Annotated in this window: 91 protein-coding genes (1 of these 91 running past the window's edge); 50 read left to right on the top strand and 41 right to left on the bottom strand. The window is 70.4% G+C overall.

Going from position 1 to position 115,343, the window contains the following annotated elements:
- Both TX83_RS03650 and TX83_RS03645 read right to left on the bottom strand, forming a co-directional pair.
- Window positions 1-1,674, bottom strand: the 5' portion of a protein-coding gene (locus TX83_RS03650; protein WP_064746579.1) for a S9 family peptidase. The gene continues 543 nt to the left of window position 1, outside the view; only the first 1,674 of its 2,217 coding nucleotides appear in the window; it begins with the start codon at window positions 1,672-1,674; its stop codon lies off the left edge, out of view.
- A 79-nt stretch (window positions 1,675-1,753) separates the two neighbouring features.
- On the bottom strand, window positions 1,754-2,464 hold the full coding sequence (locus tag TX83_RS03645; protein ID WP_064746569.1) for a glutathione binding-like protein: 711 nt from the start codon (window positions 2,462-2,464) through the stop codon (window positions 1,754-1,756).
- A 174-nt stretch (window positions 2,465-2,638) separates the two neighbouring features.
- On the opposite strand from TX83_RS03645, the gene TX83_RS03640 reads away from it, so the two are divergent.
- On the top strand, window positions 2,639-3,283 hold the full coding sequence (locus TX83_RS03640) for a TIGR00645 family protein (protein WP_064746568.1): 645 nt from the start codon (window positions 2,639-2,641) through the stop codon (window positions 3,281-3,283).
- Window positions 3,284-3,323: 40 nt separating this feature from the next.
- On the opposite strand, the gene TX83_RS03635 is transcribed toward TX83_RS03640, so the two are convergent.
- Window positions 3,324-4,298 (bottom strand): hypothetical protein, encoded by a 975-nt coding sequence (locus TX83_RS03635; RefSeq protein WP_141233342.1) that lies wholly within the window; start codon window positions 4,296-4,298, stop codon window positions 3,324-3,326.
- Between the two features lie 63 nt (window positions 4,299-4,361).
- Here TX83_RS03635 and uvrD point away from each other — a divergent pair, with 63 nt between their 5' ends.
- Together uvrD and TX83_RS03625 are read left to right on the top strand one after the other, a co-directional pair.
- Window positions 4,362-6,539 (top strand): DNA helicase II, encoded by a 2,178-nt coding sequence (gene uvrD / locus TX83_RS03630; RefSeq protein ID WP_064746566.1) that lies wholly within the window; start codon window positions 4,362-4,364, stop codon window positions 6,537-6,539.
- A gap of 145 nt (window positions 6,540-6,684) precedes the next feature.
- Complete coding sequence (locus TX83_RS03625) at window positions 6,685-7,206, top strand: hypothetical protein (RefSeq protein ID WP_064746565.1); 522 nt, start codon at window positions 6,685-6,687, stop codon at window positions 7,204-7,206.
- Window positions 7,207-7,218: 12 nt separating this feature from the next.
- On the opposite strand, the gene TX83_RS03620 is transcribed toward TX83_RS03625, so the two are convergent.
- From TX83_RS03620 to TX83_RS03610, 3 genes are all read right to left on the bottom strand, one after another.
- On the bottom strand, window positions 7,219-7,803 hold the full coding sequence (locus TX83_RS03620) for a hypothetical protein (RefSeq protein ID WP_141233341.1): 585 nt from the start codon (window positions 7,801-7,803) through the stop codon (window positions 7,219-7,221).
- 116 nt (window positions 7,804-7,919) lie between these two features.
- The gene (locus TX83_RS03615; protein WP_064746563.1) at window positions 7,920-8,345 is read right to left on the bottom strand and encodes a GNAT family N-acetyltransferase; all 426 of its coding nucleotides are present in this window, start codon (window positions 8,343-8,345) and stop codon (window positions 7,920-7,922) included.
- A gap of 132 nt (window positions 8,346-8,477) precedes the next feature.
- Complete coding sequence (locus TX83_RS03610) at window positions 8,478-8,822, bottom strand: DUF2782 domain-containing protein (protein ID WP_064746562.1); 345 nt, start codon at window positions 8,820-8,822, stop codon at window positions 8,478-8,480.
- A gap of 121 nt (window positions 8,823-8,943) precedes the next feature.
- Here TX83_RS03610 and polA point away from each other — a divergent pair, with 121 nt between their 5' ends.
- Window positions 8,944-11,715: a DNA polymerase I gene (gene polA, locus TX83_RS03605; protein ID WP_064746561.1), complete on the top strand. Its 2,772-nt coding sequence runs from the start codon at window positions 8,944-8,946 to the stop codon at window positions 11,713-11,715.
- Window positions 11,716-12,171: 456 nt separating this feature from the next.
- Here the strand turns inward: polA and TX83_RS03600 are convergent, their stop codons facing one another.
- Window positions 12,172-14,163: a TonB-dependent receptor domain-containing protein gene (locus TX83_RS03600; protein ID WP_064746560.1), complete on the bottom strand. Its 1,992-nt coding sequence runs from the start codon at window positions 14,161-14,163 to the stop codon at window positions 12,172-12,174.
- Between the two features lie 310 nt (window positions 14,164-14,473).
- On the opposite strand from TX83_RS03600, the gene TX83_RS03595 reads away from it, so the two are divergent.
- Entirely contained in the window at window positions 14,474-14,956 is a 483-nt protein-coding gene (locus TX83_RS03595; protein WP_064746559.1) for a DUF421 domain-containing protein, read from the top strand.
- Between the two features lie 82 nt (window positions 14,957-15,038).
- On the opposite strand, the gene hemF is transcribed toward TX83_RS03595, so the two are convergent.
- Together hemF and TX83_RS03585 are read right to left on the bottom strand one after the other, a co-directional pair.
- Window positions 15,039-15,938, bottom strand: coding sequence for an oxygen-dependent coproporphyrinogen oxidase (gene hemF, locus TX83_RS03590; RefSeq protein ID WP_064746558.1), 900 nt, complete (start codon window positions 15,936-15,938; stop codon window positions 15,039-15,041).
- Window positions 15,939-16,117: 179 nt separating this feature from the next.
- Complete coding sequence (locus TX83_RS03585) at window positions 16,118-18,487, bottom strand: S9 family peptidase (protein WP_064746557.1); 2,370 nt, start codon at window positions 18,485-18,487, stop codon at window positions 16,118-16,120.
- 486 nt (window positions 18,488-18,973) lie between these two features.
- Between TX83_RS03585 and TX83_RS03580 the strand changes: the two genes are divergently transcribed.
- The 4 genes from TX83_RS03580 to TX83_RS03565 all read left to right on the top strand — a co-directional run bounded on the left by TX83_RS03580 (window position 18,974) and on the right by TX83_RS03565 (window position 25,347).
- Window positions 18,974-20,377 (top strand): cytochrome ubiquinol oxidase subunit I, encoded by a 1,404-nt coding sequence (locus tag TX83_RS03580; RefSeq protein ID WP_064746556.1) that lies wholly within the window; start codon window positions 18,974-18,976, stop codon window positions 20,375-20,377.
- 31 nt (window positions 20,378-20,408) lie between these two features.
- Window positions 20,409-21,413 carry a cytochrome d ubiquinol oxidase subunit II gene (gene cydB / locus TX83_RS03575; protein WP_064746555.1) on the top strand — a complete coding sequence of 335 codons (1,005 nt, stop codon included), beginning with the start codon at window positions 20,409-20,411 and terminating at the stop codon, window positions 21,411-21,413.
- 333 nt (window positions 21,414-21,746) lie between these two features.
- Entirely contained in the window at window positions 21,747-22,004 is a 258-nt protein-coding gene (locus TX83_RS03570; RefSeq protein ID WP_064746554.1) for a YcgL domain-containing protein, read from the top strand.
- Entirely contained in the window at window positions 21,997-25,347 is a 3,351-nt protein-coding gene (locus TX83_RS03565; RefSeq protein WP_064746553.1) for an ankyrin repeat domain-containing protein, read from the top strand. Before TX83_RS03570 ends, TX83_RS03565 begins: the two co-directional genes overlap by 8 nt.
- Window positions 25,348-25,566: 219 nt before the next feature.
- Here the strand turns inward: TX83_RS03565 and TX83_RS03560 are convergent, their stop codons facing one another.
- Window positions 25,567-27,417, bottom strand: coding sequence for a monovalent cation:proton antiporter-2 (CPA2) family protein (locus tag TX83_RS03560; protein WP_064746552.1), 1,851 nt, complete (start codon window positions 27,415-27,417; stop codon window positions 25,567-25,569).
- A gap of 357 nt (window positions 27,418-27,774) precedes the next feature.
- Between TX83_RS03560 and TX83_RS03555 the strand changes: the two genes are divergently transcribed.
- Together TX83_RS03555 and TX83_RS03550 are read left to right on the top strand one after the other, a co-directional pair.
- Entirely contained in the window at window positions 27,775-27,960 is a 186-nt protein-coding gene (locus TX83_RS03555) for a hypothetical protein (RefSeq protein ID WP_141233340.1), read from the top strand.
- A 273-nt stretch (window positions 27,961-28,233) separates the two neighbouring features.
- Window positions 28,234-30,036: an XVIPCD domain-containing protein gene (locus TX83_RS03550; RefSeq protein ID WP_064746550.1), complete on the top strand. Its 1,803-nt coding sequence runs from the start codon at window positions 28,234-28,236 to the stop codon at window positions 30,034-30,036.
- A 202-nt stretch (window positions 30,037-30,238) separates the two neighbouring features.
- On the opposite strand, the gene rho is transcribed toward TX83_RS03550, so the two are convergent.
- Together rho and trxA are read right to left on the bottom strand one after the other, a co-directional pair.
- Window positions 30,239-31,957, bottom strand: coding sequence for a transcription termination factor Rho (rho, locus tag TX83_RS03545; RefSeq protein ID WP_064746549.1), 1,719 nt, complete (start codon window positions 31,955-31,957; stop codon window positions 30,239-30,241).
- A gap of 246 nt (window positions 31,958-32,203) precedes the next feature.
- Entirely contained in the window at window positions 32,204-32,530 is a 327-nt protein-coding gene (gene trxA / locus TX83_RS03540) for a thioredoxin TrxA (RefSeq protein WP_064746548.1), read from the bottom strand.
- 254 nt (window positions 32,531-32,784) lie between these two features.
- Here trxA and rhlB point away from each other — a divergent pair, with 254 nt between their 5' ends.
- On the top strand, window positions 32,785-34,536 hold the full coding sequence (gene rhlB / locus TX83_RS03535) for an ATP-dependent RNA helicase RhlB (RefSeq protein WP_064746547.1): 1,752 nt from the start codon (window positions 32,785-32,787) through the stop codon (window positions 34,534-34,536).
- A gap of 174 nt (window positions 34,537-34,710) precedes the next feature.
- Here rhlB and TX83_RS03530 read toward each other — a convergent pair whose 3' ends face one another.
- Window positions 34,711-35,148 (bottom strand): hypothetical protein, encoded by a 438-nt coding sequence (locus tag TX83_RS03530; protein WP_064746546.1) that lies wholly within the window; start codon window positions 35,146-35,148, stop codon window positions 34,711-34,713.
- A gap of 300 nt (window positions 35,149-35,448) precedes the next feature.
- On the opposite strand from TX83_RS03530, the gene ftsE reads away from it, so the two are divergent.
- From ftsE to ung, 4 genes are all read left to right on the top strand, one after another.
- A complete protein-coding gene (gene ftsE / locus TX83_RS03525) occupies window positions 35,449-36,135 on the top strand; it encodes a cell division ATP-binding protein FtsE (protein WP_064746545.1) in 687 nt (228 codons plus the stop codon).
- Window positions 36,132-37,121, top strand: coding sequence for a permease-like cell division protein FtsX (gene ftsX, locus TX83_RS03520; protein WP_079248022.1), 990 nt, complete (start codon window positions 36,132-36,134; stop codon window positions 37,119-37,121). Before ftsE ends, ftsX begins: the two co-directional genes overlap by 4 nt.
- A 172-nt stretch (window positions 37,122-37,293) precedes the next feature.
- A complete protein-coding gene (locus TX83_RS03515) occupies window positions 37,294-38,154 on the top strand; it encodes a response regulator (protein ID WP_064746544.1) in 861 nt (286 codons plus the stop codon).
- On the top strand, window positions 38,151-38,855 hold the full coding sequence (gene ung / locus TX83_RS03510; protein ID WP_064746543.1) for a uracil-DNA glycosylase: 705 nt from the start codon (window positions 38,151-38,153) through the stop codon (window positions 38,853-38,855). The genes TX83_RS03515 and ung overlap by 4 nt, the downstream gene beginning before the upstream one ends.
- A 174-nt stretch (window positions 38,856-39,029) precedes the next feature.
- Here ung and TX83_RS03505 read toward each other — a convergent pair whose 3' ends face one another.
- Window positions 39,030-39,890, bottom strand: a complete 861-nt coding sequence (locus TX83_RS03505) for a LysR family transcriptional regulator (protein ID WP_064746542.1) — start codon at window positions 39,888-39,890, stop codon at window positions 39,030-39,032.
- 145 nt (window positions 39,891-40,035) lie between these two features.
- On the opposite strand from TX83_RS03505, the gene TX83_RS03500 reads away from it, so the two are divergent.
- Window positions 40,036-40,446, top strand: coding sequence for a tautomerase family protein (locus TX83_RS03500; RefSeq protein WP_064746541.1), 411 nt, complete (start codon window positions 40,036-40,038; stop codon window positions 40,444-40,446).
- A gap of 5 nt (window positions 40,447-40,451) precedes the next feature.
- On the opposite strand, the gene gcvA is transcribed toward TX83_RS03500, so the two are convergent.
- Window positions 40,452-41,345: a transcriptional regulator GcvA gene (gene gcvA / locus TX83_RS03495; RefSeq protein ID WP_064746540.1), complete on the bottom strand. Its 894-nt coding sequence runs from the start codon at window positions 41,343-41,345 to the stop codon at window positions 40,452-40,454.
- A gap of 140 nt (window positions 41,346-41,485) precedes the next feature.
- Between gcvA and TX83_RS03490 the strand changes: the two genes are divergently transcribed.
- From TX83_RS03490 to TX83_RS03475, 4 genes are all read left to right on the top strand, one after another.
- Window positions 41,486-42,178 (top strand): FMN-dependent NADH-azoreductase, encoded by a 693-nt coding sequence (locus TX83_RS03490; RefSeq protein ID WP_064746539.1) that lies wholly within the window; start codon window positions 41,486-41,488, stop codon window positions 42,176-42,178.
- Window positions 42,179-42,302: 124 nt separating this feature from the next.
- On the top strand, window positions 42,303-43,082 hold the full coding sequence (locus tag TX83_RS03485) for a HipA family kinase (RefSeq protein WP_064746538.1): 780 nt from the start codon (window positions 42,303-42,305) through the stop codon (window positions 43,080-43,082).
- Window positions 43,060-43,458 carry a DUF3037 domain-containing protein gene (locus TX83_RS03480; RefSeq protein WP_064746537.1) on the top strand — a complete coding sequence of 133 codons (399 nt, stop codon included), beginning with the start codon at window positions 43,060-43,062 and terminating at the stop codon, window positions 43,456-43,458. The genes TX83_RS03485 and TX83_RS03480 overlap by 23 nt, the downstream gene beginning before the upstream one ends.
- A gap of 92 nt (window positions 43,459-43,550) precedes the next feature.
- Window positions 43,551-44,453, top strand: a complete 903-nt coding sequence (locus TX83_RS03475) for an EcsC family protein (protein WP_075574973.1) — start codon at window positions 43,551-43,553, stop codon at window positions 44,451-44,453.
- A 200-nt stretch (window positions 44,454-44,653) separates the two neighbouring features.
- On the opposite strand, the gene TX83_RS03470 is transcribed toward TX83_RS03475, so the two are convergent.
- Both TX83_RS03470 and TX83_RS03465 read right to left on the bottom strand, forming a co-directional pair.
- Window positions 44,654-45,940, bottom strand: a complete 1,287-nt coding sequence (locus TX83_RS03470; RefSeq protein ID WP_064746536.1) for a sensor histidine kinase — start codon at window positions 45,938-45,940, stop codon at window positions 44,654-44,656.
- Entirely contained in the window at window positions 45,933-46,637 is a 705-nt protein-coding gene (locus TX83_RS03465; protein ID WP_064746535.1) for a response regulator transcription factor, read from the bottom strand. The genes TX83_RS03470 and TX83_RS03465 overlap by 8 nt, the downstream gene beginning before the upstream one ends.
- A 312-nt stretch (window positions 46,638-46,949) precedes the next feature.
- On the opposite strand from TX83_RS03465, the gene TX83_RS03460 reads away from it, so the two are divergent.
- Window positions 46,950-47,732: a phosphatase PAP2 family protein gene (locus TX83_RS03460; protein WP_064746577.1), complete on the top strand. Its 783-nt coding sequence runs from the start codon at window positions 46,950-46,952 to the stop codon at window positions 47,730-47,732.
- Window positions 47,729-49,387: a phosphoethanolamine transferase gene (locus TX83_RS03455; protein WP_064746534.1), complete on the top strand. Its 1,659-nt coding sequence runs from the start codon at window positions 47,729-47,731 to the stop codon at window positions 49,385-49,387. The genes TX83_RS03460 and TX83_RS03455 overlap by 4 nt, the downstream gene beginning before the upstream one ends.
- Before the next feature lie 7 nt (window positions 49,388-49,394).
- Here the strand turns inward: TX83_RS03455 and TX83_RS03450 are convergent, their stop codons facing one another.
- The 3 genes from TX83_RS03450 to TX83_RS23180 all read right to left on the bottom strand — a co-directional run bounded on the left by TX83_RS03450 (window position 49,395) and on the right by TX83_RS23180 (window position 55,632).
- Complete coding sequence (locus TX83_RS03450; protein ID WP_064746533.1) at window positions 49,395-50,660, bottom strand: patatin-like phospholipase family protein; 1,266 nt, start codon at window positions 50,658-50,660, stop codon at window positions 49,395-49,397.
- A gap of 350 nt (window positions 50,661-51,010) precedes the next feature.
- The gene (locus TX83_RS03445) at window positions 51,011-55,012 is read right to left on the bottom strand and encodes a non-ribosomal peptide synthetase (RefSeq protein WP_064746532.1); all 4,002 of its coding nucleotides are present in this window, start codon (window positions 55,010-55,012) and stop codon (window positions 51,011-51,013) included.
- Between the two features lie 362 nt (window positions 55,013-55,374).
- Window positions 55,375-55,632 (bottom strand): hypothetical protein, encoded by a 258-nt coding sequence (locus TX83_RS23180; protein ID WP_186442507.1) that lies wholly within the window; start codon window positions 55,630-55,632, stop codon window positions 55,375-55,377.
- Window positions 55,633-55,772: 140 nt separating this feature from the next.
- Between TX83_RS23180 and TX83_RS23175 the strand changes: the two genes are divergently transcribed.
- Window positions 55,773-56,369, top strand: coding sequence for a TetR/AcrR family transcriptional regulator (locus TX83_RS23175; protein WP_064746531.1), 597 nt, complete (start codon window positions 55,773-55,775; stop codon window positions 56,367-56,369).
- A 4-nt stretch (window positions 56,370-56,373) separates the two neighbouring features.
- On the opposite strand, the gene TX83_RS03435 is transcribed toward TX83_RS23175, so the two are convergent.
- From TX83_RS03435 to TX83_RS03425, 3 genes are all read right to left on the bottom strand, one after another.
- Window positions 56,374-56,883 carry a hypothetical protein gene (locus TX83_RS03435; RefSeq protein ID WP_141233339.1) on the bottom strand — a complete coding sequence of 170 codons (510 nt, stop codon included), beginning with the start codon at window positions 56,881-56,883 and terminating at the stop codon, window positions 56,374-56,376.
- A gap of 80 nt (window positions 56,884-56,963) precedes the next feature.
- Window positions 56,964-58,331 (bottom strand): ATP-binding protein, encoded by a 1,368-nt coding sequence (locus tag TX83_RS03430; RefSeq protein ID WP_064746529.1) that lies wholly within the window; start codon window positions 58,329-58,331, stop codon window positions 56,964-56,966.
- Window positions 58,332-59,036 carry a response regulator gene (locus tag TX83_RS03425; RefSeq protein WP_064746528.1) on the bottom strand — a complete coding sequence of 235 codons (705 nt, stop codon included), beginning with the start codon at window positions 59,034-59,036 and terminating at the stop codon, window positions 58,332-58,334.
- A gap of 167 nt (window positions 59,037-59,203) precedes the next feature.
- Between TX83_RS03425 and TX83_RS03420 the strand changes: the two genes are divergently transcribed.
- On the top strand, window positions 59,204-59,692 hold the full coding sequence (locus tag TX83_RS03420) for a hypothetical protein (protein WP_141233338.1): 489 nt from the start codon (window positions 59,204-59,206) through the stop codon (window positions 59,690-59,692).
- A gap of 49 nt (window positions 59,693-59,741) precedes the next feature.
- Here TX83_RS03420 and TX83_RS03415 read toward each other — a convergent pair whose 3' ends face one another.
- The gene (locus TX83_RS03415) at window positions 59,742-60,728 is read right to left on the bottom strand and encodes an alpha/beta fold hydrolase (RefSeq protein WP_064746526.1); all 987 of its coding nucleotides are present in this window, start codon (window positions 60,726-60,728) and stop codon (window positions 59,742-59,744) included.
- Between the two features lie 144 nt (window positions 60,729-60,872).
- On the opposite strand from TX83_RS03415, the gene TX83_RS03410 reads away from it, so the two are divergent.
- On the top strand, window positions 60,873-61,730 hold the full coding sequence (locus TX83_RS03410) for a helix-turn-helix domain-containing protein (protein ID WP_079248027.1): 858 nt from the start codon (window positions 60,873-60,875) through the stop codon (window positions 61,728-61,730).
- A 21-nt stretch (window positions 61,731-61,751) separates the two neighbouring features.
- Here TX83_RS03410 and TX83_RS03405 read toward each other — a convergent pair whose 3' ends face one another.
- Together TX83_RS03405 and TX83_RS03400 are read right to left on the bottom strand one after the other, a co-directional pair.
- Window positions 61,752-62,225 carry a cupin domain-containing protein gene (locus tag TX83_RS03405; RefSeq protein ID WP_064746525.1) on the bottom strand — a complete coding sequence of 158 codons (474 nt, stop codon included), beginning with the start codon at window positions 62,223-62,225 and terminating at the stop codon, window positions 61,752-61,754.
- Between the two features lie 18 nt (window positions 62,226-62,243).
- Window positions 62,244-62,942, bottom strand: coding sequence for a glutathione binding-like protein (locus TX83_RS03400; protein WP_064746575.1), 699 nt, complete (start codon window positions 62,940-62,942; stop codon window positions 62,244-62,246).
- Window positions 62,943-63,029: 87 nt separating this feature from the next.
- On the opposite strand from TX83_RS03400, the gene TX83_RS03395 reads away from it, so the two are divergent.
- Window positions 63,030-64,481: a PLP-dependent aminotransferase family protein gene (locus tag TX83_RS03395; protein ID WP_064746524.1), complete on the top strand. Its 1,452-nt coding sequence runs from the start codon at window positions 63,030-63,032 to the stop codon at window positions 64,479-64,481.
- Between the two features lie 4 nt (window positions 64,482-64,485).
- Here the strand turns inward: TX83_RS03395 and TX83_RS03390 are convergent, their stop codons facing one another.
- From TX83_RS03390 to TX83_RS03360, 7 genes are read right to left on the bottom strand one after another with little or no spacing between them, the layout of a single operon-like run.
- Window positions 64,486-65,829, bottom strand: a complete 1,344-nt coding sequence (locus TX83_RS03390) for an FAD-dependent oxidoreductase (RefSeq protein WP_064746574.1) — start codon at window positions 65,827-65,829, stop codon at window positions 64,486-64,488.
- Window positions 65,830-65,854: 25 nt separating this feature from the next.
- Window positions 65,855-66,643 (bottom strand): DUF6875 domain-containing protein, encoded by a 789-nt coding sequence (locus TX83_RS03385; protein ID WP_141233337.1) that lies wholly within the window; start codon window positions 66,641-66,643, stop codon window positions 65,855-65,857.
- A gap of 34 nt (window positions 66,644-66,677) precedes the next feature.
- Window positions 66,678-66,881 (bottom strand): MbtH family protein, encoded by a 204-nt coding sequence (locus TX83_RS03380; RefSeq protein WP_064746522.1) that lies wholly within the window; start codon window positions 66,879-66,881, stop codon window positions 66,678-66,680.
- A gap of 51 nt (window positions 66,882-66,932) precedes the next feature.
- Window positions 66,933-68,276 (bottom strand): MFS transporter, encoded by a 1,344-nt coding sequence (locus TX83_RS03375; protein WP_064746521.1) that lies wholly within the window; start codon window positions 68,274-68,276, stop codon window positions 66,933-66,935.
- On the bottom strand, window positions 68,273-72,778 hold the full coding sequence (locus tag TX83_RS03370; protein WP_064746520.1) for a non-ribosomal peptide synthetase: 4,506 nt from the start codon (window positions 72,776-72,778) through the stop codon (window positions 68,273-68,275). The genes TX83_RS03375 and TX83_RS03370 overlap by 4 nt, the downstream gene beginning before the upstream one ends.
- Before the next feature lie 28 nt (window positions 72,779-72,806).
- Window positions 72,807-76,142: a non-ribosomal peptide synthetase gene (locus TX83_RS03365; protein ID WP_064746519.1), complete on the bottom strand. Its 3,336-nt coding sequence runs from the start codon at window positions 76,140-76,142 to the stop codon at window positions 72,807-72,809.
- Window positions 76,139-79,477: a non-ribosomal peptide synthetase gene (locus TX83_RS03360; protein ID WP_064746518.1), complete on the bottom strand. Its 3,339-nt coding sequence runs from the start codon at window positions 79,475-79,477 to the stop codon at window positions 76,139-76,141. Before TX83_RS03360 ends, TX83_RS03365 begins: the two co-directional genes overlap by 4 nt.
- A 254-nt stretch (window positions 79,478-79,731) precedes the next feature.
- On the opposite strand from TX83_RS03360, the gene TX83_RS03355 reads away from it, so the two are divergent.
- From TX83_RS03355 to TX83_RS03295, 13 genes are all read left to right on the top strand, one after another.
- Window positions 79,732-80,922, top strand: a complete 1,191-nt coding sequence (locus TX83_RS03355; protein ID WP_222423710.1) for a class II aldolase/adducin family protein — start codon at window positions 79,732-79,734, stop codon at window positions 80,920-80,922.
- 38 nt (window positions 80,923-80,960) lie between these two features.
- A complete protein-coding gene (locus tag TX83_RS03350; protein ID WP_064746516.1) occupies window positions 80,961-82,619 on the top strand; it encodes an NTP transferase domain-containing protein in 1,659 nt (552 codons plus the stop codon).
- On the top strand, window positions 82,616-83,800 hold the full coding sequence (locus TX83_RS03345; protein ID WP_186442506.1) for a glycosyltransferase: 1,185 nt from the start codon (window positions 82,616-82,618) through the stop codon (window positions 83,798-83,800). The genes TX83_RS03350 and TX83_RS03345 overlap by 4 nt, the downstream gene beginning before the upstream one ends.
- 23 nt (window positions 83,801-83,823) lie before the next feature.
- Window positions 83,824-84,630: a class I SAM-dependent methyltransferase gene (locus tag TX83_RS03340; protein ID WP_064746515.1), complete on the top strand. Its 807-nt coding sequence runs from the start codon at window positions 83,824-83,826 to the stop codon at window positions 84,628-84,630.
- The gene (locus TX83_RS03335; RefSeq protein ID WP_064746514.1) at window positions 84,627-85,214 is read left to right on the top strand and encodes a phosphatidylinositol-specific phospholipase C/glycerophosphodiester phosphodiesterase family protein; all 588 of its coding nucleotides are present in this window, start codon (window positions 84,627-84,629) and stop codon (window positions 85,212-85,214) included. The genes TX83_RS03340 and TX83_RS03335 overlap by 4 nt, the downstream gene beginning before the upstream one ends.
- Window positions 85,211-87,289 carry a hypothetical protein gene (locus TX83_RS03330; RefSeq protein ID WP_064746513.1) on the top strand — a complete coding sequence of 693 codons (2,079 nt, stop codon included), beginning with the start codon at window positions 85,211-85,213 and terminating at the stop codon, window positions 87,287-87,289. Before TX83_RS03335 ends, TX83_RS03330 begins: the two co-directional genes overlap by 4 nt.
- Window positions 87,286-88,044 carry an HAD family hydrolase gene (locus tag TX83_RS03325; RefSeq protein ID WP_064746512.1) on the top strand — a complete coding sequence of 253 codons (759 nt, stop codon included), beginning with the start codon at window positions 87,286-87,288 and terminating at the stop codon, window positions 88,042-88,044. The genes TX83_RS03330 and TX83_RS03325 overlap by 4 nt, the downstream gene beginning before the upstream one ends.
- A 97-nt stretch (window positions 88,045-88,141) precedes the next feature.
- Entirely contained in the window at window positions 88,142-89,725 is a 1,584-nt protein-coding gene (locus tag TX83_RS03320; protein ID WP_064746511.1) for a glycosyltransferase family 87 protein, read from the top strand.
- Window positions 89,725-91,947 carry a carbohydrate binding family 9 domain-containing protein gene (locus tag TX83_RS03315; protein WP_141233336.1) on the top strand — a complete coding sequence of 741 codons (2,223 nt, stop codon included), beginning with the start codon at window positions 89,725-89,727 and terminating at the stop codon, window positions 91,945-91,947. Before TX83_RS03320 ends, TX83_RS03315 begins: the two co-directional genes overlap by 1 nt.
- 375 nt (window positions 91,948-92,322) lie before the next feature.
- Window positions 92,323-93,201, top strand: coding sequence for an RNA polymerase sigma factor RpoH (rpoH, locus tag TX83_RS03310; RefSeq protein ID WP_087960663.1), 879 nt, complete (start codon window positions 92,323-92,325; stop codon window positions 93,199-93,201).
- 159 nt (window positions 93,202-93,360) lie between these two features.
- Complete coding sequence (locus TX83_RS03305) at window positions 93,361-93,828, top strand: DUF1203 domain-containing protein (protein ID WP_075574972.1); 468 nt, start codon at window positions 93,361-93,363, stop codon at window positions 93,826-93,828.
- 209 nt (window positions 93,829-94,037) lie between these two features.
- The gene (locus tag TX83_RS03300) at window positions 94,038-94,463 is read left to right on the top strand and encodes a hypothetical protein (RefSeq protein WP_141233335.1); all 426 of its coding nucleotides are present in this window, start codon (window positions 94,038-94,040) and stop codon (window positions 94,461-94,463) included.
- Window positions 94,464-94,570: 107 nt separating this feature from the next.
- A complete protein-coding gene (locus TX83_RS03295) occupies window positions 94,571-95,002 on the top strand; it encodes a hypothetical protein (protein ID WP_064746507.1) in 432 nt (143 codons plus the stop codon).
- An 82-nt stretch (window positions 95,003-95,084) separates the two neighbouring features.
- Here the strand turns inward: TX83_RS03295 and TX83_RS03290 are convergent, their stop codons facing one another.
- Both TX83_RS03290 and tal read right to left on the bottom strand, forming a co-directional pair.
- On the bottom strand, window positions 95,085-96,347 hold the full coding sequence (locus TX83_RS03290) for an NAD(P)/FAD-dependent oxidoreductase (RefSeq protein WP_064746506.1): 1,263 nt from the start codon (window positions 96,345-96,347) through the stop codon (window positions 95,085-95,087).
- A 16-nt stretch (window positions 96,348-96,363) separates the two neighbouring features.
- On the bottom strand, window positions 96,364-97,314 hold the full coding sequence (gene tal, locus TX83_RS03285; RefSeq protein ID WP_064746505.1) for a transaldolase: 951 nt from the start codon (window positions 97,312-97,314) through the stop codon (window positions 96,364-96,366).
- 172 nt (window positions 97,315-97,486) lie between these two features.
- On the opposite strand from tal, the gene TX83_RS03280 reads away from it, so the two are divergent.
- Window positions 97,487-98,290 carry an NYN domain-containing protein gene (locus TX83_RS03280; protein ID WP_064746504.1) on the top strand — a complete coding sequence of 268 codons (804 nt, stop codon included), beginning with the start codon at window positions 97,487-97,489 and terminating at the stop codon, window positions 98,288-98,290.
- 62 nt (window positions 98,291-98,352) lie between these two features.
- On the top strand, window positions 98,353-100,059 hold the full coding sequence (locus tag TX83_RS03275; RefSeq protein ID WP_064746503.1) for a VanW family protein: 1,707 nt from the start codon (window positions 98,353-98,355) through the stop codon (window positions 100,057-100,059).
- A 69-nt stretch (window positions 100,060-100,128) separates the two neighbouring features.
- Here TX83_RS03275 and TX83_RS03270 read toward each other — a convergent pair whose 3' ends face one another.
- Window positions 100,129-102,378 (bottom strand): primosomal protein N', encoded by a 2,250-nt coding sequence (locus tag TX83_RS03270; RefSeq protein WP_064746502.1) that lies wholly within the window; start codon window positions 102,376-102,378, stop codon window positions 100,129-100,131.
- A gap of 554 nt (window positions 102,379-102,932) precedes the next feature.
- Here TX83_RS03270 and TX83_RS03265 point away from each other — a divergent pair.
- From TX83_RS03265 to TX83_RS03255, 3 genes are all read left to right on the top strand, one after another.
- On the top strand, window positions 102,933-103,838 hold the full coding sequence (locus TX83_RS03265; RefSeq protein WP_141233334.1) for a hypothetical protein: 906 nt from the start codon (window positions 102,933-102,935) through the stop codon (window positions 103,836-103,838).
- On the top strand, window positions 103,828-104,490 hold the full coding sequence (locus TX83_RS03260; protein ID WP_261370001.1) for a DUF3106 domain-containing protein: 663 nt from the start codon (window positions 103,828-103,830) through the stop codon (window positions 104,488-104,490). Before TX83_RS03265 ends, TX83_RS03260 begins: the two co-directional genes overlap by 11 nt.
- Before the next feature lie 95 nt (window positions 104,491-104,585).
- Window positions 104,586-104,900: an antibiotic biosynthesis monooxygenase family protein gene (locus tag TX83_RS03255; protein ID WP_064746499.1), complete on the top strand. Its 315-nt coding sequence runs from the start codon at window positions 104,586-104,588 to the stop codon at window positions 104,898-104,900.
- Window positions 104,901-104,910: 10 nt separating this feature from the next.
- Here the strand turns inward: TX83_RS03255 and TX83_RS23170 are convergent, their stop codons facing one another.
- Entirely contained in the window at window positions 104,911-105,270 is a 360-nt protein-coding gene (locus tag TX83_RS23170; RefSeq protein ID WP_064746498.1) for a DUF4286 family protein, read from the bottom strand.
- The gene (locus TX83_RS03245) at window positions 105,270-106,745 is read right to left on the bottom strand and encodes a DUF3667 domain-containing protein (protein ID WP_079248019.1); all 1,476 of its coding nucleotides are present in this window, start codon (window positions 106,743-106,745) and stop codon (window positions 105,270-105,272) included. Before TX83_RS03245 ends, TX83_RS23170 begins: the two co-directional genes overlap by 1 nt.
- Before the next feature lie 120 nt (window positions 106,746-106,865).
- Here TX83_RS03245 and TX83_RS03240 point away from each other — a divergent pair, with 120 nt between their 5' ends.
- A complete protein-coding gene (locus TX83_RS03240; RefSeq protein WP_064746496.1) occupies window positions 106,866-108,287 on the top strand; it encodes an MATE family efflux transporter in 1,422 nt (473 codons plus the stop codon).
- 204 nt (window positions 108,288-108,491) lie between these two features.
- The gene (gene sppA, locus TX83_RS03235; protein WP_064746495.1) at window positions 108,492-110,378 is read left to right on the top strand and encodes a signal peptide peptidase SppA; all 1,887 of its coding nucleotides are present in this window, start codon (window positions 108,492-108,494) and stop codon (window positions 110,376-110,378) included.
- A gap of 97 nt (window positions 110,379-110,475) precedes the next feature.
- Here the strand turns inward: sppA and TX83_RS03230 are convergent, their stop codons facing one another.
- On the bottom strand, window positions 110,476-110,676 hold the full coding sequence (locus TX83_RS03230; protein ID WP_261370000.1) for a hypothetical protein: 201 nt from the start codon (window positions 110,674-110,676) through the stop codon (window positions 110,476-110,478).
- Window positions 110,677-110,789: 113 nt separating this feature from the next.
- On the opposite strand from TX83_RS03230, the gene TX83_RS03225 reads away from it, so the two are divergent.
- The 3 genes from TX83_RS03225 (at window position 110,790) to TX83_RS03215 (ending at window position 112,930) form a co-directional block, all read left to right on the top strand.
- The gene (locus tag TX83_RS03225) at window positions 110,790-111,566 is read left to right on the top strand and encodes an SDR family oxidoreductase (protein ID WP_064746493.1); all 777 of its coding nucleotides are present in this window, start codon (window positions 110,790-110,792) and stop codon (window positions 111,564-111,566) included.
- Between the two features lie 27 nt (window positions 111,567-111,593).
- Window positions 111,594-112,508: a hypothetical protein gene (locus TX83_RS03220; RefSeq protein ID WP_141233333.1), complete on the top strand. Its 915-nt coding sequence runs from the start codon at window positions 111,594-111,596 to the stop codon at window positions 112,506-112,508.
- A gap of 89 nt (window positions 112,509-112,597) precedes the next feature.
- Window positions 112,598-112,930, top strand: coding sequence for a YbaY family lipoprotein (locus TX83_RS03215; RefSeq protein WP_095179423.1), 333 nt, complete (start codon window positions 112,598-112,600; stop codon window positions 112,928-112,930).
- Here TX83_RS03215 and TX83_RS03210 read toward each other — a convergent pair.
- The gene (locus TX83_RS03210) at window positions 112,914-113,885 is read right to left on the bottom strand and encodes an ATP-grasp domain-containing protein (RefSeq protein ID WP_064746490.1); all 972 of its coding nucleotides are present in this window, start codon (window positions 113,883-113,885) and stop codon (window positions 112,914-112,916) included. The genes TX83_RS03215 and TX83_RS03210 overlap by 17 nt on opposite strands.
- A 21-nt stretch (window positions 113,886-113,906) precedes the next feature.
- Window positions 113,907-115,265, bottom strand: a complete 1,359-nt coding sequence (gene legP / locus TX83_RS23635; protein WP_079248023.1) for a Dot/Icm T4SS effector Zinc-dependent metalloprotease LegP — start codon at window positions 115,263-115,265, stop codon at window positions 113,907-113,909.
- Between the last annotated feature and the right edge of the window lie 78 nt (window positions 115,266-115,343).

Genomic DNA, 115,343 nt, shown 5'->3' with positions numbered 1-115,343 from the left:
GCGGTTGTCGATCGAGAACACCACATAACCCTGCTGGGCCAGGTACTGGTTGAAGTCCGGCGTCCAGGTGCGCTTGACCGTCTGCGTGGCCGGGCCGCCGTAGACGTACACCACCACCGGATAGCGACGGGCCGGGTCGAAGCCGGTCGGCTTGATCAGGCTGTAATGCAGTGCGGTCCGGCCGTCGGCGGCCGGGATCGTGCCGAACTCGGTCGGCCGCTGCGCCGCGCGATAGGGCGCGAACGGATGCTCGGGGTCGGCGAGATCGTTGTCGATCAGCGCCGCGATGCGGCTGCCGTCGTTGCGGTAGAGCTCCAACTGCGGCGGCGTGGTCGGGTTCGACCAGGCGTCGACATAGACGCTGGCGTTGTCGGCGAAGCTCGGCGAGTGATAGCCCTCGGCCTGGGACACGCGCTCGATCGCGCCGCCGGCCAGCGGAACGCGGTAGATCTGACTGTCCAACGGCGAGTCCTTGCCGGCGGCGAAGTACACCTGGCCGGCGGCCTGGTCGACCGCCAGCAGGCTGTCCACCGGCCATTCGCCCGAGGTCAGCGCGGTGGCCTCGCGGCCGTCCTCGGACAGCAGGTACAGGTGCTCGTAGCCGCTGCGCTCGCTGTTCCACAGGATCCGGCCGTCCTTGAGGAAGCGCAGGTCGTTGTGCAGCGGCACCCAGGTCTTGCTGGTCTCGGTGACCAGCACGCGCTGCTTGCCGCTGCTCAGCTCGGTTTCGATCAGCTCCAGGGTGTGCTGGTCGCGCGACTGGCGCTGGAAGGTCAGGCGCTGCGGATCGCGCCAGTCGACCCGGGCCAGGTAGATGTCCGGGTTCTTGCCCAGGTCGACTTCGCGCGGCGCGCCGCCGCGGCGGCCGATCGGGGCGACGCGCAACGACACGCGCACGTTGGGGTCGCCGGCGGCCGGGTAGCGCTGTTCGATCACGTCGGTGCGGTCGGGGTAGACCTCGTAGCGTTTCTGGATCGGCACCGGGGATTCGTCGATGCGCGCATAGGCGATCGCCGAATCGTCGGGCGCCCACCAGTAGCCGGTATGGCGGTCCATTTCCTCGTCGGCGACGAACTCGGCCACGCCGTTGCCGATGGTGTCGCTGCCGTCGGAGGTGAGCCGGGTCGCCTTGCCGTCGGCGAGGTCGATCACCCACAGGTCGCGGTCGCGCACGAAGCTGACGTAGCCGCCCTTGGGCGAGAGCTTGGGATCGGTGGCGAAGCCCTCGCCGTGGGTCAGCTTGCGCACCGCGGCCTTGCCGCTCTTGCTCAGATCGTACAGGTACAGCTCGCCGCCGAGCGGAAACAGCAGACGCTTGCCGTCCGGCGACCATTGGTAGTCGACGATGCCCGACAGCGCGGCGATGCGCTGGCGTTCGCGGCGCGCTTTCTCGGCGTCGCTGAGCACTTCCTCGCCCGGCAGCACGTCGTCGGAATCGACCAGCAACCGGGTCTTGCCGCTGGCGATGTCGTAGGCCCACAGGTCGAGCCGGTTCTTGTCGCGCTGCTTGCCGCGTAGGAAACCGACCCGGCTGCCGTCCGGCGCGATCTTCGGCTTGACCAGGCTCGGCCCCGACAGCGGCGCGTCGCCGGTCAGCGCTTCCAGGGTCAGGCGGCCATCGCCGGCGGCCGGGGCGGCGGGAGCGGCGAGCACGGGGTTGGCGGTCAGCGACATGGCGAGCAGGCAGAAGGCGAGGCGGGACAGGCGCGGTTTCATGCGGGCGAAAGTTCCGGTGCGGGCGTAGAGCGCGCCGTCAGGGCGTCGGCGCGGGCGTGCCGAACAGATGCTTGCGCATCTCGTCGGTCATGGTCTTGTCGGCGCGGTACGCCTTGCCGATCTCGTAAGCGCGCGCGAAGGCCGGCCGCGCGGCCAGCGTTTCGTACCAACGCCGGACGTTCGGGTAGCGGGCCAGGTCGACGTGATGCCATTCGTGTTCGCGGGTCCAGGGGTGGCAGGCGAAATCGGCGATGCTGAGTGTATCGGCGGCGACGAACTCGCGCCCGGCCAGGCGCCGGTCCAGCACTCCGTACAGGCGCTCGGTCTCGCGTTGGTAACGGTCGATGGCGTACGGAACCTTTTCCGGGGCGTAGCGGTTGAAGTGATGGTTCTGGCCCAGCATCGGGCCGTAGCCGCCGACCTGCCAGAACAGCCACTCGGCGATCTCGACCCGGTCGCGCGCGGTTTCGCCGGCGTAGCGGCCGGTCTTTTCCGCCAGATACTGCAAGATCGCCCCGGATTCGAACACGCTCAGCGGCGCGCCGCCGCCGGCCGCGGCGTGGTCGACGATCGCCGGCATGCGGTTGTTGGGCGAAATGCGCAGGAAATCGGGCTTGAACTGGTCGCCGGCACCGATGTCGACCGGCTTGATCGAGTACGCCAGGCCGGCGCCGTCGGCGTTGGCTTCTTCCAGCAACAGGGTGATTTTGTGGCCGTTGGGGGTCGGCCAGTAGTGCAGGTCGATCATGGGGGATGACTCCGCTGGCAAAGGCCGCAGTGTAAGTGCGGTCCGGCGCGCGGGGCCGGCTTGCCGATGGAATTGCGTGTGCCGCCGGCCGCCCCCGGGGCGCCCCGACATGACGGCGGGCCTCGTCGCGGGCTACTCTTGGGCGCTGTATCTGTCTGATTTCACGAGTAACCCATGTCCGATCCCAAGATCAACCGACTCAATCCCCTGCCGGCCCTGATCTTCAGCTCGCGCTGGCTGCAGTTGCCGCTGTACCTGGGCCTGATCGTCGCCCAGGGCGTGTACGTATTCCAGTTCGTGCGCGAACTGATCCATCTGGTGCACGACGCCGCCACGCTGACCGAGCAGTCGATCATGCTGATCGTGCTCGGCCTGATCGACGTGGTGATGATCTCCAACCTGCTGGTGATGGTGATCGTCGGCGGCTACGAGACCTTCGTCTCGCGCCTGCGCCTGGAGGGCCACCCGGACCAGCCGGAATGGCTGAGCCACGTCAACGCCAGCGTGCTCAAGGTCAAGCTGGCGATGGCGATCATCGGCATCTCCTCGATCCACCTGCTCAAGACCTTCATCGGCGCCGGCGACCTGGGTTTGCCGCTGTGCGGCACGCCGCAGGCTTTCGCGGCCGCCCAGGCCGCGGCCGCGGCGACCGCCAACGGCGTGGCCAACGCCACCGCCAACTGCAGCAAGCTGACCGAGCAGGGCGTGATGTGGCAGGCGCTGATCCACTTCCTGTTCATCATTTCGGCGATCGGCATCGCCTGGACCGACAAGCTCATGAGCAGCGCCGCGCACAGCAAGCCGGCCAAGGCGCACTGAGTCTCGCCGGCGGCGCGCCGCGACCGGCGCGCCGCACCATTCAAGGCGCTGCCGCCGGCGCGCGCATGATCGCCGCGCGCAGGCGCGCCGCGTCGGCGCGCGGCGACAGCCGCAGGCGACCGTCTTCGACCTCCAGGCCGAGCGCCCGATAGCTCTCCGCCTGCGAAGGAAACTCGCGCAGCGCGGCGTGGCGCCGATACAGGCGCGCGAACACGCCGTCGCCGCCGGCGCGGTCCAGCGCGGCGACGAACTGCTGCGCGCTCAGTTCGGCTTGGCCGTCGAGGCAGCAGCGCGCATAGCGCGCCAGCACCCGGTCCAGGCTGCTGCCGTGGTCGCGGCGCAGGATCACGTCGGCATCCAGCCAGTAGGCGGCGCCGGCCCAGTACACGCGCATGGTGCTGCCGCGGTCGCGACCGATCGCGTCCATGCGCGCGCCGGGGCCGACCCGGCGTCCGCGCGCGAAACCGGCTTCGAGCCGGCGCCAGGCCTCGTCGGCGCCGAGCAGGCCGGCGCGGGCGCGCAGCACGTTCTGGTAGTAGCTGGCCAGGCCCTCGGCCAGCCAGCGGCCGTCGTCGCCGAGGAAGGGGTGGAACAGATGGGAGAGTTCGTGCACCGCGGTCCAGTCCGCGCGCAGCTCGTCCAGCCCGGCATCGGCGCGCACGAACAGCAGCACCGCGACCTCGTCGCCGTCGCGCCGGGTCTGGCCCCAGGGCACCGGGCTGCGGTCGCGGCCCGGCGGCACCTCGCGGATGCGCACTTGCGCGCGCTCCAGCGGCAAGTGCCCGAATGCGGTCAGCGCGGCGCGCACGCATTCCTCCAGCCAGGTCTGCAGCAGCGCGGCGCGGACCGGGTCGGCGGCGTTCTCGACCGTGATCCGCAGGCGGCGCGCGCCGTCGCCAAACTCGCGTATGTCCTCGCGCACGTCTCCGTCCGCTGCCGCGGCTTGTGCGCACAGCGTCGCCGCGGCGAGCGCGACGGCCGCGAGACGGCGCAACCAGGGGGAACGGGACCGCATGACCGGCTTGGATCTCCGTGGCGCCGGGAAGGTTCCCGCGGGCATCGCCGTTACAATAGCGGGATGGACGTATCGCATCTGCTCGACGCACTCAATCCGGCCCAGCGCGAAGCCGTTTCGGCGCCGCCCGGCCATTATCTGGTCCTGGCCGGCGCCGGCAGCGGCAAGACCCGGGTGCTGACCCATCGCATCGCCTGGCTCAACGAAGTTTTCGGCGTACCGACCCACGGCATCCTCGCGGTGACCTTCACCAACAAGGCCGCCGGCGAAATGCGCCAGCGCGTCGATGCGCAGTTGCAGCGCGGCGCGCGCGGCATGTGGATCGGCACCTTCCACGGCCTGGCCCATCGCCTGCTGCGCCTGCACTGGCAGGAGGCCAAACTGCCGGAAGGCTTCCAGGTGCTCGACAGCGACGACCAACTGCGCCTGGTCAAGCGCGTGGTGCAGGCGCTGGAATTGGACGAGACCCGGTTCCCGCCGCGCCAGATCGCCTGGTGGATCAACGCCCAGAAGGACGAGGGCCGGCGCCCGCGCAACATCCAGCCCGCCGGCGACGATTGGTCGGACGTGATGCTGCGCTGTTACGAGGCCTACCAAGAGCGCTGCGAGCGCGCCGGCCTGGTCGACTTCGCCGAGCTGCTGCTGCGCGCGCACGAGTTGCTGCGCGACAACCCGGCCCTGCTGAGCCACTACCGCACCCGGTTCCGCGAGATCCTGGTCGACGAGTTCCAGGACACCAACGCGATCCAGTACGCCTTCGTGCGCGTGCTGGCCGGCGAGACCGGCCATGTGTTCGTGGTCGGCGACGACGACCAGGCCATCTACGGCTGGCGCGGCGCCAAGGTCGAGAACGTGCAGCGGTTCCTGCGCGACTTCCCCGGCGCGCAGACCATCCGCCTGGAGCAGAACTACCGCTCCAGCGCCAACATCCTCGACGCCGCCAATGCGGTCATCGCCCACAACCCGGACCGGCTCGGCAAGAAGCTGTGGACCGACACCGGCCACGGCGAGCCGATCGACCTGTACGCGGCCTACAACGAGATGGACGAGGCGCGCTTCGTGGTCGAGCGCCTGCGCCAGTGGGTGCGCGATGGCGGCAGCTACGGCGACGTCGCCGTGCTCTATCGCAGCAATGCGCAGTCGCGCGCCTACGAAGAAGCCTTGCTGTCGGAACAGGTCCCGTACCGGGTCTACGGCGGACAGCGCTTCTTCGAGCGCGCCGAAATCAAGGACACCCTGGCCTATCTGCGCCTGATCGCCAACCGCGACGACGACGCCGCGTTCGAACGCGCGGTCAACACGCCGACCCGCGGCATCGGCGAGCGCACCCTGGACGAGGTGCGCAAGCGCGCCCGCGCCGACGCGGTGTCGCTGTGGGAGGCCGCGCGTCGCGTGTCCGGCGAAAGCGTGCTGGCGGCGCGCGCGCGCAACGCCCTGGCCGGCTTCGCGGCGCTGATCGACGCCTTGCAGGCCGACGTGGCCGAGATCCCGCTGCAGGAGAAGATCGACCACGTGTTGCAGCGTTCGGGCCTGCGCGACCACTACGCCAACGAATCGCGCGGGCAGCTCGATTCGCGCACCGACAACCTCGACGAACTGGTTTCGGTGGCCTCGCGCTTCACCCGCAGCGACGAGGACGACGCGGCGGCGATGCCGGAGCTGATCGCGTTCCTCAGCTACGCCGCACTGGAAGCCGGCGAGGGCCAGGCCCAGGCCGGCGAAGACGGGGTCCAGCTGATGACCCTGCACAGCGCCAAGGGCCTGGAGTTCCCGCTGGTGTTCCTCGGCGGGCTGGAAGAAGGGCTGTTCCCCAGCGGGCGTTCGACCGAGGAGTCCGGACGCCTGGAAGAGGAGCGCCGCCTGGCCTACGTCGGCATCACCCGCGCGCGCGAGAAGCTGGTGCTGAGCTACGCCGAGACCCGGCGCATCCACGGCATGGACATGTTCGGCGTGCCTTCGCGTTTCCTGCGCGAGATTCCCACCGCGCTGCTCAACGAAGTGCGGCCCAAGGTGCAGGTGTCGCGGCCGATGTACAACGCCGCGCCGCGCCGCGACCCGGGCCATGCCGCGATCGAGGCGCCGCCGGTGCGGTTGGGCGCGCAGGTGCGTCATCCCAGCTTCGGCACCGGCACGGTCACCGATTACGAGGGCAGCGGCGCGCATGCGCGGGTGCAGGTCAATTTCGACGACGCCGGCAGCAAGTGGCTGGTGTTGGCGTACGCGAACCTGCAGCCGGCCTGAGCGGGCCGGCCGCAGCGGCTCGATCGGGTAGCATCGAGCGCGCCGAATCGATAGCAACGCCGGCCCGGCCGCGAGCGGCCGCCGGCGCAAGGACGAACCACCCCGCCGCCGCATCCGGCGACGGCGCAGCCAAGGAAAGCGACTCATGGATGCAAGCCAAGCTTCGGACCGGCCTGCTTCGAACCGGCCTGCTTCGGATCGGGGTGTTTCGGATCGGCGTGCTTCGGATCGGCACTGGAACCTGGCGCTGTTCGGCTACGGCCTGATCGGCCTGTCCGCGGTCGTGGCGGCGCACCCGCAAGCCTATCTGTTCGGCAAGATCATGAGCGTGCCGGGCTGGGCCCCGGACTTGCCGTTCGGCATGGGCTTTCACGAACTGGTCGGCTTCGCCTTCCTCGCCCCGATCGCCTGGCTCAGCCGCGGCACCGCGGCGGCGTTGCGCGGGCTGCTGTTCTGTCTGCTGCTGACCCCGTTGCCGGCGTTGCTGCGCTTCGCCGCCGACCCGGGCCAGTGGCACAGCGGGCTGCCGATCAACCTCGCGTTCAATTACTTGTGGATCCAGTTGTCTTGCGTCGCGCCGGCGCTGGCGGTGCTGGTGCCGCGGCTGGCGCTGGCGTTGGGGCGACGGCTGCGTCGCGGCCGGACAGGCGCGAACGGCGAGGGCTGAGCGTCCTCCGCGTTAAGGCGCTTCCGGCAGCTCGAACGAGCGCAGCAGCAGATCGAAGCCGGGCTGGGTCTTGGCGAGGTCCTGTTCGGCGCCCTGGGTGATCAGGAAGGCGCTGCGGCGCGCGCCGGTGACCTTGCGGTACTCGCGCCGGTGCGGCACGTCGATGCCGCCCAGGCGCAGGCTGTAGCGCTCGCGGATCGCGCCCTCGGCGAAGCCGCTGCGCTCGAAGCGGTGGCCGGGCGCTTGCGCGGCCGGCAACTGCCGGTCGGCCTCGGCCGAGAAGCCGCGCGCGAACGTGTCCAGCTCCTGGCCGCGGCCGCTGCCGACGATGGCGACGAACAGCGCCGAGCCCGGGCTCTCCACGGTCAGGTAATGGATCTGGCCGATGCGCCGGTCTTCGCCGACCCGCCAGTTGCCGGGGATCTGCAGGCGCAGGCCGGGCGCGTGGTAGGCCTGCGGATGGTCCAGATCGGCGGCGCGCTCGCCGCAGCCGGCGAGCAGCCAGGCCAACGACAGCGTCAGCCATAGCCACGACCAACGGCCGGTGCGGTCGGCCGCTATCCGCCTGCGCGATTGCCGTCGGAACCCGAGCGCCATCGACGTCGTCCCTGTCGCCACCCCCCGTGGCCCGGCCACCCTAGCAGGCTGCGCGGACGATCTCGCGTGCCGGTCGGGCCGGCGCGGCGGTGCGGTTCAGCGCCGCGGTCCGGCGTTCAGTCCAGGGCGACGCCGAAGTGGAAGGCTTCGATGCGCAGGCGTTCGCGCAGATAGAACGCGTGCGCGTCCTGGCGCTGGGTGCCCGAGTCCAGTTGCAGGCGCGCGCAACCCAGGCGCTTGGCCTCGGCCTTGAGCCAGTCGAGCAGGGCCTTGCCGTAGCCGCGGCTGCGCACGGTCTGGTCGACGATCAGATCGTCGACATAGACGTGCAGGCCGACCGCGAGCATTTCCATCACCCGCCAACAGGCGAACCCGCGCGGCACGCCCTGCTCGTCGTAGACCACGGTGGCGCGGCAGCCTTCGGCGATCTGCCGGTGCATCTGGGCGACGAAGCGCTGCTCGTCGAATTCCGGGCGCAGTTGCGAGACCAGCGGCCAGACCTGGCGCAAGGCGGCGTCGCCGACGATGGTGCGGATATCCATGAGGCGCAGGAACGGTCGGTTAGGAGTCGGGAGACGGCGAACGCAGGGACTTCGACGGGCCGGGCGAGCGGAAGCCGGGGCGGCGCACCAGGCCCGCCGTCGCCGGACCAGGGCTCGCCGACCCGTGCTGCGTCACCAACTGAAAAGCTTGAAATACACCGGCGACACCGTGCCCTCGCCCTTGCTGCTGTCGAGGCGGCCGTCGCCGTTCTCGTCGACCAGGTAATAGACCGGGCCGCGCGCCGGGGTGACCTTGACCGCGCGCAGCTGGCCGGCGACGCGGTATTCCTCCAGCACGTCGCCGTTTTCGACCGTGCGAGTGCGGATTTCGGCGTTGCTGAGGCCGGCGGTGGGGTCGTCCGCGGCGGCGCCGGTGCTGGCGCAGCCGCTCAGGGCCAGGGCGAGCAGGGCGATGGCGGCGAACCGGGGCGGGGCAGGAGCGAACGTTGCGGCCGGCGTCGCGTGGGGGGCGCGCATGGCGGTTCTCCATTCTTGGGCGGTCTTTGCAGGCCGACAGGATACGCCGGATGGGGTGAAGCGCACGCATGACGCGGTGCCGGTTTCGGGCTGCGAGACCGGCAAGCGTAGAATCGAGGGCATGAAACGACTCGTCCTCATCGATGGTTCCAGCTACCTCTACCGCGCCTTCCATGCGTTGCCGCCGCTGAGCAACGACGCGGGCGAGCCCACCGGCGCCCTGTTCGGCGTGGTCAACATGCTGCGCTCGACCTTGAACGAACGGCCCGACTTCGTCGCCTTCGTGGTCGACGCGCCCGGCAAGACCTTCCGCGACGACCTCGACCCGCAGTACAAGGCCAACCGTCCGCCGATGCCGGACGACCTGCGCGCGCAGGTGCTGCCGATGTGCGAGATCGTCGAGGCGCTGGGCATCCCGATCTTGCGCATCGACGGGGTCGAGGCCGACGACGTGATCGGCACCCTGGCCCTGCGCGCCGCCGCCGAAGGCATCGACGTCACCATCTCCACCAGCGACAAGGACTTCGCTCAGTTGGTGCGGCCCGGCGTGGTCCTGGTCAACACCATGAGCGGCAGCCGCATGGATTCGGACGAGGCGGTGTTCGCCAAGTTCGGCGTCCATGCCAATCAGGTCATCGATCTGCTGTCGCTGATGGGCGACAGCGTCGACAACATCCCCGGCGTGGAGAAGTGCGGGCCCAAGACCGCGGCCAAGTGGCTGGGCGAGTACGGCACCCTGGACGGGGTGATCGAGCACGCCGCGCAGATCAAGGGCAAGATCGGCGACAACCTGCGCGCGGCGCTGCCGCGGCTGCCGTTGAACCGGCAGCTGGCGACGATCAAGACCGACGTCGAGCTCGAGCGCGGCCCGCAGGAGCTGGCCCTGCGCGAGCGCCACAACGAATCGCTGCGCACGCTGTATGCGCGCTACGGCTTCAAGCAGGCGCTGCGCGAACTCGAAGGCGGCGCCGCGGCGGCCGCCGACGACCTCGCCGCCGACCGCGCCGGCTTGCGCGCCACGGCCGCCGGCCATGCCCGTTCGAGTGCCGCCGCCGAAGCCCCGGACGCGGCCCTGGCCGCGCCGGGCGAGTACCAGGCGGTGACGAGCCCGGCCCAGCTCGACGCCCTGGTCGCCGAATTGCAGGCGTCCGACGAGTTCGCCTTCGACACCGAAACCGATTCGCTCGACGCGATGCAGGCCAATCTGGTCGGGCTGAGTTTCGCCACCCGCAGCGGCCGGGCGGTGTATGTGCCGGTCGGCCACGATTATCCCGGCGCGCCGGCGCAACTCGATCGCGAGCAGGTGCTGGCGGCGCTGCGGCCGGTGTTCGCCGACCCGAGCAGGCGCAAGCTCGGCCAGCACGGCAAGTACGACCTGCACGTGCTGCGCCGGCACGGCGTCGAGGTCGCCGGCTACGCCGACGACACCATGCTCGAAAGCTTCGTCTACAACGCCACCGCCAGCCGTCACGACATGGACTCGCTGGCCAAGCGCTACCTGGGCTACGACACGATCAAGTACAGCGATGTCGCCGGCAAAGGCGCCAAGCAGATTCCGTTCTCCCAGGTCGCCATCGACGATGCGACCCGGTACGCCGCCGAAGACGCCGACGTGACCCTGCGCCTGCATCGGGTGCTGGGCCCGCGCCTGGCCGCCGAGCCGGCGCTGGAGCGGGTCTACCGCGAGATCGAAATGCCGCTGGTGCCGGTGTTGGCGCGGGTCGAAGCCAACGGCGTGATGATCGACGGCGACGAACTGCGCCGGCAGTCGGCCGACCTGTCGCGGCGCATGCTCGCCGCGCAGCAGAAGGCGACCGAGTTGGCCGGGCGCGCGTTCAACCTGGATTCGCCCAAGCAGCTCGGCGCCCTGCTGTTCGACGAGCTCAAGCTGCCGGCGCTGATCAAGACCCCGTCCGGCGCGCCCTCGACCAACGAAGAGGCGTTGGAAGCCATCGCCGACCAGCACGAACTGCCGCGGGTGATCCTGGAGTACCGCGGCCTGGCCAAGCTGCGCAGCACCTACACCGACAAGCTGTCGGAGATGGTCAATCCGCACACCGGCCGCGTGCACACCAGCTACCACCAGGCCGGCGCCGCCACCGGCCGGCTCGCCTCCAGCGATCCGAACTTGCAGAACATCCCGATCCGCACCGACGACGGCCGCCGCATCCGCCGCGCCTTCGTCGCTCCGGAAGGCCGCCGCCTGGTCGCCTGCGACTATTCGCAGATCGAATTGCGGATCATGGCCCATCTGTCGGAGGACACCGGCCTGGTGCGCGCGTTCGAATCCGGCGCCGACGTGCACCGCGCCACCGCCGCGGAAGTGTTCGGCAAGGCCTCGCTCGAGGAGGTCAGCGGCAACGAGCGCCGCGCCGCCAAGGCGATCAACTTCGGCCTGATGTACGGCATGAGCGCGTTCGGACTGGCGCGCCAGCTCGGCATCGGCCGCGGCGAGGCGCAGGACTACATCGCCCTGTACTTCAGCCGCTATCCGGGGGTGCGCGATTTCATGGAGCGCACCCGCCAGGACGCGCGCGACAAGGGCTATGTCGAAACCGTGTTCGGCCGCCGCCTGTACCTGGACAACATCAAGGCCTCCAACCAGGGCCTGCGCGCCGGCGCCGAGCGCGCCGCGATCAATGCGCCGATGCAGGGCACCGCGGCCGACATCATCAAGCGCGCGATGATCGACATCGACGGCTGGCTAGCCGGACAGGGCGAGCGGGCGAAGATGATCCTGCAGGTCCACGACGAACTGGTGTTCGAAGTCGAGGCCGGCTTCGTCGACACCCTGGTCGCCGAGGCGTCGCGCCGGATGGCGGCCGCGGCCAGTCTGCGGGTACCGCTCGTCGTCGACAGTGGGGTGGGTATTAACTGGGACGAAGCGCATTGATTATCTGGAAGCTATTGATTTTGCTGGAGTGGGCTTAATGAATCACTCCTGAATCCAACAAATTATTAACTCCGATCTTCACGAACTATCCATGTGGGAGATGGTCATATAGGCCGCGACAGATGCAACGTCTGTCGCTGATCTCTCCCTCCCCTGGAGTGATCCCCCGGAGCGTACGACCCCTCCCCAGGTCCCGCTCCACCAGCCCCGCCGGCCCCCCCTGCCCGCGGGGCTTTTTATTTGTGCCATGGAAAGTGCCGCGGGCCGATTTCATTCAGCGAGTTAATGTGCGGCGGTGCCGACATTAATCCAGTCACAGTTAACTATATAAATGTGCCAACTTCGTGGCGAGTCTTTGCTCGAACGCGCCGGCATGCCCGTATCGCCCCCACCGATGCCCCCAGCGCACGGGCCGGCCGGGTCCCCGGCCGGCCCGTGCGCGCGACGGCGCCGACCTCAGAACCGGTAGGTCAGCGACAACGACAGCTCGCGGCCCGGCGAGGGGAAGCCGATGTAGCTCTTGGTCCCGGCCTGATAGCCATAAGTGCCGTGGTCGTAATAGAAGCGGTCGAACAGGTTGTTGACCGCCGCGCCGAGCTTGAGCCGGTCGTCGCCGAGCAGGTTCCAGTTCGCCATCACGTCGACTACCGCATAGCCGGGCTTGTCCGGCGCACCGGCGGCGATGGAGTTGCGCTCGTCCTCGACCAGGCGCGCACGGATCGCGTAGTCGGCCCGGGCCGAGGCCGGCTGCCAGTCGAAGCGCGCGGTCCAGGTGCGGCCGATGCGGGTGCCCAGGCCGAGGTCGGCGTCGTTGAGCGGGCGGCCGTCGAGCTTGTTGTCCGAGTTCCACACGCCCAGGCGCCAGCCCATGCGCTCCCAGCGTTGGCCGATCTCGGCCTCGTAGCCGTCGACCTCGGCCTGGCCGACGTTCTCCCAGTAGCCCCAGGCGCTGGCGCCGTCGTAGACCGCACTGATGTAGTCGTCGATGTGCTGGCGGAAGGCGGTGGCGCGGGCGAAGAAACCGTCGCGCTCCCAGGCGATGCCGATCTCCAGGTTGTCGGCGCGTTCGCCGTCGAGGTCGCCGCGATGGGTGTAGAGCGAGCTGAAGAAGGCCTCGCGGATGGTCACGCCGCGGAAGGCTTCCGAATAGGCCGCGCGCAGGCTCAGCGATTCGACCGGGGTCCAGGTCAGCGACAGGTTGGGGCTGAGCCTGGCCTGATCGTTGCGCGCGCCGGCGCTGATGCCGGATTCGCCCTTGTGCCGGTAGTCGTCCCAGCGCAGGCCGGCCGACAGCTTCCACTGCGGCGACGCCTGCCAATCGCCTTGAGCGTAAGCGCCGAACACCGTGGCGGTCTGCTCGGTGCGGCCCCAGAACGGGCGCGGCGTAGCCTGCTGCAGCGCGTGCAGACGGTCGCTGCGGTAGTCCACGCCGTAGGTCAGCGACAGCGCGTCCCGGGCCGAGGTGTTGCGCAGGTCGAAGCCGGTGCTGGTCTGCTCGCCCCAGCCGTACAGCAGGCCGGTGGTGTTGCGCCGGTTCTGGTAGTCGCTGCGGGTGCGGTAGGCGTTGAAGCGCAGGTTGAGCGCGTCGCCGTCGGGATCGAAGCGGTGCTCGTAAGCGTAGGTGGTGCGGCGCATGCGGTGGTCGGACAGCACGTAGCGGCCGGTGAAGTTGGTCATGTGCGGGCGTTCGTAGTACGTGCCGGTGTCTTCCAACTGCTCGGCCGAGACATCGAACTGGTGCGCGTCGAACAGGCCGCTGAGCTTGGCCTGGGCGCGTTCGTGGCGGTAGGCGGTCGGCTTGACCCGGTCGCCGTGGCCGTCGTCGTAGTCGCCGCCGTCCTGGTAGACGTAGGTGGCGAGCAGGCCGAGCCGGTCGGACAGGCGGCCGTAGCCGGCCAGCACGCCCTTGGCGCTGTTCTCGCCGTTGATTCCGGCCTGGGCTTTGATCAGGACGCCGGCGTCCTGGCCGGGGCGCAGCAGGTCGAAGGCGTCGCGGGTGCGCACCCGCATCGCGCCGGTCAGCGCGCCGGCGCCGGCGGTGGCTGCGCCCGCGCCGGCGTCGAGTTCGATCGACTTGATGAACTCCGGTTCGATCTGCACCCGGGTCTGGTGGTGATAGAGCTCGGCCGGTTCCTGCGCGCCGTCGATGGTGACGTTGAGCAGGGTGTCTTCGAAGCCGCGCACATAGACCTTCTGCGCCACCGGCGAGCCGCCGCCGACCGCCACGCCGGATTCGTTCGACAGCAGGTCGCCGAGATCGGAAGCCTGGGTCAGTTCGATCTCGCCGCGATCGAGGTCGAAATTGCCGGGCTCGCGCTCGGCGACCACAGTGATCGCGTCCAGGGTGCGGGCGCTGTCGCCGCTGTCGGCGGCGTCGGCCGCATGCGCCAGCGGCGCGCAGGCGAGCAGGGCCAGGCCGGACAGCAGGCGGGAGGAAGAGGCGGACATCGGGCGGCGTTCCTTCGGCAGGGGCGCGAACGCGCGCCGCCGGACGGTCGCCGGGCGCCGGTTCTGCGCGGATGTGGGAGAGGCTCCGCGCTGGCTGAAATCACGGGCGGGCGAAGCGTGCGCATTCTGCGATGGCGGCGCAGAAGATGCAAATGCGAATCAAACTCAACAGGTGACGCGGCGCACATTGCGCGACACGGCCGCATGCCGGCGGCTGCACGCGCGCTGCACGCGATCGCGGTCCAGAATCGACGCGTCCTGCCGTCGCGGTGCGGCCGCGGCGGCGTCCAATCGATGCGGAGCCGTGCCGATGTCCGAAGCCTTCGATCTGTCTATGCCCTGGTGGCACTACCCGCTGCGGGCCTGCGTGGTCTATTTCGTGCTGCTGGCGCTGATCCGGCTGTCGGGCAAGCGCACCATGGGCCAGTTCACCTCGTTCGACATGCTGCTGATCGTGCTGCTCGGCAACGCGGTGCAGAACGCCCTGCTCGGCAGCGACACCTCGGTCGGCGGCGGCCTGCTGCTGGCGGCGACGCTGATGGCGCTGAACTGGGCGGTCGGCTACGTCGCCGCGCGCAGCGAGCGCGCCGAGCGCCTGCTGGAAGGCGAGCCGGTGGTGCTGGCGCGCCACGGCCGAGTGCTGCGTCAGGTACTGCGGCGCGAGCTGGTCAGCCGCGCCGACTTCGAAAAAGCGATGCGCGAGAACGACTGCGACGAAGTCGATCAGATCGAGGTGGCGATGCTGGAGACCAACGGGCGCATCACGATCTTGAAGCGGGGAGTCGGCGAGTAGGAGACGACGGGCGACGCGCGGGGCGAGCGCGTTCGCGCGGTGCCTGCGGTCTCAGGCTTTCCATCCGGTGATCTGCGTTCCTTCAGATCCAGTCCCGCGGCACCAGATACTCCGCCAGCCGCGCCTCGTCGCTGCCGGCTTCGGGTTGGAAGCCGTATTCCCAGCGCACCAGCGGCGGCAGGCTCATCAGGATCGATTCGGTGCGGCCGCCGGACTGCAGACCGAACAGGGTGCCGCGGTCGAAGACCAGATTGAATTCGACGTAGCGGCCGCGGCGGTACAACTGGAACTGGCGTTCGCGTTCGCCGTAGGGCGTGTCGCGGCGACGTTCGATCAGCGGCAGGTAGGCGTCGAGGAACCCGTCGCCGACCGCACGCTGGTAGGCGAAGTCGCGTTCGAAGTCCTCGTGCAGATCGTCGAAGAACAGACCGCCGACGCCGCGGGTTTCGTTGCGGTGCTTGAGGAAGAAGTACTCGTCGCACCAGCGTTTGTGCGCCCGGTAGCGCTCGTCGCCGCCGAACGGCTCGCACAGCGCGCGCGCAGTGCGGTGCCAATGGCGCACGTCTTCGTCGAAGGGATAGAACGGGGTCAGGTCGAAACCGCCGCCGAACCACCAGGCCACGGTTTCGCCGTCGCGCATGGCGCGGAAGTGGCGCACGTTGGCGTGGGTGGTCGGCAGGTAGGGGTTGTGCGGATGGAACACCAGCGACACCCCGACCGCGCGCCAGGAGGCGCCGGCCAGTTCCGGCCGCGCCGCGCTGGCCGAGGGCGGCAGCTTGCTGCCTGACACGTCGGAGAAGCCGATCCCGGCTTGCTCGAACACCTTGCCGCCGCGCAGCACGCGGGTGCGCCCGCCGCCGCCTTCGGCGCGCTGCCACGGGTCTTCGACGAAGCGGGCGCCGCCGTCGGCCTGTTCGATGGCGGCGCAGATGCGGTCCTGCAGGCCGGTGAGGTAGTCGCGTACGCGGTCGAAATCGTTCATCCGCGCATTCTAGCGGCGTCGGCCGGCACGGATTTGATTTGGGTCAGACCGCCGCCTGCGGCGGCCTGTCGCAGCGGCGGCCGCGGAGGAGACCGGGACGACGGATAAGCAACCCGCGCCGGGGGGAGCGCCCGGCTCCCCCTCGTTGCTCGCTCCTCCGTCCTGCTGACCGGCTTCGCTTACTTCAGCGTGCGGTTGAACAGCTCATGGATGCGCCGGTACTCGTCGTACCAGGCGTCCGGATGGACGAAGCCGTGGCGCTCCAGCGGATACGGCGCGATCTCCCACTTGTCCTTGCGCAGTTCGATCAGCTTCTGGGTCATCATCACCGAGTCCTTGAAGAACACGTTGTCGTCGATCATGCCGTGGGCGATCAGCAGGTTGTCCTTGAGCCCGGCGGCGTACTCGATCGGCGAGGACTTCTTGTACGCCTCCGGATCGAGCTCGGGGGTGTTGAGGATGTTCGAGGTGTACTCGTGGTTGTACTGCGACCAGTCGGCGACCGGGCGCAGCGCGGCGCCGGCCTTGAACGTGCCGGGACTGCGGAACAGCGCCATGAAGGTCATGAAGCCGCCGTAGGAGCCGCCGTAGATGCCGGCGCGGTCGCGGTCGCCCTGTTTGTGGGCGACCAGCCAGTCCAGGCCGTCCAGGTAGTCCTCCAGTTCCGGATGGCCCATCTGGCGGTAGATCGCGGTGCGCCAGTCGCGGCCGTAGCCTTCCGAGGCGCGGTAGTCCAAGTCGAGCACGATGTAGCCTTCCTGCACCAGCAGGTTGTGGAACATCTGCTCGCGGAAGTAGTTCGGGTAGCGCGCGCTGACGTTCTGCAGGTAGCCGGCGCCGTGCACGAACATCACCACCGGGTACTTCTTGCCCGGTTCGACGGTCTTGGGCCCGTAGTACTTGCCCCAGACCGTGCCGGCGCCGTGCTTGGACGGGATCTGCACGTACTCCGGACGGATCCAGTCGCGCGCCTTGAACGCGTCCTTGCGGGTGTCGGTGAGCTTGGTCAGGCCTTCGCCGTCGCTGCCGACCACCGCCAGCTGCGGCGGCAGATAGCTGTCGGAATAGCGCACCAGCAGCTTGCGGCCGTCCGGCGACAGGGCGAAGTTCTCCACGCCGTCGAGTGCGGTGACCTCGCGCACGGCGCCGCCGTTGCGATCGACCGCGCAGACTTCGTAGTCGCCCGGCCACTTGCGGTTGCACAGGAAGTAGAAGCTCTTGCCGTCGGCGGACAGGCGCGGCTCGGAGACCTCCCACTGGCCCGAGGTCAGCGCGCGCGGCGCGCCGCCGTCGCTGAGGTAGAGGTGCGAATAGCCGCTCTGTTCCGACAGCAGCCACAGCGCGCCGTCCGGGGTCCAGCCGAAATCGTTGAAGTTCCAGCCGATCCAGGCCGGATCGGTGAGCCGGTGGCGGGTCTGCAGCTTGGCCTGGGCCAGGTCGACCGAGGCCAGCCAGCGGTCCTTGTTGTCGATCGCGCGGATCAGCACCGCGGCCTGGCGGCCGTCGTCGCTCCAGCGGATCGACACGCCGCTGCCGTCGCCATCGGTTTCCACCCGCACCGGGCGGTCGCCCTTGAGCGGCTCCTGCTTGGCCGCCTTGCGCAGCGCCGCCAGCGGGTCGACGGCGATGCCCGGCAGCGCGTCGAACTTGAGTTCGCTGGCCTTGGCGTTGGCGACATCGATCAGCCACAGCTTCTGCGCCAGGGGGGCGTTGCGGCCGACGCGGGTGCGGACTTCCTCGAATTCCTCGTAGCCCGATTCGGTCACGTACTTGGGCATCTTGCCGCCCTGGCCGGCGTCGCCTTTCTTGGCCTGGGTCACCACCAGCAGGTAGCGCGCGTCCGGCGACAGCGCGCTGTCGGCGATCTCGACCTCGTCGCCGAGGTAGACCGGCCTGGGCGCGCGGCTGGGGTCGGCGCGGCGCCAGGCCTCGTCCTGCTCGCGCGCGGCCTCGCGCTGGGCGCGGTCGTTGCGCAAGGTGTCGATGGTCGCCAGTTGGAAATCGCGCAGCGCGTCGGCCTTGGGCGCCTTGGCCGGGTCGTTCTCGGCGCGCACCTGCGCGGCCTGGCTCACGCCCTGGCCGGCGCGCCACTGGTACCACTGGTTGTCGACCCGGAACACCAGGTTGCCGTCGCGGCCGAACTGCGGACGCGCCTCGGTGTCGTTGCTGCGGGTGACCTGGGTCAGCGCGCCGCTGCGCAGATCGCGCACGAACACGTCGCCATTGCGGACGAAGGCCATGCGCGTGCGCTGGGCGTCGTAGACCGGCGCCGCGGCGTCGAGTTCGGCGCGCGCCGCGCCGTCGACGCGTTGCGGCGCGCCGCCGGCGACGCCGGCCTGCCAGGTGTCGCGGATGATCGAATCGTCGCGCTTGAGCTGGTACTGCACGCGCTGGCCGTCCCAGGCCCACCAAGCGGCCTCGACCGGTGCGCCGATCCAGTCCGGGTTGGCCATGGTGTCGGCCAGGGTCAGCGGCGCGCTTTGGGCGAACGCGGCGGTGGCGAGCAGGGCGCAGGGCAGCGCGGCGAGCGTGGCGAAGGAGATGCGCATGGAGCGGGCTCTGGGGCGTGGGACAAAAGTGTGCGCAGGGTAGCAGCCGGGTGGGGGCGGGCGGGTCGGCCGTTGGTCACGGGGGAGCGGGGATTCGGGATTGGAGGGCGGGAATCGGGAGAGGGGAATCGGTAGGGGCGAAAGCCGGGGCGACGGGGTTTGCGGAATCGGGGATGGGGGCGGTGAGAGGGTTTGCGCAAAACTCGGGTGAGGGGCGGGCAACGGGGCGGAATCGGCTTGCGCGGGCGTGCTGCGGTTTGTCGCAGGGGCGCCGGCGTTCGGCGCTGCGGCGGTGCGGCCGGTGGCGGCGGTACGGGCCTTGCGGCGACGGTGTTTGCGTTCGTGCGCGGGCTTCGGGCAAGCCGCCACCACGCTGCGCTCACCGGCTTTGCGGTTTATGTGGTTCCGGCAAGCCGTCGTCGCGGTCGCGTGCTGCGACGCAATATGACCCGGCCGGCGCACGCATCGCGCCGTGGAGGCAATCGCGTGGACGCCCTGTTGCTGTCGCGGATCCAGTTCGGCTTCGTGGTTTCGTTCCATATCCTGTTCCCGGCCTTCACCATCGGCCTGGCGAGCTGGCTGGCGTTCGTGGAATGGCGCTGGCTGCGCACCCGCGACACCGGCTGGCGCGATCTGTATTTCTTCTGGACCAAGATCTTCGCCGTGTCGTTCGGCATGGGCGTGGTGTCCGGCATCGTCATGAGTTTCCAGTTCGGCACCAACTGGGCGGTGCTCAGCGAACAGGCCGGCAACATCCTCGGCCCGCTGCTGTCCTATGAGGTGCTGACCGCGTTCTTCCTGGAAGCGACCTTCCTCGGCGTGATGCTGTTCGGCTGGAACCGGGTCGACGAGAAGATGCATTTCCTCGCCACCTGCATGGTCGCGCTGGGCACGCTGATTTCGGCGTTCTGGATCTTGTCGGCGAACAGTTGGATGCAGACTCCCGCCGGCTACAAGATCGTCGACGGCGTGTTCGAACCCGCCGACTGGTGGGCGATCGTGTTCAACCCCTCGTTCCCGTACCGCCTCACGCACATGGTGCTGGCGGCGTTCATCACCACCTGCTTCGTGGTCGGCGGCGTGGCCGCGTCCTATCTGCTGCGCGGCGCGCACGTGGACGCGGCCAAGCGCATGCTCAAGGCGGCCACGGTATTCGCCGCGATCACCGTGCCGGCGCAGGTGCTGGTCGGCGATCTGCACGGGCTGAAGACCCGCGAGTACCAACCGATCAAGGTCGCGGCGATGGAGGCGCACTGGGAATCCAGGCCGGCCGGCGAGGGCGTGCCGCTGATCCTGTTCGCGGTGCCGAACGAAACCGCCGAGCGCAACGATTACGAAATCGCCGTGCCCAAGCTGGGCAGCCTGATCCTGACCCACACCCTGGACGGCGACATCCAGCCGCTGAAGTCGGTGCCGGCCAGCGAGCGGCCGCCGGTGAAGCCGGTGTTCTATGCGTTCCGGGTCATGGTCGGGCTGGGCGTGGCGATGCTGCTGGTGGCGCTGTTCTCGGCCTGGCAGTTGTGGCGCGGCCGACTGTACGGCTCGCGCCTGGCCCTGCACGGCTGGCGCTGGCTGAGCCTGAGCGGCTTCGTCGCCTTGTTGGCCGGCTGGTACGTGGTCGAGATCGGCCGCCAGCCTTACGTGATCTACGGCCTGCTGCGCACCGCCGACGCGGTCAGCCCGACGGTGGAGGCGGCGAGCGTGATGAGCTCGCTGCTCGTGTTCGCGGTGGTCTATCTGGTCGTGTTCGGCGCCGGCATCCGCTACCTGTTCCGCCTGGTGGCCAAGGGGCCGCACCCGCACGAGCCGCCGCCGCGCACCGTGCAGGGCGAGCGCACCGCGGCGCGGCCGCTGTCGGTGCCGGACGAATCCAGCGAGGCCGGCGCCTGAGCGCCGCCGCATAGCGAGACGGAGTGCAACGATGGACTACTGGCTGCCGGTGATCTGGTTCGGCGTGATCGGCTTCGGCGTGTTGATGTACGTGCTGCTGGACGGCTTCGTGCTCGGCCTGGGCATCCTGGCGCCGTTCGCCGAGGACGAGGGCCAGCTCGACCATATGATGAACACCGCCGCGCCGATCTGGGACGGCAACGAGACCTGGCTGGTGCTCGGCGGCGCCGGGCTGCTGGCGGCGTTTCCCAAGGCCTACGCGCTGGTGCTGTCGGCGCTGTACCTGCCGGTGCTGTTGATGCTGATCGCCTTGGTGTTCCGCGGCGTCGCGTTCGAATTCCGGTTCAAGGCGCGCCGCGCCAAGCCGGCCTGGGGCGCGGCGTTCGCGTTGGGTTCGCTGTTCTGCGCTTTCGCCCAGGGCGTGATCCTCGGCGCCCTGGTCGAGGGCATGCCGATGCAGGAAGGCAAGTACGTCGGCGGCGTGTTCGACTGGTTCAGCCCGTTCTCGATGTTGACCGGCGCGGCGGTGGTGTTCGGCTACGCCCTGCTCGGCTCGACCTGGCTGATCCTCAAGACCGAGGGCCGCATGCAGCAGGTCGCGCGCACCCTGGCGCGCCCGCTGGTGCTGGTGGTGGCGGTGTTCATCGGTCTGGTCAGCGCCTGGCTGCCGTTCTTGGACTCGCGGATCATGGCGCGCTGGTTCGAGGGCGGGAATTTCCTCTGGCTGTTCCCCGTGCCCTTGCTGGTGATCGCCAACGCCTGGGCGCTGTGGCGCTCGGTGATGCGCGAGGGCCGCGACGGCCATCCGTTCCTGCACGCGCTGGCGTTCTTCGTGCTCGGCTTCCTCGGCCTGATCCTGGGCCTGTGGCCGGACATCGTGCCCGGCCTGTCGCTGTGGGACGCGGCCTCGCCGCCGTCGTCGCAGGGTTTCGTGCTGGCCGGCCTGGTGGTGCTGCTGCCGGCGATCCTGGGCTACACGTATTGGTCGTACCGGGTGTTCCGCGGCAAGATCGCGGCGGACGCGGGGTATCACTGAGGGGGGGGCGGTTTCGGCGACGGCGGAACGGTTTCGACGCTTGCCTTTCGGCTCGCCTCCGCGGCGGCGGTCCGGAGACCTCGGTGCCATGCCTGGACGAAGTCCACGGCGGCCTGCTCCGGCGACGGGCCGCAGAGCGACTCGGGACGATTCGCGGGGCGACTCACCGAGCGCAGGACGCCGGTCCGCCGTCACCCCGCCGCCGGCTGGCCTACCATCCCGGTCTGCGCCCCGCGCTGAACGCGGAAGTTCGCGCGACACGGACGGGCGGGTATGCTGTATGTCATATCTGCGGCGCAGAAACACCCGTCCCCCGGCCGTACCGCCCGCCCCATGCAAGCCTACGTTTACAAAAGTCTCCGCAAGGCAGACACCTACGTGTTCCTGAGCGCGCGCGACGACTTCGCACGCCTGCCCGATCCGGTGCGCGAGCAACTGGGGTCGCTGCAGTTCGTGCTCGAAGTCGAGCTGAGCGAGCAGCGCAAGCTGGCCCGCGTCGATGCGACGACCGTGCGCGAACACCTGCAGTCGCGCGGTTTCCATATCCAGTTTCCGCCGACCCTGGCCAGCGCGGTCGCGCCCGATGCCTGACGCCCGAACCGCGCATACCGCCTCCCGCGACCTCGGCATCGCTGCCGGCGCCGGCCTGGTGCTGGCCCTGGCCACCGGCTTGGGCGGAACCCTCGGCGGCGCGCTGATCGCCCTGCTCGGCGGCGCGCTGGCCCAGCCGGCATTCGCGATCGCCGCGCGACTGTGGCGCCGGCGCGATGCCGCGCCGCGCTGGAAGCCGGAGCTGCTGGCGCTGTCGGCGCTGTGGGGCGGGGCGACCGTCGCCTCCGCGGCGCTGGTGGCCTGGCCGTTGAGCGCTTTGCTGCAGACCGGTTCGCTGCTCGCCGTGCTCGGCCTGAGCGCGGTCGCCGGGCTGATCTTGCTCGGCCTGTGGCGGCTGTGGCCGCTGTACCAGGAGGTCGAACGCGACGGCGCGCCGCTGGCGCCGACCTGGGCGCGGTTGGCCGATCTCGATCTGGGCGCCTGGCGCGGCCTGGGCGCGGCGGCGATCGTCGCCGGTCTGGTCGGGCTGGTGCTGGTGCTGGCCTGGCCGGGGCTGATCGTCTCCGGTGGCCTGCGCTGGGGCCTGGCCGTCGCGCTCGCGGTGCTGTCGCCGGCGCTGCATTTGTGGCTGCAGCGCATTCCCGCGGCCGAGGCGCTGCCGGGCATCGAATTCGCGCCCGAACTGGACCCCCCCGTCGCCGCCGACGATGCCTTGGCCGACGAGGATCTGGAGCCGGCGCTGTACGCCGCCGCGCGCGGCGGCAAGGTCGAACGCGCGCTGGAACTGATCGAACTCGGCGCCGACGTGCGCGCGCTGCCGGCTGCCGACGACCGCGATCGCCGCAGCCTGCCGGTGCTGGCCGCGGTACTGCCCGACCTGCGCCTGCTGCGCGCACTGATCGCCAAGGGCGTCGACCTCAACGCCGCCATCGCCGGGACTACGCCGCTGTTGGCGGCGACCCGCGACAGCTGGCACGGCCGTCCCGACGCGGTCATGACCCTGCTCGCCAACGGCGCCGACCCGCGCCTGGCCGATCACGAAGGCAACACCCCGCTGCACCACGCCGCACGCAGCTCCGACCCGGGCGTGGCCGCGCTGCTGTTCGACGCCCAGGCCGAACTGGACCCGCTCAACGAGGACGGCCTGACCCCGCTCGGCGTAGCCTGCGCCAGCGGCAACTGGCGCCTGGGCAAGTTCCTGCTCGAACGCGGCGCCAAGACCGAACACCCCGGCGGCACCCCGGCCCTGCTCGCCGCGGCCGGCGCCGACGAGGACGATCCGGCCGGCGTGCAGCTGTTGCTCAAGCACAAGGCGCGCATCGATGCGCGCGATGCGCAGCGCCGCAGCGCGCTGCACGTGGCCGCGTTCGCCGGCCACCTCGATATCGTCACCGCCCTGCTCGCCGCCGGCGCAGACGCCAAGGCGATCGATCTGCAACAGCGCACGCCGTTGCTGGAAGCCGCGCGCGGCGGCCGCCCGGCGGTGCTGGAGCGCCTGCTCGAACACCTGCCGCAGGGCGGCGTGGCCGAAGCCGCGGCGGTCGACGCCGACGGCGCCAGCGCGCTGATCCTGGCCTGCCAGGCCGAGACCGCCTCGGCGCCGCTGGTGGTGCGCCTGCTCGATCTCGGCCTGGACCCGGAACTGCGCGACCGCCAGGGCAAGCGCGCGGTCGACCGCGCGGCCGAGGCCGGTCGCTGGTCGCTGGTCGCGGCGTTGGACCGCGCCTATCCGCTGCCGGCCGCGGTCAGCGGCGAGGGCGACGCGGACGCCGGCGAGGGCGAACGGGTGATCGTCGACCGCATGCCGGCGGCGTTGCTGCGCGACGGCCTGCGCGAGGGCCACGAGGCCGACCTGACCGGTCTGGCCAAGCTGTTGAGCCCGGTCGAGCTGGGCGCGCAATTGTTCGAAGACGAAGGCGCGGTGCCCACCGCGCAGCGGATCGAGTGGCTGCTGGCGCAGGGCGCCGACCCGGCGGTGCGCGACGAGCGCGGCGATACCGTGCTGTTCGCTTTGCTCAGCCGCGGCACCGAGGCCTTGCCGGCGTTGCAGGCGCTGCTGCGCCACGGCGTCTCGCCGGCCGGCCGCGGCGGCCTGGGCCGCTTCCTCGCCACCTGCTCGGCGGGCGAACAGGCCACGCGCGGGTTGGAGCAGTTCGCCCTCGACCTGCTCGAGCGCGGCGCCGACGCGTTTGCGCCGACGCCGGCCGGGGACCCGCCGCTGGCGATCGCGGTGCGGCTGGGCTGGAACCGCCTGCTCGAACGCCTGCTCGCCGCCGGCGTCGACCTCAACACCCGCGACAGCCACGGCATGAGCGCGCTGCACCTGGCGGCGGCGCTCGGCCGCGAGGCCATGCTCAAGCGCCTGGTGGCGCAGGGCGCGGCCCCCGACCTGCTTGCCGCCGACGGCCAGACCCCGCTCGGGGTGGCCCTGGCCTCGGGCCGACGCGACCTGGCCGACTGGCTGGACTGGCGCGGCTGGCCGCTGCCGCGGCGTGCGCTGCACGAGGCCGACGTACCGGCCGCGGCGATCGTCGGCGACGCCGACGCGGTGCGCCGTCTGCTCGATCTCGGCCTGCCGGTGGACGCGCCCGACAGCCAGGGCTGCACCGCCCTGCTGCGCGCCGCCGGCGGCGGCCACCGAGCAGTGGTCGACCTGCTGCTGGCGCGCGGCGCCGATCCACAGCGCGCCGCCCATTCCGGCGCGACCCCGCTGTCGGCGGCGGTCAGCATGCGCCACGGCGAGATCGTCGACCGCCTGGTCGCGGCCGGCGCCTCGCTGGAGCAGCGCCTGCCGGGCGACCTGACCGTGCTGATGGTGGCCTGCGCCCTGGGCCTGACCGATCTGGCCGCGCGTCTGCTCGCCGCCGGCGCCGACGTGCATGCGCGCGACGCCCAGGGCCGCATGGCCCTGCATTGCGCGGCGATGTACGGCTTCACCGCGCGCGAGCGCAGCCGCCTGGTGGCCTTGTTCGACACCTTGCTGTTGGCCGGCGTCGACGCCGACCAGTCCGCGGCCGGCGCCACGCCGCTGCTGTTGCTGCTCGGCGCGCGCGCCGAGCCGGGCACCGCCGCCGACGAGGACGTGCTGATCGCCGGTCTGGAATTGCTGCTGGATCACGACGCTTCGCTCGACGTGCAGGACCCGCGCGGTTTCGGCCCGCTGCACCTGGCGGCGCTGCACGGTCTGTTGCGCGTAGTGCAGCGCCTGCTGCGCCACGGCGCCAACCCGGACCTGCGCGACGCGCTCAACCGCACGCCGCGCGAGATCGCGGTGATGCGCGGCTTCGTCGACATCGCCGCCGAGTTCGCCCCGCCCGCGCCGAGCAACGGCAGTAGCCGCGACATGTCGATGGCCCGGTTCCTGCGCGGCCCGGGGCACTAACTGCAGCCCCGTAAAGCGGCGTGAGCTCTTGTGTAGGAGCGGCGTAAGCCGCGACAGCCGAAGCGGTGGAATACCACGTATTCAGCCGAGGTCGCGAGCCTGCATGAAAAGCAAAAGCGCCGTCTTACCGGGCTTCGGCTACGGCGCTTGCGTGCACCGCTGCGGTTGGTCGCGGCTCACGCCGCTCCTACAGGAGCCCGTGCGTTCGCGGCGACGGCCTCAATGCCGGGTCGAATTCTCCGGCCCGACCGACGTGTGCTTCTCGACCATGTTCGCCAGCAAGCCCTCGCCGCGATCGGCGTCGAACAGCGCTTCCAGCTCTTTGCGCGCGTCGCGCGCAGTCTGCAGGATCGCGTCCTCGTCGTCGTGGACCAGATACTGGGCATTGAGCATGCGTTCGTCGAGTTCGCGGAAACGTTCGACGTGGTCGCGCGCCGTCTCCGGCGGCACGCCCAGTTCGACCAGCACGTCCTCGCCGAGCTTGAGGCTGGAATAGAACGTCTCGCGCATCGGTTCTGCGCCCAGGTCCATCAATTCCCAGGCGTGGCGACGGTCGCGCGCGCGGGCGAACACCTTGGCCTTGGGATACAGGCGGCGGATGGTGCGCACGGTGCGGATGCCGGATTCGCGATCGTCGATCGCGATCACGAACACCTTGACCTGGGCCGCGCCGGCCGAGCGCAGCAGCTCCGGCCGCGCCGGGTCGCCGTAGTAGATCATGGTGCCGAAGCGGCGCATGAAGTCGACCTGGTCGGCGCTGTTCTCGATCGCGATGAACGGCGTGCGATGCGCGACCAGCAAGCGGGCGATGATCTGGCCGAAGCGGCCCATGCCGGCCAGCAGCACCTGCGGATGATGGTCGGGGATCTCGTCGTAGGGGCGCTTTTCCTTCGCCGTCGGCGCCGCGTCGAGCATGCGCTGGGCGGCGATCATCAGCAGCGGGGTCAGCGCCATCGACACGCCGACCGCGGCGATCAGGCGGTCGCGGGTCGGGTCGTCCAGCAGCCGCGCCTTGACCGCTTCGTTGAACACGATGAAGGCGAACTCGCCGCCCAGCGACATCACCGTGGCGAGCTGGAACGCGCCGCGCTTGTCCAGGCCGCCGGCGCTGATGCCGACCCCGAACAGCAGGATGAACTTCACCGATAGCAAGGCGAACACGATCGCGGCGATGGTGACCGGCTCGGCCAGCACCCGCTGCAGGTCGATGCTCATGCCCACGGCCATGAAGAACAGGCCCAGCAGCAGGCCCTTGAACGGCTCGATCTGCGATTCCAGCTCGTGGCGGAATTCCGAATCGGCCAGCAGCACGCCGGCCAGGAACGCGCCCAGGCCGGCGGACAGGCCGGCGATCTGCATGATCCAGGCCGAGCCGAGCACGGTCAGCAGCGCCGCGCCGGTGAACACTTCCGGCATGCGGGTGCGGGCGACGACCCGGAACACCTGGCGCAGCAGCACGCGGCCGCCGAACACCACCGCCGCGATCGCGCCCAGCGCCTTGGCCACCGCGATCCAGTTCAGCCCCTCCACCGCCGCGGCCTTGCCGAGCAGCGGAATCGCCGCCAGCAGCGGAATCGCGGCCAGATCCTGGAACAGCAGGATCGCGAACGCGAGCCGGCCGTAATCGGTGGCCAGGCTCTTGCGCTCGGACAGCAACTGCAGGCAGACCGCGGTCGAGGACAAGGCCAGGCCCAGGCCGATCACCGTCGCCGCCTTCCAGCCCACCGGCACGTCGGCCAGCGGCGCACCGAACAGGGCCAACGCGCCCAGTGCGATGCCGCTGAGCAGCACTTGCAGGCCGCCCGCGCCGAACACCGGCTTGCGCATCACCCGCAGGCGCGCCGGCGACAGTTCCAGGCCGATCACGAACAGCATCATGACCACGCCGATTTCCGAGGCGCCCAGCACCGGTTCGGCGTCGCGGATCACCTTGACCCCGTAGGGGCCCAGCACCACGCCCGCGGCGAGATAGCCCAACACCGCGCCGAGGCCGAATTTGCGGAACACCGGCACCGCCACCACCGCGGCCAGCAGGAACAACAACGCGAGTTCGAGACCGCCACCGTGCATGAGCACCTCCGGCTGGGATTATGACGCGATGCGCCGGGCTGCGGCGGTGCGGCGCGCATCGTGCGAGTGAACGCAGTGTCGCGCCGGCGGATGACGCCGGGGCTCTGCTATGGATGCCGGCAAGCGCGATTTCAACCTGCGGATGCCGCGTCGCGCGCGTGCGTCCCGAGTGACGGCGGCCGCGGCGACGCGTGCGCGGCGGCGCAAATCGTGCTCGCGCCAGGCATTGCCTCTGGCCCGTCGCGGGCTGCGCGACAGGCGGGGCGGACAATGACGGACGCCAGGCCGGCCGCGTCCGAACCGGTCCGCAACGGCGTCGATTCGTCGTCATCCGTCGTCGTCCACAAGGAGGTTGTCATGAAGGGATTGATCGTTGTGTTGGCGGCGCTGCTGTGCAGCGCCTGTGCTCCGACCCTGGTCGATGGCTGGCCCGGCAGCGAGCTCGCGGCGGCGGCGGGCAACGCCCGGGAGGCGGCCGTCGCTGCTGCGCCCGTGCCCGCGTCGGTGTCGGTGCCGGGGACGCCGCGGCCGGCACGAGGCTGAGTCGCCGCGGCCGGCATGCGGGGTGCGAACCGCGGCCCGCATCGGGCCGCGTCCGCCTGCGTCGAGGGCGCAGCGCCGCAATGCCTGAATACGCTGCGGCACGAAGCAGGCCGCCGCAAAACCGGCCGCAGCGCCCGGTTCCGATTGTCACCATTCGGTAGCGAATTGCCCCAGCGCCGGGACGGGGGCATCATGCGGGTCCGCCCGCGGCCGTGCCGCCGGCGCGACAGGGGGGTCATGACGACTTCGTAACGGGGACAAGGAGCCAGTGCAATGAATGCAGCAGTCGATTCGATCTCGGCGGGGAACCGAGCCCAAACCACCACTGCGGCCCTGCGGCGCTACGCCGGCCAGGGCAGCGCGCAGGAGCGCGCCCAGGACTACACCGTGTTGCTGCCGGCCGACGACGAGTGGTCGCGCGACAGCGTGCTGCGCGCCGTCGTCGCCGACGCGTTGCAGCGCAACGGCCAGGTAGTCGACGAAGATACGTTGGAAGCGACCGTGGCCCAGGTCGGCGGCCCCGGCGGCGCGCTGGCCCAGCTCGCGCCGGCCTGGAAACTGCATCCGGGCGAAACCCGCGCCGACGGCCGCGTCGCGCCGCCGTTCCACGGCTATGCGCTGGACGTGCCGGCGACGCTGCAGGATTCGATGGTCGACTACGCCAAGCGCTGGTCGGCGCAGCGCGATGCCGGCCCGCAGGCGCCGGTCGACGCGCCCTTGAACGAACTGCGCCAGCTGGCCCGCAACGGCGGCCGCGGCGACGTCGCCGACACGCTCGATGCGATCGACGGCGCGATCAAGGCCGGCACCGCCGCGCGCGCCTCCGGCCAGCCGATCGACGCCGCGGCGATGAGCGCGCTGATGGAGTTCGCCCACCGCACCGGGCGCGAGCGCCAGGCGGCCAAGATTCTCGAACGCTACACCGCGATCAAGGACGTCGGCCACGACGTGCGCGACCTCGGCCAGAACGCCGGCCGCGTGTTCAACGGCCGCGATCCGGTCAGCGGCCGTCCGCTGGACACCGACCAGCGCGTCGACGCCGCGTTCGACATGCTCAGCGGCGGCTTCAAGCTCGCCGGCAGCGTGGGCAACACCGCGGTGCTGCTCGGCGCGCGCAACGCCGGCCTGGTCGGCAGCCTGATCGGCATCGCGCCGGTGGGCATGGCCATCGTCGCCTTCGCCGCCGGCGCGTTCGAGTTGATCAAGCGCGCCCGCGAGGCCTTGCTGGCGCCGCGTTGGGACGAGTTCCGCGAGCGCTTCCCGTTCGCTCAGGGCATGGAGCCCAAGCGCGCGATCAGCGCGGTGATGCGCCAGATCGAGGGCATGCCGACCGATGCCGGCAACGCTTTGTCGACCGCGACGCGCATTCTCGACGGCGTCGGCCAGAACCCGGAAACGCGCGAGCGCTTCCTGTCCTTCCTCAAGCAGAAGGTGCCGGAGTCGTTGGTCGACGCGCTGGCCTCGGGGCAGGGGCTGGAGAAACTCAGCGCGCAGCAGCAGATGCTGCTGGCGCAGGCGGCGAAGAATTCGTCCAAGGAGTTCTTCGATCTCGAGCTCAAGGACGTCAAGCGCTATGTCGCCGACCGCGACGGCCAGCGCGAGCGCGGCACCTACCTGTTGCCGCCGGAACTGCGCGAGGCCGCCAACCACAACGGCAACCGCGTCGGCGGCGGGTTCGACGAGGGATTGCGCGTGGCCGGCATCCTCAGCAGCGGCGCGCACGCGATGAACGGGCTGTACAAGGAACTGCTCGGCAAGGTCCAGGGCGGCGAGCTCAACCGCGACCTCGGCCGGCTCGGCGAGCAGCAGCAGAAGAACCTCGCCGCAGCGCTGATTCCGGCGATGCGCGACGGCGGCCTGAGCCAGATCGATCACTTGCTGGCGAGCAAGGACGGCAGCCGGCTGTTCGCGGTGCAGGGCGACCCGCAGTCGCCGAGCCGGCGCATGGTCGCGATCGACGTGTCCGCGGCGGCCCACCAGAGCGTGGAAGCCAGCAGCCTGCTGGTCGCGCGGCAGATGGCGACGATGGAAACGCAGAACCCGCAGACGCAGTTGGCGGGCGGCCGCGGGCTGTAAGCGATCGGTCCGGCGCGGCCCGGGCCGCGCCGGACTTCGTGGTCGCAGCTGCAGTAGCGCGCCGTCGCCAGGGTAGGAGCGGCGCGAGCCGCGACCGCGATGTCGCAGGCGGCGGTGCGGCCCGCAAAGCGCGGCGTATCGCCCCACAAACGAAAAACGCCCCGCGATGCGGGGCGTTTTCTTGTCGCTGCGAGGCGGCGCGTCAGCGCTTCATCGAGCTGAAGAACTCGTCGTTGGACTTGGTGTTCTTCATCTTGTCGAGCAGGAATTCCATCGCGCCGATCTCGTCCATGCCGTGCAGCAGCTTGCGCAGGATCCAGATCTTCTGCAGCAGCTCCGGCTCGATCAGCAGGTCTTCGCGGCGGGTGCCCGAGCGGTTGATGTTGATCGCCGGGTAGACGCGCTTTTCGGCGATGCGGCGGTCCAGGTGCACTTCGCTGTTGCCGGTGCCCTTGAACTCTTCGTAGATCACCTCGTCCATCTTGCTGCCGGTGTCGATCAGCGCGGTGGCGATGATGGTCAGCGAGCCGCCTTCTTCCACGTTGCGCGCGGCGCCGAAGAAGCGCTTCGGGCGGTGCAGGGCGTTGGCGTCGACGCCGCCGGTGAGCACCTTGCCCGAGGACGGCACCACGTTGTTGTAGGCGCGGGCCAGGCGGGTGATCGAGTCGAGCAGGATCACCACGTCCTTCTTGTGTTCGACCAGGCGCTTGGCGCGCTCGATCACCATTTCCGCGACCTGCACGTGGCGCGCGGCCGGTTCGTCGAAGGTCGAGGAGACCACTTCGCCGCGCACGGTGCGCTGCATTTCGGTCACTTCTTCCGGACGCTCGTCGACCAGCAGCACGATCAGGTGCACGTCGGGGTGGTTATGGGTGATCGCGGTCGCGACCTGCTGCATCAGCATGGTCTTGCCGGCCTTGGGCGGCGAGACGATCAGGGCGCGCTGGCCCTTGCCCTGCGGCGCCATCAGGTCGAGGATGCGGCCGGTGATGTCCTCGGTCGAGCCGTCGCCGCGCTCGAGCTTGAACTTGCGGCGCGGGAACAGCGGGGTCAGGTTTTCGAACAGGACCTTGTTCTTCGACGCTTCCAGCGGTTCGCCGTTGATGCTGTCGACCACCGAGAGGGCGAAATAGCGTTCGCCGTCCTTGGGGAAGCGGATGCGGCCGGACAAGTGGTCGCCGGTGCGCAGGTTGAAGCGGCGGATCTGGCTGGGCGAGATATAGGTGTCGTCCGGGCCGGCCAGGTAGCTGGCCTCGGCCGCGCGCAGGAAGCCGAAGCCGTCGGGCAGGATCTCCAGCACGCCGTCTGCGGCGACGCCTTCGCCGTGGCGGGTCAGCACCTTGAGCAGGGCGAAGATCACGTCCTGCTTGCGGGCGCGGGCGACGCCGTCGGTGATGCTCAGCTGTTCGGCGATCTCCAGCAGGCGCGGCGCGGGCATGCGCTTGAGGTCGCCCAGCGAATATTGCGGGAAGCCCTCCGGAACCTGCGGGTGCGGGCGGGGAACGAAGTTCTCGCCGTTGTCGGCGTAGTCGTCGCCGCCGCCGCCGCGCTGCTGCGGGCGGTTGTTGCGATCGCGGTCGCGGTCGCGGCGGTTGCGGAAGCGGTCGCGGCGGTTGCCGCGGTTGTTGTCGAAGCCGCCTTCGCGCTGGCCCTGGGCCTGCTGCGATTGCGGGTTGCCGCCGCCTTCGTTGCCCTGCTGCGGCGCGGCGCTCTCGGCGCCGGAAGCGGCGGCCGGTGCGGACTCGCTGGCGCTGGGGGCCGGGGCGGGCTTGGGAGGCGCCGCTTCGACGGGAGCGGGCGCGGGAATCAGAGGGCTGGCGTCGCCGACCACGGCCGGAGCGGCTTCGGCGGCTTTGCTGGCGCGCGGCTTGCGCACGCGCTTTTCGGCGGTATCGCCAGCGTCGGGGGTCTTATCGGACAAGCGGAGGTTCCTCGCTAAGCGGCGAGCGCTCGCGTAGAGGCGAGCGGGACGTCAGGGACGTAGGTGGATAGATGGGTATGTCAGACGGGGTGCGGCGCGGGGACGCGAAGTCCGACGCCGGGTACAGCGAAACTAGCACTGCCGCTGCGTGGCGGCAAGCTTCCCGAGCGATGCCGTTCACCTTGCCGGGCAAGGCCCGGAGCGGCTCGCGCCCGCGGCGGGGCAGGGGCGCGAGACCGGGGCGCGTCAGAGCGCCTTGTCGATCATCTGGCTCAGCTGGGCCTTGCCGACCGCGCCGATCTGGGTGGCCTGGACCTGGCCGTCCTTGAACAGCAGCAGCATCGGGATCGAGCGCACGTGGTACTTCATCGCCGTGGTGCGGTTGTGGTCCACGTTGACCTTGGCGATCTTGACCTTGCCGTCGTAGACCTCAGCCAGTTCGTCCAGGGCCGGAGCGATCATCTTGCACGGACCGCACCATTCGGCCCAGAAATCGACCAGGACGGGTTCGGACGACTGCAGCACGGCGGCGTCGAAGTCGGAATCGCCGACATGCAGAATTTTTTCGCTCACGGGGGTCTCCTGCGGATACTGGACCGTACGGTACAGGTGAATCTTGAATGGAACACCCGGAAGGTCATGCCGGGTGGGGGCTTACGTTAAACTGGGGCGTTTCGCGGCACCTTCAAGGGCTGCGCCACGGCCCCATCGAGCCCGCCACGGAGTCCAAACTCGGGCGCCGGCTCGGCCCCGGCAGTCTGCTTCGCCGACGCCACCCACGCAAGCGACACCCTACGGCGCCCGAACGGCGCGGACTTCTGAAACGCATGAGCGACAAGCCTTTAACCGACGTAACATTTTCCTCCTTCGATCTGCACCCGAGCCTGCTGGCCGGCCTGGAGGGCGCCGGGTTCTCGCGCTGCACGCCGATCCAGGCCCTGACCCTGCCGATCGCCCTGACCGGGCGCGACGTCGCCGGCCAGGCCCAGACCGGCACCGGCAAGACCCTGGCCTTCCTGGTGGCGGTGATGAACCGCCTGCTGACCCGCCCGGCCCTGGCCGAGCGCAAGCCGGAAGACCCGCGCGCGCTGATCCTGGCCCCGACCCGCGAGCTGGCGATCCAGATCCACAAGGACGCGGTCAAGTTTGGTTCCGATCTCGGCCTGAAGTTCGCCCTGGTCTACGGCGGCGTCGACTACGACAAGCAGCGCGAGCTGCTGCAGAAGGGCGCCGATGTCATCATCGCCACCCCGGGCCGGCTGATCGACTACGTCAAGCAGCACAAAGTGGTGTCGCTGCACGCCTGCGAAATGTGCGTGCTCGACGAAGCCGATCGGATGTTCGACCTGGGCTTCATCAAGGACATCCGCTTCCTGCTGCGGCGCATGCCGATCCGCACCGAGCGCCAGACCCTGCTGTTCTCGGCGACCCTGAGCCACCGCGTTCTGGAGCTCGCCTACGAGCACATGAACGAGCCGGAGAAGGTGGTCGTCGAGACCGAGTTCATCACCGCCGCCAAGGTCCGGCAGAAGGTCTATTTCCCGGCCGACGACGAGAAGATCCCGCTGCTGCTGGGCCTGCTGTCGCGCAGCGAAGGCGCGCGCACCATGGTGTTCGTCAATACCAAGGCATGGGTGGAGCGGGTCGCGCGCGCGCTGGAACGCGGCGGCTACCGGGTCGGCGTGCTGTCCGGCGACGTGCCGCAGAAGAAGCGCGAGTCGCTGCTGAACAAGTTCCAGAAGGGCCAGCTCGAGATCCTGGTCGCCACCGACGTGGCGGCGCGCGGCCTGCACATCGACGGCGTCAGCCACGTCTACAACTACGACCTGCCGTTCGACGCCGAGGACTACGTCCACCGCATCGGCCGCACCGCGCGCCTGGGCGCCGAGGGCGACGCGATCAGCTTCGCCTGCGAGCGCTATGCGATGAGCCTGCCGGACATCGAGGCCTACATCGAGCAGAAGCTGCCGACCGCTCCGGTCGACGCCGAGCTGCTGGTCGCGCTGCCGCGCGCGCCGCGCGAAGTGCCGGCCGGCGAGGACGGCGAAGAGAACGAAAGCATCGGCGCGATCTTCAAGGAGGCGCGCGAGCAGCGCGCCGCCGACGAGCAGCGCCGCGGCGGCGGTCGCAGCCGCAGCGGTTCGGGCTCGGGTTCAGGCTCGGGCCGCGGCGGCCGCAGCGAAGGCCGCCGGGACGGCGCGCCGCGCCGCGAGCGTCCGCGCAGCGAGGACGGCGCTGCCGTCGCCGCGGACGGCGAAGCCGCTGCGCCGCGTCCGCCGCGCGCACCGCGTGCGGAAGCCGCTGCCGCGTCCGCCGCGCCGGCCGGCGAAGGCGAGCGTGCGCCGCGCAAGCGTCGCCGCCGTCGCGGCGGTCGCCGCATCGAAGGCGCCGAGGGCGCTGCCGCCCCGGCCGCCGCCGCACCGGCGCAGGGGCAGGCGCCGAAGGCCGCGCCGGCGTCCGCCGCGAAGCCGACCGTTGCCGCCCCGGCCGCCTCGGCCGAGGCCAAGCCCTCGCTGCTCGGCCGCATCGGCCGCAAGCTCAAGTCGCTGGTCGCGCGTCCGCCGCGCAGCCAGCACTGACGCGCTCCGGCGGCCGGCGCTCGCGCCGGCCGCCGTCGTCCTGCCCGTCCGGGTCTGCGCGTGCGCAGGCCCGGTGCGCCGTCCTCGGTCAGCTGGCCGCGCGGGCCTGGCCCGCACCTCCATCGCCTCTCCCCATCCCCTGCGAAACGGCGGCCCGCAGGCCGCGCGGCGCGCTCACTGGGTGCGGCTGAGGTACACCGACCAGGTGTTGGCCGCGGTTTCCACCAACTGGAACACGTCCAGGTCGCCGTCGATGTCGATGTCCAGCGACTGATACTGGTTGCCGTAGTTCGGCGAGGCCGGCCAACCGACGCCGAACGCGCCGCCGGCATACGGCCAGGCGCTGAACACGCCGCCGGAACCGGGTTCGAAATGGCCGCGACGGCCGCTGCCGCCGGCGTTGCACCAGATCGTCATGCGCCAGTTCGGCGGCGCGCTGCCGAACGAGGGGAAGACGATGAAGCGCGCGTTGCCGTAGCCGCTGGAACCGGCCGGGCAGACCAGGGTGCCGATGTTGAGCGGCGGATCGTATTGCTCGGCGCGGGCGTCTTGGGCATGCAGGCCGAGCGCGAACAGGCCGGCGAGCGCCAGCGAGGCGGGAAGAGTGCGCATGTCGGGTGCTCCTAGGTCGTGGACAGGGGCGGTCCGCCGCCGCCGGGAATCGGCGCGGCGCGTGATGTCGGACGTAGGCAGCGTTGCAAGAGGGCTAGCGTGCGCCGGCCGCGCGCCGCGGCGGCACGCGCCGGTGCGGCGGAACGGTGGCCTGCGGTCGCGCGAGCCGTGCCGGCCTGAACGGTCGGTCTGTGTCGTCGAGCACGTCGGCGATGCCGCGCCGACCGCAGCGCGAACATAGGCCAAACCCGGATGCCGAAACGTGATGAAGCCGGCGATTCGCTCTGCGATACTTCCGCCATGACCGTCCTGCGCTTCGACAACGTCAGCAAACGCTACGACAGCGGCCACGAGGCCCTCAGCGAAGTCAGCTTCGAGGTGGCGCCCGGCGAGATGCTGTTCGTGACCGGCCACTCCGGCGCCGGCAAGAGCACTTTGCTCAAGCTCATCCACCTCAGCGAGCGCCCCAGCCGCGGCGCGGTGCTGTTCGGCGAACGCAGCCTGCACAAGGTCGGCGGCCGCCGCGTGGCCCTGCACCGGCGCGAGATCGGCGTGGTGTTCCAGGACCACCGCCTGCTCGCCGATCGCAGCGTCGCCGACAACGTCGCCCTGCCGCTGCTGCTGCGCGGCCTGCGCCGGCCCGACATCGGCCGGCGGGTGCGCGCCACGCTGGAGAAAGTCGGCCTGGGCGCGCGCGCCGAAGCGCTGCCGGGCCAGCTCTCGGCCGGCGAGCAGCAACGCGTCGGTATCGCCCGCGCGATCATCGGCGAACCGCGCCTGCTGGTCGCCGACGAGCCCACCGGCAATCTCGATCCGACCCTGTCGGCGGAGATCATGGCCCTGTTCCAGTCGCTGCCCGAACGCGGCACCAGCGTGCTGGTCGCCAGCCACGACCTGGCCCTGGTCAAGCGCATGCGCAAGCGCGTGCTGGTGCTGAACCAGGGCCGCCTGGTCGACGACATCGCGCCCGAGGACCTGGCCGAATGAACGCATTGCCGCAGGACGGCCGCGATCAGCGCGGCCCCGCCCACGATCACGACGACGCCATCGCCGCGGCCGCGCGCTCCGGCTTGGGGCCGTGGTTCGAACACCATCTGCACAGCCTGGTCGCCAGCCTCGGCCGCCTGCTGCGCAAGCCCTGGGCGGCGCTGCTGACCATCGGGGTCATGGCGGTGGCGCTGGCACTGCCGTTGGGGCTGTGGGCGGCGCTGAGCAACATCGAGCGTTTCGCCGGCGACGTGCAGCGTTCGCGCCAGATCAGCCTGTTCCTCAAGCCCGACATCGCGGTCGAGCGCGCCCGCGCGCTGGCCGCGGAGCTGCGCGCGCGTCCCGAGGTCGGCGCGGTCGAGCTGCGCACGCCCGAGCAAGGCCTGGCGGAGCTGCGCGAGAAGAGCGGCCTCGGCGACAGCCTCAGCGCGATCGAAGGCAATCCGCTGCCGAGTCTGCTGCTGGTGACGCCCAAGGGCGACGAACTGGCCCTGGCGCAATCGCTGGGCGAGTTGGCCGAAGCCGATCTGGTCCAGCACGACGCCGGTTGGCGCCAGCGCCTGGACGGTTGGCTGCGCTTCGGCGGCCGCCTGGCCTGGATGCTGGCGATCGGGCTGGGCCTGGGCGCGCTGCTGGTGGTCGGCAACACCGTGCGCCTGGACATCCAGTCGCGGCGCGAGGAGATCGGTGTGCTGCAATTGCTCGGCGCCACCGACGGTTTCATCCGCCGACCGTTCCTGTACCTGGGCGCGTGCTACGGCCTGGCCGCCGGTGCGGTCGCATTGGCCTTGCTGACCGTGGCCGACCGCAGCCTGCGCGAACCGCTGGGCGCGCTCGCCGCCAGCTACGGCAGCCGCTTCGTGCTGGAGGGCTTCGGCCCGCTGCAGGCGCTGGCGATCCTGGCCGGTTCGGCCGCGCTGGGCTGGTTCGGCGCCGGCCTGGTGACCGGACACCACCTGCGCCAGGCCCGCGCCGGCCGCGGCTGAGCCGGGCGGCCGCGCCGCCGCGGGCGCCCGCGTGCCGATCGCCAGCCTGATGCGCAAGACTCGGAATCTGCGACCGCTTGCGCCTAGAATCGGGGTTCCCCCGCCTGCGCGCCGCGCATCGGCGCCCGCCGGCGCCGGACGCGCGTCGCCGACCCGGTAATCATCGATCGCCATGCAAAGCCAGAATCTGCGACATTTCGACAGCGCCGCGCCGCGGGTGATGGTGGTCGACGGCTCCAAGCTGGTGCGCAAGCTGATCGCCGACGTGCTGCTGCGCGAGCTGCCCAACCTGCGCCTGGTCCAGTGCGGCAACATCATCGAGGCCAAGCTCGCGCTCGATCACGGCGAGGTCGACCTGGTCACCACCGCCCTGGTGCTGCCCGATGGCGACGGCATCGCCCTGGCGCGGGCGGTGCGCGAGGCCGCCGGCCAGGCCTACGTGCCGGTGATCGTGGTCTCCAGCGATGCCCAGTCGCATCTGGAGGCGCGCCGTTTCACCGAAGACGTCACCGACTATTTCGACAAGTCGCTGGGCCCGGCCGCGCTGGCCGCGTTCATCCGCGGCTACGTGCAGCCGCAGCCGATTCCCGGCGCGCGCGTACTCTACGTCGAGGACAGCCGGGTGGTGGCGGTGGCGACCAAGCGCATGCTCGAACGTCATTCGCTGCAGGTGCTGCACTTCATCGGCGTGGAAGAGGCGCTGGAGCACCTGGAGGCGCACCGCGCCAGCGGCCGCGACGGCGGCGACGCCGGCGCCGACCTGGTGCTGACCGACGTCTACCTGAAGGGCGAGCTCGGCGGCAAGGACCTGCTGGCGCGGCTGCGCGGCGATTTCGGCTACGGCAAGCGCCGCCTGCCGGTGCTGGTGATGACCGGCGACGCCAACCGCGACAACCAGAGCGAGTTGCTGCGCGCCGGCGCCAACGATCTGGTGCTCAAGCCGATCGAAGAGCGCCTGCTGGTGACCAAGACCTTGTTCCAGCTGCGCCTGTCGCGGCTGTCCGAGCCCAGCGCGACGGTGGTGCCGGCATGAGCGACGGCGATCGCGACATCAAGCTCGATCCGTCGTGGAAGGCGCGGGTCGGCGATTGGTTCGGGCGCGAGGACATGCAGTCGTTGTCGCGCTTCCTGCGCGAGCGCAAGGCCGCCGGCGCGCGGATCTTCCCGCCCGGGCCGCAGATCTTCTCCGCGTTCGACGCCACGCCGTTCGAGCAGGTCAAGGTGGTGATTCTCGGCCAGGACCCGTACCACGGTTACGGCCAGGCGCACGGGTTGTGCTTCTCGGTGCAACCGGGCGTGCCGGTGCCGCCGTCGCTGGACAACATCTTCAAGGAAATCCAGCGCGACCTCGGCATCGCTCGGCCCGATCACGGCTGCCTGCTGCCGTGGGCACGGCGCGGCGTGCTGCTGCTCAATGCGGTGCTGACGGTCGAGGAAGGCCGCGCTGGCGCGCACCAGGGCAAGGGCTGGGAAGGCTTCACCGACCACGTCGTCGACGTGCTCAACCGCGAGCGCGAGGGCCTGGTGTTCCTGCTCTGGGGCAGCTACGCCCAGGCCAAGGGCAAGGTCATCGACCCGCGCCGCCACCGCGTGCTCAAGGCGCCGCATCCCTCGCCCTTGTCGGCGCATCGCGGCTTCATCGGCTGCGGCCATTTCTCCGCCGCCAACGAATACCTGTCGCGCCAGGGGCAGGCGCCGATCGACTGGACCCTGCCGCCGCGCGAGCAGTTGTAGCCGCGCCTCCTGTAGCAGCGGTGTGCGCCGCGACGACCGCCGCGGTGTGCGCGAGCGTTGCGACCGAAGCCCGGGTGGACGAGCTCTGCGCCTGCAGGTTCGATCGGCTCCGGGGCTGCACGCGTTGTCGCGCCGCTTCGGCTGTCGCGGCGCACACCGCTCCTACAGGGGGCGCTACGCGAAGTAGGCGTGCAGGGCGGCGCCGGCTTCGCGCAGCGCGGCGTTGGCGCCGGGCGAGGGCAGGATCAGGCGGAAGCTGCAGCCGGGTAACGCCGGCAGGCGCGGCGACTGCGCTACCGCCAGGCCGTCGCCGATCGCCGAGGCGTTGAGGCAGCCGACGCCGAGCCCGGCGCGCAGCGCCGCCTGCAGGCCGGCCACGCCGCTGGCCTGATGGGCGAGGCGGCAGGCGCTGCGGTGCTTGCGCAGCCGCTCCACTGCCAGCCGATGCAGGGCGCAGTCCGGCGGCAGCAACACCAGCGGCAACTCCTCTTCGGCGCGCAGGTCCAGCCCGGCAGCGGCGACCCAGGCCAGCGCTTCGCGTCGCAGCGGCGCGCCCGCGCCGGCGGCGCGCGTCGCCGTGCTTTCCACCTGCATGATCAGGGCTACGTCGTAAGCGCCCTCGGCATGGCCGCGCGCGATCGCCGCGCTGGTGCCCAGCGCGACCTGCAGGCGCAGTTGCGGGCAGTGCCGGGCGAGGTGGCGCAGCAGCCCGGCGATCTCGTCGGGCCGGTAGTAATCGCTGATGCCCAGGCGCAAGTCGGTGCGGCGCAGTTCGCGGCGCACGTCGTGCAGGGCCAGTTCGCCCAGCGCGAGCAGCTGCCGCGCATGCGCGAGCAGGCGCTGGCCGGCGGCGGTGGGCGCGACGCCCTGGCGCGAGCGCAGCAGCAAGACGGCGCCGGCGGCGCGTTCGAGCTTCTGCAATTGCTCGCTGATCGCCGACTGCGAGCGGAACACCTGCGCCGCGCCGGCCGAAATGCTGCCGGCGTCGGCGACCGCGACGAAGGCCTTGAGCTGGTCCAGGTCGAACGATGCCAAGGCGCGTCTCCAGCTATCGGATTGGCCGATGGATACCCTTCAATATTCCCGCTTTTCCGATGGACGGCGCAAGCCTACTCTGCAAGGGCATTCCCGGACCGAGTCATGCCGGCCCGCCCCGACGCCCCATCACGGAACCCCGCTCATGCCGCACATCGCCCTGCAGATTTCCGCCGCGCCCGACGCCGAGCTGGCGCGCGCCGCCGCCGCCCTGGTCGCCGACCTCACCGTCGAGGTGTTGGGCAAACCGCGCGAACTGGTCGCGGTCGCGATCCAGTTCGTCGACCGCAACCATTGGTTCATCGACGGGCGCAGCCTGGCCGAACACCAGCGCCGCGCCTATCACCTGGACATCAGCGTCACCGACGAGACCAACACCAAGGCCGAGAAGGCGCGCTATCTGCAACGCATGCATGCGGCGCTGTCGGACTTGCTCGGCGACGCGCACGACACGTCCTATGTTCACATCATCGATGCGCGCGCCGCCGCCTACGGCTACGGCGGCCTGAGCCAGGAACAGCGCTACCAGGCCGCGCGCCAGCGCGCGGAAGGCTGATTCGCCTAGGCTGCCGCCGCCTGCGCGCGCAGCCAGTCGCGCAGCGCGGTCACTTCCGCGCGCGGCGCGCCTTGCGGATAGACCAGCCAATGCGGGTAGCCGTCCAGCGCGAGCTCGGGGGCGAACGGCTGCACCAGGGTGCCGGCGGCGAGATCGTCGGCGACCAGGGCCAGGCTCAACAGGGCCACGCCGTGGCCGGCGATGGCCGCCTGGATGGCATGGCTCTCGTCGGTGAAGCGCAGGCCCGCATCGACCTCCAGGCCGTCGACGCCGGCCAGCGCGCACCAGTTGCGCCAGGTCGGCGTGTCGGCGGTGGGGTGGCGCCATTCCGAATGCAGCAGCGCCTGCTCGCGCAGGTCCTGCGGCCGGCGCAGGCCGAGGCGTGGGTTGCACACCGGCGCGAAGCGGTTCTCGATCAGGCGTTCGGCGATCAGGCCGGGGTAGGGGCCGCGGCCGTAACGGATCGCCGCGTCGGCGACGCCGGCGGCGAGGTCGACCGGGTCGTCGGAGGCGTGCAGGCGCAGGTCCAGTTGCGGCTGCACGGCGCGAAACGAGGCCACCCGCGGCACCAGCCATTTGGCGGTGAACGACAGCGTGGCCGACAAAGTCAGCGCGCGCCGCCGGCGCCGCGCCGCGATCGCCGCGACCGCCTCGGCGAAGGCGTCGAAGCCGTCGCGCAGCACCGGATACAGCCGGGCGGCCTCGGCGGTCAGCGCAACCCGGCGGGTCTGGCGTTCGAACAGGCGCACGCCCAGTTGCTCTTCCAGCAAGCGGATCTGATGGCTGATCGCGGTCGGGGTCACCGACAACTCGTCGGCGGCGCGCTTGAAGCTGGCCAGCCGGGCGGCGGCTTCGAACGCGCGCAGGGCGCCGAGCGGGGGCAGTCGAGGGCGGCTCATGGATGAGAAAATCTAATCCGTTCGCTGAGAAATCGGAGTTTGTCGTCTCTTTCCGGCAGATACAACATGGCTCGGAAGCCGGGTGCCGCGCCAGCGAGCGCTAACCGGGCTCATCCATAACTGCCTTCGAGACCGCCCCCATGACCCGCCTGCTGCACCTGGATTCCAGCGCCCGTTCCGACAGTTCCGAACGCAGCCGCTACGGCTCGCACAGCCGCCGCCTGAGCGAGCGCTTCGTGCGCCGCTGGCGCGAACGCCGACCCGACGACGAGGTCGTCTACCGCGATGTCGGCACCGCGCCGCCGTCGCCGGTCACCGGGGCCTGGATCCATGCCGCCTTCACCCCGCACGGGCAGCGCCTGCCGTGGATGCACGAGACCCTGGCCGAGAGCGATGCCCTGGTCGACGAGCTGATCGCCGCCGACGTGATCGTCGCCGGCGTGCCGATGTACAACTTCGGCATGCCGGCGCAGTTCAAGGCCTGGATCGACAACGTGGTGCGGGTCGGCCGCACCTTCGGCTTCGATCGCCAGCGCCAGGGTGAGCCGTACTGGCCGATGCTGGCCGGCGCCGGCAAGAGCCTGGTGTTGCTGAGTTCGCGCGGCGACGTCGGCTACGGCGCCGGCGAGCGGTTGGAAGCGATCAACCACGTCGAACCCGGCGTGCTGACGCCGATGCGCTACATCGGCATCGTCGACCACCACGGCGCGGCGATCGAGTACGACGAATTCGGCGGCGAAGGGCTGCGCCTGTCGATCGAGCGCGCCGAGGCCGAGGTCGATGTCCTGGTCGAACGCCTGATCCGCCAGCACGCGCCGGCCGCCGCGGCCTGAGTCCGGGCTCGAAACGCGCGACCGCTGCGACGCGTTTGAAGGGCGGCGGGCTTGGCGTTTGCGCCGGCCCGTCCTAAGGTGGACGACCCAATCCGCGCCCGTGCGCCGCAACCGACCCAGGTCCGTGCTCAGAACCGTCGCCGCCACCCGCTACGTCACGCCGCTGCGCGAGGGCGGCTCCTTGCCGGCCGTGGTCGAGGCCGACGACGACGGCTTGTACGTGCTCAAGTTCCGCGGCGCAGGTCAGGGCCGCAAGGCGCTGATCGCCGAGATCGTCGCCGGCGAACTCGCGCGCCGGCTCGATCTGCCGGTGCCGGAGATCGTGCTGGCCGAGCTCGACCCGGAACTGGCGCGGACCGAGCCCGACCCGGAAATCCAGCACCTGATCCGCGAAAGCGCCGGGCTCAACCTGGCCCTCGACTACCTGCCCGGTTCGGTCAACTACGATCCGCTGGTCGACGCGCCCGACGCCGTCCTGGCCTCGCGCATCGTCTGGTTCGACGCCCTGACCAGCAACGTCGACCGCACCGCGCGCAACACCAACATGCTGCTGTGGCACCGCCGCCTGACCCTGATCGATCACGGCGCAGCGCTGTATTTCCACCACGACTGGGCCAACGCCGCCGGCGCCGCGGGCAGCCGCTTCGCGCCGGTCAAGGACCATGTGTTGCTGCCGCTGGCGGCGCGGCTGGCCGAGACCGACGCCGAGCTGGCCCCGCGCATCACCCCGGCGCTGATCGATGAAGTGGTGGCGCTGGTGCCGGAGAGCTGGCTCGCCGACGAGCCCGGTTTCGCCGACGCCCGGGCGCATCGCCGCGCCTACGCCGACTATCTCCATCGCCGCGTGCAGTCGCCGCGCGCTTTCGTCGAGGAGGCGATCCATGCCCGCTCGCTCGCTGTATGACTATGCGGTGATCCGCGTGGTGCCGCGGGTCGAGCGCGAGGAATTCGTCAATGTCGGCGTGCTGGTGTCGTGCCCGGCGGCCGGTCTGCTCGCCGCCGGCATCGAGCTGGACGAGGCCCGCCTGCGCGCGCTCGACCCCGGCGCCGACATCGAGGCGGTGCGCCTGCACCTGCAGGCGATCGAGCGCATTTGCCGCGGCGGCCGCGATGCCGGCCCGATCGGCCAGTTGCCGGCGCGCGCGCGCTTCCATTGGCTCACCGCCAAGCGCAGCTCGATCATCCAGATGTCGGCGGTGCACACCGGCCGCTGCCTGCAGGCCGAAAGCATCGTCGAACACCTGCTCGAACGCATGGTGCGCACGCCGCGGGCGGGCTGACGTGCGCGGCGCGCGCACTTGAAGCGGCGCGACGGCGGTCTTATGTTCATGCCGCCGCACGACGCGGCCGACATCAACGGAGCAGGACAGCGATGCGGCAGGACACCGACAGGTTCGACGACCCTCGCGATGCGGCCGACCTGGCGCGCGCGGTGGCGCTGCTGGAAACGCCGTCGCTGACTGCGCGCATGACCGCGCTGGCCGGTGCGCCGATCGAGTTCGGCCTGTCCAAGCTGCCGGGCTTCGTCAACCGCAAGATCCAGGGCATCGTCCACGGCGCCCTGCACAAGGCCGCCGCGGCGGCGCTGTGGACGGTCAAGGACCAGCCGAACAAGGCCTCTTCGACCAAGAGCCACAAGCTCGCCGCCGGCGCGGTCGGTGCGGTCGGCGGTTTCTTCGGCGCCGCCGGCCTGGCCGCGGAACTGCCGGTGTCGACCGTGGTGATGATGCGTGCGGTCGCCGACATCGCCCGCGCCGAAGGATTCTCGCTGGCCGACCCCGAGGTGCAGGCGGCCTGCGTGGAAGTGTTCGCCTTCGGCGGCGGCAGCGACGAGGACGATGCCGCCGCGTCGGGCTATTACGCGGTGCGCACCGCGCTGGCCGAAGTCGGCCGCCAGGAGCTGGCCGGCCTGGCCAGCCGGCGCGGTGCCCAGCACGCGACGCATGCCTATGCCAAGAAACAGGCCACGGCCTGGATGAGCAAGCTGGTCGACGTGGTCGCGACCCGTTTCGGCGTGGTGGTCGGCGAGAAGACCGCGGCGCAACTGGTGCCGGTGATCGGCGCGGCGACCGCGGCGACGATGAACATGTTGTTCACCAATCACTACCAGGACATGGCGCGCGGCCATTTCATCGTCAAGCGCCTGGAGCGCAAATACGGCGCCGAGCGGGTGGAGCGGGCGTATCGGCGCCAACGCACCGATCCATTGCCGGCGCCGGCGGCTGCGCAGGCGCTGCTGCCGCCGCCGCGCGGGGACGACGCGCCGAGCGAGTGAGCCGGGGCCTGGTCTCCGGCTCGGGTCCGTCGTTGCGCCGCGCTTGTCCTCACCCAATGCCTTCGACGCTGCATGTCCTTCGGCCGCTGCGAGCGGGAGAAAGCGCTGCGCTGGGATCAGGCTTTGACGCAGACGCTGCCGTGGATCTCTTCTTCCGCTTGCGGGAGAAGGGGCCCCGAAGAGGCGGATGAGGCCGCCGTTCACTCCGGCCGCAGACTCAGCGTCGTCCGCGTGCCGCGTTCGGCCGGATCGAAGCGCAGCCGCCAGCCCAGGTGTTCGCACAGCCGCGAGATCAGGTCCAGGCCGATCCCGCCGCCCTCGCGGCCGTCGCGGGCGACCCGGGCGTAGAGCGCGCTGATCTCCTCCGGGCTCATGCCGTGGCCCGGGTCCTCGATCACCACCGTGGCGTCGGGGTCGAGCCGGACCGCGATCTCGCCGCGGTCGCTGTTCTCGATCGCATTGCGCAACAGATTGCCGATCGCCGCCTGCACGATCGGCAGCGGCGCGACGATCTCGCACGGCGGCAGCGGCGCCAACGCCAGACGCAGGTCTTTGTCGCGGCACAGATGGCGGTGGTCTTCGACGATCTCCGGCAGCAACTGGTCCAGCGCGACTCGGTCGCTGCTCGCGGCCAGGCGCTGCGGATCCTTGGCCAGCACCAGCAACAACGACACCAGTTGCTCGACGTCGCGTGCGGTGCGGTGGATGCGGGCCAGGTGCTGGCGCGCGCCGGAGGGCAGGTCGGGTTGGGCCAGCGCCAGCTCGGTGGAGCCGGCGATCACCGCGATCGGCGTGCGCAGCTCGTGGCTGGCGCTGTCGATGAAGGCGCGTTCGCGCTCGACGAAGCGATCGTTGCGGGCGACGTAGTCGTTGACCGCGTCGGCGATCACCACCAGCTCCGAGCTGGCCGAGTCGGGCAGCTCGATCCGTTGCCCGGCGCGGTCGGGCTGCAGGCCGCCGATGCGCTGCGCGAGCAGGGTCAGCGGCCGCACCAGCCGGCGCACGCCCCAGGCGATCACCAGGCACAGGGTCAGCAGGGTGGTGATGGCCGAGCCGGCGATGGTCAGGGCCAGATCGAACTCCAGGTGCTCCATGTCCTCGATGTCGAGCGACAGGGTCAGGCGGCGGCCGTCGACGTCGCGCACCAGCACCACGTGCTCGATGCCGTCGGATTCGATGTCGTCGTGCATGCCCGGGCCGAGCGCGCGCAGCGCCGGCGGCGCCGGCCGGGTCGCGCTGTCGTACAGGCTCAGCGACTTGGTGTCGGTCCAGCGGTAGCCCGGTTCGTTGCGGCTGCGCTCGACGAAATGCTCGAGCTCGGTATTCATCAACGACGCCCACACCATGCGCTCGGCGTGCTCGTTGACCACGACCCCCTGCACGATCACCACCGCCGCCAAGACCAGCAGGGCATAGCCGAGCAAGCCGAGCAGGATGCGCCGGCTCAGACTGCTGCGCCGCCGCGGCGCTGCGGCTGGCTCAGTCATCGCGGTCCGCCGCTGCGCTCTGCGCCGGTGCGGCAAGGCGATAGCCGACCCGAGGCAGAGTCTGGATCAGCTTGACCGGGAACGGGCCGTCGACCGCGCGCCGCAGTTCGTACACGTGCGAGCGCAGCATGTCGCCGTCGGGCGGGTGGTCGCCCCACAGCGCATGCTCCAGGCGCTCGCGGGTGACCGCGGCGGGGCTGGACTGCATCAGCACTTCCAGCAGCTTGCGGCAGGCCGGATAGAGGTGCAGCGGGCGGCCGCCGCGGCTGGCTTCCAAGGTGGTCAGATCGAGCTTGAGGTCGGCGACCTGCAGCAGCTTGTGCCGGCCGCGGCCGGCGGCGCGCGCGGCCAGCGCTTCCAGCCGCACTTCCAGCTCGGGCAGGGCGAAGGGCTTGGTCAGGTAATCGTCGGCGCCGGCGCGGAAACCGGCGATCTTGTCGGGCAGTTCGTCGCGCGCGGTCAGCATCAGCACCGGCACGTCCGAACCGGCCTCCTCGCGCAGGCAGCGCAGCACCTCGCGGCCGTCCAGGCGCGGCAGCATCCAGTCCAGCACGATCGCGTCGTAGCGCTGGGTGACCGCCAGATGCAGGCCGGTCGGACCGTCGGGCGCGGCGTCGAGGGTGTAGCCGCGCGCTTCGAAATAGTCGAAGAGGTTGGCGACCAGGTTGCGATTGTCTTCCACCACCAGCAGGCGCATGCGCCGGGTTCTCCCGCCGCCCGAGGCGGCCCGATCCGAGGTTGCCCGCCCCGAGTGTGCCCGAGCCGGCGCGTGGATGCGCGAGCCGGGGCCGCGGGCGGTCGCGGGGCAGTCCGCCAGCATCGCCCGGCGGCTGTCGGAATAGCGTCGAAAGCGATCGGGCCGGGCACCCCGCAGCCGGCCGGCGCTGCCGCGGCTGGCCGGTTTAACGCCGGCGGAACTTCGCTCCGACCGCTCTCCGACAGGGCGGTTTCGATCATGCCGCATCCCCGCTCCGGGCCGGACGCGCTGTCCGGACTGCCGCCCTTGCCGATGATCGAAACTACGACTGTTCCACTGAATCCTGTCGCCGGGCCGGCCCGCAGCGCGGCCGGAGCGTCGCGGCGCTTCCTGCTCCGGCATGCGGCCTGGCCGGCGGTGGCGTTGCTGGTAGCGAGCCTGGCGACGATGGCCGCCGGCGGCGATTTCTGGTGGGCGGACCGGCTGTACGCCTGGCAAGGCGCGCGCTGGGCCTGGCAGAACGCCTACCTCACCGAGCACCTGATCCACCGTTTCGGCCGCGACGCCAGCGCCGCGGCGTGGCTGGGCGTGCTGGCCTTGTGGCTGGGCGCGCGCCTGCGTCCGGGGCGGAACGAGTGGCGGCGCCCGCTGGGCTATCTGTTGCTGGCGGTGTTGATCTCGGTCGGACTGGTATCCGGACTCAAGCAACTGACCGGCATGGACTGCCCCTGGGATCTGCAGCGCTACGGCGGCGGACATCCCTTCGTCGGCTGGCTGGCGGCGCGTCCGGCGGGACTCGGCCGCGGGCGCTGCTTTCCCGCCGGCCATGCCAGCGCCGGCTATGCCTGGGTCGCGCTGTATTTCTTCTTCCTCGCCGTGCGGCCGCGCCGGCGTTGGCTGGGCTTGGCGATCGGACTCGGCTCCGGCCTGTTGTTCGGCTTCGGCCAGCAATTGCGTGGCGCCCACTTTCTGTCCCACGACGTGTGGAGTCTGGCGATCGCGTGGTTCGCATCGCTCGCCCTGTATCTGGCGACGATGGCGCGGCCGGCGCCGGCCGCGGCGATCGGTCCGCGTTCGCGGAGCGTCGGTCGATGAGCATCGTCGCCCGTTCCGTGCCGCGTTGGCCCGCCTGGATCGGCTACCGGCCGCAGGCCAGCGTCGAAACCGTGGCCCTGCTGGCCAGCCTGTTTTTCGCCGGCTGCGCCAACGCTGCGTTCTGGCGCGCCGCCGCCGCCGCGGGCGCGCTCGACGGTGCGCGCGGGCTGTGGGTCGGCGCCTGCATCGGCCTGGCGGTGGTGGCGATCAACTTCGCCTTGTTGGCCAGCGTGCTCAATCGCTGGACGCTCAAGCCGCTGTTGACCGTGCTGCTGCTGGTCACCGCCGCGGCGGCGCATTTCATGAGCCAGTACGGGGTCTATCTGGACACCGGCATGATCCGCAACGTGCTGCAGTCCGACGGCCGCGAGTCCGGCGAGCTGCTCAGCCTGGGACTGTTGCCGCCGCTGCTGGCGTTCGGCGTGCTGCCGGCGCTTTTGCTGTGGCGGGTGCGGGTGGTCGAGCGACCGTGGACGCAGGCGCTGTGGCGCCGCCTGGTCGCGGTGGCCGCGGCGCTGGTGCTGGCGATGCTGGCCTTGCTAGGCGCGTTCCAGGACATCTCGGCGCTGATGCGCAACCACAAGGAAATGCGCCACCTGGTGACCCCGGCCAACTACCTGGTGTCGCTGACCCGGGTCGCGTTCGACGACTCGGCTTCCAAGGTGCGCGGCCGCGCGCCGATCGGCACCGACGCCCGCATCGCCGCGCGTCCGGCCGGCGGCAAGCCGCGGCTGTTGGTGATCGTGGTCGGCGAGACCGTGCGCGCGCAGAACTGGGGGCTCAACGGCTACGCCCGCCAGACCACCCCGGAACTGGCCCGGATCGGCCCGGTCAACTTCACCGACGTCGTCGCCTGCGGCAGCAGCACCGAAGTCTCGGTGCCGTGCATGTTCTCGCCGTTCGGCCGGCGCAACTACGACAAGGGCCGGATCCAGGGCAGCGAATCGCTGCTCAACGTGCTCGAGTACGCCGGCATCCACGCCCTGTGGCGCGACAATCAGACCGGCTGCAAGAACGTGTGCAAGGGACTGGCGTTCGAGTCTTTCGAGCACGACAGCGATCCGGCCTACTGCAATGCCGAGGGCTGCTCGGACCTGGTGATGCTGCGCGGCCTGCGCGAGCGCCTAGCCGCGCAGCCGGGCGATGCGGTGGTGGTGCTGCATCAGCTCGGCAACCACGGGCCCAGCTACTTCCGCCGCTATCCGGCGCAGCTGCGCCGCTTCGTCCCGACCTGCGACACCAACGAGCTCGGCCGCTGCAGCCGCGAGCAGATCGTCAACGCCTACGACAACGCGATCCTGGCCACCGACGCGTTCCTCGCCCGCAGCATCCGCGCCCTGGCCGAGGACGGCAGCCGCGACAGCGCGCTGATCTACGTGTCCGACCACGGCGAGTCGCTGGGCGAGAACGGCCTGTACCTGCACGGCGTGCCGTATGCGATCGCGCCGCAGACCCAGACCCGGGTGCCGATGACGATGTGGTTCTCGCCCGGTTTCGCCGCCTCGCGCGGGCTCGACCTGCGCTGCCTGCGCCGCGAAGCGCTGCGGCCGGCCAGCCACGACAACCTGTTCCACTCGGTGCTCGGGCTGATGCAGGTCCGGACTTCGGTCTACGCGCGCGAACTCGACCTGTTCGCGCCCTGCGCTCCGGCTTGAGCGGCGTTCATTCGCCGCCGCCCCACCAGCGCGGGTGCAGCACGCGCTTGTGGCTGTGGCGCAGCCAATGGCGCACGCGGCCTTCGTCGGCGCGTTGCGGATAAGGCCAGGCCGCGGCCGGCGAGGCCGGCCAGCCGTTGTGCCGGGTCATCGCGTCGAGGCTGGAGAAATAGCCGTGGTTGACCAGCACCTCGAACTCGACGTCGAGGAAGCGGTCCAGGTCGGTGCGGATGCGGCCGATGACTTCGGCGACCAGGGCCGGGCTGTAGCCGTCGGCGCCGCCGTCGCGGCCGCCGCTGAGGCCCCAGTACACGCCGATCAGCGAGCCGGTTGCGGCCTGGCCGAAGAACAGCCGCTTGCGCAGTGCCTCGGCCTGGTTGCCGATCACCTGGGTGTAGCGCATCAGCTGGCGCAGCCACCAGCGCCGGCTCTCGAACACGAACGGGCCGCCGGCGTCGGACACCAGCACTTCGCGGTAGCGGCGCAGGGTCGGTTCGGTGGCGAGGTTGTCGTACACGCCGCCGTCGCTGAGTTCGATCCGCTGCCGCAGCGCTTCGCCGTCGTCGCCGCGGTAGTCGCCGCGCTGGTAGTCGCCGGGCGCGGTGTCGAAACGCACCGGGCCGAACACCGGCGGAAAACACGACGAGGCCGCGACCGCGCAGGCCAGGCCGACCCGGCGCGCGCCGTCGCGCAGGTAGCCGGCCAGGTAGTCGCCGACCCGGCGCCGGGAGAATTCCCAATTGACGCCGAAGGTCAGGTCGGTGGCGCAGAACACGAACGCCGGCGTTTCGGGCAGCCGGTCCAGGCTGCGTTCGCCGAACACCTGGGCATAGCGGCGCTCGAGCAGGGCGATGCGGTGCGAGGGCCAGAGCCAGTTGTAGGCGACGGTGGCGAGCACCGGCAGGGTGCGGATGTCGCGCGCGACGACGTCGCGGAACGGTTCGACCACCACGGCGCGAAAATCGATCCGGTCGTTCCAGGCGGCGAAGGATTCGTCTTCGCGGCGGGTATCCAGATAACGGCAGGCCAGCCAGGCGGAGACGATGCTGCCGCCGGAGACCGAGCTGAACATGGTCGTCCCGGCGAGCAGCCCGGTCTCGTGCAGGCGCAGCAAGGCGCCGAGGTGGAACAGCGCGGCGCGATAGCCGCCGCCGGACAGGCACAGCGCGCGGCCCTCGCGCTGCTCGGCATGGGCCGGGTCGGCGGCGCGCTCGGCGCGCCTGGCCTCGCGCTGCACACGCAGGCGTTCGAGTTCGACGTCGCTGCTCTTCATCGCCTGTGACGGTCCCTGCGGCGCGAGCGATCGCGGAGCCGCCTATTGTGCGCGTTGCCGGTCGCGATGGTTAGGACGGGGCGTCGTGTTCGGCGCGCAATCGCGTCACAGCCGCGCTTTTGAAAAAGGGGGGATCGGGTCTCGCTCTGTCCTGTCGGGCGCAGGAGCGAATCCCCGCGCTGCCGGCCAGTCCCGGCTTCGAACCGCCGCCGGGCGCGGGTCCCTTTCCAAAGGAGGCGTGCCTGCGGCGCTGCTCCGGTGAGGCACGGATAATGCGACCGGGCCCTCACCCGCGAAGCGGAGCCTGGGCGCCGCCGTTGCCGAACGGCGGCGCCGCTGTTTCCCGTCGATCACGAGAACGCGATCGCGAACTCGGCCGGATGCAGTTGCGGCGGCAGCGGTGCGGGTTCGCTGCGCAGCTCCAGGCGCTCGCGCAGCAGCCGCACGATCTGCGCCGCGGCCCGCGGCTCCAGCATCGACTGGTGATCGCAGTCGATGTCGTGGACCTCGATGCGGCCGTCGATCACCGATTGCCAGGCGCCGGCGTGGTAGTGAAGCAGGCCGTCCAGATCGACGTGCTCTTTGCGCCCGGCATTGAAGAACAGCACATCGGCGGCGATCGGCGCCGGCCGGTAACGTCGCGCCAGGGCCAGGTTGTTGCGGGTGATCGCGCTGACGTTCTCGATCAGGCGCGCATCGGCCTTCATGATTTCCTGCACCAGCGGGATCGAGAACACCTCGTATTCGCGGCACAGCAGATCGGCCAGGGCGCGCATGTCCTGCGGCGGGTTGTCGCGCGCCTGCTGGTGGAAGCCGAGGAACTTCAGCACCGCCGCGACCTGCTGGGCCTCGCCGCCGGCCTCGGCCGCATCGGCGACGAAGGGGTAGGAGTCCATCATCGCCAGCAGCTCGACCCGCTCGCCGAGCTGCTGCAACAAGGCCGCGATCGCGTGGCCGACCAGCCCGCCCAGCGACCAGCCCAGCACGCGGTAGGGGCCGTGCGGCTGCACCCGGCGGATCTGGGCGACGTAGTCGGCGGCGATCTCTTCGATGCTGGCCGGCAGGCTGGCGCCGCCGCGCAGGCCGCGCGACTGCAGCGCGTACACCGGCACGTGCTCGTCGAGATGGCGCAGCAAGGCCGCATAGGCCCAGCTCAGCCCGGTGACCGGGTGGATGCAGAACAGCGGCCGCGCGCCGCCGGCGGGGCGCAGCGCCAGCATCGCGCCGAGCGGATCGTTCTCGCCACCGTTGCGTTCCAGATGCGCGGCCAGCCCGGCGATGGTCGAGCCTTCGAACAGGGCGCCGAGCGCGAGTTCGCTGCCGAAATGCTGCGGAAACGCCGCGACCATTTCGGCTGCGGTCAGCGAATCGCCGCCGAGTTCGAAGAAGTTGTCGTGGATGCCGATGCCTTCCTGGCCGAAGATCTGTTGCCACAGCGCGACCAGCTTGCGTTCGGTTTCGTTGCGCGGCGGCGCGTAGGCGCTGCGCCGGCTGCGTTCGGGCGGCGTCAACGCCTTGCGGTCGAGCTTGCCGCTGGCGGTCAACGGCAGACGCTCCAGTTCGACATAGGCCGACGGCACCATGTGCTCGGGCAGGCGCCGCGCCAGTCGGGCGCGCAAGGCCTCGCCGTCGACGCCGCCGCCGGCCGTCGGCACCACATAGGCGGCGAGCAGGGCGTGGCCGAGCGCGTCGGTGTGCAGGGCCACGGCGACGTCGGCGACGCCGGCCTCGGCGGCCAACTGGGCCTCGATCTCGCCGAGTTCGACCCGATGGCCGCGGATCTTGACCTGCTGATCGGCGCGGCCGAGGTATTCGATCGCGCCGTCGTCGCGCCAGCGCGCCAGGTCGCCGGTGCGGTACATGCGCTCTCCGGCGACGAAGGGATCGGCGAGGAAGCGTTCGGCGGTCAGCTCGGGCCGGCGCAGATAGCCGCGCGCGACGCAGGCGCCGGCCACGTACAGCTCGCCGACGCTGCCGGTCGGCACCGGGTTGAGCGCGGCATCGAGCAGATAGGCGCGGGTGTTGAGCAGCGGCCGGCCGATCGAGGGCGGCGCGCCGTCGGCGACGTCGTCCGCGCTCAGCTCGATCGCGCTGGCCCAGACGGTGGTCTCGGTCGGTCCGTACAGATTGGTGACCTTGGCCGAGCAGGCGACCAGGCGTTGCGCGAGGTCCGGCGGCAGGGCTTCGCCGGTGGACAAGGCATGCACGCCGTCCAGGCGCAGGCGCGGATTGGCCAACAGCATGCGCCACAGCGAGGGCGTGGCCTGCACGTAGTCCAGGGCCTGGTCTTCGATCAGCCGCGCCAGGGCGAGCGGGTCGCGCACGGTTTCGGCATCGGTCATCACCACGCGCGCGCCGACGCTCAGCGGCAGGAACAGTTCGAAGCAGGCGATGTCGAACGCGATCGTGGTCTGGGCCAGGAAGCGTTCGCCGGGGCCGGGCGCGAACAGTCGCTGAGTGGCGGCGAGGAAGTTGCTCAGGTTGCGCTGATCGACCTCCACGCCCTTGGGCCGGCCGGTCGAACCGGAGGTGTAGATCACGTAGGCGCAGGCATCCGGCGCGGCGCGCGGCAGAGCGGGAGCGTCGGCGGCCGCGGCCTCCTCGCCCTCGGCTTCATCGATGCACAGCAGCGGTATCGCGCGGGCATCGAAGGCGCCGGCCAACGCCGGCACGGTCAGCAACAGGCGCGGCGCGGCATCCTCCAGGGTCTGCAGCATGCGTTCGCGCGGCGATTCGGGGTCCAGCGGCAGGTAGGCCGCGCCGGCTTTCCACACCGCATACGGCGCGGCGGGCAGGCGTTCGTCGCGCGGCAACGCCAGCGCGACCAGATCGCCGGGGCGCACGCCGCGCGCGATCAGGCGCCGGGCCAGGCGCGTGCTCAGCGCGTCGAGTTCGCGATAGCTCAACGCGACATCGCCGGACACCACGGCGACCGCATCCGGCGCCGCCGCCGCCTGCCGCTCGAACTGCTCCAGCGCGGTGGCCTGCGCCGGTTTCGCTGCGGTGTCGTTCCAGCGCCGCAGCAACCGGTCGCGCTCGTCGTCGCCGAGGATGTCGATCTCGCCCAGCCGCAGGCCGGGATCAGCCTGTACCGCATCGATCAGGCGCAACAGCCGACGCAGATGCTCGTTCAGTTCGTTCTCGGGATACAGGGTCGGATTGGCGTCCAGGTCCAGGCTCAGGCCCTGGCCGTCGAGGCGGTCGAACACGAACACAGTCAGGTCTTCGGCGCTACCGTTGTGCAGGTTGCGCGCGCTGGCGCGATGGCCGAGGAAGTTGTTGTAGTCGTAAGGTTCGATGTTGATGCCGAGCCAGGCCATGTGCTGGTCGGGGTTGAGCAGGCCGAGGTCGCGGCGCAGCTCTTCGTAGCGGTACTGCTGATGACGCAGCGCCTGCTTGACCACGCGCGAGACCTGCGCGAACAGTTCCGGCATGCTCATGTCGGCGTGCATCTTCAACCGGATCGCGACCACGTTGGCGGCCATGCCCGGCGTGCTGCGCATGGCGTGATTGACCCGGCCGGTGACCGGCATGCCGAACACCAGGTCTTCGGCGCCGGTGGCGCGATGATAGTAGGCGGCGATCAGCGCGATCAGCACCTGCGGCAGGCTGACGCCGCAATCGCGCGCGATCTCCGCCAGGCGCTCGCGCACATCGTTGCCGACCTGGCCGCTGGCGCGGCGCAGGCCGCCGTTGTTGCGCACCCGGCGACGCGCCAGGGTCACCGCCTCGGGCAGCTCGGCGAGCTGTTCCAGCCAGTACTCGCGATCGCGCCGATAGCGCTCGGAGTCGCGGTACGAAGTTTCGGCCTCGACCAACGACGCCAGCGTGCCGTAACCGCTCGGCGGCGGTTCGACGCCGTCGCGATAGGCCAGGTACAGCTCGTTGAGCCGCTTGGCCGCCATGCCGCCGCTGAAACCGTCGTAGACGGTGTGGTGCGCGCGCTGATACCAGCAATACAGATCGTCGGCGTACTTGAACAAGGCGCCGACCCACAAAGGATCGTGCGCCAGATCGACCGGCTTGGCGATGTCCGCATGCATCCAGCGTTCGGCCGCCGCACGAGGATCGGGTTCGCCGCTGAAGTCCAGATAGGGGAATTCCGCCACCGTGGTCTCGCGCACGATCTGGTACGGCAGGCCGTCGCGCTCGACGATGCGCACGCGGGTGCTCTCGGCCTCTTCGGTGAAGCGGCGCAGGGCGCGCAGGAACGGCGCCGGCTCGACCGGGCCGTGGATCTCCACCGCCTCGGCGATGTTCAAGGTCGCTTCGAGCGAGGCGATCTTCTGTCCGACCCACAAGCCGCGCTGGGCGGTGGTCAAGGGCAGGGCGTTGGCGTTGGATTCGTTCATGGTACGCGTCCTTTGAGGCGGCCGCCCGGCCGCACGCCCCCGGCGGCCGACGGGCCCGGGGCCCGACGACGCGAGGATTTCGGCGCGCGCGATCCTGCGGCCAGCTCGTCGTGCGAGTGGCCCCCTCTCCATGTCCGTTACGAATCAAATACCGTCATGGCCGCGGCGCATGGCGCCGGGGCAGAGCCCGTTGCGTCGCGGCGGTGGCGCTTGCGCGCGCACGCCGGGCTCGAGTAGTTATGCGTTCCGCCCAATGCAGGCGTTCGTACGTTCGATCCGTCGAGTGCCTGCGGAATCAATATCCCTGAGCGTGGATTTCATGTCCATCAAGACGGGTGAGAGACGGATCACAAGTCGAGTATTTACGGTGGCGGCGGTGAGAGCCGGATCACAAGACCGCTATGTGAAGTTTTTTCTACAACCGCCAGCTCGCAACTGCGCGTCGCGCGGCGATTTTCGCGGCTATTTTTCTCGACGGAAAATCCGCTGGCCGGCGCATCGGCGGCGATGGGGGTGGATTCACCATTGCGTCGCGACGGCTTCGATCGGGTTTCCTCGTCCGGGCAAAGATTTTTCCGCGGCGGAAAATCCGCGAACGCGGCGCAGTTCGCCGAACGCATCCGCCGCAGGCCTCGAAACCGGCGCGGCGGAGATCGCGATCCGCGGTCGTCGATACCGGTCGCGCCCGCGCTCCCGGGCATTTCCGCACGGCCTCGGAGAATATTTTATGATGAGAACGATTCTCATCCGATGGGCGGTCATGTCCGCGCTATCCCATGCCTCCGCCGTGCCGGCGGACGATCCCGTGCTCGACCACGCCGAGCGCTTGCTGCTGACCCGCGGTGCGCAGCGCCTGGGCCTGGCCGAGGTCGCGCGGGCCGCCGGCGTCGAGCCGGCCGCACTGCGCGATCGTTACCCCAGCCGTGAAGATTTGCTGTCGGCGCTGCGCCAGCGCTTCGTCGCCGAGTTCCTCGGCGAGCTGGCCCGGGCCATGGACCGCTGCCGCCCCGGCGACTGGGCCGCGCGACTGCGCGCCTGGGTGCAGGGCGCGGTCGACGGCTATCTGGACCGGCTCGCCCTGCACGATGCGCTGTTTCACGGCCCGGGCCATCACCACCGGCATGCGATGCAGGACAATCCGGCGATCGACCAGCTGGTCGAATTGCTCGAAGGCGGCATCGCGGCGCGGGTCTGGGCCGCGCCGGACCCGCGCTTGACCGTGGTGATCTTCTTCAACGCCATGCACAGTGCGGTCGACCGCGCGATCTTCTGCGGCGAGCCGCCGGACCGGCGCCGTCTGGCGCAGATCCTGTGCGGCTACTTCGAGCGCTCGGTGCAATGGTGGGCGCGGTTCTGAACGCTCAGGCGGCCAGCGCCGCCATGCGCGCCAGGATCGCCTCGCGATGGCGCTCGTCGAGCGCGCCGGCGAAGGCGGTGCCGGACAGGGCCTGGGCTTCGCCGAGCGCATCCAGCGCCTCGTCGACCCGGCCGCTGCGGAACAGCGCCTGGCCCAGCCACAGCGCGGTGGCCGGGGCTTGCTGCTGGCGCGCCCAGGCCCGGGCGATGGCCGCGGCGGCGATGCAGGCGGCATCGTCGCCCAGCCGGAAGCAGGCTTCGGCCAGGCCGCTGCGCAGCCAGTAGCGGATCGGGTCGCCCGGCAGGCCGCGATCGGCCAGGTCGATGGCTTCGCGCCAGTGGCGCGCGGCCTCGCCGGATTCGCCATTGACCTGATGGGCGATGGCCTGATTGGCCAGATCCAGGGCGCGGGCCTCCACGTCGTCGAGCGCCGTCGGGTCGGCGTGCGATGGGAGGGCGGGGTCGATATCCGCACCGGTGGCGTCCGGCGCGTACGCGTTCATGTCCGTATGCATGCGAGCTCCTGCGGCCGGGTCGTGGGGACGGCCTGCGAAACAGCTAACGTGTTGTCCCGGCGAAACGGGTCAGGCCCGGCTCATTGCAGGTGGAAGGCGTGGCTGAGCGGTTCGCCGGCGGCATCGCGTGCCGGGGCCGAGGCCGCGCGCAGCTCGCCGGGCTGATGCGTCGGCAGGCGGATCACGAACCGCGCCCCGCCCAGGTTGGAGGCCTCGACCCGGATGTCTCCGGCGTGGCGGTCGATCACCTGGCGCACGATGCTCAGGCCCAGGCCGAAACCCCCGGTGGCGCGGTCGCGGCTGCGGTCGAGCCGATAGAACGGTTCGAACACGCGGTCGCGGTCCTCGACCGGAATGCCGACGCCGTCGTCCTCGACGATCAGCTGCCAGCCCGCGCCATCGGGTTCCAGCACCACCCGGATCAGGCCGTCGGCATAGCGCAACGCGTTGCGCATCAGATTGGAGAAGGCGCGGGCGAAGCTGCGCGGCTCGACCACCACTTCGGCCAGCGCCGGCGACAGCACCCAGTCGATCGCCGTGCCGCGGGTACGCAGTTCTTCCGCGGCCAGCCCGGCGGAGGCGCGCAGGAAAGCGCCGGCCTCGACCTGTTCCAGCATCGCGCGCGCACCGTTGCGCTCCAGCATCCCCAGGGTCAGCAGTTCGCCGACCAACAGGTCCAGTTCCTCCACGTCGCAGCGCAGCGCGTGCACGCGCGCGCGGGCGACCCGATCGTCGAGCGAATCGGACAGGTTGGCCAGGCCGAACTCGAGCCGGGTGATCGGCGTGCGCAGTTCGTGCGAAGCGGCGTTGACCAGGTCGCGTTGCGACTGGATCAGGCGGCCGATCTGGTCGGCCATGTTGTTGAAGTACACGCACAGCTGACGGATCGAGGAACCGCCGCGCAACGGCGCGCGCGCCTCCAGGTCGCCGTCGCCGAAGCGTTCGGCGGCTTCGCGCAGGCGCTCCAGGTCTCCCCACAGCGGCTGCAACCACAGCAACAAGGCCAGCAGCATCAGCCCCAGCACGGTGACGTAGGCCAGGTAACGCGCCGTGTAGTCGTCCTCGACGTAGCCGATCTGCACCACCTGGCCGCCGTCCAGGCGCAGGTAGACCCGATGCTGGTCGCTGCCGAGATGGTCGCCGGCGCTGCCGTCCGCCGCGAGCTGGCCGCGCACCGGCACCGACAGCGCCTCCACTTCGGCGGCGCCGAGCAGCCGGTAGCGATCGGGCAGGTCGCGGTCGAGTTCGGCCAGGCGCCGGCGCAGCTCGGCGCCGTCGGCGCCGCGCAGACGCTCGCGCAGCAAGCGCAGCTCGCCGGCGAAGTCCTGTCGCGCCGATTGCGCGTACGGCTCCGGGAACAGGTGCGGGAAGGCCTGCTGCACCAGCAACAGCGAGCACAACAGCAGGCCGGCGACCGTCAGGTACAGCCGCACCAGCATCGGCAGCATTCAGTCCTCCCAGGCGATCGGGCTGAACAGATAGCCGCGGCCCCACACCGTCTTGATCTTGCGCGGCTCCTGCGCGTCGTCGCCGAAGTGCCTGCGCAGGCGCGAGATGCTGACGTCGACGGTGCGGTCGACGCCGTCGAAGCCGATGCCGCGCCAACGCCGCAGCAACTCGTCGCGGTTGAGCACGCGGCCGGCGGCCTGGGCCAGGATCACGAACAGGTTGTAGTCGGCGGTCTTGAGATCGATCTCCTCGCCGCGCCAACGCACCTGGCGCGCGGTCAGGTCGATCTGCAGGCCGCCGTACTGCAGCAGGCTGGACGGCGTCGCGGCCGCGGCCGGAGCGCTCTGGCTGCGCCGCAGCACCGCGCGCAAGCGCGCCAGCAGCAAGCGCGGCTCGACCGGCTTGAGCACGTAGTCGTCGGCGCCGACCTCCAGCCCGGTGACCTGATCGAACAGGTCCGCGCGCGCGGTCAGCATCACGATCGGCACGGCCGAACGCTTGCGGATCTGGCGACACACGTCGAGGCCGTCCATGCCGGGCAACATCAGATCGAGCACGATCACGTCGGGCGGATCGTCGTCGATGGCGTTGAGGGCCTGGTCGCCGCGCAGCACCACCGAAGTTTTGAAGTCGTAACGAAGCAGATACTCGGAGATCAACCCGGCCAGTCGGGCGTCGTCCTCGATCAGCAGGACCTTGTTCATGGCCACCTCATGCGAGCCGGCATGGTAGCGCCGGCGGATACAGCACGTTTGGGCGATACAAACAAACACAACTGGCGTTGTGCCGCGCGTCAGGCAACGCTGCGGTGTTGTATCGTCTCGAATAGAATCGTGAACCCGGAACGCGCGACATGCACATGAGATGCGTCATGTTGATGGCGTTACTGATGTCAGTTGCAACGGCGTGGAAGCCGGCGGCCGCCTGCGAATGCGTCCGGCCTATCGACGAAAGTCGTATGCGGACGGCGCCGCAGGTATTCGTGATGCGCTTGCGTTCGGTCGAGGCGCTGCAGCCTGCGAAAGGCGGCTATTCCTTGCGCGGCCGCATCGAGATCGTGGAGCGCCTGCGCGGGGACGCACAAGTCGTAACGATCCGCTACTCGGGCAATCCCCAGTGTTGCGGATTGCGCCTGGACCCAGGCCATTACTATCTGGTGGCGGCCGATACGGCTCGGCCCGAGTTGCAGGTCGGCCATACCGACCTGCTCTATCTGGGATGGGACTACCCCGGCGATGCCAAGGCCTTGGCGCGGTTGCGCGCCACGGTCGCCGGACGGGCGGGGCTCGATCCACGCTGGTCGCAAGGCGGCGAACGCATGCATCAGGTATCGCCGCCGCCTTGTCCGCGGCGGCGTTAGTGAGCTACGGCCACGTCCTGAGCCGGTCAGGACGCGGCCGATGCCACGCTCAAACCGATTCCCACAAGCGCGACGCCTCTTCCGCGACCAACTGCGGAAACTCCTCCGGATAGAACAGTTTGGCGCCCTCGACCCGGCGCACGCCGCGCGAGTTCGGGAACACCCGGTCCAGGTAATCCGGACTGGCCGGCGAGAAGATGTCGTCGCCGGTGCCCCAGACCACCCGCACCGGAACCCGACTCCGGCGCAGCCCGGCTTCGATGCCGGCCAGCGGGTTCGGGTCCAGCGCCAGCGCGTAGGCGTCGGTGAGCCGCTTGCGCCGCGCCGATTCGACCAGCGGAGTGAAGTAAGTGTCGATGGCTTCGTCGCTGGGCTGATAGCGGTAGGTGTAGCACTGTCCGCCGATGCCCTTGGCCGAGCGGGCGAAATTCTTGTCGGCCAACTGCGGCGGGAAGGTGTCTTCGGCGAAACGGCCGCGGCGCGCGGCCTCGATCACCGGCATCAGCGCCGGCGGCGGGCTGTCGGGTTCGACATCGCAGTTGGTTAGCAACAGGCTGCGCACGCGCTGCGGATACTTCAGCAGGAACAGCTGCGCGACCGCGCCGCCGCTGTCGTTGGCGACCAGGTCGACGCTGTCCACGCCGAGCGTGTCGAGCACGAAGGCGAGCATCTCGACCTGCGCCGCCGGCGCCACGCTCTGGCCGTCGGCGACCCGGGTGTAGCCCAGGCCGAGGAAGTCGGCGGCGATGCAGCGGCGCTCGCCTTCCAGCGCGGCCATGACCCCGCGCCACTGGAAGCTGTTGAGCGGGAAACCGTGCAGGAACAGCGCGGCCGGGCCGCGGCCGCGTTCGACTACCGCGATCTCGCCGAAGGCGCTGGGCAGGTAGCGGCGCGCGGCGTGGAAGCCGGCGGCGTCCCAGGCCTTCGCCGTGCTCAGCGACGCCGGTGCGCGTACCGGCGCGCCGCCGGCGCAAGCGGCGAGCAGACCGGTGCCGGCGGCGCCGAGTCCGAATCCAAGAAAGGTTCTGCGGTTCATTGCGTCTCCGATGCCCGAGGGGGGCGTTGCGTTGACGCAAAGCATCGGCGGCGCCGGTCATGGCGACAATGACGCGGCAGGTGATGGTCGCATGACCTCGCAGGTCATGGTTTCGCCGCCATGCCTGCGCCTATGATGCCGGCCATGCACGCCCTGTCCGACGACTCCCGTCCTTCGCCGCCCCGGTCCGCCTTGCCGCCCGGCGCGCCCGAGATCGGGGTGCTGTTGCGCGAATGGCGCGCCGCGCGGCGTTGGAGCCAGCTCGATCTGGCCCTGGACGCGGGCGTGTCGGCGCGGCATCTGAGTTGCGTGGAGACCGGCAAGGCCCAGCCCAGCCGTGAGTTGGTGATCAAGCTCGCCGACGCGTTGGAGTTGCCGCTGCGCGAGCGCAACGCCCTGCTGGTTGCGGCCGGTTTCGCGCCCAAGTACCCCGAGTCCACGCTGGCCACGCCCGAGCTGGCGCAGATCCGCCGCGCGATCGAATTCATCCTGGCCCAGCAGGAGCCCTATCCGGCCTTCGTATTGAATCGGCATTGGGACGTGCTGATGGCCAATGCGGCCGCGGCGCGGGTCAACGGCTTCGTGCTCGGCGGCCGGCCGATGAAGCACGCCAACATGATCCGCCAGTTCTTCGATCCGCAGGATCTGCGCCCGGCCGTGGCGAACTGGGACGAGGTGGCCGGCACCCTGATCCGGCATCTGCACAACGCCGTGGCCGCCGCGCCCGGCGATGCGGCCGCACGCGCCCTGCTGGCCGAGGCGCTGGCGTATCCCGACGTGCCCGCGCACTGGCGGCGGCGCCAGTTCGACGCGGCGCCGTCGCCGCTGTTGACCACCATCCTGCATCGCGACGGACACGAACTTCGCTTCTTCTCCACCATCACCACCTTCGGCACGCCGCGCGACGTGACCCTGGACGAACTGCACGTGGAGTGCTGCTTCCCCGTCGACGAGGCCACGGCAGCGCTGTGCCGACGCCTGGCCGCCGAAGCCATCGGCTGAGCGCGATCGCGTCCGGCCCGCTCAGGCGTCCTCGAGGTCGACCGTGTCCAGGCCCCGCTCGCCGCAGTAGCGCCGGTACGCCTCGCGCCGGCCGTCGGCGTCGGTGCGCCCGCGCAGGCTGCCGCCGGGGCCGAGGAACTCGATCGCGCCCATCGTCACCACCAGCGCGGTCAGGATCTCGTCGCCGACGACCTTCCACCAGTCGACGTGCCCGGCCGGCTCGTAGACATAGTCGCCCGGGCCGACGATCTCGCCGCCGCACAGCTGGCGCCAGCCGCTGAGCTGGTAGGCGTGGGCTTCGCCGCTGTGGCGATGCAGCGGCATCACCGAGCCGGGCGGCATGCGCAGCAACTCGACGAAGCCGCGACCGTCGGCGAGGAAGCGCAGCGGCTGGACCGACAGGCCCGGCAAGCCCGACGGAATCCACGGCAGCGCTGCGCCGGCGGCGATGCGCGCGGGCCGACAGTGCGACAGGGGGCCGGGGTCGTGGGGCATCGGCGCGATCGGCGCGGATCAGCGCGCCGGCTCGGCGGCGCCGTTGCCGAACAGGACCTGGCGCGCCTGCGACGACAAGGCCTGCGAGTACGGCACTTCGACGCCGTCGTAGGCGCGCCGGGTGGCCGGTCGCGCGGCGATCTCGTCGAACCACCGCTGCAGGTTCGGCGTGTTGGCCAGATCCTGGCCGAGGCCGGCATAAGGCACGATCCACGGATAGCAGGCGATGTCGGCGATCGAATAGTCGTCGCCGACCAGGAAGCGGCGGTCCTGCAGCCGGCGATCGAGCACGCCGTGCAGGCGCTGCACTTCGCGGGTGTAGCGATCGATCGCGTACGGCAAGGGCTCGTCGGCATGGACGCGGAAGTGTCCGGCCTGGCCGGACATCGGCCCCAACCCGGCCATCTGCCAGAACAGCCATTGGCTGAGCTCCAGGCGCTGGCGCGGGTCGGACGGATACAGCCGGCCGGTCTTCTCGGCGAGGTACAGCAGGATCGCGCCGGATTCGAATACCGGAATCGGCGCGCCGCCGTCGCTCGGGGCGTGGTCGAGGATCGCCGGGATCTTGTTGTTCGGCGACACCGCCAGGAACTCGGGCTTGAACTGATCGCCGGCCGACAGCCGCACCGGCACGATGCGGTGCGCCAGGCCGGTCTCCTCGAAGAACAGGCGCAGCTTCAGGCCGTTCGGGGTGGCGGTGTAGTACAGGTCGATCATCGCGAACTCCATGACGGATGGGCCGGTTTCGTAGCGCCAGCTTAGGCGTACCCTGGCGCCCTGCAGGGGCCAGATCGGGGAGATTCCATGGAGCCAGTTTTCCCGTTTCCCGTGGTTGTGCCGGACCGCGGCCGCGGCACGCTGACGCACGAGCTGCATCGCCAACTGCGTTCGGCGATCCTCGACGGCCGCTACGCCGCCGGTGCGGCGCTGCCGGCCACGCGCCAGGTCGCGCAGGCGCTGGGGGTGGCGCGCAATACGGTGACGACGGTGTACGACCTGTTGATCGCCGAGGGCTACGTGTTGCCGCGCAGGGGCGCCACGGCGGTGGTCGCCGACGTCGTCGCGCGCCGCGAGCGCCGGGTCGCGCCGCGTCCGATCGGGGCCGGCGACGCACGCCTGAACCCGCTTTGGCAGACCCCGTTCCTGCGTCCGGGACCGCCGCGCGATCTGCCCGAGCGCTGCTTCCGCCTCGGCATTCCGGACCATCGCCATTTTCCGCACGAGATCTGGCGCCGGTTGTCGGCGCAGAGCTTGCGCCAGTGGTCGCGCACGCCTTTCGCCTATCCGCCTTCGGAAGGCATCCCGGCGCTGCGCGAAGCCATCGCCCAGCACGTCGCGTTCGCGCGCGCGGTCGCTTGCGGCGCCGACGACGTGATCGTGACCTCGGGCGCGCAGCAGGCTTTCGACCTGCTCGCGCGCCTGCTGGTGACGCCGGGGCGGACCCGCGTCGCGGTCGAGGAGCCGGGCTATCCGCCGGTGCGCGCCGCCTTCGCCGCCGCCGGCGCGCAGCTGGTGCCGATGCCGGTCGACGCCGAAGGCCTGTGCGTGGACGCGCTGCCGGACGACGTCGGCGTGATCAGCGTGACCCCTTCGCACCAGTCGCCGACCGGCGTCGCCCTGTCGATGCGCCGGCGCCGCGCCCTGCTCGATTTCGCCCGCAGCCGCAACGCGCTGGTGATCGAGGACGACTACGACGGCGAGTTCCGTTTCGGCCAGCGCCCGCTCGATGCGCTGCAGACCCTGGACCGCGACGCCCAGGTGTTCTACGTCGGCACCTTTTCCAAGAGCCTGTTCCCGTCGCTGCGCAAGGGCTTCATCGTCGCTCCGGGCTGGGCCCGCGACGCGCTGATCACGGTCAAGCATTGCGCCGATTCGCACAGCGACACCATCACCCAATCGGTGCTGGCGGCCTTCATCCGCGACGGCCATCTGGCCCGGCACGTGCGGCGCATGCGGCCGATCTACGCCGAACGCCGCGAAGCCCTGCTCGCCGGCCTGCACGGCGAGCTGGCGCCCTGGCTGGAGCCGATTGCGTCCGAGGCCGGCCTGCATCTGGCGGCGCGGATCCGCGAGCCGACGCTGGCGCCGGCGATCTTCGCCCGGGTCCAGCGCCATCTGCCCGGCGCGCAATCGATCGCCGAGTACGCGCTGAGCCCGCCGGCGCGGCCGGCGATCACTTTCGGTTACGGCATCATCGACGCCGACGAGATCGCCGCCGCGCTGGGCCGGTTCCGCGCTTCGCTGGACTCGCTGTAGCGCGCTACAGCGCGCGCAGCAGCCAGGCGCCGGCGCCGAACGCGGCCAGGGCCGTCGCCGACACCGCGCCGAGCACGATCTTCTCCTGCCGGCGCGAACGCGCCAGCGCGTCGCCGTAGGGCATCGTGGTGTGGGCGATCATCGTGTACAGCGGCAGCCACGTGCGCGGCAGCAACCGGTTCAAGGTCACGTCGATGCGCTTGCGGGCCAGGAACCAGAACGACTGCACCTTCTGCTTGAGCTCGACGAAGTTGGCCTTGGACAGCTCGGCCAGGGTGTCGGTGTGCGGCCGGCGCGCGGCCTCGTAGGCGATGAAGGCGGCGCGCCGGTCGCGCGGATGCGCATGCAACGCCGCCATCAGCGCCGAGCAGTCCTCGAACGCCGAATTCATGCCCTGGCCGTAGAACGGGTACACCGCATGGCAGGCGTCGCCGACCAGCACGATCCAATCGTCCGCGCTCCAAGGCGCCGTCCGGGTGGTGATCAGCGAACCGGTCGGGTGACTGGCCCAGTCCTCGACCAGGTTCGGCAGCAGCGGGATCAGGTCGGGGAAGTACTTGTCGAACAGCGCCCGGATCTGCTCCGGCGTGCGCGTGCTGTCGAAGCTGTCCGGGCCCTGATGGGGCAGGAACAGGGTCAAGGTATGCGAGCCGTCGCGATTGGGATGGGAGACGAAGAAGCCGTGCACGCGCGGCCACACGTGCAGCGCTTCCAGTTCGATCCGCGAGCCGCCGTCCGGCTTGGGCGACAGGCTCAGCTCCTTGTAGCCCCATTCCAGGTATTCCTGGTGATAGTCGGCGCGTTCGCCGCGCTGCATCTGCGGCCGCGTGCGCGAGAACGCGCCGTCGGCGCCGACCACCCAGGCCGGACGCGCGATCACCCGCGCGCCGCCGTGCTCGAACTCCAATTCGCGCGTCGCCTTGTCGATCCGGTTCAGGCGATGCTCGAAATGCAGGCGCACCTGCGGATGGCGCTGGGCGTGATCGAGCAGCAGCCGGTTGAGCTCGTTGCGGTCGATCGAATGCAGCACTTCGCCGCCGTCCTTGCCGTAGGGCTGAAAGCGCGTGCTGCCGTCGGGCGCGTGGATGACGCGCCCACTCATGGTTACCGTCAGCGGCATGACCTCGTCGATCAGGCCGACCTCGGTCAGCGCCTGGATGCCGCGCTTGGACAGGCCGAGATTGATCGAGCGCCCGCCCTCGGCGCGGCCGTCGCGCGGATCGGGCCGGCGCTCGTAGACGTCGACGCCGACGCCGCGCTGCGCCAGCGCCAGCGCCAGCAGCGAACCGGCCAGGCCGCCGCCGACGATGGCCACGCGGTCGCGCGCGGCCGGTTGGGAGTGAGTCATCGGATCGTCCATGCCCGCCCCGCGCTCAGGCGCCGGCCGCCGCAGCGCGCGGCGCTTCGGCGCGCGCGGCCTTGAGTTCGATCTCGGCCTCGACCAGCGCGGCGACCGCCTGGTCGAAGTAGTTGCGCCGCACCGTGCCGCCCAGCCGGCGCAAGTAAGAGCGCAGGTACTGGGCGCGGATCTGCGCGGTGTCGAGGTCGCGGCGCAGGAACGGCAGGTCGGTTTCGACCATGTGCCGGATCGCCAGCATCGGCACCGGGCTGCGCAGCGGACGGAAGGCCGGATTGCGCAGCCCCGGGCTTTCGTTGGCGGCGTGGAACTCGCCCAACATCAGACCCAGGTCGACGAAGCTCGGCTTGAGTTCGCGCTGCACGTCGTCGATGAAGCCGGCAGCATCCGGGCCCAGATGCGGGAACACCACCAGCACGGTCTTGTTGATCGCGGCCTGGCCGTTGCGCGGTTCGATCTCGCCGAACAGGTCGCGGTACTCGCCGATCAGGTCGACGATGCGCTCGACGCTGACGTCGCGGTCGGTCACCTCGGCCAGCCAGATCGTGTCCAGCGCCAGCGCCGCCGGCGTGAACGGGCATACCGGCCCGGCCCGGCCGACATCGGCGTGCGGCCGGGCGAGGAAGTTGCGGATCCAGGCCACGGTGACCGCGAGCGGCGCGTCCGCGGCCTGTTCGCGCTCCACCACCGAAGCCTGCACGAGCCTGCCGCGTACCGTCGCCAGCGGGCGTTCGACGCAGGCGCGTCCCTGCATCATCAATCGGTCCGATTCGATCATCGGCACCGCGTCGTTATCTGGAATCATTGCCGTTTCGTCCCTGCGGATACTGATACTGAACTCAGTTCGCGTCGTCGCGCAGGCTGCGCGGACGCATGTCGTTCCATCGCTCGCCGATCAGGGCGAGGCATTGCCGCTTGCTGCCGGCGGCGCCGGCGTCGCGCCAGCCCGACGGCAGCGCATCGCCTTCGCGCAGCAACGAGTACTGCCATTCGTGGTTCACCACCACGCGGTACGCCACCGTGTCGTTCGTTTCGTCCTGCATAAACCGCTCCTTGTCGTTTCCATCCCGGCCCGCTGCGCGCACGGTCGCGCCTCAGGCCGCGCACTCCATCGTGTTATCCGCCTTGCGCGTCTGCGCCGCTGCGACCGGCGCGTCCGGCAGGTCGTCCTCGACCTGACGGATCGCGCGTACCGACCAGGCCAGCGCCGCGGTCAGCATCATCGCCACGCCCAACACCACGAACATCAGGCCCAGGCCGCGGCCGGGACCGGTTCCGATGACAACGCCGACCGAACCGGCCAACAGGCCATCGGCGCTCAGCCACGGTTCGAATACCTGCTCCGCGAGCGGTCCGGCCAGGCAGTAAGCCAACGGCATGGCGGCCTCGGAAAGGACACGCTGGATCGCGAAGCAGCGTCCCTGCAGGTCGGCCGGCACCTTGCTCTGCCACAGCGCGGCGTTGCTGGCGCCGATCACCGGCACGGTCAGGAAGAACGCGAAACCGGCGGCCACCAGCAGCGCGAACGAGGGCCACAGGCCGTGCACGGCCAGGAACAATCCGGCCAGCAGGGAGAAGCCGAGCACGCCGACGATGCGACGTTGCGGCCCGCCCCAGGTGCTGACCGCGAGGCCGCCGATCAGCAGACCCGCCCCGCCGATCGCCATCTGCACGCCGAGCAGGCCGGGATCGGCCACCGACAGGATCAGCGGCGTGATCGCGATGCTGGCCAGGCCGAACATGAAGTTGCTGATGCCCAGCACGATCAGCAGGCCGAGCAGGCCGCGGCGTTCGCGCACGTAGCGGAACCCGGTCGCCGCTTCGCGCCACAGGCTCTGCTCTTGCGCGTCCGGGCTGCGTTGCGGCTGCGGCACCCGCGCCAGCCACAGCGCGACCACGCCGGCGCAGAAGGTCAGCGCATCGACCAGCAGCACCCCCGGCATCGAGATCGAGCTGACCAGAACGCCGGCGAGCAGGGGCCCGCCGACCTGGGCCACCGCGAAGCCGGTCTGGACCATGCCGTTGACCCGGGTCAGCTGTTCCTGATTGGCCAGCAACGGAATGCTGGCCTGATAGGCCGGTTGCAGGAAGGCGTTGGTCAGCGCGGTGACCGCCACGCCGAGGTAGATGTGCGCCATCGCCAGCCGGCCGCTGGCGAGCAATGCGGCCATCGCCAGCATCGTCGCCGCGGCGATGGCTTCGCACACGATCATGGTGCGGCGCCGGTTCCAGCGATCGACCAGGGCCCCGGCGAACGGCGCGATCAGCAGCGCCGGCACCGCCATGGCGGCGAAGATCAGGGCGAAGCGGGTGGTCGAACCGGTGGTCTGCAGCACCCACACGCCCAAGGCGAAACTGGTCAGGCGCGATCCGACGCCGGAGACCAGTTGCCCGGCCCAGATCAGCAGGAAGTCGCGCAGGCCGGACCAGCGGTTCATGCCGTCGCCTCGGCGGTCTGCGCCAGGAAGCCGCGTTCGTGCAGGAAGGCCAGGTAACGGTCGAACAGCGCCGTGTCGGCCGGCGGGCAGACCAGTCCCAGCGGCGCGACCGCGGCGGCGGTGGCGCTGCAATCGAAGGTCGGCTCGCGCGGGTCGGGCTGCGCCGGAAACAATCCGGCGAACGCGGCCAGGGCGTTGTCGCGCGACACCGCGGCCTCGGCCAGCAGGCGCTCGCGCCAGCGCGGGTAGTCGATCTCGTCCAGCGCGTGGCCGGCCGCGCGCAGCCGCGCCACCGCCAGCGGAATCGGCAGGCGCGCGCGGTTGTAGAAGTGGAAGTTGCCGTTGGCGTCGCCGGCGCCGAGGGCGATGCGCACGATCGAGCGGCCGACGTAGTCGACCGGCGCCATGTCGAAAGCCTCGTCGGGAAGATGCGGCGCGGCGCCGAGCTGCACGCAGCCCTTGAGCCAGGCGTTGAAGTAGTCGCCGAGATTGCTGACCCCGCTGCGGCTGTCGCCGGTGATCCGCGCCGGGCGGTAGATCGCCACCGGCAGTCCGCGTTCGCGCGCGCGCAACGCCAGCTGTTCGCCGACCCACTTGCTCTGGTTGTAGCCGCCGTATTGCTCGTCGGCCGGCGGCGGCGGATCGGACTCGCGCACGGTGCGCTCGAGGTTGGAGCCGATCAGGCACACGCCCAGCGTCGATACCAAATGCACCGGCTTGACCCGGTGGCGGGTGGCCAGGCGCAGCACTTCGCGGGTGCCTTCGACATTGGCCGCGCGCAGGTGTTCGTAGGGAGCGAGGAAGTTGACCTGGCCGCCGTTGTGGAAGATCGCCTCGGCGCGCCGGGCGATCGCATCGAATCCGGCTTCGTCCAGGCCCAGTCGCGGCGCGGCCAGATCGCCCAGCACCGGCACCAGCCGCGCGCCGTCGGCCTCGCGCCACAGGCCGTAGCTGTCGAGATTGGCGCGGATCCGGCGCAGGCCGTCCTCTGCGTTCGCCGCGCGCACCAGGCACAGCAGCTCGGCGTCGGTGGCGTCGAGCAGTTCGCGCGCCAGATAAGCGCCGAGGAAACCGGTGGCGCCGGTGATCAGCACCGAGGCCGGCGCGCCGCGCGGCGCCGCCGGCAGCGGCGTCAGGCGCGGATCGATGTCGTCGTCCAGCGACACTTCGGCCGCCAGATCGAAGGCGTCCTCGCCGCCGCCTGCGCGCAGTTCGTCGATCTTGCGCGCCTGGCCGGCGATGGTCGGCGCGGCGAACACCGCCGCCAGCGGCAGTTCGACCCCGAGCGCGGCGTGCAACTTGAACACCAGCGGCAAGGTCAGCAGCGAATCGCCGCCGCAGGCGAAGAAGTCGTCGTCGGTGCTGAGCTCGTCGCGGCCCAACACGTCGCGCCATACCGCCAGCACCGCGCGTTCGGTATCGCTGGCCGGCGCGCGCAGGCTGCGTTCGAGCGCGGCCTGCGCGCTCGGCGCCGGCAGCGCCTTGCGGTCGATCTTGCCGTTGACGGTCAGCGGCATCGCCGGCAGGCGCAGATACTGGGCCGGCAGCAGCGCCTCGGGCAGGCGCTGGGCCAGATGTTCGCGCAGGCGGCCCGGGTCCAGGCCGTCGCCGCCGACCACATAGGCGATCAGACGACGGTCGCCGGGGCGGTCTTCGCGCAGCAACACCACCGCGCTTTCGACCGATTCGTGCGCTTCCAGCGCGGATTCGATCTCGCCCAGCTCGATCCGGAACCCGCGCAGCTTGATCTGGTGATCGCGGCGGCCGAGGAACTGCAGATGGCCGTCGCGATCCCAGCGCGCCAGATCGCCGGTGCGATACAGGCGCGCATCGGCGGAGGAGGCGTAAGGATCGGGCGGGAAGGCCTGCGCGCTGAGTTCGGGCTGGCCGAGATACTCGCGCGCCACGCCGAGGCCGCCGATGCACAGCTCGCCGACCGCGCCGCGCGGCGCCAGCGCGCCGTGGCGGTCGAGCACGTAGCAGCGCACGCCGGGCAAGGGCCGGCCGATCGGCAGTTCCAGTGCGCTCAGCTCGCTGGCGTCGCGGGTCGCCAGCACCGTCGCGCAGACCGAGGCCTCGGTCGGGCCGTAATGATTGCACAGCACCGCGCGGCCTTCGGTGGTCGCGGCGAAGCGGCGCACCTGTTCGACCGGCACGCTTTCGCCGCCGATCATCATCAACCGCAGCTGCGGCAGCAGCGGGCGTTCGCGCTTCGCCGCGGCCCAGCCTTCGCTCCAGCGCCGCCACAGCGCCGCCGGCGCGTCGATCGCGCTGACCCCGTGTTCGTCGCAGAAGCGCTCCAGTTCGAACGGCCCCAGCTCGGTCGGGGTCGGATGCAGGACCAGGGCCGAACCGCTGGCCAGGGCCGGAAACAGATCGCCGACCGAGGCGTCGAACACCAGCGGCGGAATCATCAACAAACGCTGACCGGCGAAATCGTGGCGTGCGATGAAACCGCGGGTCAGGTTCACCGCGCCGCGGTGCTCGATCACCACGCCCTTGGGCTGGCCGGTCGAACCGGAGGTATAAACCACGTAAGCCGCATGATCGGCCCGGCGCGTCGCCGCCGGCGGTTGCGCGTTCGGCTCGGCTTCGTCGCTGTGCAGCACCGGCAGCGTCGGCGCCAGCGCCTGGGCGCGGGCGCGCTGCGTCGGCGGCACGATCAGCGCCTGCGCGCCCGCGTCGGCGAGCAGGAAGCGCAGTCGCTCGTCGGGATGGCCGGGGTCCAGCGGCACGTAGGCCGCGCCGGCCGCCAGCGCGGCGAGCACGCCGACGATGGCGTCGGCCGAGCGGTCGGCCAGCACCGCGACCCGCGCTTCCGGGCCGATGCCCAACGCTTGCAGGCGCAGCCCGAGGCCGTTGGCGCGCGCGATCAGTTCGGCATAGCGCAGTTCGCGGCCGGGTTCGACCAAGGCCGCGGCGGCGGGCGTGCGTGCCGCCTGGGCGGCGATGAGCGTATAGAGGTGGGCATCTTCGGCGTCTTCGACCGCGCCGCCGTCGCCCAGCCGCAGCAGTTCCTCGCGCTGTTCGTCGTCGAGCAGGCTCAGTCGGGCCAACGGCCGTTCCGGTTCGGCCAGGGCGTTGCGCAGCAGGACTTCGTACTGGCGCAGCAGGCGTTGCGCGGTCTCGGCATCGAACAAGTCGGTGTCGTAGTCGAGCACGCCGCGCAACCCGTCGCCGGCGTCGCCCAGCGACAGGGTCAGTTCGAAGCGCGCGCTTTGCACCTGCGACTCGATCCAGTACGCGTCCAGGCCGGCCAGGCGCAACGGCGCGCCGTTGCCGTTCTGCAGCACGAACATGGTCTGGAACAACGGCGTCCGCCCCGGCACGCGCTCGATGCGCAGCTCGTCGACCACCCGTTCCAGCGGCGCCTGCGCGTGCTCCAGCGCATCCAGCACCTGGCCGCGCGTACGCGCCAGCAACGTCAGCAACGAGGGCTCGCCGCGCAGGTCGCCGCGCAGCGCCAGGGTGTTGACGAACAAGCCGATCAGCGGCCCGGTTTCGCTGCGCTCGCGATTGGCGACCGGCGAGCCGACCACGACTTCGTCCTGCCCGCTGTGGCGGCCGAGCAGGGCCTGGAACACCGCCAACAGCAGCATGAACGGCGTCGCACCGTGGCGACGCGCGAAGGCTTCGACCGCCGCGCCGAGTTCGGGCGGCAGGTGCAGCGGCAGACGCGCGCCACGGCCCAGCGGCGTGGCCGAACGCGGCCGGTCGCTGGGCAGATCGAGCAGGCCGCCGACGCCGTCCAGGGCGCCGCGCCAATAATCGAGTTGAGCGTCGATGCGCTGCATCTGCGCCGGCTCGCGCTGCCACAGCACGTGATCGCCGAATTGCAGGGGCAACTCGGCCAAACCGGCGTCGCCGCCGTCGAGTTCGGCGGCGTACGCCGCGGCCAACTCGGCGTGCAGCACGCCGAACGACCAGGCGTCGGACACGATGTGGTGCATCACCACCATCAGCACATGGTCGTCGTCGGCCAGGCGCAGCAGCCCGGCGCGCAGCAGCGGCGGCCGAGCGAGATCGAACGGCCGCTCGCTTTCGGCGCCGACACGGCGCTGGATCTCGGCCTCGCGCTGCGCTTCCGGCAGCGCAGTCAGGTCGTGGCGATCGAGCGCGAAATCGACGTGCGCGACCACGGTCTGGCGCGGCTCGCCGGCCACTTCGTCGAAACCGGTGCGCAAGGCGTCGTGGCGGCGCACGATGGTCGCGAACGCGCGCTGCAATGCCATGGCGTCGAGCGCGCCGCGCAGGCGGTAGTGTCCATAGACGTGATAGGCGCCGGTGCCGGGCTGGAAGCGCTCGAAGAACCACATCCGTTGCTGAGCGGCCGACAACGGTAGCGCTTGGCCGGCGACGCTGCGGCGCGGGATGGCTTCGTCGCGCGGCGCCGCGGCGCCGTTGCGCGCGGCGAGCTGGCGCTGCAGCAGCTCGCGCTGCTGCGGGCTCAGCCGCGACAGGCGTTCGGCCAGAGCGTCGGCGGGAGGAGTGACTGCGGTCATGCGGGTATTCGTCCTTGAATGCCGAGGATCAGGCGCCGGCGCCGGCGAGCAGGGCCTGGATTTCGTCGTCCGACAGGCCTTCGAGTCGATCGAGCATGCCGGCCAGGTCCTCGGCGTCGAGGCCGCTCATGCGATGTTCGCTCAGCCATGCGGAAAAGCCGGCGACCGTCGGCGCCTCGAACAGCGCGCGCAGCGTCGCCTGGACGGCGAAACTTTGGTTGATCCGGCTGAGCAAGCGGGTGGCGAGCAGGGAATGGCCGCCGAGCGCGAAGAAGTCGTCTTCGATGCCGACGCGTTCGCGTCCCAGGGTCTCCGCCCACAGCGCCGCCAGCGTTTCTTCTTCGGCGTTGCGCGGCGCGACATAGCGCTCGCCCGCGGCGGCTTCGGCCGCGGCGTCGGGTGCCGGCAGCGCGCGACGGTCGACCTTGCCGTTCGGGGTCAGAGGCATCGCCTCCAGCGCGACCCAGGCGGAAGGCAGCATGTAGTCGGGCAGGCGGCGCTTGGCCAGCGCGCGCAAGGCTTCGACGTCGATGCGCTGGCCGGCCCGGGCGACCGCATAGGCGACCAGCCGTTGGTCGCCGGGGCGGTCCTCGCGGCAGATCGCCACGGCCTGGTGCACCGAGGGATGTTCGGCCAACACCGCTTCGATTTCGCCCAGTTCGATCCGGAAGCCGCGCAGCTTGATCTGGTGATCGATACGGCCAAGCACTTCCAGGCGACCGTCGCGGCGCCAGCGGGCGAGGTCGCCGGTGCGGTACAGGCGTGCGCCGGGGGTCGCGCCGAACGGATCGGGTACGAACTTTTCCGCGGTCAGCTGCGGTCGGCCCAGATAGCCGCGGGCCACGCCGAGGCCGCCGATCAACAGCTCGCCGGGCACGCCGGCCGGCACCGGCCGCAGGGCGCGGTCGACGACGTAGATCTGGGTGTTGGCCATCGGCCGGCCGACGCAGATCGCGCCGTCGGAGCGCACGCGTTCCAGTGCCGACCACACCGTGGTTTCGGTGGGCCCGTACAGATTCCACAACTGCGCGCCGTCGGCGAGCAGGCGGTCGGCGAGTTCGCGCGGCAGCGCCTCGCCCCCGCACAGCAGGCGCAGGCCGGCGGGCGCGCGCCAACCGGCGTCGAGCAGCATGCGCCAGGTCGCCGGCGTGGCCTGCATCACCGTGCTGCGCGAGCTTTCCAGAAGTCGCGCCAGGGCCAGGCCATCGGTGGCGGTTTCGCGGTCGGCGAGCACGATGCGCGCGCCGACACTGAGCGGCAGCAGCAGTTCGAGCACGGCGATGTCGAACGACAAGGTGGTCACCGCGCACAGCGCGTCGCCGCGGTCCAGGCCGGGTTCGCGCGCGACCGAGGCGAGGAAATTGAGCGCGGCACGGTGCGGAATCTGCACGCCCTTGGGCCGCCCGGTCGAGCCGGAGGTGAAAATGACGTAAGCCAGGTCGTCGGCCTGCGGCGCGCCCGCCGGGCGGCCTTCGCCGGGTGCGGCGAGCGCGTCTTCCAGCGCCAGCGTCGCCTGCGCGGACGGCAGCCGGGCGAGCAGCTCGCGTTCGCCCAGCACCGTCCGCATCGCCGCGTCTTCGAGCATGAAGCCCAGCCGCTCCGCCGGGTAGGCGGGGTCCATCGGCACGTAGGCGGCGCCGGCTTTGAGCGTGCCGAGCAGCGCCGCGAGCATGCGCGGGGTGCGTTCGACCAGCAGCCCGACCAGGTCGCCGCGGCCGATGCCGCGCGCGGCCAGGGCGCGCGCGACCGCATCGGCCTGGGCGTCGAGCTGGGCATAGCTCAAGCGGATGTCGCCCTGCTCGACCGCGATCGCCTGCGGCCGCTGCGCGGCCTGGGCTTCGAACGCGGTGTGCAGCGCCTGCTGCGGCAAGTCCAGCGCGGTGTCGTTGTTGGCGTACAGCAGCCGCTCGCGTTCGTCGGCGTCGAGAATCTCCAGCTCGCCGATCCGGCGCTGCGGTTCGGCCACCGCCGAACGCAATAGCTGCACGAAATGCCGCGCGAACGCGGCGATGGTGGCGTGATCGAACAGCGCGCTGGCGTATTCGAAGAACAAGCGCAGCTCGCCGGCGTCCTCGCTCGCGAACAGCGACAGATCGGTGCGCGCGGTGCCCTGATTGACTGCGTCGAAGCTGACCGAGCGCAGTTCCAGCTCCGCGGTCGGCGCGGCCCCGGCGGGGAAGTTCTGGAAGAACAGCATGACCTGGAACAGCGGTGTATGGCTGAGCGCGCGGTCGAGGTCGAGGCTCTCGATCAGGCGCTCGATCGGCAGGTCCTGATGCGAGAACGCGCCGATCGTGCCGTCCTTCACCCGCGCGAGCAGCTCGGCGAAGCTCGGATCGCCGGACAGGTCGTGGCGCATCGCCAGGGTGTTGATGAAGAAGCCGATCATCGGCTCCAGCTCCGGCCGGCCGCGGTTGGCCAGGCCGACGCCGCAGATCTGGTCGGTTTGGCCGCTGTAGCGCATCAGCAGGGTCTGGAACGCGGCCAGTACGACCATGAACGGCGTCGCGCCGTGCTCGCGGGCAAGCTGCTTGACCTGCTCGTAAAGCCCGGCGGGGACCGTTTCGCGCAAGGCCGCGCCGGCGTAATCCTGGCGCGCCGGCCGCGGACGGTCGCCGGGCAGCTCCAACACGGGCAGGCGGCCGGCCAGGCGCTGGGTCCAATAGTCGAGTTGCGGCTGCAGCTTGCCGCGCTCGGACTCCTCGCGCTGCCACAGCGCGTAGTCGGCGTACTGCAAGGCCGGCTCGGGCAACGGCGAGGCCGCGTTCTGCGCATAAGCCGCGTACAGCTGCTGCAACTCGTCGAGCAGGATGCCCAGCGACCAGCCGTCGACGACGATGTGGTGGGCGTTGAGCACCAACAGGCGGCGCTGATCTTCGACCTGGATCAGCGTCGCCCGGAACATCGGGCCCCGCGCCAGATCGAAGGGCCGCGCGGCCTCGGCGCGGCCGCGTTCGAACGCGGCCGCCTCGCGCGCCGATGCCGGCAGCCCGCGCAGATCCTCCTGCGCCAGCGGTACCGGCGCAGGATCCAGCACCTGCTGGCAAGGACCCTCGCTGTCGGCCTGGATCACTGTGCGCAGGCTTTCGTGGCGGCGCACGATCTCGTCGAGCGCGCGCTGCAGCGCCGCCTGGTCGAGGCGGCCCTCGACCCACAGGCTCATCGGCACGTTGTACACCGGCGAACCGGGTTCGAACTGATCGAGGATCCACAGCCGCTGCTGGGCGAACGACAGCGGCAGCCGCGCCGGCCGCTCGCGGCGAACCAGCGCGTTGCGCGCGGCGGCCTGGCGCCGGCCGAGCTGCAGCAGCAGCGCGCGCTTTTCCGGCGATAGGGCCGCCAGGCGAGGGTCGAGCTCGTTCACGACCGCGCTCCGCCATCCAGTTGCGCAGCGGCTTCCTCGTCGCTGAGCCCTTCCAGGCTGGCGAGCAGGGCATCGAGGTCCTCGTCGGCGAAATCGTCGCGCGCCACGGCCACGCGCGCCGCCAACTGCTCCAGTGTCGGCGCCTCGAACAGCGTGCGCAACGGCAACTCGACGCCGAAGCTCTGGTCGATGCGCGCCAGCAGCCGGGTAGCCAACAGCGAATGTCCGCCGAGGTCGAAGAAGTTGTCGCGGACCCGCACCCGGCGCACGTTGAGCAACTGCTGCCACAACTCGACCAGGGTCTGCTCCTCGGGCGTGCGCGGCTCGCCGCCGGCGTCGTCGTCGTTGCTGGCGACGTCTTCCGGCATCGGCAGCGCGCGCCGGTCGACCTTGCCGTTCGGCGTCAGCGGGAACTGCTCCAGGATCACGAACGCGCTCGGCACCATGTAGTCGGGCAGGGCGGCTTTGAGGTGATCGCGCAGTGCGTCGGGCGTCGGCGCGGTGCCGTCGGCGGTGACATAGGCGACCAGGCGCTTGTCGCCGGGGCGGTCTTCGCGACAGTGGACTACGGCCTGGCTGACATCGGCGCGCTGGGCCAGCACCGACTCGATTTCGCCCAGTTCGATGCGGAAGCCGCGCAGCTTGATCTGATGATCGATGCGGCCGATCACCTCGATCGTGCCGTCGCGCCGCCACAGCGCCAGGTCGCCGGTACGGTACAGGCGCGCGCCGGGGACCGACGAGAACGGATCGGCGATGAACTTCTCTTCGGTCAGGTCGGGTCGGCCGCGATAGCCTGCGGCGAGACCGTCGCCGCCGATCAGCAGTTCGCCCGGCACGCCGACCGGTTGCAGGTTCATGCGCGCGTCGACGATATGGATCTGGGTGTTGTCGACCGGCCTGCCGACCAGGATCGGCCCCTCGCCCGGGAACACCCGGCACAGCGCCGAGTACACCGTGGTTTCGGTCGGCCCGTAAAGATTCCACAGCTCGCCGCAGCACGGCAGCAGACGATCGGCCAGCTCGCGCGGCAGCGCTTCGCCGGTGGAGATGATCTTCAGCTCGGCGTTGCCGCGCCAACCCACTTCCAGCAGCATGCGCCAGGTCGCCGGCGTCGCCTGCATCACGTCCAACTGCGCGGCTTCGATCAGGCGGCGCAGGCCGAGGCCGTCGCGCGCGGTGTCGCGGTCGACCAGCACGATGGTCGCGCCGACAGTCAGCGGCAGCACCAGCTCGAACAGAGCGATGTCGAACGACAGCGTGCTGATCGCGCACAGCGTCTGGCCGGCGGCCAGGCCCGGTTCGCGGGCGACCGAGCGCAGCAGGTTGACCGCGGACCGATTGCGGATCTCCACGCCCTTGGGCTTGCCGGTCGAACCGGAAGTGAAGATCACATAGGCCAGGTCCTGCGGCGACGCGCCGTCGGCCGGCGCGCGCTCGGCGCGTTCGTCGAGCGCCGCATCCGCATCGGCCAGCACCACGGTTTCTACTCCGCCCGGCGGCGTCGCGGCGAGCTCGCGCTGGGTCACCAGCACCCGCGCGGCCGAGGTTTCGAGCATGTAGCTCAGGCGATCGGCCGGATAGGTCGGGTCCAGCGGCACGTAGGCGCCGCCGGCCTTGAGAATGCCGAGCAGGCCGATGAGCATTTCCGGCGTGCGGTCGACGTACAGCCCGACCAGCGAACCGGCGACGACACCGGCCGCGCGCAGTTCGTGGGCGAGCGCGTTGGCGCGTCGGTCGAGTTCGCGGTAGCTCAGTTCGCGCGCGCCGAAGCGCAGCGCGACCGCATCCGGCGAACGCTCCACCTGTGCTTGCACCAGCGCGGCCAGCGTCGGATCGGCCGGCAGTTCGCGCCCGGTGTCGTTCCAGCGCGCCAGTTCCTCGCGTTCCTCGGCGCCGATCAGGCGCAGCGCGTGCACCGGCGTTTGCGGCGCCTCCAGCGCGTGATCGAGCAGATTCAGCAAGTGATCGGTCAGTCGCTCGATGCGCGGCGCGTCGAACAGGTCGGTGCTGTATTCGAACACCAGTTCACGGCGCGCGTCCTGGGTCACGAACAGGCTCAGGTCGCCCTGCGCGGTGCCCGGCATCAGCTCGACGGTGTGCACCGGATCGGTGCGCAGGCCGCTGAGTTCGATCGGGTGCTCGGGATAATTCTGGAAGAAGTACATCGCTTGCGCGAACGGCGTGTGGCTGCTCGATCGCGGCAGGCGCAGCAGTTCCAGCACGCGGTCCAACGGCGCGTCGGCGTTGTCCATCGCGCCGAGCATGCCGTCGCCGACGCGGTCGACCAGTTCGGCGAAGCTGGGCTCGCCGTCCAGCCGCGTGCGCAGCGCGAGGGTGTTGACGAAGAAACCGACCACCGGTTCGAGCTCGACCCGCTGCCGGCCGGCCACGCCCATCGCCACGGTGATGTCGTCCTGGCCGGTGTAGCGCGACAGCAGCGCCTGGTACGCGGCCATGTAGACCATCGACACGGTGGCCTTGCGCTCGCGGGCGAAACGCTCGACGCGCTGGTTGATCGCGTCGGGAATGTGTCGCCGGTGCAGCGCACCGCGGAAGCTCTGCGCGGCCGGGCGCGGGCGATCGGCGGGCAGGTCCAGCGACGTGGCCGCGCCGGTCAGGCGCTGTTGCCAGTAGTCGAGCTGGCCTTGCAGTCCGTCGCCGCCGAAGGTTTCGTTCTGCCACAGGGCGATGTCGGCCAGTTGCAGCTCCAGCGGCTCCAGCGCGGCGTCGCGGCCTTCGCGGCGTGCGTTGTACAGCAGTTGCAGTTCGTCCAGCAGTCGGCCGATCGACCAGCCGTCGATGGCGATGTGGTGAAAGGTCAGCACCAGCAGATGCGATTGCGGCGCGAGTTCGACCAGGTGCGCACGCAGCATCGCGTCGCCGGCGAGGTCGAAGGATTGGCCGATCTCCTCGCGCGCGATCCGCAACGCCGCTGCCTGTCGGCCTTGTTCATCGACGTGCGCGACCGAACTGTCGCGCCACGGTAGCGCGATACGCTCGAGGATGCGCTGGTACGGATCGCCGTCGTGAGTGCGATACACCGTACGCAGCACTTCATGGCGATCGAGCAAGGCTTGCAACGATGCACGCAAGGCCTGCGCATCGAGTTCGCCGTGCAGCCACAACGCAACCGGCAGGTTGTAGGCGGTCAAGCCGGGACTGAATTGGTCCAGCCACCACAGCCGACGCTGGCCGAAGCTGAGCGGTATGCGCTCGGGCCTGCTGCGTGCGGTGATCCTGTTCTGGCCGGCGCGCTGGCGGGCGGCGATCTGGCGCAATAGCTCTCGCTTCGCCGGGGACAGCCCCGCGATGCGGTCATCGATCTCGTTCATCAACCCCTTCCTTGTGACGACTCCATTCGGCCGACCAGTCCCGTCGGCTCCCTTATGGCATCCAGCGCTCGCAAACCTTGAGATGCAGTTGCGCGCGACCCCCAGTCGCTTGCATCCTTGGCATGCCGTCGGCGGTGCCCCCTGATCTCTATCCTATCCACATAACGGGATCCGGGCGCAAAGCGGACCACATCGATTGCCGGGTCGTCCAGTGCCTGGCGGGGAGATCGACGTGAAGACGGGCCAACGCAGCGATGTATCCGCCGGACGGGATGTCCGGTTCTCGAATTCCGCTGCGTAGAGGGAGTTTCCAGGAGTTTCACAGCCGGGGGGCAATGCATGGAATGGCAGTTCTGGCACCACGAAAGACACCACGCGGGCACATCGCCCGCAGGGTGAACGCCGTGGCCAATGCAGAGTTTTTAACCGATCTAATCGCGTTTTCGGCGCGGATTGGCGCAGAGCCTTTGCTTGTTCAGGGGGGCGGCGGCAATACCTCGCTCAAGCGCGGCGACGACTTGTGGGTGAAGGCGTCCGGCACTTGGCTCGCGCATGCGCGCGAGCGCGAGCTGTTCGTGCGCCTGCCTTTGTCGCAAGTGCGTGCTGCGTTGCGGCACGACGATGCCGAAGCGCGCATCGTCGATATCGCGCGCGGTCTGCCGTTGCGGCCGTCGATCGAAACCTCGCTGCATGCGCTGCTGCCGCATCGTGTGGTCGCCCACGTGCATTCGGTGAATGCGCTGGCCTGGGCGGTGCGCAAAGATGCACAGGAACGCATGCGGTCGCTGTTAACCGACCTGAATTGGGCGTGGGTGCCGTATCGCCGGCCCGGACATCCCTTGACGCGCGCTGTCGCCGCTGCCATCGACGCGCGCGCGCCCGACGTGCCGGACGTGCTGGTGTTGGCCAACCACGGCCTGGTGGTCGGCGGCGAGGATTGCGCGCAGGTCGCCGCGCGGCTGGAGGCGGTGGAGCGCCGGCTGCTGCGGGCGCAACGCCTTGCGCCGCCATCGCAGCCTGAGCGACTGCGCGCTGCCAATGATCTGGCCTGGCAGCCGCCGTCGGAACCGCTGGCGCATGCGCTGGCGACCGATGCGATCGCCCGCCGCATCGCCGCGGACGGCGTGTTGTATCCCGATCACGCGGTGTTTCTCGGCGCCCGCGCGGCCGTGGTCGGCGCCGGCGAACGTTTGTCGCAGGCGGTCGAGCGCTGTTTGCGCGAATGCGGCGCGATGCCGGCGTTCGCGCTGGTCGAAGACGCCGGCGTGCTGGTCGCGCCAGAATCGTCGACCGGGGCGCAGGCGATGCTGCATTGCCTGGCGTTGCTGGCCTTGCGCCTGAACGGCGACGAACCGCTGGCGCGGCTGGATGCGGACGAGGTCGCCGCGCTGGTCGACTGGGATGCCGAGGCCTACCGACGCGCTTTGGCGCGTTCGATGAACTGAACGGACCGATCGCAACGAACTCTCCACGGAAGGACAGCATGCAAATCGTCGTACCCATGTCGGGATTCGGAGAGCGCTTTCGCCGCGCCGGCTACCGCGTGCCCAAGCCGCTGATCGAAGTCGACGGCAAGCCGATCATCGCCCATGTCGTCGATCTGTTTCCGGGCGAGACCGAGTTCGTGTTCGTGTGCAACCGCGACCATCTCGGCGAACCGGCGTACCGGATGGCCGAGATCCTGCAGGAGCATTGTCCCAGCGGCCGCATCGTCGCCATCGCGCCGCACAAGCTGGGGCCGGTCAATGCGGTGCTGCAGGCGATCGATGCGATCGATCCGGCCCCGCCGACCCTGGTCAACTACTGCGACTTCTCCTGCAGCTGGGACTACGCCGATTTCAAGGACTTCGTCGCCGCCAGCGGTTGCGACGGCGCGATCCCGTGCTACACCGGCTTCCATCCGCACATGATGGGGTCGACCAACTACGCCTATGTGCGCAGCGAACGCGGGCGGGTGCTGGATATCCAGGAAAAACGCCCGTACACCGACCGGCCGCAGAGCGAGTTCGCTTCCAGCGGCAGCTATTACTTCGCTTCCGGAGCGCTGATGCGCGATGCGTTCGAGCGCACCATGGCGCGGCCGGACCTGGAACTGGGCGGCGAGCGCTACGTCAGCCTGGCCTACAAGCCCCTGCTCGAGGACGGCCGGCGCATCGCCGTGTACGAGCTCAACCACTTCATGCAGTGGGGCACGCCGCAGGACCTGGAGGAGTATCGCTATTGGTCGGACGCGTTCCGCCGTCTGGGCGATCCCGCACGCGAGCCGCCACCGCGCCAGCGCGGGGCGGTAATGGTGCCGATGGCCGGCTTGGGCTCGCGCTTCGCCCAAGCGGGCTACGACGAGCCCAAGCCGCTGATCGAGGTCTCCGGCGAGCCGATGGTGGTGCAGGCGGCGCGCGACCTGCCCGAGCCGGGGCGGCGCGTGTTCGTCCAGCGCCGCGACCTGCCCGGGCGCGAACGGGTGGCGCAGACGCTGCGCGAGCGCTTTCCCGATTGCGCCCTGGTCGACCTGGAGCAGGTCACCGACGGCCAGGCGCGCACCTGCCTGCAGGGCTTGGACGGCATCGATCCGCAGCAGCCGCTGACGATCGGCGCCTGCGACAACGGCGCATTGTTCGATCCGCAGGCGCTGGCCGGTCTGCTCGGCGGAGACGGCGGCGCCGACGTGCTGGTCTGGGTCGCGCGCGGCTATCCCGGTGCGGCCCGGCGACCTCAGCACTACGGCTGGGTCGACGAGGCCGAGGGCCGGGTAAAGGCCGTCTCGGTCAAAAAGCCGCTGGCCGACCCGGCGCGCGATCCGATCGTGCTCGGCACTTTCAGTTTCCGCCGCGCCGGCGATTTCGTCGCCGCGGCCGAGGCCATGATCGCCCGCGACGGACGCGTGAACGGCGAGTTCTACATCGACGAGTGCATCAACGATGCGATCGCGATGGGGCTGTCGTGCCGCGTGTTCGAAGTGTCGCACTACCTGTGCTGGGGCACGCCGGACGACCTGCGCACGTACGAGTACTGGCAGTCCTGCTTCCACAAATGGCCGACGCATCCGTATCGGCTGGAGCGCGACCCTCGCGTGGCCGAGCATGCGCGCGCCGGGCTGGAAAATCGCTATCGCATGCGCCGGCCGGAGCGCGCCTCGTGGTGAACGCGACCGCCGCCGCCGGGTTCGGGCGCCTGCGCGGCGAACTGCTGCGCTTCGTGTTGGTCGGCGGAACGTCCGCGGCGATCACTTTCTCGATCTACCGCGGGCTGATGCTGTCCGGCGCTTCGCCGCACCCGGCGCTGGCGCTGGGCTTCGTCGCTGGCACGGTATTCAGCTTCTTCGCCAATCGCTTGTTCACCTTCAATCTGGCCGTCCCGATGCGGCGCGGCGAGGTGTTGCGGTTCGTGCTTGTCTACGCCACCGCGCTGGGCGCCCACGTCGGCGTCAACGCGCTGATGCTGGCCTGGCTGGGCCGGGGCGAGGTCGGCATCGCGGTGTCGTTCGCGATCGCTACCTGTGTGTCTACCGCGACGACCTTCGCCGGCATGAAATGGTTCGCCTTCGCCGGCGACGCGCCTCCGCCCGCCGCGACCCCGGCGCGCTCCGGGCATGACCCGGTCGCCGGCGTCGCTGTGGCGCGCCCGCGCTTGTCGCTGGTGATTCCCTGCTACAACGAATCGGCCAACCTGCCCTTGCTGGTGCAGCGCCTGCGCGAGAGTTTTCTCGACGAGCGCAGCGAAGTGATCCTGGTCGACAACGGATCGACCGACGACTCGCCGGCGGTGTTGGCGGCCCTGCTGGACGGGCAGGCGCGCATTCGCAGCCTGCGGGTCGAGCGCAATCAGGGCTATGGCTACGGCATCCTCGCCGGACTGGAGGCTGCGCAGGGCGAACTGCTGGGCTGGACTCATGCCGATCTGCAGACCGATCCGGTCGACGCCCTGCGTGGGCTGGAATTGTTCGCGTCCGGTGCCGAAGCGTGTTTCGTCAAAGGCCGTCGTTACGGTCGGCCGGCGGGCGATGCGATCTTCACCGTCGGCATGTCGCTGTTCGAGACCGTGCTGCTCGGCCGGCCGATGTGGGACATCAACGCCCAGCCGACCCTGTTCCCACGCGACTTCTTCCGGCGCTGGAACGATCCGCCGCACGACTTCGCCCTGGATCTGTACGCCTACCACCAGGCGCGGCGGTGCGGCCTGGACGTGCGTCGCTTCCCGGTACGGTTCGGCCCGCGCGCGCACGGCCGCTCGCACTGGAACGTCGACTGGCGCGCCAAGCTGCGCTTCATCCGCCGCACCGTCGACTTCAGCTGGCGCTTGCGCCGCGGACTCGGCGCGCGCTGACCCTCTCGCTATCGGATACCGCCATGTTCCTGCCGAGCACCTATTTCCCGACCCACGAAGAAAACCGCTTCGCCAACGAGGGCGATGTCGGCCGCGCGCGCGAGTTCTTCCTCAAGCATCGGCCGCGCAACCTCGAATTCCTGCTGCGCAAGCGCTACGAGTGGATGAACGCCTACATCCAGCCGGGGCAGCGGGTGGTCGAGTTCGGCGCCGGTTCGGGGCTGAGCAAGGAATTCATCCGCCACGACAACTTCCGCCTGACCGACGTCGAGCCGCGGCCGTGGGTCGACGACGTCGCCGACGCGATGGACCCGCCGCAGGCCGACGGCTCCATCGACGTAGCGGTGTTCAGCCACATGATTCATCACCTGCCCAACCCGGTGCGCTTTTTCGAGGGTATCCAGCGCAAGCTGGCGCCGGGCGGGCTGATCCTGATCCAGGAGCTCAATACCTGCTTCCTGTTGCGCCTGGCGCTGCGGGCGATGCGCCACGAGGGCTGGTCCTACGACGTCGACGTGTTCGACCCGGACGTGGTGGCCAACGACCCGCGCGACCCCTGGTCGGCGAACTGCGCGATCCCACAGCTGCTGTTCCGCGACGAGGCCGAGTTCCGCCGCCGACTGCCGGGCCTGACGATCGAGCGCAACGAGCTCAACGAGTGTTTCGTGTTCCTGGTCTCCGGCGGCGTGGTGGTGCAGGCCAAGACCGTCGAGCTGCCGGAGTTCGCGCTCAAGGCCATCGACGCCGCGGACCGCCTGCTGGTCGGGCTGCTGCCGTCGGTGTTCGCGATGGGCCGCTCGATCGTGTTGCGCAAGGCGGCGAACGCATGATCCTGGTGCGCCACCGCCGCAATACTCTGGCCGAGCTGCGCGCGACCGCGCCCGAGCTCGGCGTCGAGCTGGACCTGCGCAGCCGCGGCGATGAGCTGATCGTGCATCACGACGCCTTCGTCGAGGGCGAGCGCTTCCAGGACTGGCTGGCCGGCTACCGCCATCGGCTGCTGATTCTCAACGTGAAGGAGGAAGGACTGGAGGAGCGGCTGATCGCGCTGATGCGCGCGCACGGCATCGAGGACTACTTCTTTCTCGATCAGTCGTTCCCGTTCCTGATCCGCACCGCACGCAACGGCGAGCGCCGCTGCGCGGTGCGGGTATCGGAGTTCGAGTCGATCGATACCGCGCTGAGTCTGGCCGGACGCATCGACTGGGTCTGGGTCGACTGCTTCAGCCGCTTCCCGCTCGACGGCGCACAAGCGCGGCGCTTGCGCGAAGCCGGCCTGCGCCTGTGCCTGGTGTCGCCGGAACTGCAGGGGCGCGAAGCGGCGAGCGAGATCCCGGCGCTGCGCACCCTGCTGGCGCGCGAAGGCATCGTCGCCGATGCGGTCTGCACCAAGGAACCGGATCTTTGGCGATGAGCGCGCAGCGGATCTGGCACGACCCGGTGTTCCGATGGGGGCTGGCGTTCAAGCTGGCGCTGGCGGCCTTGCTGGTGCCGCAGATCCAGCAGGCCTGGTTCGTGCCGTTCGTGCGCCACGCGCTGCTGCAACCGGCCTGGGACCCGTGGTCGGCGTTTCTCGCCGACGGCGGCGAGGCGATGGCCTACCCCTACGGACCGGTGATGCTGCTGGCCCACATGCCCGGCACTGCGCTGGGCCTGCTGGCCGATGCGGCGCTGGGCTCGGCCTATGCCAGCGGCCTGGGGTTCCGGCTCGGCCTGCTCGGCGCCGACCTGTGCGCGCTGGCGTTGCTGGCGCGGCTGTGGCCGGAGCGGCCGCGGCAACTGCTGTGGCTGTACTGGTGGTCGCCGATCGTGCTGTACGTGACGTACTGGAACGGCCAGACCGACATCGTGCCGATCGCGCTGTTGCTGGGGTCGTTGCTGCAGTTGCGCCGCTACCGCGCCGGCGCCAGCGGTGCGGCCCTGGCGCTGGCGGTGGCGGCCAAGCTCAGCATGTTGTTGGCGGCGCCGTTCTTCGCCATCTACCTGTGGCGCAACAAACGCCTGCGCAGCCTGCTGCGGCCGTTCGCGCTCGCCGCCGTCGCCACCGCAGCGGTGCTGTTGCTGCCCTGGCTGGGGTCGTCCGGTTTTGTGCGCATGGTGCTGGGTACGCCGGAATCGCTGCGCGTATTCGACCTGGCCTTGCCGCTGGGCCAGGACCTGCGCCTGTACCTGACGCCGCTGCTGTACCTGCTGGCGGCCTACGGCCTGTGGCGGCTGCGGCGGATCAACTTCGACTTGCTGGTCGCCGCGACCGGGCTGTCGTTCTTCCTGGTGGTGCTGGCGACGCCGGCGCCGCCGGGCTGGTACCTGTGGCTGGTGCCGTTCCTGGTCGCGCACCAGTTGCGCAGCGACCGCAGTGCGCGAGTGTTGACCGCGGCGTTCTCCCTGTTGCTGATCGGCATGCACCTGATCGACTCCAGCGGCGCCTCCGCGCCCTGGCTGGGCTGGGATCCCGCGCCGGCGATCGCCGCTGTGGCCGGGCGCATCAGCCCTCATCTTCATTCGCTGGCCTACACCGGCCTGGTCGCGGCCGGCTTGGTGCTGCTGGTGCAGATGCTGCGCGAGCGCATCGCCCGCAACGACTACTACCGGATCGCGCAGAAGCCGGTCACGCTCGGCATCGCCGGCGACTCGGGTTCGGGCAAGGACACCCTCAGCCGCGCCCTGGCCGGAATCTTCGGCGAACACTCGGTGGTGCACGTGTCCGGCGACGACTATCACGTCTGGGACCGCTTCGAACCGATGTGGAAGGGCCTGACCCACCTGGACCCGCGCGCCAACGACCTGCAGCGCTTCAACAACGACGTGCTCGCGTTGATGGACGGCAAGCCGATCCTGTGCCGCCACTACGACCACGGCGCCGGCCGCTTCACCGCGCCGACCCGGATCGACAAGAACGACGTCGTGATCGCTTCGGGTCTGCATGCGCTGCACATGCAGCGCTTGCGCGAACGCTTCGACGTGGCGATCTTCCTCGACATCGACGAAGACCTGCGCCGGGCCTGGAAGATCCACCGCGATGTCGGCCAGCGCGGCCATGCCCTGCAGCAGGTGCTGAACTCGATCGAGCGGCGCATGCTGGATTCGCGCCAGCACATCCACCCGCAGCGCGCCGCCGCCGGACTGGTGCTGCGGCTGATGCCGGTCAACGCGCAGCAACTGGAATCCGCGCCGTCGCCGGACCAGGTGCGATTGAAGCTGGTCGCGCTGATCCGCAACGGCACCTCGCACGAGCGCATGGCGCGGATCCTGATCGGCATCTGCGGCCTGCACCTGGACGTGCAGACCGCCGAGGACGGCGGCGAGGTCGAAATGAGCATCGAGGGCGACGTCGCCGCCGAAGACATCGCCATGGCCGCGCGCGCGTTGGTGCCGGGCCTGGAGGAAATGCTGGACATCCAGCCGCGCTGGGAGGACGGCATGAGTGGGATCATGCAATTGCTGGTGCTGATCCAGATCGAGGAATCGTTGAAGAGCCGGATACGATGAGCCTGAGAATCCACAATTCGCAAAAGGTGATGCGCGCGCCGCAGGCGATCATCTTCGATACCGACAACACCCTGTACGCCTACGAGCATCCGCATGCGCAGGCGTTGGCGGCCACCGAGCGCAAGGCGGTGCGCCTGCTCGGGGTCGGCCAGGAGGAGGTGCGCGACGCGTTCGCGCGCGCCCGCGAGGAGGTCAAGCGCCAACTCGGCAAGACCGCCAGCTCGCACAGTCGCTTGCTTTACTTCCAGCGCGGCATCGAGATCCTCGGGCGCAAGACCCAGCTGGTGATCACCCTGGATCTCGAGCAGACCTACTGGCGCACCTTCCTTTCGCATTGCGAGCTGTTCCCGGGCGTGCGTGACTTCCTGCTCGCGTTGCGCCGCAACGGCATAGGCACGGCGATCATCACCGACCTGACCTCGCAGATTCAGTTCCGCAAGATCATCTACTTCGGCCTGGACGATTGCTTCGACTACGTCGTCACCTCCGAGGAAGCCGGTGCCGACAAGCCGGAAGCGGCGCCGTTCCGCCTGGCGATCGACAAGCTCGGGCTGGACCCGAGCCGGATATGGATGATCGGCGACCACCCGGTCAACGACGTCGCCGGCGCGCGCAACTTCGGCTTGGGCACGCTGCTGCGGGTGGATCGCGGCCGCGACGGCGCTTCCACCGGCTGCGACGTCGAATTCGACGATTTCAACGAGCTGCACCGCTATTTCTTCTCCGGCAAGGTCGACGGAGTGGGCAAGAACTGATCGAAGCGCCGCGCGAGCGGCACCAGGACACACCGCAGCGGCGCGGGGGCGCCGCTGCAGCGACCCGGCGGGGACCGGGAAGATAAGGAGTTCGTCGATGCAAACACGTACCGATTCACGGTCGCCGGGCGCCGGCCGCTGGGCGATCGCGGCGATCGCTCTGGGCCTGGCCGCGCCCATGCTCGCCACGGGATTGGCCGGGTTCGGCCTGCGTCCCGCCCTGGCCTTGGCAGTGGCCGTGCTTGCGCTCGCCGCGGCCGGCGCGCCGTTGGCGCGGCGCCTGCCGCGGCAATGGGACACGGCATTCGCGCGCCGGCCGCTGGCCGCGCTATTGCTGGCCGCGATCGCGGTGTTGGCGGTGCTGCGCCTGAGCGGCGTCGCGCTGTACCTGGCCGACGCCGAGCAGGCACAGTTTTCGGCGTTCTGGTTCGATCCGTTCTACATCGGCCACAGTTGCTACTCCGGTTATTGGCAGGCGGCCGAGCTGTCGCGCGAGAGCGCGGCGAATCTGTACGACCCGATGCTCTACAGCGGCTCGATGGGCCGCTTCAAGCTCGACGAATTCCTGTACCTGCCGCAGTTCCTGCTGCTGCCGCGGCTGGGCCTGGCCCTGGGCGGCGATTTCTATTCGCTGCGTGCGATCTGGTTCGCGCTCGAAGGGGCGATCGTGCTGGCAGGCCTGTGGGCGGCGGCGCGCTGGATCGGCGGCGGCGCCGGTCGCCGCGCTTGGTTGTTGATCCCCGCGGTGATGGTGTCGAGCGCGGTGGTGGTGACCCTGCAGGTCGGCAACTTTCAGCTCGCGGCGATCGCCTTGTCGGTGCTGGCGATGATCCAGTTCGAACGCGGGCGCAACATCAGCGGCGGCGCGTTGCTCGGCTTCGCCGCGTTCAAACTGTTCCCGGGCTTGCTCGGCGTGTACCTGCTGGCGCGCCGGCGGTGGGCCGCGGCGGCCTGGACCTGCGCCTTCGCCGCGCTGTACACCGTCGTCGCCTATCTGTGGCTAGGGCAGCAGCCGTTCGAAGCCTTCCTGCACTACCAGGCCCCGCGCATCGCCAACGGCGAGGCGTGGGCCTTCCTCGAGATCGAAGGCCTGGAGTGGGTCAGCGCGATCAATCAGTCGGTGCCGGGCCTGGTGCTGAAGGCCAAGATCCTCGGTGTCGATGGCCTGGACCGGGCGACGATGGGGGCGGTGGCCTGGATCTGGACCGGCGCCGCGATCGTAATGGCGATCGTCGCGGGCCTGCGCCACGACGCGATGTCGCGGCTGGAGCGCGCTGCGGTTTGGATCGCTCTGCTCGGGCTGGCGGTATTCCGCAGCCCCTTCGTGCCCGACCACAGCGGTTTGTTCGCGCCGATCTGGCTGTGGAGCCTGATCGCCGCGGGCTGCATGCCCAACCTACGCAGCGTCGCGCTGCTCGCCGTGGCTTGGCTGGCCTGCAATGCGGTGTTGCCGGTCGGCGGCCTGCCGCTGCCGGAGGTGCCTGCGCGCATCCTGCTGGCCACCGCGGTGCAGGCGATCGCGATCGGCCTGTGCCTGTGGACGGTGCTGCGCCGTCCCGGCCTGCGCTCGCCCAGCGCGCTTTTCTGGCGCGCCGACGATTCCCGACCACCGGTCTCCGCCGCCATGGACGGCGATGTCCGGAATTTCCCGACTCCTCTGACGATTAAGGCGGAACACTGATGCGTCGCGTTACTTTGTGCACCACCCTGTTGGCGCTGCTCGGCAGCGCGTTCCCGGCGCTGGCCGACGATGTGCTGAACATCCCTCGCGCCGAGCACGCACCGCGTCTGCAGGACTACATCGGCGGCGTGCCGGCCGACGCTGGCGTGGAGGTCAAGGATTTCCGCCAGAACAAGCCCGGCGACGGCGTGCCTTCGTCGCTGGAGACCCGCGCCTATTTGTCCTACGACGATCATCACCTGTACGTGGTGTTCGTATGCAAGGACGATCCCAAGCAGGTGCGCGCGCGCATCGCCCGCCGCGACGCGGTGTTCGGCGACGACGGCGTGCAGCTGATGCTCGACACCTACCGCGACAAGCAGCGCGCCTTCGTGTTCACGGTGAACCCCTACGGCGCGCAGATGGACAGCCGCTACACCGAAGGGCTGGGCTACGACTTCAACTTCGATACCCAGTGGGTGTCCGACGGGCGACTGACCGACGACGGCTACGTCGCGGTGATGCAGATCCCGTTCAAGAGCCTGCGCTTCGAACGCGGCGACATGCAGAACTGGGGCATCGCGATCAACCGCATCATTCCGCGCACCAACGAGTTCGTGTACTGGCCCTACATCACCGAGCGCAAGGAGGGCTTCGTCCAGCAGTTCGCCGCCGCGCGCATCGAGGACGAAATCCAGCCCAGCCGCAATATCCAGCTGATCCCGCACGTCACCTACCGCGACGCCGAGACCCTGGGCGTGGATTCGGCCGGCAAGCCGTCGATGCGCGGCCATCGCCGCAGCGAGGTCGGCGTCGACGCCAAGTTCGTGGTCAAGGACTCGATCGCGGTCGACCTGACCGTCAATCCCGACTTCAGCGAGGTCGAAACCGACGAGCCGCAGGTCATCGTCAACGAGCGCTTCGAGCAGAGCTTCGTCGAGAAGCGGCCGTTCTTCCTCGAGAATAGCGGCATCTTCGGCCTGCCGGTGTCGTTGTTCTACTCGCGCCGGGTGGTCAATCCGCAGTACGGCGCCCGCGTCACCGGCCGGCTCGGCCGCTGGGCCCTGGGCGGACTGCTGATGGACGACGAATCCGCCGGCCTGCTGCTGTCGGGCAAGGATTACGGCAAGACCGGCAAGATCGGCGTGGCCCGCCTGCAGCGCGACGTCGGCGAGCAGTCCAACGTCGGCTTCCTCGCCTCCGACCGCAGCGTCGGCGACCAGTACAACCGCGTGTTCGGCCTGGACTCGCGCATGAAGCTCAACGACAACTGGCTGCTCAACGCCCAGGCGATCAAGAGCAAATCGCGCGAGGAAGGCGACTTCCGCCGCGACGGCGACCTGCTGTTCGCGCAGGCGATCCGCGGCGGCCGCGACTTCACGTTCGACGGCCAGTACATCGACATCTCCGACGATTTCGAAGCCGAGCTCGGCTTCGTGCCGCGCGTGGGCATCAAGCAGCTGTACCAGAAGTCGGGTTATCTCAAGCAGTTCCCCGATGCGCCGTGGCTGGTCAACATGGGCCCGACTCTGACCGCCTACCGCACCTGGGACCAGAAGGGCGACACCCAGGACTGGAGCATGGAGCCGGGCTTCGTCGTCAACGGACTGCGCCTGACCAAGATCGAGGGCAATCTGATTCGCGGCTACGAGTACTTCGGCGGCCGCGATTTCTACATGGACGGCTTCAAGCTCGGCGTCAGCAGCGAATGGTTCAAGTGGCTGGGCGGGGAAGTCAGCTACACCCAGCGCGAGACCGTCAACCATCTGCCGGCGCCGGGGCTGGACCCGTTCCTGGCCGACGAACGCCTGTTCAAGCTCAAGTTCACCCTGAGCCCGTTCGCTCAGTTGCGCATCGACCAGTCCTTCATCTGGGACGAGTTGCGCACGCGCCATTCGATCGCCGGGCGGGATTCGGACTCCAAGGTATTTCGCAGCACCCAGTCGTTCACCAAGATCAAGTACCAGTTCAGCCGCTTCTGGGCCGCGCACGTGATCTTCGACTACAAGGCGCTGGATTCGGATACGAATCTGTTCCTGATCCCGCGCGACAAGAAGCTGGTGACCGACCTGCTGGTCAGCTACTCGCCCAACCCCGGCACCGCGTTCTACCTGGGCTATACCGACCAGCAGCAGAACCTGCGCATCAACGAGAACCCGGCCTTCGTCGCTCGCACCCGCGACCTCGACCTGCACAGCGGCAAGCAGCTCTTCATGAAGTTCAGCTACCTGTTCAACTTCTGAGCCGTGCCGTGCCGGGGCAGGGCGCTTGGACGGTGCCGGGTCGTCGCACCTTATATATAGGTATAGGGTGCGGCGTCCGGTCCGGCCGGGCGGCGGGGGCAGGCTCCCGGGCTGGGCCCGGTCGCGTCGGCCGGCGATTCAGCCGCGGGCCGGCCGGGCCGGCGGATACTGCGCCTCTGGCCGCGCGGTCTGCCGCCAAGCCTTCGCTGTTGGTTCAATAAGTATCTGATATAAAAGCGATTTTTCGACAGGGCCGAGAGGCTGCCGAAAGCTCCACCTGCGACGGCGCGCCCGCTTTCTCGTTCCAATCCCGCAACACTGCGGAACTTCCCCCGCCTTTAGCAGTCGTATTAGCCGACTGCTAAGATGACCCCCATGACCGCTATCGCCCAATCCACCGCTCTAGTCGCCAACAACCTGCCTGTGCCCAGCGCGCTCGGTTCGCTGGACGCGTACATCGGCGCCGTGCACCAGATTCCGGTGCTCACCGCCGAAGACGAGCAGGCCCTGGCGCGTCGTTACCGCGAAGAGGAAGACCTCGACGCGGCCCGCGAACTCGTTCACTCGCACCTGCGCTTCGTGGTCCACGTGGCCCGCGGCTACAACGGCTACGGCCTGCAGATCGGCGACCTGATCCAGGAAGGCAACATCGGCCTGATGAAGGCGGTGAAGCGCTTCGATCCGGACCAGGGCGTGCGCCTGGTGTCGTTCGCGGTGCACTGGATCCGCGCCGAGATGCACGAGTTCATCCTCAAGAACTGGCGCATCGTCAAGGTCGCCACGACCAAGGCGCAGCGCAAGCTGTTCTTCAACCTGCGCAAGAGCAAGTCGCGCCTGGGTTGGATGAACGCCGAGGAAGTGCGCCTGGTCGCCAAGGACCTCAACGTCTCCGAGCGCGAAGTGCTGGAGATGGAGTCGCGCCTGTCCGGTCGCGACATCGGCTTCGATGCGCCGTCCGACGAGGACGACGACCACGCGCCGCCGTCGCCGGCCGCTTACCTGCGCGCCGCCGACGAGGACCCGTCGCAGTCCTACGAACGCGAGGACGAAGAGGACAACCAACTGGCCCTGCTGCGCGAAGGCCTGGCCGGCCTGGACGCCCGCTCGCGCGACATCATCAAGCGTCGCTGGCTCGATGCCGACAGCAAGATCACCCTGCAGGAACTGGCCGACGAGTACGGCGTCAGCGCCGAGCGCATCCGCCAGATCGAGGCCAATGCGCTGAAAAAGATGCGCGGCCTGTTCGCGGCCTGATCGCCGCAGCAGATGCAACGATGCGGCAGCGGCCCGGGCGACCGGGCCGTTCGCTTTTGTGCGGCCCGAACGTCGCGGCTGCGCAGCGCAAGCCGCGGATATCGGCGCTCGCGTCGCGGGACTAGCCTGGGGCTTCCATCGTCCTCCGAGGTTTTCGCCGTGATTTCCTACCGCATCGCCGGCTTGTCGCCGCAACCATTCGCCGCGTTGTTCGCGCTCGACGACGCCCATCTGGCCGCGCACGACATGCGCCGGATGGCCGCCGATTCGCCGCGCGGCTTTCCGTGCCGGGTCTCGTTGACCGACGCGGCGGTCGGCGAAACCGTGCTGCTGCTGACCCACGAACACCAGGCGCAGGGGCCGTACCGCGCCAGCGGCCCGATCTTCGTGCGCGAGGCCGCGCGCCATGCTCAGGTGTATCAGGATCAGTGGCCGCCGGTCCTGCTGACCCGCAATCTGTCGCTGCGCGCTTACGACGCCCAAGGCTGGCTGCGCGAGGCGCGTGTGGTCGACGGCGCGCAAGGCGAACAAGCGGTTCAGGACCTGTTCGCCGATCCGGCGATCGTGCGGGTCGCGGCCCACAACGCGCGGTTCGGTTGCTTCCTGTGCGCGATCGACCGCGCCTGAGCGGGACGCGCGATGCGGCCGCTATGTGCGGACGCCAATCGGCGCCATCCGCAAGGGCGCCCCGCGCGCTCGGTCCACGCAGCATCGGCTGAGAACTGGAAGCGACGTCGCAGGCCCCCGCGCGTACGCTTGCCTGGCCGCGAAAACGGCGGCCAGACTGCGCCGCCGGCTTCGTCCGGAGCCGGCGCACACACCCAATGGAGGGGTACATGCACGCCAAGAAGATGCTGGTCGCGGCCGGGTTCGCCGCGCTGATGGCGCTGTCGCACGCGCCGGCGCAGGCCGGCGACGTCAACGCCGCGGTGTTGAGCTGCTACGTCGATACCTTCGCTTTGGACACGCTGCGGCCGAACGTCTGCGTCGCCACCTGGACGCCGAACCGGGCCAATAATCCGACCATCGCCCACTTCGAAGTGACCGGGCTGCCGGCCGGCAACTACGGCTACAGCTGGAGCAACCTGGAAAGCGGCGGCCCGGCGCCGGCCTGCGGCAATACGCGCAGCTGCAACGTCCGCATCGCCACCGAGACCAACGGCGACGGCGAAGCGCGCCTGGCGGCGACGGTGACCGACCTCGACACCGGCGTGGTGCGCACGGTCAGCGCGGTCGCGTACTACTACGACGGCTGGCATTGAGCCGTCGCGGGCACTTGCTTCGACACAACCGGGAACGCGCCGTCGCGGCGAGATTCCGGCCGATCGCGTGGAAAGCCTTCCGCGCATGCAAACCAATGGAGGGGTTTATGCAGACCAGCAAGACCTGGGTGTTGGGCGCGGCCTTGTCGTTGTTCGCCTTGGCGGCGGCTCCGTCGCCGGCGCGGGCCGGCGACGTCAGCAATGCGGCGGTGAGCTGCTTCGTCGACACCTATGCCTTCGACGTGCCCGAAGTCGGCACCTGCAGTTCGATCTGGCGACCGGGTTCGGCGGACAACCCGAGCACCGCGTTGTTCCAGGTGACCGGCGTCGGCGCGGGCAATTACGCCTATGCCTGGCGCAACCTGGAGAACAACACCGCGCCGGCCGGTTGCGGCAATGCGCCGTACTGTCAGATGACCATCTACACCGATGTCTACGGCGACGGCCAGGCGACGCTGCAGGTGACCATCACCGATCTGGACACCGGCGCGGTGCGGCAGGTGCAGGCGACCGCGTTTTACTACGACGGGTTCACCTGATCGCGCGGCGCGCACCGCGACGCAACGAACGAGGGCGCCGCGAGGCGCCCTCGTTCGTTGCCCGTGCGGACCGGGGCGGCGCTCAGGACGGATCGGGCTTGCCGCCGAAAATGATCCGCGCATGGCGTTGGTAGGTGAAGTACGCCCACGACCAGTTGAGCATCACGATCAGGCGGTTGCGGAAGCCGATCAGGAAGAACACGTGCGCGGCCAGCCAGAACGCCCACGCCAGGAAGCCGGAGAAGCGCAGGCCGCGCAAGTCGACCACCGCGGCGCGGCGGCCGATGGTGGCCAGGTTGCCGTAGTCGACGTAGGCGAACGGCGTTGTGGGCTTGCCGCGCATCCGGGCGCGGATGGCGCGGGCGACGTAACTGCCCATCTGCTTGGCCGCCGGCGCCACGCCGGGCACCGGCTGGCCGTTGGCCTGTTTGAGGCTGGCCAGGTCGCCGGCGACGAAGATTTCCGGATGCCCGGGCACGCTGAGATCGGGCTGGACCTGGACTCGGCCGGCGCGGTCGCGCGGCGCATCGAGCAGCGCGCCGAGCGGCGAGGCGGCGACGCCGGCGGCCCACAGCACGGTGCGCGCGGCGATGCGGTCCTCGCCGAGCCGGTAGCCTTCGCCGTCGATCGCGCCGACCGGGGTGCCGGTGACGACCTCGACTCCCAGCCGCTGCAACTGCGCGCTGGCCTTGGCCGACAGCGACTCCGGAAAGCTCGCCAGCACCCGCGGCCCGGCTTCGATCAGCCGCACCTTGGCCTGCGCCGGATCGATGCGGCGGAATTCGCGGCGCAGAGTGTGGCGCGCGATCTCGGCCAGGGTGCCGGCCAGTTCGACCCCGGTCGGGCCGCCGCCGACCACGGCGAAGTGCAGCCAGGCCGCGCGTTCGGCTTCGCTCTGCGCGGCCTCGGCGCGTTCGAAGGCGAGCAGCACCCGGCGCCGGATCAGCAGGGCGTCGTCGAGGGTCTTCAGCCCGGGCGCGTTCGGCGCCCACTCGTCGTGGCCGAAGTAGGCGTGGGTGGCGCCGCTGGCGAGCAGTAGGTAGTCGTAGCCGATCGCCTCGCCGTCGGCCAGGCGGACCTGGCGCGCGCCGGCGTCGAGGGCGACGACTTCGCCCAGCCGCACTTCGGCATTGGCCTGCTTGCGCAGGATGTGGCGCAGCGGTGCGGCGATGTCGGGCGCCGACAGGCCGGCGGTGGCGACCTGGTACAGCAGGGGTTGGAACAGATGATGGTTGCGGCGGTCGATCAGGGTGATGCGCACGTCGGCGCTGGCCAGCGCACGCGTCGCCCACAATCCGCCGAACCCGCCGCCAACGATGACGACGTGTTTGCGCGAATCGCTCATGGCCGATGGGTCTCCGTCAGCCGCGCAGGCGCTGCGCGAGCAGGTCTTCCAGCTTGCGCTGATCGGCGGCGAAACGGCGGATGCCGTCGGCGAGCTTGTCGGTCGCCATGGCATCTTCGTTGTGCTGCCAGCGGAAGGCGGCCTCGTTCAGCGCGGCCTCCGGCGCGGCGCGGGCGCCGTCGTCGACCAGCGCGCGCGGCACTTCGCCCTGGGCGGCGTCGAGTTCGGCCAGCAGTTCCGGCGAGATCGTCAGGCGGTCGCAGCCGGCCAAGGCCAGGATCTGGCCGATGTTGCGGAAGCTGGCGCCCATCACCACCGTGGCGTAGCCGTGGCGCTTGTAGTAGTTCCAGATGCGGGTCACCGACTGCACGCCGGGGTCGTCCTGCGGCGTGGCCGGCTTGGCCGCGCCGTTGGCCAGGTGCCAGTCGAGGATGCGGCCGACGAAGGGCGAGATCAGATAGACCCCGGCCTCGGCGCAGGCGACCGCCTGGGCGAAGGAGAACAGCAGGGTCAGGTTGCAGTGGATGCCTTCGCGTTCGAGTTGCTCGGCCGCGCGGATGCCTTCCCAGGTCGAAGCGATCTTGATCAGCAGGCGTTCGCGGCCGATGCCGGCGCGTTCGTACAGCTCGACGATGCGCCGGGCCTGCGCCAGGGTGGCGTCGGTGTCGAAGCTCAGGCGCGCGTCGACTTCGGTCGAGACGCGGCCGGGAATCAGTTTGAGGATCTCGCCGCCGATCGCCACCGCCAGGCGCAGGCCGGCATCGCCGACGCGGGCGGACAGGTCGGCGCCTTCGGCGGCGGCGAGCGCGGAATCGATCAGCGGCGCGTAGGCGGGCAGGGACGCGGCCTTGAGCAGCAGCGAGGGGTTGGTGGTGGCGTCGAGCGGACGGAAGCGGGCGATCGCCTCGATGTCGCCGGTGTCGGCGACCACCGCGGACAGCGCGCGCAATTGTTCGAGCTGGGTCATGGGGGATAGATTTCGTCGTTGGGTTCGCGGCCATTTTCGCCCATCGCGCCGGCGCCGTCATGAGCGCGTCCTGAGCGGTGCGCGGCGGCGGTCGTGCCGCAACCGCGGTTGCGCTAGGCTGGCCGCAGCGGGCCGGCCGGCCGGCCGGGCCGGAGGCAGGGAGGAGACGGGGATGGCCGCAGAGGAAAAACGCATCGCGTTGCTGATCGACGCCGACAACGCGCCGGCGGCGAAGATCGAGGCGATCCTGGCCGAGGTGGCCCGCTACGGCGTGGCCAACGTGCGCCGCGCCTACGGCAACTGGAAAAGCCAGAGCCTCAAGGGCTGGGAAGCGGTGCTGCACGAGTACGCGATCCGGCCGATGCAGCAGTTCGCCTACAGCAAGGGCAAGAATGCCTCCGACATGGCCCTGGTGATCGACGCCATGGATCTGCTGTACGCGCGCAACCTGGACGGCTTCGCGATCGTCTCCAGCGACGCCGATTTCACTCCGCTGGTGATGCGGCTGTTGACCGAGGGCGCCAAGGTCTACGGCTTCGGCGAGCAGAAGACACCCGAACCGTTCGTCAACGCCTGCTCCAAGTTCACCTATCTGGAAGCGCTGGGCCAGCCGGCCGGCACCGACGCGCCGGCCGACGAGGCGCCGGCCACGCCGCCGCGCAGCGCCGGCGACCTGCGCGGCGACACCCGCCTGGTGCGCATGCTGCGGCGCGCGGTCGATGCGGTCGCCGGCGACGACGGCTGGTCGCACCTGGGCGCGGTCGGGCACCAGATCGGCAATCAGGCTTCGTTCGATTCGCGCAATTACGGCTACCGCAAGCTCAGCGATCTGATCGAGGCCAGCGGTTTGTTCGAGCTGCGCCGCGACAACCAGATCGTGTGGGTGCGCGACAAGCCCAAGGGCAAGGGCACGGCGAAGCCCGCGCCGGCCCCGGTCGCGGCCGCGCCCGGCAAGCCGCGGCTCAAGGCCAAGTAAACCGCGCCGCGCGCGTGGACGGTGCGCGGCATGGCACAGGCTCAACCCGGTTCAAGGACGACATGAGTAGGGTCACCGTTCCGCCTCCCGCCCGCACCGATCTGCCGACCCGCCGCCAGGCCTTGCTGTTCGTCTGCAAGGCCTGGGGCCTGCGCGCCATCCGGTTCTGGCGCGACGCGCGCGACCCGCAGCGCCCGCGCGCGCATGCGCCGGCGCGCAGCCTGCGCGAGGCGCCGGTGCTGGCCGAGTTCGACGGCGCGCTGTGGCCGCGCGACGAAGCCGATCCCTTGCTGGTCGCCGGCAAGCTGCAGAACCTGCGCGTGGCCTTGCGCCGGCTCGACGGCATCGAGGTGCCGGCCGGAGCGATGTTCGGTTTCTGGAAACAGATCGGTCGCGCGACCCGCGCGCGCGGCTATGTCAGCGGCCGCGAACTGCGCGAGGGCTGCGTGATTCCGGCGATCGGCGGCGGCCTGTGCCAGTTGTCCAACGCCTTGTACGACAGCGCGGTGCGCGCCGGCCTGGAGGTGGTCGAACGGCACCGCCATTCGCGCACGCTGCCGGGTTCGCTGGCCGAGCAGGACCGCGACGCGACCGTGTTCTGGAACTACCTCGACCTGCGCCTGCGTGCGCCGTTCGCCTGGCGTCTGGAAGTCGCGATGGATGCGCAACGGCTGCGCCTGCGCATTCGTGCCCAGGCCCACGCCGAGGCGGCCCTGCCGCTGGCGCCGTCGCCGCGCCGCGCGAATTCGCTGGTCAACGATTGCGGCAGCTGCGGCCAGACCGAATGCCATCGCCATGCCGGGCCGGCCGCGCGCGGCCTGCGCCGGACCTGGTGGATGGAAGAGGCGTGGCCGGAGTTCCGCCGTCACCTGCAGGATCAGCGCGGCGAAGGCGATCGCGTGTTCGGCGCCGGCGGCGCGACGCTGCCGGCGCAGGCCGCGCACCGGCGGATCGCGCAATCGCTGGCCTGGCGGTACCGGCGCCGGCGCGGCCAGGCTTTGCCGCAGGTGCGGCTGGCGCAGCTGCAGGGCCACGCGCGCGATCTGGCGCGGCGATTGCAGGCGCGCGATGTGGAGCTGGTGCTGCCGCAGAGTCTGCTGCCGTTCCTGTGGCGCGACGGCGAACTGGCCGGGCGCCGCTATGCGGTGCAGATGACCGCGTTGCCGATGGCGGCGTTGCAGGACGAACTCGACCGCGCGGTGCGGCGCCACCCGCAATGCGCTTCGCTGCGCGATTTCCGCGCCGACCCGCAGCTGATCGAGGACGAGTGGCAGGGCCTGCTCGGCGCGCAGGCTTGGCTGAGCCCGCATGCGCAGGTGCTGGAGTTGGCCGGCGCGCGCGCCAACGCTTTGCCTTGGGTGTTGCCACCGGCGTTGCAGCGCGTGCCGCGCGCAGCGGGCGCGCCGCCGCGGGTGCTGTTCGCCGCGTCGGCGTTGGCGCGCAAAGGCATCCACGAACTGCTCGAAGCACTGCGCGGGGACGAGGTCGAGATCCTGCTGCCGCCGGGCGACAGCGAGCGCGGTCTCGATCCGGGGCGCGCCCGCCTGCGCCGCGTCGCCGGCTATGCGCAGGGCCTGAGCGAAGCCGATGCGGTGGCCTTGCCGGCCTGGGTCGAGCACCAGCCGCGCGCCTTGCTGAGCGCGATCGCCAGCGGCATTCCGGTGATCGCGACGCCGGCTTGCGGCCTGGGCGAGGCGCTGCGCTGGCGGCGCGTCGAGGCCGGCGATGCTGAGGGATTGCGCCGCGCCGTGCGCGACGCGCTGACCTGAGTCGGGCACGACCCGGCGTTGCCGGCCTGCGCTGCGTGCAGCGTTTCGGCGCGCGGCGCGCGCCGCCGGTCAATACAGATCGGCCGGGTCCACGTCCAACGACCAGCGCACCTTGCGCGTTTCCGGCGCGGCGTGGATCGCCGGCAATGCCGCGTCGAGCGCGGCGTGCAAGGCGCGCCGCTCCGGGGCCGACAGGATCAGCTGCGCGCGCAGGTAGCCGGCGCGGCGCGGCATCGGCGCCGGCACCGGGCCGTTGATCTCCAGCCCGCGCGCGTTGCCGTCGCCGCGGCGCCCGGCGGCGGCGCGCTCGAGCTCGCGCCGGGCCACCGCCAGGAACGCATTGGCCAGTTCGACTTGCTGCGCTTCGGCGCGGATCAGCGCCATGTGCGCGAACGGCGGGAATTCGGCGGCCTCGCGCTGGGCCAGCTCGGTTTCGGCGAACGCGGCATAGCCGCCCGCCAGCAACGTGTGCAGCAGCGGATGGTCGGGGTGGTGGGTCTGCAGCAGCACTTCGCCGGGCTTGTTCGCGCGGCCGGCGCGGCCGGCGACCTGGATCAGCAACTGGGCGAGTTTTTCCGGGGCGCGGAAGTCGGCGCTGAACAAGCCTTCGTCGATGCCGACCACCGCGACCAGGGTCAGGTTGGGCAGGTCGTGGCCCTTGGCCAGCATCTGGGTGCCGACCAGCACGCCCGGCGCGGTGCCGAACTCGGCCAGCAGTTTTTCCAGCGCGTCGCGCTTCTGGGTGCTGCCGCGATCGATGCGCAGCACCGGAAATCCGGACAGGCGCGCGGCCAGCGATTCTTCGATGCGCTCGGTGCCGGCGCCCTGCGACTGCAAGGCCAGGCCGCCGCAGTCCGGGCAGGCGTCGGGCGCCGGCCGGCGGGTGCCGCAGTGGTGGCATTGCAGGCGCCGGCCGCCGCCGTGCACGGTCATCGGCGTGCCCTTGAGCGGGGTGCTGCAGCGCGGGCAGTGTGCGCTCCAGCCGCAGTCGTGGCACAGCAGCACCGGCGCATAGCCGCGGCGGTTCTTGAACACCAGCACCTGGCCGCCGGCACGCAGCTCGGCGTGGACGCGTTCGAACAGTTCCGGCGACAGGCCGGCCTCGAGCGGGCGCTTGCGTACGTCGACCACCCGCACCCGCGGCGCCTGCGCCTGGCCGGCGCGGCGCTGCAGGCGCAGATGGCCGTAGCGGCCGGCCTGGGCGTTGCGCAGCGACTCCAGCGACGGCGTCGCGCTGCCGAGCAGCACCGGTACGTCCAGGGCCTTGGCCCGGACCAGGGCGAAGTCGCGGGCGTGGTAGCGGATGCCGTCCTGCTGCTTGAAGCTGGCGTCGTGTTCCTCGTCGATCACGATCAGTCCCGGCTCGGGCAGGGGCAGGAACACCGCCGAGCGGGTGCCGACCGCGACCCGCGCCTCGCCGCGCGCGAACGCGGCCCAGGTGCGCGCGCGCTCGCCATCGCCGAGCCCGGAATGCAGGGCGTGCACCGGCACGCCGAGGCGGGCGCGGAAGCGCGCCAGGGTCTGCGGGGTCAGGCCGATCTCCGGCACCAGCACCAGAGCCTGCTTGCCGCGCGCCAGGCAGTCGGCGATGGCGTGCAGGTAGACCTCGGTCTTGCCGCTGCCGGTGACCCCGTCCAGCAGCAGGGCGTTGAAGCCCTGGGCCGCCAGGACCGCATCGACGGCGGCCTGTTGCTCGTCGTTGAGCGATGGGCCGGGGCGCGGCACCGGTACCTGCGTCGCGGCGGCGACGGCGACGCGTTCGGCATGGCCGCGTTTGGCCAGGCTGCGGGCGGCGTCGCGCCAGCCTTCGAGCAGATTGTCGAGGCGATCTTCGTCGAGCGTGCCGTGATCGTGCAGCAGATCGGCCAGCCGTCGCGGTTTGCCCGCACGCAGGCGCCCGCGCCCGGCGGCGCCGGCTTCGGTCGCGCACCAGGCCCAGGCGTGCGTGTCGGGCAGCGGTTCGCCGTGGCGTAGCGGGCCGGGCAGGGCGGTGGCGAGCACCTCGCCCAGCGGGGCGTGGGTGTAGCGCGCCAGCCAACGCAGCGAGTCGAGCAGTTCGCCCTGCAGCAGCGGCGTTGGGTCGAGCCGGGCCACGGCGGTCTTGAGCGCGGTGCCGTCGCCGTCGAACTCCGGTGCGCCGACTTCGGCCACCACCCCGACCAGCTCGCGGCGTCCGAACGGCACCCGCACTCGGCAGCCGACCCCGTCGTCCACGACCGGTTCGCCGGCCGGCGGCAGGTAGTCGAACAGGCGCGGCAGCGGCAGCGGCAGGGCGACGCGCCAGACGGTCTGAGGCGGCGGAAACGGGGCTTCGGGCATCGGTCCAGTCTAGCGACCGCGCCGGGCCGGCGGCAGGCTCGGCAGTTGCGGGCCATTGCTTCCGGTTACGTGACAAAAATCACGCAAGTGATGGTGTGCCAAGGGGTTTTTCCTTTATCCACACGGTCTGTGGATAAATCTGTGCATGGCGGGCCGGCTGCGGGGGCCCAATGCATGGAAATACAGGGGCGGGTTAGGTTGGTGAAAAAATAGCCATCGCTGTTATTTCTTTCAAAATCATTTGCTTAGGTGTGAAACATCGCTGTAATGCGGGTCCCGGTCCAGGCAAAGTGTGGCTTCGTGACGGTTCCATTACTGCTGTGCACAACCGCATTTGGGCCGCAGACCGCGCCGGGCTTCGCGCTGCAACGGATCGGGCGCTTGTCAAGCGTTTTGTGCGCGCGCTGCCTCGCTATGATGCGGCGTATGGTGAAGCTGTTCCGATGAGTTCGAAGTCCCCTGCCGCGGCCCCTGCCGCATCCTCCGCCGGTCCTCGTCCGGGCCCGCCGGCCGCTCTGTCCGCCTTCTTGCGCGGGGTCGAACGGCGCGGCGCCGTGCTGGCGGAACTGCAGGCCGGCGACGCCGCCGCCGGCGACGCCGCACTGGCGGCGGCGATGGCCCAGTTCCGCCCGATCGCCGCGCAGGCGCCATTGGGCGAGTGGCCGAGCCGGTTCTGGTCGCTGTTGCTGACTCAGCCGCGGCTGCGCCACCGTACCCCGGTGGCGATCGCGGTGGAGGCCACCGATCGCCTGGCCGAGCTCGGCAGCGGCCCCCGCGCGGCACTGCTGCTGCGCCTGGCCGCGGGGCTGGACGAGAACGAAGCCGCCGCCGCGCTCGGCGTGGCCGCGCCGAGCTACCGTCTGGCCCTGCAACGGGCCCTGCCGCGCCACCCGGACGGCCGCGCCGACCCGCTGGCCTGGCAGCAATTGCGCGAGCAGGTCCACCGCCGGATCAAGACCCTGCCGGCGGAGCGCCTGCAGCGCCTGGGACAGGCCCGCGAGGCGGCGCTGAACGACGCGCCCGCGCCGTCCGCGCCGGCAGGCCGCGCCGCGGTCGTCCCGCGTCCGCGTCCGCGCTGGCTCATGCCGCTGCTGTGGAGCGGGCTGGCGCTGTGCGCGCTGGCGTTCGCGGCCACCTTCTGGAGCGACGGCCCGGCCGGGCGTTGGCTGGGCGGTTCGGACCGGATCGAGGTCGAACCGCTGCCGCCGGCGGCAGCGCCGGCCAAGCGCTACCAACGCGAATCCGGCCTGATCGCCCATCGCGATTTCGACCTGCTCGCCGACCCGGCCGGCGAAGCCGCCGCGGCCGAGCTGGCGTTCCACAGCTGGCTGGCAGCGATGGACGCCGGCCGGATCGCGCCGGCCGAACCGACGGCCGTTGCGGCGGCCGACCGCGCCCTGCCGGCGGCGCCGGCCGCCGGTGGGGAAACCCAGGACCTGGAGAGCACCGATGCGCCGTGACCGGTTCCGCAGCGCCCCCCGGCCGGCGCCGGCCTTGGCCTTGGCGATGCTGGCGGCCTTGATCGGCCTGGCCGGCGCCGCCGCGGCCCTGCCGCCCGAGCTGGAGCAGACCCTGGCGCGCTTGCCGGCGCCGGAGCGCGCCCGTCTGCAGGCGCAGGGCGCGCGTTGGGACGGCTGGAACGACGCCCAGCGGCGCGAGTTCGCCCAGCGCGCCGCGCAATGGGAGCAACGCCCGGCCGGCGAACGCGGCGCCGCGCGCGAACGCTATCGGGCCTGGCAAGGCCTGAGCGCCGGCGATCGCGCCGAAGTCCAGGCCGCAGCGGCGCGTTACGCCGCGCTGCCGCCGGATCGGCAACAGGCCCTGCGCGCACGTTTCGATGCGCTCGACGGCAGCGAACGCCGCGGCTGGCTGCTCGGCCCGCAGCTCGGCGCCGACTATCCGGCGCTGCAGCCGTTGCTGGCGCAATTGCCGGCTTCGCAACACGCCGCGCTGCTGGCCGCCCTGCACGGCCTGAGCGCGCCGCAGCGCAAGGAACTGGCGGTGCTGGTCCAGCGCACGCCGCCGCAGGAACGCGCGCGGCTGCGCAGCGAACTGTTGGCGGCGCCGGCGGCGAGCCGCGGCGCCTGGCTGCAGGACGCGCTGCAGCGTTGAAACCGTGATCGGGTCGGCGGCGCTACAGACTGCGACGGTCGCCGTCGCGGGCGCCGGCTAGAGTCGGGGCTTGGTCGGCCGCCGGAGCGTTGCGCATGATCGTCGAATACATCCGTTATCGCCTCGCGGCCGACGCCGCCGAGGCGTTCGAGCGCGACTACGCGCGCGCCGCGCGAGTGCTGGACGCGTCGCCGCATTGCCTGGCCTACGAACTGTCGCGTTGCGTCGACGAACCGGCCTGCTACCTGTTGCGGATCGAATGGGACAGCGCCGACGGTCATCTGCGGGGTTTCCGCAAGAGCGCCGGGTTCGCCGATTTCCTCGCCGCGATCGGCGGCTACATCGGCGCGATCGAGGAGATGCGCCACTACGCCGCGACCGGCGTGGTCGCGCGCAAGCCGGCGCCCTGAGCGCGGCCGCTCAGGCCAGGCGCCGCAGAATCCGTCGGCTGGCGTCGAAGCGTCCGCCGAAGCGGGCGACGCCGTCGCCGCGCAGGCGCGGCGCATGCTCGCGCAGATAGTCGTCCAGCGCGGCGCGATCGCGCAGGCGGTATTGCACGCACAGGCCGAACCGCCCCGCGGCGGGCGCCGGGTCTTCCACCCGGTGCAATCGTGCGCCGAGGAAGCCGGGCAGGGCGCAGATCTCGTCGATGTGCGCGCGCAGCCAGGCCAGGTACTCGGCTTCGATCGCCGCATCGACCTCGAGCGAGACTTCGTACGTTGTCTCGGCCCGGCTTGCGTCGGCCTCGCCCGCGCCGGTGGTAGCGTCCCGGTCCGCCATCACATCCGCACGATCGTGGTCACCGCCAGGGCCATCGCGGCGACGCTCAACATCACGAAGTACAACGAACCGATCACGGTGTAGCGCACCAGGGTCAGCAGCCAGCCGTTGCCGTACACGCGCTTTTGCATGATCAGCAGGTAGATCGGCATCCACAGCCACAGCAGGCCGATGCCGACGCCGCTGATCACGCCGGCCGCGGGCCAGTGCGTCGCGATCGCACCGCCGAGCAGCGTCAGCACGAACATCGCCAGGAACACTAGGCACAGGTAGGCGTGGCTGTACAGCGCGACCACCAAATGCTCCAGGTAGCCGCGGCCCGAGCCCAGGTAGGCCAGCTTCAGCAGCAGCGCGAACATCGGCACCATCAGGAACAGCGCCGAGGGAACCGCGCCGAGCAGGGTGTTGATGTAGCGCCAGGGCTCTTTGCTGAGCCGGCTGATGTTGGCCTGGCCGATGCCGACCTGGCGGTTGAGCCAGTCGTTGGCGAACTTGGGCAGGTAGGGCGACACCAGGGGATTGCTCTGCGCGTCCCAGGGCTTGCCGTTGAAGCTCAACGGGTCGTGGATGTCGTCGCATTCGGCGTCGCCGTAGCGGTCGCGGTCGGTCTTGCGCGCGGCGCGTCCTTCGCTGACCGCGGCGTGCGCCTTCTGCAAGGTGGCGATGCGGCAGCCGGCTTCGGCGTTGATCCGGCGGATCTGCTTGGCCTGCTCCAAGGCCTGCGGCGAGGCCGGCGCGAGCTTGCCCAGTTGCGCCTGCAACGGCGCGATCTGACGGTCGCGCCATTGCTCGACGTCTCCCAGGGTGTTCATCGCCTGCACCGAGCCGGCGGCGGCAGTGCCGCCTTCGCGCTCGCCCTGCGCCTTCTGGAAGGCGAACTCGGCGTCGTCGATGCCTTGCAGCGCGCGCAGCGCTTCGATGCGCTTGTCGGCCTGGCGCTGCACGCTCTCGATCGATTTGTCGATCGGGCTGCGCGCCGTCTCCGGCACCGCTCGCCGGGCCAGCTGCAGCTCTTTGACCATGCGCGTGCGCAAGGCCTCGACCTCGACCACCGAATCGGCTTCGCGGAACTGCTTCTTGGTGTTGCCCAGCCGCACGGTGGTGCCCTGGACGTCGCCGACGCTGATCAGGCGCTGATCTTCGTCGACGTGGATGGCGAACTTGGCGATGAAGAAGGTCAGCACCGACAGCACCACGAACAGGCGCAGCGGCGGCACGTAGCGCATGCGGTGGCCGCGGATGTAGTTCGCCGCGGCCCGCCCCGGAGACAGCAGATCGCGCAAAGTGCGGAAAATGCGCCCGTCCAGGTGCCAGAACGACTCGAACACTTCTTCCAGGGCGTGGCCGACGTGGCGGATCGGGTTGTGCACCGACTGGCCGCAGGCATGGCAGAACTCGCCGTGCAATTCGGCGTGACAGTTCTCGCAATGGCTGAGATCGCCATGGCCGTGGGCGGTAGCTGCGCTTGCGCTCATGAGTGACGAACGAGGCTCCCCGGCCTTCACTTTCGAGCGGGTAAGATAGCCCTCCGCCGCGACCCGGCGCCAGCGCCCTAGACCGGATGCGCGGCCGCAGTCGTGCTGTTGGGTTCCCCGATGTCCGCGTCATCCCCCTCCGTCTCGCGCTCCGGCCTGCCCGGCGAGATCCGCACCACCGTGGTTCTGGCCGCGCCGCTGGTCGCCGGCCATGTCTCGACCGGCCTGATCGGCTTCGTCGACAACACCCTGGCCGGCCACCACGGCACCACCACTCTGGCCTCGGTCACCATCGGCACCGCGCTGTGGTGGCTGCCGATGATGGTGCCGATCGGCACCCTGCTGTCGGTGCCGCCGTCGGTGTCGCAGTTGGAAGGCGCCGGCCGCCGCGGCGAGATCGGCGCGCTGTTCCGCCAGGCGATGTGGCTGGCGGCGCTGCTGAGCGTGTTCCTGTTCGCGTTCCTGACCGCGATTCCCTATGCGCTCGGCGCGATGGGCATCGCGCCGGAAATCATTCCCGGCGCGCAGGCCTTCCTGCACGGCATCCGCTGGGGCGTGCCGGCGCTGACCCTGTTCTTCTGCATGCGCTACCTCAGCGAGGGCCTGCACTGGACCTTGCCGACCATGCTGCTCAGCGCCGGCGGCTTGCTGGTGCTGCTGCCGCTGGGCTACGTGCTGACCTTCGGCAAGTTCGGCCTGCCCGAGTTGGGCGCCGGCGGGCTGGGCATCGCCTCGGCGGCGATGCTGTGGACGCAGGCGATCGGTTTCTTCCTGGTCCTGCGGCGGGCGCGCCGTTTCGCCGACCTGGGCCTGTTCGCGCGCTTCGACCGGCCGCATTGGCCGACCATCCGCGGCCTGCTCGCCACCGGCCTGCCGATCGGGGTGACCGTGCTGATGGAAGGCAGCTTGTTCATCGTCACCGCCTTGCTGATCGGCCGCCTCGGCGAGGTCCAGGCCTCGGCGCACCAGATCGCGATCAACCTGTCGGCGTTGTGCTTCATGGTGCCGATGGCGCTGGCCGAGGCGACCACGGTGCGGGTCGGCCATGCGCTGGGCCGCGGCGATGTCGGCGGAGTGCGGCGGGCGATCTGGGCCGGCTATGCGATCGTGATCGGCACCCAGCTCATGTCCGGCATCGTCTTGCTCAGCGCCAACGAGGTGCTGGTGAGTTTCTACACCCGCGACGCCGCGGTCGCCGCCCTGGCCGCCTCGCTGCTGTTCTACGCGGCGATGTTCCAGTTTCCGGACGGGATCCAGGTGCTGTCCGCCGGCGCCCTGCGCGGGCTCAAGGACACCCGCATGCCGATGATCCTGGCGGCCCTGGCCTACTGGGGCGTGGGCATGCCGGTCGGCGCCGGGCTTGGCCTGGGCCTGGGCTGGGGCCCGAAGGGCATGTGGATCGGCCTGATCGCCGGCCTGACCGTGGCCGCCGTCCTGCTCGGCCTGCGCCTGCTGCGCTCCAGCGCTCCCGACGCCCTGACCCGCCGCATCGCCGCCGAGCACCCCCACGAGCTGGACCCGCATGAGACGGGGTGCACGTGAAGCCGGGATTGGGGATTCGGGATTGGTTTAAAAGCGGGGATTCGAGATTTGGGATTCGGGATTAGTTTGAGGCCGGGATTCGCCACGGCCTGCGCTCTTAACCAATCCCGAATCCCCAATCCCCAATCCCCACCCTTACGAATGGCGGGTGAAACCCGGCCTCGGCCCGGTTAGGCTGGGCACGTATTCATGGAGCTTGTGCAAATGAACGATACCGCCCCGTCCCGCGGGCCTTTGGCCCGGCTGCTCGTCGGCGCCTGGGATGCGATGAATTTCACCCGCCGGTTGTTTTTCAACCTGGTGTTTTTCGGCGTGCTGTTGTTTTTCGCCCTGGCGGTCATGTTCGGCGGGCGGCCGGAGCCGCTGCTGGAACGCACTACCCTGGTGATCGCGCCGGAGGCCAGCCTGGTCGAGCAGTACAGCTCCGACCCGGCCTCGCGCGCGCTCGGCAAGGCCTTCGGCGACCGCAACGAGGAAGTGCAGCTGCGCGATCTGCTGCGCGCGCTGGACGCGGCCAAGGACGACAAGCGCATCGAGCGCGTGGTGCTGCGCCTGGACAAGCTGCAGGCCTCGGGCCTGGCTTCGCTGCGCGAAGTCGCCGCGGCGGTGGCGCGCCTGCGCGAGAGCAAGAAGGAAGTGATCGCCTTCTCCGAAGCCATGGACCAGAAGCAGTACCTGGTCGCGGCGCAGGCCAACCAGCTGTACCTGGACCCGATGGGCGGCATGCTGCTGGAAGGCCTCGGCCGCTATCGCCAGTACTACCGCGAAGGCCTGCAGGACAAGCTCGGCGTCGACGTGCACCTGTTCCGGGTCGGCGAGTTCAAGTCCGCGGCCGAGCCCTACATCCTCGACGCGGCCTCGGAAGAGTCCAAGACCGCCGACCTGTTCTGGATGAACGACCTGTGGTCGCGTTACCTCGGCGACGTCGCCAAGGCGCGCAAGCTCGACCCGGCCCAGCTCGCGGCCAGCATCGACGAATTGCCGCAGCGCCTGGACGCGGTCCAGGGCGACCTGGGCAAGTACGCGCTGCAGCAGAAGCTGGTCGACGGCCTCAAGACCCGCGCCGAAGTCGACGAACTGTTGGCCAAGCGCGGCGTCGCCGACGAGGACGCCGAGGGCGGCTTCCGGCAGATTTCCCTCGACGCTTACGTGGCCAGCCTGGACCGCGTGATCAACCCGGCCGACCAGCGTCCGCAGGTCGCCGTGGTGGTGGCCGAGGGCGAGATCACCGGCGGCGAGCAGCCGCCGGGCACGATCGGCGGCGTCTCGACCGCAGCCCTGCTGCGCGAAGCGCGCGAGGACGAGAACGTGAAGGCGCTGGTGCTGCGGGTGGACTCGCCCGGCGGCGAAGTGTTCGCCTCCGAGCAGATCCGCCGCGAAGTGGTCGCGCTGAAGGCCGCCGGCAAGCCGGTGGTGGTGTCGATGGGCGATCTGGCGGCGTCCGGCGGCTACTGGATCTCGATGAACGCCGACCGCATCTACGCCGATCCCTCGACCATCACCGGTTCGATCGGCATTTTCGGCATGATTCCGACCGTGCCGCGCGCGCTGGAGAAGATCGGCGTGCACACCGACGGCGTCGGCACCACCCGCCTGGCCGGCGCGTTCGACATCACCCGGCCGCTGGCGCCGGAAGTCGGCAGCGTGATCCAGAGCGTGATCAACAAGGGCTATGCCGATTTCACCGGCCGCGTCGCCGATGCGAGAAAGCGTCCGGTGACCGAGATCGACGCGGTCGCGCGCGGCCGGGTCTGGAGCGGCGCGCAGGCCAAGGAGCGCGGCCTGGTCGACGCGCTGGGCGGTCTGTCCGATGCGATCGACGACGTCGCCAAGCGGGCCAAGCTCGGCAAGACCGGCGAATATCGGGTGCGTTATGTGGAGAGGATGCCGACCCCGTTCGAGCGCTTCTTCGCCAACTTCGCCCAGAGCCGCGCCGGCAGCGCCATGCTGGGCCAGTCGGACTTCGCCCGCGGCCTGCTGGTCAAGGCGATGCCGCAGGCGGCGGCGGACCTGCGCTTCCTGCAGAGCGCGGTGGTGCCGACCCGCGGCGTGCCGGTGAAGTCGCTGGCGTATTGCTTCTGCGAGCTGTAAGCGCGCGCAGCGGCGGTCGCGGCGGCCGGGCTTCGGCCGCCGCGGCCTCTCACGACGGGTCGCTGCGGCGGCCCGTTTGCGTTATGGGGCGCCGGCCTCAGCCGCCGGCGGCCTCGATCGCGTCGCGCTGGCGCTGCGCGCCCTGGTCGACCGCGTCCTCGCTGCCCTTGGCCTGGTCGATCGGTTGCTGGATCGCGTCGCGCAGCTGAGTCGCCTGCGGCTCGACCGGGCGTTCCTTGTCCGGCGGTTGCGGCTTGGTGCAGCCCGCGAGCGCGCCCAGCGCGGCGACGGCGATCACGAGAGGCAAAGTCCGGCAGCGTGTCATTGCGGCATCCTCGGTCGGCTGGCCGTTATGCTACGCCGGTCGCGCCGCGCCGGCGCGTCGATTCCGCGGCAGATCTGGAGAAGGCTATGGACCCGAAACGTTGGCGCCTGGACGGACAACTGGCCCTGGTGACCGGCGGCAGCGCCGGCATCGGCCGGGCGATCGCGCGCGAACTGCTGGGCTTCGGCGCCGATGTGCTGCTGGCCGCGCGCGACGCCACCGCCTTGGAGTCGGCGCGCGCCGAATTGGTTGAGGATTTCCCCGACCGCGACATCCACGCCTTCGTGGCCGACGTCGCCGACGACGAGCAGCGGCGCGAGCTGCTGGACTGGGTCGAGGACTTCGGCGAGGGCCTGCACATCCTGGTCAACAACGCCGGCGGCAACCTCAGCAAGCCGACCAACGACTACACCGAGGACGAGTGGCGGCAGATCTTCGAGATCAACCTGTTCTCGGCCTTCGAACTGTCGCGCTACGCGCATGCTCTGCTGACCCGGCACGCGGCCTCGAGCATCGTCAACGTCGGCAGCGTGTCCGGCAATCTGCACGTGCGCACCGGCTCGCCCTACGGCATGAGCAAGGCGGCGATGCACCAGATGACGCGCAATCTGGCGGTGGAATGGGCCGAGGACGGAATCCGGGTCAACGCGGTCGCGCCCTGGTACATCCGCACCCGCCGCACCTCGGACAAGCTGGCCGATCCCGACTATCTGGACGAGGTGCTGCTGCGCACGCCGCTGGGCCGGATCGGCGAGCCGGAAGAGGTGGCCGCGGCGGTGGCCTTCCTGTGCCTGCCGGCCTCGGGCTACATCACCGGCGAATGCATCGCCGTCGACGGCGGCTTCCAACGCTACGGTTTCTGAGCCGCGCGTCGCGCGCAAGGAGGCGGAGTGCGATCGATCGCATGGACGTTATTGGCGCTGACCGGTGCGCCCCTCGCCCACGCGGGCGACGGTGCCGAGGCGGCGTTGCTCGCGCCCGCGTCGCGCACGGCGTTGTGGATCGGGGCCGACCACGCGCAGGCGGGCGAATATCCGTTCGTGCAGGTGCTCGGCGACGCCGGTGCCGACCCGCGTGCGGCGCCCTGGCTGGGCCGCGAGTTCCGGGTCTATGCCGATGGACAGGCGCATGGCCGAGTGCGGCCGCTGCGCCGCATCGCCGTGCCGGACCTGGGTTGCAGCGAGCCGGACCGGCTGGCGTTCGCGGCCGGCGACGCGGCGCCGGCGCTCGGCGAACGCGGTGCCTGGTTGGCCGATTTCGATCTCAATCCGGGACGGCGTCTGCAGCGCCGTCCGGCGACGGCCGCCGAGCGCGAGGAACTGCTGGCCGAACTGGTCGCGATGGCGATGGCGATGGCGATGCCGGGTCGGGGCGAGCGGCCGCAGCGCCTGCGCGAGGCGGTGATGCGATGGCGGCGCGATGGCGAGGCTGCTGGCGCGCGCGAACTGTGGTTGATCGCCGATGCGCGCGCGCCGCAGCGCCGCTGGGCGCTGCTGACGCTCGATGCGCAGTTCGATGCGGATGTGGGCGACGAGCGCGAACGCATCGGCGTCGTCGCGCTGTTCGCGCGCGAGGCCGCCGATCGCGGCTGGCGCCGGCGGGCCTGGATATCGACCGCGTCCTGCGCCGACTGCGACGGTATGGAACCGCGCCACACGGTGCTGGACTTCGCCGACCTCGATCGCGACGGCGCGCCCGATTTCCTGTTCGAGGTCCAGCAATACGAAAGCTGGGGCTACCGGCTGCTGCGTTCCGGCGGCGAGGGCGGGTCCTGGCAAGCGCTGGACGGCGGAGGCGGTTGCTGAATCCGCGCGTTCGCGGCGCGGTCGCGACCGTTCGGCGGCGGCATCGCCACACGCGGTCGCGGCGCGAACCGCAGGCGTATACTGCGGCCATGCGCCTCGCCCTGACCATCGTCGCCGCCGACGGCGCCGAACTGCCTGCCGGCAGTTCGGTCAGCGTGCAATTGCGCGACACCTCGTTCGAGGATGCGCCGGCGCGGGTGCTCGACGAATGGGCGCAGACCGTGCCCGAGCACGCTCAGTCGCTGCCGCTGCAGGTCGAGATCGCCGACGACCTGGTCGACGCCGGCGACGCCACCTGGTGGGTGCACGTCGACAGCGACGGCGACGGCCGCCTCGGCCGCGGCGATTACGTCACCATGCAGGCCTATCCGCTGCGTCCTGGCGATGCAGCGGTGACGTTGCAGGTCAAGCGGATCGGCTGACCCCGGCCAGCCAATCGGCCACCGCGCGCGCGATCGGCTGACCGGTGCGGTGCTCGATGAACAAGAACTCGCCGGCGGTGTTGACCTCGAAGAAGTAATACTCGCCGTCCGGCGTGCGGCGCAGGTCGATCGCTCCGTAGACCAGGCCCAGTTTCTGCATCAGCGCGCGCAGGCGCTCGCGCACCGGCTCGGGCAGGGCGTGTTCGCGCACCTCGGCGTCGCCGAGGTTGGGGCGGAAGTCGACCGTGCCGGCCGCGGCTGCGGCGCTGCCCGGGTCGAGCTTGATTTCGGCGGCGAACAACTGGCCGTCGACCGCGGTGACCCGTATGTCGGCGTCGGCCGGCACGAATTCCTGGAAGATCACCGGCGCCAACCGCACCGTATCCAGGTGCGGCAGGTCGCTGTCGTCGAAGCGGCGCGTCTCGCGCCAGACCGCGTGGGTGCAGGAGAAGGTCTTGTGCACCGTGGCGCCGGGGCCGCGCGCTTCGACGAAGGCGCGAACCCGTTGCGGATCGGAGCTGATCAGGGTGCGCGGGACCTTCAGGCCGAGTTCGGCGGCGATGCGCAACTGCGCCGCCTTGCGCGAAGCTGCGTCGTCGCGGCCGGGGTCGTTCATCCAGCGCGCATCGCCGAGCAGGCGCCACAGCCCGTTCAGGGCCTCGTTCCATTCGTTGGCGGTGAACAGGTGCGCGTTGGCGTCGGTGACGCGGGACAGGTTCGGCGCCTGCGGCCGGCGCCACCATGCCGAGCGCACCCGGTCCAGGGCGTAGTGTTCGCCGCCGGCGCGGGCGTAGTCGATGCGCGGACGCGCGCCGGCGGCGTACTCGATCGAGAGCGTGGCGCGATCGGGCAGCTCGGCCAGATCGAACAACAGCACCGGCTGGTCCATCGACTGCAAGTGTTCGACCACGCGCCGGGCGTGGATGTCCTCGTCGTGCGATATCACCAGGATCACGGCACGTCCTCCTTGCGGGTTTCAGCCGTTGCCGCCGGCGGATTGGGCGATCTGCGCCAGCAGCGCCGCGGTTTCGTCGTACTGGGCCTGCAACGCGGCGCGCGCGGCGTCGGCGCGGGCCAGCTCTTCGGCCAGCTGCTGCAGCTGGGCGTCGAGCGCGGCAACGGTGTCGGCGATCTCCTGCTCGCCGGCGCCGCCGTCGCCGGCCGGCAGCGCGCCCGCGCCGGTGGCGATCGCGAACGGCACCGCGCCGCGCGCGCCGCCCGGCAGGGCCGGATTGATCACCGCGCCGCGCCCGGGCGTGGTCAGGTTCTCGGCCAGGGTCGGGCCCGGGTCGAACACGCCTTCCTTGCGCGTATCGGCGATCTGCTCCTTGACCGTGTCGCTGATGATGTCCTTGCGCAGTTCCTTGAGCGTGTCCAGCGGGGCTTCCTTGATCTTCTCCTTCAGCGTATCCAGCGGCGCTTCCTTGACCTTCTCCTTGAGCGTGTCCAGCGGCGCTTCCTTGGTCTTTTCCTTCAGCGTATCCAGCGGCGCCTCCTTGAGCGTCTCCTTGATCGTGACCAGCGGGCAGAACGAGTTGACCGCGGCGATGTCGCCGGGCGACAGGCCGTTGCGCTGGCCGATCACCGTGCCCGGCGGCACCGCGCCGATCGGCACGATGGTGTCCAGGCCGTTGGACGAGAACGCGTTGCGCGGGTAGTGCATGATCGAGCCGTAGTCGTAGCCGCCGATGTCGTCGCCGTCGCTGATGTGCTGGTTGAAGTTGTGCTCGAAGCCGGAGGTGATGTTGGCCCATTCGATGCGCACGAACGAGTCGCGGTCCTCGCGGCTTTGCTCGTGCCACAGGCCGACCACGTGGCCGATCTCGTGGATGGTGTTGCCGAGGGTGCAGCCGGGCGCAAGGTTGACGAACTGCTGGCCGCCGCGCCGGCCGACCTGGGCCGAGCAACCGCTGCCGGGACGGAAAGTGACGTAGTCGGCTTCGCTGGTGCGCAGCACGAAACGGAAGCGCGTGTTGGCCTCCCAGTGCGCGATGGCGTCGGTGACGCGGGCTTGGTTCGGCAGCGCCGGATCGATGGTGTAGGGGATCTTGCAGCCCGGCCAGCGGAACTGCGAGCCGCTGATCGCCACCGCCATCGCCACGCCGCCGGCGGCCTCGGCGCGCAGCATCTCGGACGTGGCTTCGACTTCCTCGACCGTGCCCAGGACGATGTCGCCTTCGAACATCGCCATGCCGTCGATTTCGACGTATTGCACGGCCTTGGCGCGGAAGGTCTCGCCGCGGATCAGCGCGGTGCGGACCGGGCCGCCGCCGCGGAATTCGCCTTGCTTGGGCGGGCGGGTGTTGTCGTCGTCGTTGCCTTTGCGGGTGGCCATGGGCTCTCTCCTGGCGTCGCCGCGGCGCTCGGCGCGCGCGGCCGGTGCGCGAGCGCGCACGCGGCCGTCGCCGCGGGC

The sequence above is a fragment of the Lysobacter antibioticus HS124 genome (assembly GCF_000336385.2).
Taxonomy (GTDB): domain Bacteria; phylum Pseudomonadota; class Gammaproteobacteria; order Xanthomonadales; family Xanthomonadaceae; genus Lysobacter; species Lysobacter firmicutimachus.
This window is presented reverse-complemented; position numbering and strand designations above follow the sequence as displayed.

Coding starts and splice junctions, on each gene's coding strand:
- TX83_RS03475 (WP_075574973.1), top strand. CDS start 43,551: ATGCGGCAGGACACCGACAGGTTCGACGACCCTCGCGATGCGGCCGAC.
- TX83_RS03295 (WP_064746507.1), top strand. CDS start 94,571: ATGCAGACCAGCAAGACCTGGGTGTTGGGCGCGGCCTTGTCGTTGTTC.
- polA (WP_064746561.1), top strand. CDS start 8,944: ATGAAACGACTCGTCCTCATCGATGGTTCCAGCTACCTCTACCGCGCC.
- sppA (WP_064746495.1), top strand. CDS start 108,492: ATGAACGATACCGCCCCGTCCCGCGGGCCTTTGGCCCGGCTGCTCGTC.
- TX83_RS03560 (WP_064746552.1), bottom strand. CDS start 27,417: ATGCACGGTGGCGGTCTCGAACTCGCGTTGTTGTTCCTGCTGGCCGCG.
- TX83_RS03465 (WP_064746535.1), bottom strand. CDS start 46,637: ATGCGCCTGCTGGTGGTGGAAGACAATCGCAACCTGGTCGCCAACCTC.
- TX83_RS03325 (WP_064746512.1), top strand. CDS start 87,286: ATGAGCCTGAGAATCCACAATTCGCAAAAGGTGATGCGCGCGCCGCAG.
- TX83_RS03240 (WP_064746496.1), top strand. CDS start 106,866: ATGTCCGCGTCATCCCCCTCCGTCTCGCGCTCCGGCCTGCCCGGCGAG.
- ung (WP_064746543.1), top strand. CDS start 38,151: ATGAGCGACGGCGATCGCGACATCAAGCTCGATCCGTCGTGGAAGGCG.
- TX83_RS03215 (WP_095179423.1), top strand. CDS start 112,598: ATGCGCCTCGCCCTGACCATCGTCGCCGCCGACGGCGCCGAACTGCCT.
- TX83_RS03270 (WP_064746502.1), bottom strand. CDS start 102,378: ATGCCCGAAGCCCCGTTTCCGCCGCCTCAGACCGTCTGGCGCGTCGCC.
- TX83_RS03455 (WP_064746534.1), top strand. CDS start 47,729: ATGAGCATCGTCGCCCGTTCCGTGCCGCGTTGGCCCGCCTGGATCGGC.
- TX83_RS03640 (WP_064746568.1), top strand. CDS start 2,639: ATGTCCGATCCCAAGATCAACCGACTCAATCCCCTGCCGGCCCTGATC.
- rhlB (WP_064746547.1), top strand. CDS start 32,785: ATGAGCGACAAGCCTTTAACCGACGTAACATTTTCCTCCTTCGATCTG.
- TX83_RS03350 (WP_064746516.1), top strand. CDS start 80,961: ATGCAAATCGTCGTACCCATGTCGGGATTCGGAGAGCGCTTTCGCCGC.
- TX83_RS03530 (WP_064746546.1), bottom strand. CDS start 35,148: ATGCGCACTCTTCCCGCCTCGCTGGCGCTCGCCGGCCTGTTCGCGCTC.
- TX83_RS03450 (WP_064746533.1), bottom strand. CDS start 50,660: ATGAAGAGCAGCGACGTCGAACTCGAACGCCTGCGTGTGCAGCGCGAG.
- TX83_RS23170 (WP_064746498.1), bottom strand. CDS start 105,270: ATGGCGGACCGGGACGCTACCACCGGCGCGGGCGAGGCCGACGCAAGC.
- TX83_RS03460 (WP_064746577.1), top strand. CDS start 46,950: ATGATCGAAACTACGACTGTTCCACTGAATCCTGTCGCCGGGCCGGCC.
- TX83_RS03360 (WP_064746518.1), bottom strand. CDS start 79,477: ATGAACGAGATCGATGACCGCATCGCGGGGCTGTCCCCGGCGAAGCGA.
- TX83_RS03600 (WP_064746560.1), bottom strand. CDS start 14,163: ATGTCCGCCTCTTCCTCCCGCCTGCTGTCCGGCCTGGCCCTGCTCGCC.
- cydB (WP_064746555.1), top strand. CDS start 20,409: ATGGACTACTGGCTGCCGGTGATCTGGTTCGGCGTGATCGGCTTCGGC.
- TX83_RS03420 (WP_141233338.1), top strand. CDS start 59,204: ATGTTGATGGCGTTACTGATGTCAGTTGCAACGGCGTGGAAGCCGGCG.
- TX83_RS03645 (WP_064746569.1), bottom strand. CDS start 2,464: ATGATCGACCTGCACTACTGGCCGACCCCCAACGGCCACAAAATCACC.
- TX83_RS03480 (WP_064746537.1), top strand. CDS start 43,060: ATGCCCGCTCGCTCGCTGTATGACTATGCGGTGATCCGCGTGGTGCCG.
- TX83_RS03570 (WP_064746554.1), top strand. CDS start 21,747: ATGCAAGCCTACGTTTACAAAAGTCTCCGCAAGGCAGACACCTACGTG.
- TX83_RS03515 (WP_064746544.1), top strand. CDS start 37,294: ATGCAAAGCCAGAATCTGCGACATTTCGACAGCGCCGCGCCGCGGGTG.
- hemF (WP_064746558.1), bottom strand. CDS start 15,938: ATGAACGATTTCGACCGCGTACGCGACTACCTCACCGGCCTGCAGGAC.
- TX83_RS03620 (WP_141233341.1), bottom strand. CDS start 7,803: ATGGCGCTCGGGTTCCGACGGCAATCGCGCAGGCGGATAGCGGCCGAC.
- TX83_RS03445 (WP_064746532.1), bottom strand. CDS start 55,012: ATGAACGAATCCAACGCCAACGCCCTGCCCTTGACCACCGCCCAGCGC.
- TX83_RS03280 (WP_064746504.1), top strand. CDS start 97,487: ATGGCCGCAGAGGAAAAACGCATCGCGTTGCTGATCGACGCCGACAAC.
- TX83_RS03500 (WP_064746541.1), top strand. CDS start 40,036: ATGCCGCACATCGCCCTGCAGATTTCCGCCGCGCCCGACGCCGAGCTG.
- TX83_RS23175 (WP_064746531.1), top strand. CDS start 55,773: ATGTCCGCGCTATCCCATGCCTCCGCCGTGCCGGCGGACGATCCCGTG.
- TX83_RS03315 (WP_141233336.1), top strand. CDS start 89,725: ATGCGTCGCGTTACTTTGTGCACCACCCTGTTGGCGCTGCTCGGCAGC.
- legP (WP_079248023.1), bottom strand. CDS start 115,265: ATGGCCACCCGCAAAGGCAACGACGACGACAACACCCGCCCGCCCAAG.
- TX83_RS03395 (WP_064746524.1), top strand. CDS start 63,030: ATGGAGCCAGTTTTCCCGTTTCCCGTGGTTGTGCCGGACCGCGGCCGC.
- TX83_RS03490 (WP_064746539.1), top strand. CDS start 41,486: ATGACCCGCCTGCTGCACCTGGATTCCAGCGCCCGTTCCGACAGTTCC.
- TX83_RS03255 (WP_064746499.1), top strand. CDS start 104,586: ATGATCGTCGAATACATCCGTTATCGCCTCGCGGCCGACGCCGCCGAG.
- rpoH (WP_087960663.1), top strand. CDS start 92,323: ATGACCGCTATCGCCCAATCCACCGCTCTAGTCGCCAACAACCTGCCT.
- TX83_RS03470 (WP_064746536.1), bottom strand. CDS start 45,940: ATGACTGAGCCAGCCGCAGCGCCGCGGCGGCGCAGCAGTCTGAGCCGG.
- TX83_RS03260 (WP_261370001.1), top strand. CDS start 103,828: ATGCGCCGTGACCGGTTCCGCAGCGCCCCCCGGCCGGCGCCGGCCTTG.
- TX83_RS03380 (WP_064746522.1), bottom strand. CDS start 66,881: ATGCAGGACGAAACGAACGACACGGTGGCGTACCGCGTGGTGGTGAAC.
- tal (WP_064746505.1), bottom strand. CDS start 97,314: ATGACCCAGCTCGAACAATTGCGCGCGCTGTCCGCGGTGGTCGCCGAC.
- TX83_RS03435 (WP_141233339.1), bottom strand. CDS start 56,883: ATGCATACGGACATGAACGCGTACGCGCCGGACGCCACCGGTGCGGAT.
- TX83_RS03610 (WP_064746562.1), bottom strand. CDS start 8,822: ATGCGCGCCCCCCACGCGACGCCGGCCGCAACGTTCGCTCCTGCCCCG.
- TX83_RS03290 (WP_064746506.1), bottom strand. CDS start 96,347: ATGAGCGATTCGCGCAAACACGTCGTCATCGTTGGCGGCGGGTTCGGC.
- TX83_RS03275 (WP_064746503.1), top strand. CDS start 98,353: ATGAGTAGGGTCACCGTTCCGCCTCCCGCCCGCACCGATCTGCCGACC.
- ftsX (WP_079248022.1), top strand. CDS start 36,132: ATGAACGCATTGCCGCAGGACGGCCGCGATCAGCGCGGCCCCGCCCAC.
- TX83_RS03625 (WP_064746565.1), top strand. CDS start 6,685: ATGGATGCAAGCCAAGCTTCGGACCGGCCTGCTTCGAACCGGCCTGCT.
- TX83_RS03370 (WP_064746520.1), bottom strand. CDS start 72,778: ATGACCGCAGTCACTCCTCCCGCCGACGCTCTGGCCGAACGCCTGTCG.
- TX83_RS03565 (WP_064746553.1), top strand. CDS start 21,997: ATGCCTGACGCCCGAACCGCGCATACCGCCTCCCGCGACCTCGGCATC.
- TX83_RS03550 (WP_064746550.1), top strand. CDS start 28,234: ATGAATGCAGCAGTCGATTCGATCTCGGCGGGGAACCGAGCCCAAACC.
- TX83_RS03225 (WP_064746493.1), top strand. CDS start 110,790: ATGGACCCGAAACGTTGGCGCCTGGACGGACAACTGGCCCTGGTGACC.
- TX83_RS03595 (WP_064746559.1), top strand. CDS start 14,474: ATGTCCGAAGCCTTCGATCTGTCTATGCCCTGGTGGCACTACCCGCTG.
- TX83_RS03355 (WP_222423710.1), top strand. CDS start 79,732: ATGTATCCGCCGGACGGGATGTCCGGTTCTCGAATTCCGCTGCGTAGA.
- TX83_RS23180 (WP_186442507.1), bottom strand. CDS start 55,632: ATGCGTTCGGCGAACTGCGCCGCGTTCGCGGATTTTCCGCCGCGGAAA.
- TX83_RS03410 (WP_079248027.1), top strand. CDS start 60,873: ATGCACGCCCTGTCCGACGACTCCCGTCCTTCGCCGCCCCGGTCCGCC.
- TX83_RS03375 (WP_064746521.1), bottom strand. CDS start 68,276: ATGAACCGCTGGTCCGGCCTGCGCGACTTCCTGCTGATCTGGGCCGGG.
- TX83_RS03400 (WP_064746575.1), bottom strand. CDS start 62,942: ATGATCGACCTGTACTACACCGCCACCCCGAACGGCCTGAAGCTGCGC.
- TX83_RS03415 (WP_064746526.1), bottom strand. CDS start 60,728: ATGAACCGCAGAACCTTTCTTGGATTCGGACTCGGCGCCGCCGGCACC.
- TX83_RS03405 (WP_064746525.1), bottom strand. CDS start 62,225: ATGCCCCACGACCCCGGCCCCCTGTCGCACTGTCGGCCCGCGCGCATC.
- gcvA (WP_064746540.1), bottom strand. CDS start 41,345: ATGAGCCGCCCTCGACTGCCCCCGCTCGGCGCCCTGCGCGCGTTCGAA.
- ftsE (WP_064746545.1), top strand. CDS start 35,449: ATGACCGTCCTGCGCTTCGACAACGTCAGCAAACGCTACGACAGCGGC.
- TX83_RS03615 (WP_064746563.1), bottom strand. CDS start 8,345: ATGGATATCCGCACCATCGTCGGCGACGCCGCCTTGCGCCAGGTCTGG.
- TX83_RS03635 (WP_141233342.1), bottom strand. CDS start 4,298: ATGCGGTCCCGTTCCCCCTGGTTGCGCCGTCTCGCGGCCGTCGCGCTC.
- TX83_RS03335 (WP_064746514.1), top strand. CDS start 84,627: ATGATCCTGGTGCGCCACCGCCGCAATACTCTGGCCGAGCTGCGCGCG.
- TX83_RS03330 (WP_064746513.1), top strand. CDS start 85,211: ATGAGCGCGCAGCGGATCTGGCACGACCCGGTGTTCCGATGGGGGCTG.
- TX83_RS03300 (WP_141233335.1), top strand. CDS start 94,038: ATGCACGCCAAGAAGATGCTGGTCGCGGCCGGGTTCGCCGCGCTGATG.
- uvrD (WP_064746566.1), top strand. CDS start 4,362: ATGGACGTATCGCATCTGCTCGACGCACTCAATCCGGCCCAGCGCGAA.
- TX83_RS03245 (WP_079248019.1), bottom strand. CDS start 106,745: ATGAGCGCAAGCGCAGCTACCGCCCACGGCCATGGCGATCTCAGCCAT.
- TX83_RS03430 (WP_064746529.1), bottom strand. CDS start 58,331: ATGCTGCCGATGCTGGTGCGGCTGTACCTGACGGTCGCCGGCCTGCTG.
- TX83_RS03555 (WP_141233340.1), top strand. CDS start 27,775: ATGAAGGGATTGATCGTTGTGTTGGCGGCGCTGCTGTGCAGCGCCTGT.
- TX83_RS03390 (WP_064746574.1), bottom strand. CDS start 65,829: ATGACTCACTCCCAACCGGCCGCGCGCGACCGCGTGGCCATCGTCGGC.
- TX83_RS03320 (WP_064746511.1), top strand. CDS start 88,142: ATGCAAACACGTACCGATTCACGGTCGCCGGGCGCCGGCCGCTGGGCG.
- TX83_RS03340 (WP_064746515.1), top strand. CDS start 83,824: ATGTTCCTGCCGAGCACCTATTTCCCGACCCACGAAGAAAACCGCTTC.
- TX83_RS03425 (WP_064746528.1), bottom strand. CDS start 59,036: ATGAACAAGGTCCTGCTGATCGAGGACGACGCCCGACTGGCCGGGTTG.
- TX83_RS03585 (WP_064746557.1), bottom strand. CDS start 18,487: ATGCGCATCTCCTTCGCCACGCTCGCCGCGCTGCCCTGCGCCCTGCTC.
- TX83_RS03385 (WP_141233337.1), bottom strand. CDS start 66,643: ATGATTCCAGATAACGACGCGGTGCCGATGATCGAATCGGACCGATTG.